The sequence below is a fragment of the Salinimonas profundi genome, assembly GCF_014750655.1.
In the GTDB taxonomy this organism is placed as follows: Bacteria; Pseudomonadota; Gammaproteobacteria; order Enterobacterales; family Alteromonadaceae; genus Alteromonas; species Alteromonas profundi_A.
Window position 1 is genome coordinate 690,145 of record NZ_JABBXD010000001.1, and the last position, 110,127, is coordinate 800,271.

Here is a 110,127-nt window from a genome sequence, read left to right on the forward strand (position 1 = left end):
GGGCTCAACACCGCGTGATACGTGCAGGTATATGCCGATGTACGGTGTTGCAAGTGCGGTGGCATTTTGTTCCGTCAGGGTGGAAACTATGTCCTGCCACTGCGACGCATCAAACGGGTTAGAAATCTCAATAGCCGCTAGTCCGTTCGCCATTCTTTTAAGATGCGCAGATAACCCGACAGGCTTGCCGTGATGGGTCGGAATCACTTCATAAATGCCATCACCGAAAAGAAACCCCCTGTCCATTGGAGAGATCCGGGCTTCTTGCAATGGCAGATAGGCATTATTTAAAAACGCGATGGACATCAGTCGTCGGCTCCGTGTTCAGTATCTTCACTTTCAAAAATTCGTTCTTCCAGGCGATGGCGTAGTAACCATTTTGCACGGGCATTGTCGCTGCTAATTGATTGAAAGGTGATCGTATCGCCAGGCACTGCCTGCGTCAGGCGATAGAGGTCATAATCCGCGACGCAACCCATTTTCGGATAGCCTCCCAGTGTCTGGCGATCAGCAAGCATGACAATAGGCTGCCCATCACCGGGAAACTGGATAGCACCGCAATTGATTCCTTCTGAGTATAAGTCAGTTTCAGGGTAAGCAATAGGCTGGCCTTTCAACCGATATCCCATTCGGCTGATATCATTCGTTACCTCATATTCGCTGGCGAAAAAAAGTTGCTGCTGCCAGTTGTCAAAATGCTCATACTGGTAACCCACAACCACATCGAGAGGTTTGTCCAGGGTGTAGTCAGGCTTTTCATGCTCTTTTAATAATCGCTGAGGATGATGTTCATGCAAATCAATACCAAGCACATCGCCCTTTTTTAAGCTGGCACCGTCATTGTTACGTCCGCCGACACCTTCCCGGGTGACAATCGACTTGCTGCCCTGCACGACGGGTAAATCAATAACGCCTCCGACGCCAACATAGGTTTTCGTTCCCATACGCTGTGGCTTAACACGCAACGTATCGCCTGCTTGCAGGAGGAGGCTGTGCCATACATCAACCGGTTTATCATTTTGCCAGACAGATACTGATGGCCCACCAACAGCAACAACCGTCGTAAAATTCACGCTAAGCGTGAATTCACCCATACCTTCAAGTGCCGGCACATCCAGCGCGTTATCGCAAAGCCAGTTAACCAGCTCAAAACTTAGCTGGTCAAGCGCACCTGATGCACAAAACCCGATCTCCTGAGCATGGGTATTCCTGCCAGCATCCACCACAAGTAACTGTAATCCAGGTTCAACTATTGAAATTTCACCCATGGGAATCGGATAGCTCCTTAAACGTCGCCTCGTCGATTTCTGTAAAGGTCACGGTATCGCCTGCGCGCAATGTCACAGGATGGCTTCCGTCGGCTTTGAACAAGGGTAGCGGGCAACGCCCCAGCAAATTCCAGCCCCCCGGTGAGGCATTAGGGTAGACGGCAGTTTGCCGATCCGCGATAGCGACTGCTCCCGCCGGCACTTTTTTGCGTGGTGAGGCAAGTCGGGGGCACCGTAGCGCCTCATCCAGCTCCCCCATATAGGCAAACCCGGGCGAAAATCCAACGGTGAAGACTTTAAAGGTCTGGTTTGCATGCAAGCTGATAATATCTGCTTTGCTCAGGCCGGTCTTGTCACTGATTACTGCCAAATCATCAGCGCCAGTGGCCCCGTATAATACCGGTAGTTCGTAGTGGCTGTGTTCATCCTGCGTAGCCTCACGCGGTGAGGTCTGGCGCAATGTACGATAGACAAGATGCGTATCCGCCCGTTGCAGGTCAAATAAAACCAACAAAGAATCATAACCCGCTATCAGTGATTTTATCCACGAAAGCCGGCGCCCTTTCAGGCCCCTGGCCATTGCCTGTACCGCCTCGTTTTTTTCTGTCAGCGTATCACCGTGAAAGTAAATAATTACGCCGTCAATTCCGGCAGGCTGAATATCCTTAATGCGGCCAAAAAACTGCATTATTGTTGTGTCCCGTTTTCGTCGATAAGGCGGCGTATTGCGCTGGCCATTTGCACCGCGCCTTGCGTATCACCATGGACACAAAGCGTATCTATTGGCATCGTTAATACCGTGCCATCGCACGCGACAATGCGCGAATCATGGATTATTTGCTCTGCCTGCCTGACGGCGCCTGCCTCATCCAGAACGGCCCCCGCCTTGTGCCTGGACATCAGATAGCCGTCAGCTTCGTAATGCCGGTCCGCGAAGGCCTCAAAGATGACCGCCAGGTCGTAGGTTTTCGCATGATCTGTGATGCTCTGGTAAGCCGGATGCGCCTGAACCATAATTTTCAGTGTCCCACCGCCTATACCTGACACAGCCTGAAAGACGGCATCACGAACATTTTCGCTCTGCATCATGTCGTTATAAAGCGCACCATGTGGTTTTACATAGCTAAGCGATTGCTGATACAACGATGCCAGTCCGGACAATGCGCTGATTTGATATTCCAGACACGCCACCAGCTCATCATGTGGCATCGCCATACTGCGTCGACCAAACCCCTGTAAATCAGGATAGGAGGGATGGGCGCCAATCATCACTCTGTGCCTGGCGGCCAGCGCAATAGCATGCTTTAAGGCGACCGGATCACCGGCATGAAATCCGCAGGCTATATTCGCCTGATCAATCAGCGCCATAATTGCGCTGTCTACGGGCATTTTCCAGGCACCGTAGCTTTCGCCCAAATCGCAATTCAATAACATAGTTGTTTCGCTCTTACTTCAATTATGCGGTATCATTTTACCTTTAAATTCATAAACAGTCAGGCACCATGATACAGGTTGGTACATCTAATACGCTTACCGTGGTGGGCGAGTTCCCATTTGGTTTTCAGCTTTCTACGCAAAACGATAATGAAGGTTTAGTGACGCTGCCTGCTCACCTCGCTCCGGAAGGCCTGAAAGAGGGTGATGCACTTGATGTGTTTGTGCTGCCGGACGAGACAGGCGCATTATTTGCCACCACGCAAAAACCCGCTATCGAAATAGGCCAGACCAAAGTACTCAAAGCAGTGAATGCCACCCATTTCGGTGCATTTTTTGACTGGGGACTGGAAAAAGACTTACTGGTCCCGGCACAGCATCAGGAGTCACCGGTCAACCCAGGCATGTACTATGTCGTTCATGCATTTTATGACTCAGCCACGAAACGTCTTCTGGGCGCCACTCGCTTGCATCCATTCCTTAGTGAAGATGGCACTGAATTTAGTGCCGGGCAGCCGGTCAGTTGCCTGGTCTATGCCAAAACCGAACTTGGCTTTAAAGTTGTTGTAGAAGGTACGCATACTGGCTTGCTGTTTCATTCTGATGCGTTTGTGTCCCCGCGCATCGGCGATGCCATTGATGCGGTAATTAAAAACGTACGTGATGACGGCAAGCTTGATATCGCTTTACAGCGTACAGATAAACAAGGGCGCGATACGTTAGCAGACGCCATCGTCGATGACCTGGAAGCGCATGGCGGACTGTCAACGCTTACCGATAAAAGCGCGCCTGACGAAATATATGCAAGATTTAAAGTCAGTAAGGCTGCCTATAAAAAAGCGCTTGGGCGCCTTTATAAGCAACGCAAAATAGTGATTGAAAAACAGGCAATACGCCTTGTAAAGCAAGAAGGATAAAAGAATGAAAGCGAACGTAGTGTGGGATCGCGATTTATCGTTCACCGGTGTGACTGACAGCGGTTATAAAACTGTTATGGACGGCAGTGGCAACGCGGTTTCACCGATGGAGTCGGTGCTGCTTTCTGTCGGTGCATGCTCAAGCGTTGATGTGGTAGAAATATTAAAAAAAGGCCGCCACAACCTCGTTCATTGCGAATGTGAACTGAGCGCCGAGCGTGCGCAAACTGCGCCCAGGGTCTTTACGAAGATTCACGCACATTACATCGTCAAAGGCGATGATTTGACGGATAAAGCGGTCGCCAGAGCGGTGTCGCTGTCAGCGGAAAAGTATTGCTCAGTCATAATGATGCTCAAAGAGAGCGTCGAGATATCAACAAGTTACACAATTCAAACTGACCAGTAGCCAAATTAACAACTTTTTAATCAAAAAAGCTATCCGATACGTCGGTTAGCTTTTTTTTTAACTTATGAAAAACCCTAAAACACTGATAAGTATAGAAATTCACAAGCGCTAACACTTTGGCACACTCAATGCTCACATTAAGGCATATAGTAAATAAAATAGTTATAACAGGACTTTATCATGGATGTTTTATCTGCTCGTGCTTGCCGATTATCGCTGGCTGCCATTGCCTGCGCCTCTGCCCTGACCCTTTCTGCCTGCGGCAATGTTGAAGCCACCGATACTGCAGCGACGAAAGAAACACAAGTTATAAAAATACCCGTCGAAACCGCCAGTGTTGTTATTGGTGATATTGACTCAACCTATAATACGACCGCAATTCTCGAGGCGACAGATGAAGCGTTCGTGGTTGCCAGAGCTTCAGGCATTATAGAGGAAATCCTGGTTGAAGAAGGCGATTACGTTGAAAAAGGTCAGGTATTGGCCCACCTGGACAGAAAGCGCTATGAGCTGGCATTGCGTAAAGCCCGCGCCGATCTGCGCGGCATTAAACAGGAGCTGGATAAAATCAACAAGGTGTACTCACAGAATTTAGTGAGTGACGATACCTATGAGAAGCTCAATGCGCAGTTTGAATCCGCTCAGGCCTCAGTACAACTGGCAGAGCTGGATTTAGCCGAAACCACCATTACCGCCCCCATCAGTGGCTATATCGCTGAGAAAAACGCAAAAGTAGGTAACCTTACCGAATCATTCCAACGCGAGCGCATGTTTCATATTGTTCAGCAGAAAATGCTTCAGGGCATTGTTTACCTGCCTGAAAGTGAACTGACGAACATTGAAATCGACCAACAGGCTACCCTGCACATACCGGCATTGTCAGATGTGACGGTTACCGCCTTCGTTGAGCGGATAAGCCCGGTTATTGATGCCCAGACAGGGACCTTCAAAGTCACCCTGAAAGTCCCTAACCGTGATGAAACCTTAAAAGCTGGCATGTTTTCAGAAGTGGCGCTGAATTATGCCACCCACGCCGAGGCCCACCTTCTTCCTCGCCAGGCACTTCTGACCATTGACAATAAAACCAGTGTCTTTGTGGTAAAGGATGGCATTGCCCGCCAGGTCGATGTGACCCTTGGTTTTGAGCAGGGAAATCAGATTGAAGTCATCGAAGGACTGAGTGGCAGCGAACAGGTCATTACGGTGGGTCACCAGAATCTTAAAGATGAAACCCCAGTCAATATCGTAAATAGCTAACCGCAACGTTCTTACAAGGAGAAGACCGATGAGCATTATCAACGTTGCGGTAAAACGCCCGGTGGCCATCGCTATGTTTACCGCTGCTGTTTTACTGTTTGGTATGGTGTCACTGGGCCGCTTATCAGTAAATTTACTACCAGAACTATCCTACCCCACCCTTACCATTCGTACTGACTACACCGGAGCCGCCCCCGCCGAAGTAGAACAACTTGTGTCCAAACCGATTGAAGAATCGATTGGTATTGTAAAGGGTGTCTCAAAGGTGACCTCGGTGTCGCGACCTGGTCAGTCAGACGTCGTGCTGCAGTTTGCCTGGGGAACAGATATGGACCTGGCCAGCCTTGAGGTACGTGAGAAACTGGACATTCTGATGTTACCGCTGGATGTCGAAAAGTCTCGTTTGCTGCGCTTCAACCCTACCACTGATCCGGTGTTACGCTACGGCTTAAGTTTTACAGACCAGACCAATGCATCGACAGATGGCATGAAACAGCTCCGCTTCTTTGCACAAGAGCAACTTAAACGAAAACTCGAAGCCATTGATGGTGTCGCTTCGGTGCGCGTTGGTGGAGGCCTGGAAAACGAGATACAGATCCTGGTAGACCAGCAAAAGGCCGATCGTCTGAACTTAAGTATCGATCAGATTATTACCCGGCTGGGGCAGGAAAATATCAATGCGGCAGGCGGCAAAGTCGATCAGGGTGGTCAGGCATTTCTGGTAAGAACACTCAATGAGTTTGAAAACCTCGATGCTATTAGAAACCTCTATATCGGTCGCAATGCGCAGCGCAATATCCAGCTTAAGGATGTGGCAATCGTTGAAAGTGCCTATAAGGATCGTGATGCAATCACACGCTTTAACACTACGGAAGGGGCAGAATTAGCGATATATAAAGAAGGCGATGCGAACGCTGTACAGGTCGCACAGAGAGTAAAACAGGCCGTGTCTCAACTCTCCGCTACAATTCCTTCCAATTATGCGCTGGACCTGTTCTATGACCAGAGCGAATTTATCAGCCAGGCCATCAGCGAAGTGAAATCTGCCGCCTGGTTAGGTGGATTGCTGGCCATGATTGTCCTTTACTTCTTTATAAGAAATATCTGGACCACATTAATCATTTCCGTTTCTATCCCGGTATCGGTAATCGCCACGTTTAACCTGATGTATGCCAATGATATCAGCCTGAATATCATGAGTCTTGGGGGGATCGCGCTGGCGGTGGGTTTACTGGTGGATAACAGTATTGTGGTGCTGGAGAATATTCACCGCAAACGCAACGCGAGTACGTCACATCAGCAGGCTGCCATACGCGGTACAAAAGAGGTTGCCGGGGCAATTATGGCCTCTACCCTGACCACTCTGGCTGTATTTGTGCCGCTGATATTCGTTGAGGGAATAGCAGGGCAGCTATTCAGTGACCAGGCCATGACTGTATCCTTTGCGCTGCTGGCGTCACTGATTGTATCGCTCACTCTCATCCCCAGCCTGGCTGCACGCAAGCCCGTTTCACCTAATCAGGCGGACTTTGCGCATGAAGAAAACGCAAATAGTCAGCCTATCCCGACGAAACGTCATCCGGTGCTGCGCATACTATTATTCCCGTTCTCACTGCTGTTTAATGTTTTTTTCCGGTGGATTCCTGCCGCCTTTGTTACCGTTATTTTACTGCTCTGGCATGCGCTTTCCCGGCTATTCTCGATAGCACTTAAACCGGTTCTCTGGCTATTTCAAAAGGCGTTTGAAGCCATCGAGCGCGGCTACAAAATTTTACTGACTTCAGCATTGAATGCGCGGGTTGTGGTGCTGGGGGTAGCAATTATCATCGCTGGTGCAGCGGTTCCCCTCACCAAGCAATTGGGTGTAGAGCTTATCCCTTCCATGGCACAGGGTGAGTTTATGGTTGAGGTTACGTTACCCGCCGGTGCAAAAGTGGAACAGACGGATGCATTACTGGGCGAATTGGCTGCTCAAGCCAGTCAGTTTGATAGCGTGGCCCGGACTTATTCGTTGGCAGGCACTGGCAGCCTGGTCAGTGCAACTGCCAGTCAAAGCGGCGATCACTGGGGTAAGCTGAATGTAGTTATGCAGCCTGGCTATACCGCGTCAGACATTATTGATGTTAAAACTGCCTTGCGTGCCTTTTTAAGCCAGCGGGCCGGTGTCCAGAGCCAGTTTTCAGAACCCAGTCTGTTTACCTTTGATGCGCCGATCCAAATTGAGGTACAAGGCTATGATCTTGAGCAGCTCTATCTGTACAGCCAGGCAATCATTTCACGCCTGCAGGATAATGACCGTTTTGCAGATGTGTCTACCACCCTTGCTCAGGGCAATCCGGAGCTTAAAATCCGCTTCGACCACAATAAGCTGGCGGCCATCGATTTATCAGCCCGCCAGGTATCAGACATAGTTGCTGCGCAGGTAGGTGGCAAAATAGCGACCCAATTCAGCGTTCAGGATACAAAAATTGATGTGCTGGTCAGAACGCTTAATCGTCAGCGTGATGATATTGATGCCGTACGCAACATAATCGTCAATCCGCAAAGTGATCAGCCAGTGCCGCTGGGCGCTGTTGCTGATGTTTATATGAGTCGGGGACCCAGTGAAATCACGCGCATTGGACAACAGCGCGTGGTGGTAGTATCAGCAAACCTTGCCTACGGCGACTTGGCCGAGGGTGTGAATGCCGCGCAAACGGCCATTGATGATGCCCGTCTGCCTCTGACGCTCAGCGCTGACATTGCCGGCCAGAGTGAAGAAATGGAACAAAGCTTCCAGTCGCTACAGTTTGCGCTGGCGCTAGCGGTTTTCATGGTTTATCTGGTTATGGCCTCCCAATTTGAAAGCTTATTACATCCCCTGCTCATCCTGTTTGCCGTCCCTCTGGCCGGCGCAGGCTCTGTATATGGCTTATGGCTGACTGGCACCAATATCAGTGTCGTGGTTTTCATCGGACTTATCATGCTGTGCGGTATCGCCGTCAACAATGCCATTGTACTGGTCGACCGAATTAATCAGCTACGTGCCCAGGGAATGGACAGGCACACTGCTATTATCGAGGCAGCGACAACCCGTCTGCGGCCGATCGTTATGACCACGCTTACTACCATCTTGGGGCTGTTACCCATGGCAATAGGCGTCGGTGAAGGTGCTGAAGTGCGCACACCAATGGCGGTGACTGTAATTTTCGGGTTACTGTTCTGCTCCGTCATCACTCTGATCCTTCTGCCGGTACTTTACGCGGTTTTTGACCGCAAACGTTTTGACAATGCCAGCGAAACCGTTGCAGGAGAGAAAACCTATGGATGATAAAACCCCTGTTGCTACTGGTATGGCAAGATTTGCGCTGACTCATCCGGTCACCGTTTGTATGGTTTTTCTTTCTCTGTTGCTGTTTGGCATTATCGCCAGCCGGCTGCTACCGCTTGAAAAATTTCCGGGTATCGATATCCCTGAAATGGTTGTCAACGTCCCTTACGACGACGCCACACCGTCAGAAATTGAGCGTATGATCACCCGCCCTATTGAGGAAGCAGTGGCGACGCTTTCGGGTATCAAACGCATACAGTCACGTTCTTTTGATAATCGCGCTGAGATTTATGTGGAATTCAACTGGGACGAGAACATTAAAGCCAAAAGCATCGAGGCCCGGGAAAAAATTGATGGTATCAGGCATCTGTTGCCTGACGATGTAGAACGTATTCTGGTTTTTAAGTTTAACACCAACGATATGCCTATCTTCCAGCTACGTGTTTCCAGTGAACGGGATTTATCCAATGCTTACGATTTACTGGATCGCAATCTCAAGCGCGCCATGGAGCGGGTTCCCGGTATCTCGAAGGTAGAGCTGTATGGCGTTATGAAAAAGCAAATTATCATCCGCCTGAAGCCTCAGCGAATGGCTGCGCTGGATATCAGCGCGGCGGATGTTACCCGGCAATTACAGCAAGCTAACTTTGCTATGTCTGCCGGCCAGATTGATAACGGAAATCAGCAGATTCGTGTGTCACCGCAGGGCGAATTCAGTGATATTCGTGACTTTGCTGCCATGCCGGTAAAAGGAAGCATCAGTCTTTCTGATATTGCCGATATTAATTATGAGCAGCCTGAGGCAACCGAGGGCCGGCATCTTGACCGTACCTACGCCGTGGGTTTTAACGTTTACCGGGAATCAGGGAGCAATCTGGTGGACGTTTCCTCCCGCGTATTGGAGGTCATTGAAGACGCTAAACAAGATCCCGCATTTAACGGCATCAATTTGTTTGTCATGGACGATGTGGCAAAAAGTGTTACCACCTCACTGTCTGACCTGTTGTGGGCCGGCGTGATTGGTGCGGTCTTTTCTGTCGCGATACTTTACCTATTTTTACGTCAGTTAAGCACAACCCTGATTGTGGTGCTTTCAGTGCCGGTATCATTGTGCATTACGCTGGGTGTGATGTATCTGGCTGGCTATTCACTAAATGTCCTGTCGTTAATGGGGCTTATGCTTGCGGTAGGCATGCTGGTTGATAATGCCGTGGTTATCACCGAGAGCATATTTAATGAAAGACAGTTCACAAACAACCGTCGGCAAGCCACACTAAATGGGATCAATAAGGTCAGTCTGGCGGTAATTGCAGGCACAACGACTACAGCCATCGTCTTTTTACCCAATATTATCGGTGTAAAGATAGATGTTACGGTCTTCTTAGAGCACGTGGCGATTGCAATTTGTATCTCTTTGTTTGCCTCTTTACTTATTGCCCAGACGCTCATCCCGTTACTTGCTGAGAAAATCAAAACGCCCTCCACGACAAAGCCAGTTAAAGAGGCAGCATACCAGCGTTATTATCAGAAAATTCTGGCCTGGGTCATCGCCCACCGAAAAAGCAGTGCCTGTATTGCGCTGGTTATTCTTGTCTCGACCCTCATTCCTATGCAAGTTGTCAGCTCTGACGGACAGGGCAATGATGATAATAAGCGAGTCTGGCTGACGTATCACTTCACTCAGGGCTACAGCCTGGAAGAGGTGGAAAAATCTGTCGATAAAATGGAAGCGTTTTTATACGCTAATCAGGATAAGTTTCATATCGAACAGGTTTACAGTTGGTTTACAGCGGGAGAAGCCGTATCGGGCATCACCCTCAAAGATGATTTGCCGGTACCCATTGCACAGTGGAAGACCATGGTTAAAGATGCCATGCCTGAATTTGCCAGGGCCAGGCCGTCATTTAACTGGCAAAGTGATAACGGCGGCGGTCTGCAAATCACATTAACCGGTGATTCCACCAGCAGATTGTTAACTCTGGGTCAGAGTATGGTCGCGCCACTGTCAGCCATAGAGGGACTGGAAGATGTAAAACTGGATGTAGGCAACCAGCAGCAGGAAGTGCAGATCCGCATCGATCGCGAACGGGCCCATCGTCTTGGCCTGGATGCTGAGTCCATTGCCGGGCTGATTTCTACTGCGCTACGCGGTGTCAATTTACGCACTTTCCGCCATGGTAGTGCCGGTGAGGTCGATGTACGTCTGATGTATTCTGAAGATACGCAAACATCTGTCTCACAGCTTCAGAATATCAGGATTGCCAGTTGGCAGGGAAAACCCGTTACTCTGGCAAATGTAGCATCGGTAACAACAAGCCCGCAGTTATCAGAAATTCAGCGTATAAATCGTCAGACAGCGTTGATGATAAAGGCGAATTTGGGCGAAGATCTTACTCTTGAAGAGGCCAGAGAGCGCATCGCTGCAGTGATGGCTTACCAGAGCTTGCCTGACGGATACAGCTGGTCGCTTGACGGGGCGTTTCAGCATATGGATGAAGCACAGCAAGTGATGCAGGTAAACATGTTACTTGCCATCTGTATGATTTATATCGTTATGGCGGCATTGTTTGAGTCATTGTTATTGCCCACGGCAGTGATTGGCTCGCTATTGTTTTCATTTACCGGTGTATTCTGGACATTTATGGTGACTGGTACGTCAATGTCAATTATGGCGATGATTGGGATGCTGATTCTCATGGGAATAGTGGTAAACAATGGAATTGTGCTAGTGGATCGGATTAACCAGCTCGTCAACGAAGGGATGGACATGACACAGGCAGTACTGCAGGGTTGTCAGTCTAGGGTGAGACCTGTACTGATGACGGTCGCCACCACGGTGCTGGGCCTGGTACCATTAGCAATTGGTACTACCCGGATTGGTGGGGATGGACCCGCCTACTCCCCGATGGCAATCGCAATAATCGGTGGGCTTTTATTCTCTACATTAACCAGTTTGTTTCTGGTTCCGCTGACCTATATCCAACTGGTCAGACTCAGACAGGCAACGGCGCGTATGATTTACCAGGCACAACATCGTGTTCGCCATTGGACCCGACAAACAACCTGAGCGTACATCCGCGAAATTAAAGGCGGGGGTAGTTTCTACTACCCCGCTTACCATATAAAACGGTATTAGCGCTCGGCGCTTACCCGATTAGATCTGGGCCATCAGAAAGCTTTTTACCTGCTTTGCGTTACGCTTTTCAGAAAACTCAATCAGGTTGCTACCGTTACATGTCAATCCATCTTTCGCGGTGATTCGGCGAATGACCTCGCGATCACTGGCTGCTACATTACCCACGCTACGCTGTATGCTTGAACGAAGAATTCTGACATCATCTTTTACCACTGCCTTGCAAAAACCAGAGAAGCTGGTATCGCCCTTATATCTGACCACAGTTTCGTTGCCCGCAGTGGCGGTGTGGCTTAATACTAAAAGTGCAGATGTCGCTAAAAGTTTTTTATTCAGTAATTTCATGTTCTGTCATCCTATGCTTGGTTGGTGTTCTACAGCTCGTTGTCATCAACGCCCTTATAGTTATGCATCAAATGAAATAAAATTACTGTTTTAATATTGTGGCGGTAACGTAACACTTAGGTAAAAAGCATAAGCAACATTTCATTAAAGAATTCAAAGTATTGATATTTATGAGAATTTATCGATTCTTTATTATAAAGGAAAAGGCTTATATATCTAATTGATATTAAAAACGACTGCATTACTGTAGTTAAATAACGCAAAATTGTAACTTTATTACGTGATTTAACATTTTTATTTCAGTATTTTGCGCAGTGCGGCGAAAAAGTAGGCATCGGGTTTTGACTGAAAACAGCCCTGCAGGCAGCAAATCTGATATTTACCGCCCGCCGGAAAAGGTGAGTTACACGTAGTTGCGGGGTTTTTTCGTTTCAATTGTGTCGATGTAGGCATGCCATGTAGCATAGCCCAGTAACGGCATTAACACGATAAAGCCCAGAAAAGCCGTCAGAAATCCAAGGACAACGCTGATAAAAATGATACCTGCCCAAAATAACATTGGGAGTTTGTTCAGCCATACTGCATTGACACTGGTTAATAAGGCCGTTGCCAGATCAACCTTCCTTTCCATAAGAATTGGCTGCGTGAACGCTGAAATGAACAGCAAAATCAGTGAAAATGCCACACCAACCGCCGTACCGAGGATAAGAAACGGCCATAGATCAGACAGTGTTTCATCCAGGTAGGGGGGATAGAGCGCGTGAATCAGCGAGGCCACCCGTAGCCAGAAAATCATCATGATCAGTAGCACCACACCAAACCCCCACCCATTCACGGCGTTACGTTTCATTGCCCGAAGTGAATGAGCGATGCTGGGTTTGTGCCCCTTTTCCAGCTCCCAGCTGACATCATACATCCCTGCAGCCAGAAATGGTCCGATTAGCATGAAACACACGATGGCCGGCATGATGATTAAATGCCAGCCGGTTGAAGCAACCAGGAAGGTAATAAGCCAGGGGATAAGCGCAAAAATGACACCATACATCATCGTATTAAGCGGTGCCCGCTTCATATCCTGAATTGCCAGCGCCAGCCATTTGACCGGATCGCCCAGGCTTAACTGGCGACAGGGTATAACTCTGGCAATCCCGCTGTCGGTAATCGCGTTGTGCGGCGTTTCTTTAAAAGAGTGTGACATACATAGCCTCATGTTATTTATAAACCGGGCCTTATCACTACTCCCCTACTTCGATGCAGCTACTGACCCTCTTTATTTAAGATAGATCACGACTGAAATTTCACAACTTATAAGACGTGACGCCGGGCATCCCATGCCGCCGGATGCCAATAGATCTTCGACTGATAGGACGCTGCCAGCAGACTGTTGAGCTCACCAAACCCTGTCAAAGATGCCTGCGAGTCAGTAATCAGGCTGGCGCACAACTGATGACAATTATTATCAATCAGATTGTATGGCATGTACGTGTAAACCTTATGTGCAGCGCGACAGGCAACAGCGTCTTCAGCCAGCGGCTCATTGTGGTCATTACAGGCAACAAATATATGATCGCCTGAACGATTATGAAGAAATCGCTCTGGACTAACGGCCCTCACCAGGCCATTTCCGGCCAGCTCAATAATGCGCCCGTCGACCCAAATGCCGGTATGCTCAAGCACACCGTATATGCCGCAGCAGACAACGGCACCATCGGCTGGGGTCACGGACTTGGTAAGAGTGCCGGGCGAGGCGCCCAGAGATTGATGGTCAGCATGCTCTTTTTCAGCATAACGCAGGGCGGAGTACCCCGCAGCCAGGCCTGCACCCAGCCACAATAATGGTATTGGCATAAATTTACTCTCTTATGTACCTATTAACATAATAGGAACTAAAACAAGATTGTTAGCACTACACGTGACATACACATTGTAAGTAAATATTGCGCGATATCCTGCAAAATGCCAATTTAAATTTCATTAAGTCCTGCTTTTGACCACCTGGCGCAATATTTCTGTTTAAATTTCCGGTAAATGCATGCAATAAGCCATCGCATGCGTGATGGGTTTGCGCTAATCTGGGGGCCTTACCAATCAGTTAGACAGGGACAAATGAAATCTGTATCGCGCTCTCATAAACTGGATAATGTTTGTTACGATATCCGTGGCCCCATCGCCGCCCGGGCCAGAAAAATGGAGGATGAAGGCCATCGTATTCTGAAGCTGAATATTGGCAACCCTGCCCCGTTTGGTTTTGACGCCCCTGACGACATTCTAAAAGACGTTATCTATAACCTGCCCACGTCGCAGGGCTATTCGGACTCCACCGGCATTTATGCCGCACGGGTCGCTGTGATGCAGTACTATCAGCAAATGGCGGTACGTGATCTTCAGGTGAATGACGTCTTTATTGGTAATGGTGTCAGCGAATTGATCATGATGGCTATGCAGGCGCTGCTCAACAGTGGCGATGAAGTACTGTTGCCGGCGCCCGACTATCCTCTCTGGACAGCGGCCGTCAGCCTTTCCTCCGGTACGCCGGTACATTATCAGTGCGATGAGCAGGCCGACTGGTTTCCTGATATAGACGATATTAAGAGCAAAATCACCGCGCGAACCCGCGCGATTGTGCTTATCAATCCGAATAATCCTACCGGTGCGGTCTACAGTGAAGCGCTGCTAAAAGAAGTGATTGCCCTTGCCAGAGAACATAATCTGGTGATTTATTCTGACGAGATTTATGACAAAATACTTTACGACGGTAATAAACACACCTGTATCGCCTCGCTGGCAGACGACGTCTTTTTTGTTACCTTAAGTGGTTTGTCGAAAAACTACCGGGTTGCCGGCTTTCGGGCGGGCTGGCTGGTGGTCAGTGGCAATAAGCGTGTGGCCGCTGATTATATTGAGGGGCTCAATATTCTTTCGTCGATGCGAATGTGTGCCAACGTCCCCTGCCAGACGGCCATACAAACAGCGCTGGGTGGTTACCAGAGCATTAACGAATTAGTCGCTGAGGGTGGTCGGCTGCGAACGCAGCGTGACACTGCCTGGCAGATGCTCAATGACATCGATGGAATTCATTGTGTCAAACCGAAAGGGGCGATGTATTGTTTTGCCCGGGTCGATGAGAAAAAGTTCAATATCACCAATGATGAGCAGATGATTTTCGATTTGCTTAGCAGCGAAAAAGTTCTGCTGGTGCATGGTCGTGCCTTCAACCTGCAACAGGGGGTCTACTTTCGTCTGGTATTTTTGCCCCACAGCGATGTGCTTAAACCCGCCCTCACCCGTATAGGCAACTTTTTCGATAATTATCGACAGGTTTAAAATATGTCGGATAACAGTCATTTTTTTGCGCATCTGGCGCGCATGAAGCTTATCAATCGCTGGCCACTCATGCACAACGTTCGTAATGAAAATGTGCAGGAGCACAGCCTGCAGGTAGCGATGGTTGCGCATGCCCTGGCACTGATCAAAAACCGCTTTTTTGATGGTCAGCTAAATCCGGATCGCATTGCCACTATCGCGATGTTTCATGATGTCTCTGAAGTTCTCACCGGGGATCTTCCCACGCCCGTGAAGTATTACAACAAAACGATTGCCTCAGAATATAAAAAGATCGAAAAAATCGCCGAAAGTAAGCTCATCGACATGGCCCCGGAAGCATTGCGAGACGACTACGCGGCATTAATTGACGGGCATCAGCACAGTGAAGAGGAAGCGTTTATTGTGAAAGCCGCCGATGTCTTATGTGCCTACCTGAAAACGCTGGAGGAGCTTAATGCCGGGAACCGGGAGTTCATGCTGGCCAAAAACCGCCTGGATAAGCTACTCAGTGCCTATCAGTCACCGGAAGTCGATTATTTTGTTTCGCGTTATGTTCCCAGCTTCTCACTCAGCCTTGATGAGATTACTCAGGATGAATTTGAAGCCGAACATGGTGCGTCACCCGATCAGCCAGACACCACGGAGGCCATTAAGTGATGGCCGATAACTGGGAAACGCCCTGGCAGGCACGCAGATTACCCCGGGTGCAGACGCGCGATGGTGACCACCGAAGTTGTTATCAGCGGGATAAAGCCCGCGTATTACACTCTGCGGCATTCAGGCGGCTTCAGGCAAAAACGCAGGTATTAGGCGTTGGTTTAAGTGATTTTTACCGAACCCGGTTGACGCACTCGCTGGAGGCGGCACAAATAGGCACAGGGATTACTGCCCAGTTACAGGCAAAGTACCCGCAAACCGCCAGCGAGCTGCGACTGGATGCCAGCCTCACCGAAACCTTGTGTCTGGCGCATGATATCGGCCATCCCCCGTTTGGTCACGGTGGAGAAATCGCCCTGCACTACATGATGCATGAGCATGGCGGGTTTGAAGGCAACGGCCAGACATTTCGCATTATCACGCAGCTTGAGCCTTATACTGCAGAACACGGCATGAACCTGGCCCGACGAAGTATTCTGGGCCTGATTAAGTATCCCAACTTTATCGATACACTCACCAATCCGGCCTGTCACGGACAAATTAACACGTCGTTGCGCCAGGTAAAGGCTGATGACTGGCATCCGCCTAAAGGCTTGTTCAGTTGTGATAAGCCGCTGTTTGACTGGTTACTTTCACCGTTTTGTGAAGATGACATTGCCCGGTTTATGGCATTTGATTCGTTTGATAATAAACATGGAAAAACCCGATATAAGTCATTTGACTGCACAATCATGGAATTGGCAGACGATATTGCCTATGGCATTCATGATTTGGAAGATGCTATTGTCATGAGCATGGTGACATCTGAGCGCTTTGTTGCTGATATTGTAGAGCCATTGCAAAAAATGGACGTTCCCTGGTTGTCAGCCAATATCGAGCAGCTGACAAAGCGATTGTTCAGCAAACAGCATCATGAAAGAAAAAATGCCATCGGTGCGCTGGTAAATTGTTTTATTACTGCCATCACCATTATGCAGCAGGAACAGTTTGCGCATCCTCTGCTGGCGAATCAGGCGCAACTACCAACGCAGTATGAAGCAGCCCTGAGTCTGTTTAAGTCTTTTGTTTATGACCAGGTTATCAGGCAGTCTGAAGTGCAAATACTTGAATATAAAGGCCAGCAAATGGTGATGGAACTGTTTGAGGCATTTGCCAGCGATCCGGAACGTTTGTTGCCCGAAAATACCAGGCAGCGCTGGCGACAAGCCGAGGAAGCCGGGTATGGTCATCGGATTATTGCCGACTATATTTCAGGCATGACCGATGAGTTTGCAGCCCGTTTGTACAGCACCCTGTTCGTACCTAAACATGGGTAAAGCATGAAGTTTTTGTCATAAAGAAAGAAAATCGCACTTTTGCAGGTCTTATCCGTAAGTACGTCAAACCAGGCTGTTCAGGGAAGACCTCAATTCGCCTGCTATTGTCACCCACTAAAAAACGGGTAGGTTCTCATGTCAAAACGTTTTATCCCCTCAGTTACTCTGACTGAAAATGATGTCACTGATGAATCCGTTTATCGTCAGCGGCGAACATTACTGAAGCGGATGGGATTCATTGGCGCTGGCGCATTACTATCGCCTCAGGCATCAGCACTGGGATGGTTTGATGATGACGAAGAAAAACAAGCCGCAAAGCGCGAAGCCCTAGAATTTACACCAGCCGGACAATACAGCACATCAGAGAAAAAGACCCCTTGCGATAAAGTCACCGGGTATAACAATTTTTATGAATTTGGCACGGGCAAAGATGACCCGGCTCAGTATGCGCATAACCTGAAGATTGACCCATGGAGTTTAAAAATCGACGGGATGGTGGAAAAGCCCTTCGTGCTTGATCATGCCAGCCTGACCCAACGCTTCAGTTTGCAGGAACGCATCTACCGGCTGCGCTGTGTAGAAGCATGGTCAATGGTTATTCCCTGGATAGGTTTTGAGCTTGCAGAAATACTTAAAGCAGCGCGACCGCTTTCCTCAGCGCGCTACGTCGCCTTTCAGACACTCTACGATCCTGAACAGATGCGCGGACAAAACAGCCGGTTTGTTGGTGGAGGGGTAGATTATCCCTACGTGGAGGGATTACGGCTTGATGAGGCCCTGCATCCGCTGACACTGATGGCAGTCGGGCTGTATGGTAAAACGTTGCCAGAACAAAATGGCGCGCCCATCCGTCTTGTTGTGCCCTGGAAATATGGCTTTAAAAGTATCAAATCCATTGTCCGGATTACGCTAACCGACAAAGAGCCGCCGACAACCTGGAACAAGCTGGCACCGGATGAATATGGCTTTTACGCAAATGTTAATCCTAAGGTTGATCATCCTCGCTGGAGTCAGGCAAGCGAGCGACGTATTGCCGGGGGCGGTTTGTTATCGCGCAACCGGATTGAAACGCAGATGTTCAATGGCTACAGTGAAGTGGCGCCTTTGTATAAGGGTATGAATCTGAGAAAGTATTATTAATATGGCGTTTTCGGTTTTTAAGCGCCCTGCCCGGCTTACCAAGTTGCAGATTTGGGTAGGTAAATGCCTGGCTCATTTACTCATAGCCGGCGCACTCGTCTGGCAGTTTGTTCAGGGCTTTTCAGATAATCTGGGCGCTGATCCGGTGCAAAGCTTACTGGACTTTACCGGACAACACGCCATTCACCTTCTACTGTTCACCTTGTGCCTTGCTCCTCTGGCCCGCTTTACGCCATGCGGTGATTTAATTCGCTATCGCAGGATGTTGGGGGTTTATACGTTTGTGTACGCGTTAGCGCATTTTTCAACCTACATTCTGTTCGAGCTTCAGTTGAACTGGCCGCTTATCGGCAGTGAATTGGTCAAACGTCCCTATATCAGTGTAGGTTTTGCCGCGCTGCTGATATTACTGGCACTGGCAGTAACATCCTTCAATACGCTGCGTAAAAAAATGGGTAAAAGCTGGCAATCTTTGCACAACTGGGTCTATGTGGCTGTCGTACTGGCACTGCTGCATTTTAGCTGGTCGCAGAAAACAATCTGGGCAGAGCCGATTTTTTACTGGCTAGCCGCGTTCATTATTTTACTGCCCCGTATGCAATATGCCCTTCGCGCGAGAAAACAAAGGCAGCGACGTCGAAAACCAGCTTGAGTCTACACTTTTACCTTTAGACTTAACATTCCTTTAACCCGTAAGATTATGAATTTACAAAGATAATACATAAAACTCAGTTACTCCGCTCAGGTGCAATGGTAAACTATGCGCTCATTGCCATCGTCCTTTTTTACACGACAGAGTGAAAGAGCATTCCCCACACTAATGGCATGTTTGAAACTTCCACACGCACCGAGGCTCCATGACACACTCACAGCATCCCGGCTCACCTGAGCATCAGCATCGCGAAGGTGAAGCTTCATTGAAAGTCGTCACATTCTGGCTTGCGTTTGGCACTTTTGTACTTGGTTGCAGCGAATTTGCAGCCATGGGATTACTGCCTTATTTTGCGCAAGACTTTGGTATCTCGGAAAAGGTTGCTGGCTATGCAATAAGCGCCTATGCACTGGGTGTGGTAGTGGGGGCACCACTGATCACCATGTTTTTTTCACACATTGCGCGGCGAACCATGTTAATTGCCATGATGATTTTTTATGCCGGTGGTAATTTGGCGACCGCGCTGGCATGGTCAGAATGGACCATGAACATCGCGCGTTTCATTGCCGGTCTGCCTCATGGTGCTTACTTTGGTATCGCGATGTTGTTCGCCGCGGATATTGCAGGCAAAAACCGACGTGCCAGAGCGGTGAGCAATGTTATTCTGGGCTTAACCGTGGCCACGATTATTGGCGTACCCGGCATCAGTGCAATCGGGCAGACCATGGGCTGGCGGATTGGCTTTTTCATGATCGCCGTCCTGTCACTGGTCACTGCAATCATGGTCTGGAAAATAGCCCCTTATCGCGGACCAAATCCAAATGCTAATCCGCGCTCAGAGTTGTCCGCACTTAAAAACAAAGATGTGCTGTTGGTGCTGCTGATGGGAGCGATCGGCTTTGGCGGCATGTTCTCTGTGTATTCCTATTTCAGTGCAACATTCCTCAACACAACCTCCTCACCGGAATGGGGCATTTCCATCGTGTTAATGATCTATGGTATCGGTACAACCCTGGGTAACTTATTAGCCGGTCGCATTGCTGAAGGCCGCTTGCTGCGCACAGCGCTGGGCTTTCAGGTATTGCTTGGCCTTTCCGCTGCCGCCTATGCCATGTCTGTCGGAAACCCGGTATTAATGGCTGTCGCACTGTTTTGCATGGGCATGGGGGGAGGCATGGTAGTACCGTTGCAAACCCGCCTGATGGACGTCGCGGGCAATGCTCAGACGCTGGCAGGTGCAATGAATCATGCCGCATTCAACTCGGCCAATGCGCTAGGTCCATGGCTGGCCGGCATGGCCCTGGCAGCCGGTTACGGTTACGCCAGCACCGGCTGGGTGGGCGTTGCCTTATCAGCCGGGGGTGTTTTGATATGGTGCTTGATCGTTATGGCGAACAGTAGTCGGCGGACCAGTGAGGCTGTCTCCTAGGTCAATATCTACTATGTACACGCTGCTTTATCGTTCAAGCTTGAAGTCTAATTGAACAAAGTATGGGGAAGATTTAACAGGTTTTCCCTCCTCAAATTTTGGTGCGTACCGCCACTGACTTAATGCATCAACCGCATACTCATTGAACAATCGGTCTCTGTCTGATGATTTTTTCACTTCAATGTCTTTAACAAAGCCTTCTTCATCTACAACAAAAGACATTGTTACTGAACCCTCGCGACCAATTCGGGCTGCTTTAGGTGGATATTTAGGATGCACCCGGTAAAGTGGCTCTGGTTCCTGATCGGGTTTCCAGGGCTTCATTCGTCCAATCGCCTGACAATGCTCAGTAGCCTTGTCTGATTCACCGCGCTGCTCATAAAGCCCCACCAGACGCGCGTGAGCACCTAATTCATAAGGATGGGTGAAATCCAGGTTATCTCTGAATACACTGGCGACAGTATTAAAATGCGCAATCGCTTCGTCTTTTTGTCTGCCCTCACTCAGTGCTACACCTAACATGTATTTTGCTTCCAGAGTGCGTAAATCCTGATTCCCCCACTCTTCTTCGGCGTAACGGACTGCATCTTCAAACAATCTACGCAATGAATGAGGGGAGACGCGAATCGCTGAAGGCGACTCCACAACAGCTTTGGCGGCTTCTACGTGAGCAAATGCGCGCTCTGTTGTGTTTTTGTAGTCAATCTCATCAATATTTAAAACAAGATAACGCGCCAATTCAGCAGACAGGTCGTTACGCCCCTCAGCCCGATGATCTAATTTTGCCAGTGAGTAAATGATATCCACATAGGCAACCACCGTGGTATAGCTGTCATCGCCAAACACCGTCCTGTATTCGTCTGCCACCATTTCAAAATGATCGACTGCCTGCGCGTCTTTGCCGGCAATAGCCAGTACATTGGCATAAGAAAAGTGCAGTTTAGCGGCGGCGTCGCTGTTTTCGCCATATTTCTTCGTACCCAACTGCCAGGCCTTTTTACCTAACGCCAGACTGATCGGAATGTTTTGATCGTTAAACGCTGTCTGAAAAGCGCGATAGGTATCTCTGAATTCGTCTGCGACTGAGTAAGCTGAAAATAACGACGCTGCCACTAGCAGAGGGATAGAAAGATGTTTTGCCGAACGCATTTAGCAATCTCCTTTTGCGAAATCTGGTTATTGAGAGTATCGCCACGGTGCGTTTTACACAACTGTCGCATGGAGTATTACGTCACATAAAAGCCGTTACTCATCGATTTCATTAAAAAGCATTGATCTCTAACAACTTCATTATATGCAACTACACTTATACAAGACGGCATGTCTGAGAACGTCCCTGTTGTTAAGCGAGAAACGGTATCGTCCGGTGCTTGGTTTGTCGGGATAAAACAACAACGTTATCCAGCGCAATTAAACCGTTGTGTTGGACAAGACTGGACTTCAACTTATGTTACAACAATTTGTTAAAAGCGCGGTTTGCGCAGGCCTTCTTCTAAGTGGCTCAGCAGCAGCGGTCACCTGGGGTCAACCAGACCAGAATGAACATGCTAATGTTGGCACCCTGCTCTTCGTGCAAAACGGTGTAGGTTTCTTCAGTTGTACCGGCACGATGATTTCATCACGGGTTATGCTCACTGCCGCTCACTGCGTTGCTGAGGCCGGCAATATCAACGATGTCACCTATGTCAGATTTGAAGATGATGCACTGGCCGGTCTGTCCGAGGCACCATCCTTATCAACCTGGTTTGACACAGACTGGATGGCCACAGAAACCGTTATTCCTCACCCGCAATGGACAGATTACGGAGAATTTCCAATGACGTACGATATCGGTGTCGTCATTCTTTCTGAGCCATATATGCCATCAAACGGTTTTGCTACCCTGCCGCCACTGGATTTTCTGGAGACGCTGAAAGGTCGGGACAGACAAGTCTTTGAGGTGGTGGGTTACGGACGTCAGGGTACTCTCCCACCGACCGAGATGAACGACTATGAAAAGTATAAAGGTAAAGTAAGACTGCTGGAGGTCTACAGCGAATTAAGCGGAAATGGCGAAGCCAGTGCTAAGTTTTCCAATAATCCCGGCGTGAATGGTGGTGGCGGCACGTGCTATGGCGACAGCGGCGGCCCGACGTTCTATAAAGACAGCAATTTGCTGGTTGCGGTTACGTCCTTTGGCTGGGCGAAAAACGGTAATTGTGTGGGCAACGATTTTAACTACCGCACGGATGTTCAGGATGCAATAACCTTTATCGACGACGTACTGGCACAATACGGCGACGAGTAAGTACCACGAGTTCATACCTGCCGGCAGGGAGGCCGCTTCGTGTGTAAACATCAAAGTAAAACAATCAATTGAAAAGCCCCGCAATCATGCAGGGCTTTTATTTTTTATGGCTGGTTTAACGCGCAGATCTATTTGCTACGCCATCTTAAAAACAGCAAGCCAGAACCTAGCAGAAACAGTACGCCAGGTTCAGGAATATCCATCGGCTCATCTAACACCGCCGTAGCAATAAATAGCTGCTCATAACCGTTATTGACATTTTTACCAAATCCGCTTTCAGCACCAGTACAAATTTCATCATCAGCCATGCCAAAAGCCGGATCGCAGCCCAGGCGAAGATCAACACTCATGGTATAGTCAGATAAATCACTGCCGCTTCCGAACAATCCTTCTAATAATGCATTCAGTTCAGGTGAAACAATCGCATACGCGGCTTCATCAGCCCCCAGGTTATGATTAACCGGGCCTTCATCAGCAGCCGGATTATCGCACGAAACCGGCACAGGAATGGCACCATCGGTATCAACACAAATAGGCCCGCCGGATAATACATAATCAGTTGAGTCATTATCACCCACCATTGGACCCGATCCATCTGACGTATAGCCAGACGGATCGCCCATGAAGGTACCGCCGCCACCTTCGCTGACTAAGGCGTACGCGCCGCCATCATTCGTAAAGTCAAAAATGTCTACAATACCGCCCGTATCATCATAAATAGTAACCTGGGCCCAGGCTGCGAGACTTTGCTCATTGGCGCCGTTCAGGTTGTTATTATTGAAGTAAAACACCATGGATTCGCCATCCAGATAGGTTTCTAAAGCAGCAAGTGTGGTGTCCCAGGTTGCATCAGCGTCGCCAGTAAAGTCAGCAACCTGGTCAGGATCTGCTTCTCCCCCGGTGCTAAAGTAATTCGAACCGCTGACCCCACTGGGGGTCGCATAGGCGTTGTCCATTCCCGCAAAGTTGGTATTCACGCCCTGACCCGAAGAGCCTGTAGCAATCACAACAAAATCCTGTATCTGACCGGGTGTCGAATTTACGTCCAGACCGGCAATAGGTAGGGAGTAAGAATTAAAATCGCCGTAGGTGACATAACCCTTACCGGTTAAATCCACCAGTGCCGCGTGTGTGGAAAGACTAAGCGCTAAGCCTGCTGCGCCAATCATTAATCGTTTCATGGTAGCCTCTGTAATTTAATTTTTTACAGCTTATTGGAAGGTTCCGATGATAAATTGCTACTCCTCCTTCTCATCACACATTGTCGCCATGAGATGATAATTAAAAGAAAGCATAAAATACGCCCACATCACAACTGAGTGTTTTTTAAACAATTAATTTTTATTTACCAGTGATCCAAATTTTATTTGTAAAGAAAACCGACACTTATTGGTATATGCAGCGATATCGATGCAAAGAATTACACCAAATGCCTTAAATTGACTGACATAGTGATGACATAAATATGATTAAGTAATGCTTAACAATAAGTTACTCAAAAAAGGATCAATGAAAAATTGTAAACATTTTTGACACTTTAAAATGTTCAGAGGGCGAGTGCCCTTCATCTTTGTGTGATAAGACGAAGGGCACTCGGGATTTTTATTTGCTGGATCAGATGACAAACGCATCCATAAATTCGTTGACTGGCATGGCATGCAGGCGTTTTTTATCATTACATAGCGTGAAAATTTCTTCACTGCGTGCCTGCGGAAAACGGGACAAAAGATTGTCGTTGAATTTATCTTCGAGCACCGGCATACCTTCTTTTCTGCGCTTGCGATGACCGATAGGATACTCTACCTCTACCTTTTGGGTTGCTGTCCCATCAGTAAAAAACACCTGCAATGCATTGGCGATTGAGCGCTTCTCCGGCGCGTGGTAATCATGACTGTAACGTTCGTCTTCCTGCACTTCCATTTTTTCCCGTAGCGCATCAATCTGGGGATTAGCCTTATGAAAGTCATTTTCGTAATGCGCTGCAGTCAGCTTTCCGAAGATCAGGGGAACAGCAGTCATGTATTGCAGGCAGTGGTCACGATCCGCCGGATTTGCCAGGGTACCGTGTTTGGAAATGATGCGTATGGCCGATTCGTGTGTGGTCAGCTCAATGCGCTCAATCTCGTCTAACCGGTCTTTGACGTCGTCATGTAATATCACCGCTGCTTCGCACATGGTCTGAGCGTGAAACTCAGCAGGAAAGCTTAACTTAAACAGAATGTTTTCCATGACATAACAGCCATACGACCGCTGGAATGAAAACTGCCGTTCATTTTCCGGTTTTACTGCCAGATCTTTATTGGTATGGCTGAATGACACATCATAAAACCCCCATTGCGGCGCAGTTAAAACACTGGGGATACCCATCTCGTCGCGCATTGCAATGTCCGCCAGCCGGACACCGCGGGACGTGGCATCGCCAGCCGCCCATGATTTTCTTGAGCCTGCGTTAGGCGCATGGCGGTATGTCCGCAGTGCAGAGCCATCCACCCAGGCATGTGATATTGCCGCCATAATCTGTTCGCGGGTTCCGCCCAGCATCTGTGTAACAACTGCCGCAGTAGCAATGCGTACCAGCAGCACATGGCACAGCCCTACGCGGTTAAAGCTGTTATCCAGCGCGATCACACCCTGAATTTCATGGGCTTTAATCATTGCAGTGAGCACATCGTACATGGTGAGCGGGGGTTGCCCCCGAGCCAGGCGGTATTGTGAAAGGTGGTCTGCGGTGGCAAGGATGCCCCCAAGGTTATCAGAAGGATGGCCCCACTCTGCGGCCAGCCAGGTATCGTTGAAATCAAGCCAGCGAATAATGCACCCGATATCCCACGCTGCCTTCACAGGGTCCAGCGCGAATTGCGTGCCGGGTACCCGCGCACCGTGGGGAACCTGTGTTCCCTGGACTAACGGTCCCAGGTGTTTGGTGCATTCGGGAAATTGCAGTGCAAGAAGCCCGCAGCCAAGCGTATCCATCAGGCAGTATCTGGCGGTATTGATGGCTTCTTCTGAATAATTATCGTAGTTCAGGACATAATCAGCAATATCCTGTATCACGGTATCGTAATCGGGGCGATCACTGCGCTCACCTTGTTTGCTCATGTTGTTTCTCCGTCACAGATAAAATTAAATCAGTGGCACGCATGGCCATCTGCTGTTAATTCTGTGTACGCAGTAACTTCAATTAAGATGTGTTGTATGGTGGACGATTAGGCACCGTAGCATTATCAGCCGAATACGATGGCCCGCGTACAGGCTCTGCCCGCCGCTTTTGCGTTGTAAAGTTGGGTGTCACAGGTAGCAACGATAGCATCTATATCTTTACAATTTATCACCTCGGTGATACCTGCAGAAAAAGAGACCGAAAATCTGGCATCTGTGGTGGTCCAGGTGCAACAATCATTTAGGGTTTCGCGGATATCATCCACCAGCTTTATCGCCTGCGTCTTATCAATATCGTGAAGATAAAGCAAAAACTCTTCACCGCCATACCGACAAAGTTTGTCTGATTTGCGAATACGACTTTGAATAATATTGCTGGTTATCGTGAGCACTTCATCACCAACCACGTGACCGTAATGATCATTGACCTGCTTAAAGTAATCCAGATCAATCAGCACCATGCAGGAGGTTATATTGTCATTCACCGGTTTGGACAATGCACTGTACAACGCCCGGCGGGTAAGTGCGCCAGTCAGAGAATCGGTGTCGGCCAGCCTTGCGCTTCGACGTTGTCGTTGCCAGAACCACATCGTGAGCACACCCAACAACGAAGCGATAAGTCCGGCGACGATGGCTCTAAGCCGCTCAGTTTCGAGCCGCAATGCCTGCTCGGCTTCTTTTGCCTTGGCGAGACGCAAGTGGGTAAACTCTATATCCTCACTGAGAGGATCACGGCGACGCTTGTCGTTAAGACTGTAACTCTCTGTGTTGTATGCAAGCATTTTCTGGTCATATAACTCAAACTGACGAAGCGCATTTTTATTATCGCCTCTGAGTTTGTAGATCCGACGAAGGTTGTAGTGATTAAGCAGCTCGATGGTTTTGGGATAGTAAGACGCGTCCAGTTGCTTATCGATAACAGCTTGATAAGCACTGACCGCATCGTCAAACGCCTGTTGGCTGCCTTCAATTGCGGTAGCAATTGCATGAAACAGCGAAGGCAACATTTGCCACGCAGGTGGAAGCGACTCAGCGGAAACGGCAGCGCCCTCTCTGGCCAGCATTACTATTTTCTGTCTTTCTGAATTATCCTGCCGATGGGTATAAACACTTAAGCGATATGCCAGGGCAATGACTTTTTGAACATGATCACCACTTTGCTGTGCAATACGCGTGGCCTCTTCGGCCAATGCGCCAGCCTCATCAAATCGACCCATCCGGTTAAGCGCAAGAATTGCGTCACCAAAATAATCGGCACGAAGTGCATTTCGTTGCCGGGCACCTTCTATATCTTTCTGCGCATGATAAACGACGCGACTTTGTACATTAAATTCTTTATAGAACTGCGCCAGCCAGGTATGGGCGTGGTCAGGGTCAAGCTGGGTTTCCATCGCTCGCTGTCTGTCAAAATCAACCAGGTGAGGTAATGCATACTCTATTTCAGCTTTGGCACTGAACGGGTCGTTCTCAGAAAATTCGTTAGCCAGCCACATGCTCACTGTCGCCACTGCCGATTTGTGGCCGGCCTCTAACATTTCGCTTTTCAGTTTTTGTAATGCAGGAATGCTTTGCGTCAAGCGATCTGTGCTTCCGTTGTACGCAATCATGGCTTCTAAAAAGATGAAATACGCTCTGTTCGCCGCGTAGCGATAAGGATCAAGCTTTTTCAGATAACGCCAGTGCGCTTCGGTGACCGGCTCGGATGGTAACGGCGGCAGGTTTGCCGGCGCGTCATCAAAACCCTGATGACTTAATGCCATGATATGCCGAAATACAATGCCCAAAGGTGATGAATCATTTTCTATATCTGAGGTTTTAAGGGCCTGCTCAATTTGCGGGTTACTCAACCCCTGTGACATCCCCCAATCATAAATAACAGCGTGGGTTAAATTGCTGTAGCCGGAAAATCGTGCATTTTCCTCGTCGGATGCTTGGGATGGCAGAGCAACAAATAGCAGAAGTGTCAGGACTATGCATCGAAATAAAGGCAGTACAGGTAAGCGTATCAGCATCTGTCTTTACTCCTGGTTAGTGATTAATTCAGCAAGTGGTCAGCAACATCACTTAATCAGGAGTATAAAACTAAAGTGCTACGCAAAACACCTTTTTTTATAAGGTGTTTAATTAAACTTGATCCATAACGCGCTCCCGCGCGTATCGCGCGGGCTGTATCACCTACTCAAGGTGGTCGCGACACACGTCGCTGACTTTGGTTGCGTCGAATATTTCTATCCAATAGCCATCCGGATCCTTAATGAAGGCCAATCCTTTCATTGAGCCCTCATCAGGACGTTTTTGAAAGGAAACCCCAAGATCTTCAAAGCGCGAACATGCTGCCTCCAAATCGGGTACATGAAATCCAATGTGACCGAACCCCTTAGGCTCACTATTACCATTGTGGTAATCAGCGTTCTCAGGCGTATCATCCCAGTTATGCGTAAGTTCCAGCATTGCAGGCCGCCCGAACGTCTGTGTCGTTCTGGTTGCTTCGTCTTTACTGATGGCAGACAAATCTTTTTCCGCGGTAAGAAAATAAAGACTGAATTTCATATCTTTAAAGTCGAGTTTGCGCAATAGGGTCATGCCCATTATGCGTGTGTAAAAATCAAGAGAGCGCTCGGGGTCTGCTATTCGCAGCATGGTCTGATTAAACACAAAGTCGTTGGTGGCAGTATCTTTGTCTTCACATAAGCCCGGTGCAGATTCAAAATGTCGTGACATGATAGGTCTCCTGAAAATTAAAATATAAGTGATTTTTTGTGAGTATTTTTTCACAATTAGTGTCAGTTTGAAGAGAAACTGTTTTGTGCCATTGATTTAAACACGTGGGACGCAGAACAGCTTATCAACAGAAAGCCGGTAGCGGACTCAACACCTGCCAGCATTCTCAAATTTGCTGTTGGCTCAATACTGCCCAGACCCAGCGTCGTAATGGTGGTCAGAGAAAAATAAAAAATGTCTGCAAATTCTGCAGGCGACTTAAATGTTCCTAATCCCGCGGTTTCACCCAGCCAATATGCACCGGCAAAAAGTAAAGCAATGACTGCCTGACTGATGACAGCGACCACAACAAATATAAAAGTCCGGCCAGATGGCCCGATGGAATGCCGGTCAAGATACCGTGCGACTGACGATAGATTAAACAGGTGAACAATCACTGCGATACTCAGCGCACACAGTGAAATAATGATAGCCAAAACCATCGAGCGCCTCATTCAGGAACATATATTGCGTTATATCAATATAAAGCACTGATCATACCTTTAGCAGTGTAAATATTTCGGCAATACATTAAAAGCTTGTAAGGATTACTATGAAGTACACCCGATTCTTAGCAATGATTGGTGTTTCAACCATTGCCATGTTCATCATGATGTACCTGAATACCTACGCGCTATCCCATATCTGGTTCAGCGAAACGCGGACTTATATGGCACTGTATATGGGTGCCGGGATGGCCGTGATCATGCTGGCATTTATGCTTGGCATGTACACTGACAGTCGTAAAAATATCGCTGTTTTTGCAGGCGCTGTGATTGTATTTGTGACAAGTCTGTACCTGTTACGCTCACAGCTTTTTGTATCTGACTCTGCTTACATGAAGGGCATGATTCCTCATCACTCTATTGCCGTCTTAACCAGTGAGCGTAGTCAGTTAGAAGATCAACGCGTCAGGGAATTGGCTAATGGCATTATCAGGGCGCAGCGTAAAGAAATTAAAGAGATGGAATGGTTATTAAAAGATATTGAACAAAATGGTAAAGCACTGACCCGCGACGAGGCGCAAGCGCGCCCTGTACCCAAATTCGAGGGCCAACTGAAATCAGGAGGAGACAATGAGTAAAACTGCAGTTTTATATCGCATGGCAACCGACGAGCATATTTGTCCGTTTGGTTTACGCTCAAAAGATCTGTTAAAACGCAAAGGCTTTGAGGTAGAAGATCATAAGCTGACCTCCCGTGAAGAAACCGATAGGTTTAAGGAAAAGCACGGCGTAAAAACCACACCGCAGGCATTTATTGATGAGGAACGTATTGGTGGCTACGACGAGCTCAGAGAATATTTCAATAAAGGCGAAGCAGGCCAGACCGGCACCACGTATACGCCTGTTATTGCCATTTTTTCTGTTGCCGCGCTGATGATGCTGGCGTATCAGTGGTCTGTAAGCGGCGATTTGTTCTCGATACGCTCGTTAATGCTGTTCATTTCATTTTCGATGATCATGCTGGCAGTACAAAAGCTGAAAGACCTGTATACCTTCACAAATTCATTCATTACCTACGACTTGCTGGCGATGAAATGGATCCGCTATGGCTACATTTATCCGTTTTTAGAGGCTTATGCGGGTATTGGTATGCTTGCGCAGCTACCTGCATTACTGGTAGCGCCTATTTCTCTGTTTATTGGTACGGTAGGGGCAATTTCAGTATTTAAAGCCGTTTATATTGATAAGCGTGAGCTTAAATGCGCCTGTGTTGGCGGCGACAGCAATGTACCCCTGGGGTTTGTTTCGCTGTCAGAAAATCTGTTTATGATTGGTGGTGCGCTTATCATGTGGTTTATCTGATAGTTTACGAACCGACATAATTTGCTTATTATGCAGGTTCTTAAAAAAGGTAAACCATGATTATTCAATTGTTCCGAATCAGTCTGTTTGTCATGCTTGCAGCACTTAGCGCGCAGGCCATGGCATTGTCTGGTTCCGGAAAAAGTGATTCTCATGATTCGAATCATTGTGCGATGCTCGCGTCAGGCGACATGCGCAATACTCAGCAGATCAGTCATCACAGTTCAGTCAATGCGCCTGTGATGGCCGACCACATGTTAAGTGGCAATGCTGAACATTCGGGCTGTTGTGAACAGGATTGTTCCTGCCCGGCTAACCTCTGTGGACATGCTTTTTTTGTTGACGCTCAGGCCCAACAAACCATTACACCCGATACCCGCAAACACATAGCGGGCCTGCACTTTATGCGTCCCTCGCTTATCACTGGCGCACTCTTTCGCCCACCCATCATTGCCTGACTCAGGATAGATCCGTCTTTTATTCAGGCTTCAGCCTGACTATTTAACTTTTATCTATCGGTACGTTGACGCCATTGCGCCTATGTACTGGCATGACCTTTTAAATGCTTACCTGTTAAGAGGCAACGATTATGATATTACGTATACTGGCAGTCATTGTAAGTCTGTTGAGCATCGGCGCTCACGCGTCCACCGAGCCAGAAACTGTCCAATTTGATGTTTTTAAATCAGCATCCTGCGGCTGTTGTAAAGGCTGGATAGCGCACCTTGAGAATTCTCAGCGCGGCAAATCTTCCAAAGATACGTGGCACATTGAGGGCAAAGACACAAACGCACTGAGTGAGGTAAAAGCCAACTATAATATTCCGGCCCAGTACCAATCCTGTCACACTGCAGTGACCCGGTCGGGATATGTCTTTGAGGGCCATATTCCCGCCAGGTATATTCAGTCATTTCTGAAAAATCCGCCTGAGGATGCATTCGGACTGGCCGTACCGGGAATGCCAGTGGGCTCACCTGGCATGGAAAGCGGTTTACGTTTCCAGCCATATACAATCCAGTTGCTGCTTAAAGACGGGACCAGTCGCCCATTTGCCACTGTTTCAAAATTTGAGGAACAGTACTGATGCGCCTTGCTACTTTATGCATAGCGGTTATTGCCACCTCTTTTGGTGTAGCAGGCACGGTGCTGGCACAATCCACACTGCACCTGAATGATGCTGTAACGCAAGCGCAATCGAATGATCCCTGGCTGCAGGGCAACCGACTGCAGCAAAAGGCGAAGGAGAGTCGCAGTGTCGCTGCAGGGGAGCTTCCTGACCCTTCAATGTCATTTTCTATGATGAATTTACCAGTGGACGGTTTCAGGTTTGATCAGGAAAACATGACACAAGCTCAGGTAGGCATTTCGCAGGCCTTTCCAAGAGGTGATTCACGCTCAATAAACCAGCAAAAACTCGCTATACAGTCCGCTATGGGGCCTTTTGAACGTGATAATCGCCGCGCCATGGTTAAACGGGACGTGACGTTATTATGGCTGGATGCCTGGCTGGCTATGCGTTCAAAAACGCTCATTGAAGATAATAAAATACTGTTTGAGCAAATACGTGATGTCGCACAAACCACCTACGCATCTGCAGCCGGCAAATCTCGTCAGCAGGATATGATCCGCGCCGAGCTTGAACTCATTCAGTTTGAGGATCGCGCCACCGTTCAGGCACAAAATCTGGAAGCAGCCTTATCTGCGCTTGGCGAATGGTTGTATCCGTATCAGTCTGACAGTCTGACATTAAGCCCTGACAGTGGGATAGCCGATGTCTCACTGCCAGCGGCATTGCCGGAAATTGACCTTCTCATGCCGATAGCAGCGCTGACAGCCATTGGATCAGACAGCAAACTGATCGACCGTCTTAGTCAGCATCCCACCATTCAGGCCATAGAACTTCAGTATCAGGCCAGCCAAAAAGATGTTGAGCTCGCCAGAGAGCAATACAAACCCGAGTGGAAACTTAATGCCAGCTATGGATGGCGTGACGATATGCCTTCCGGCCAGTCCAGAGCCGACTTGTTTTCTGTTGGTATCACCCTGGACCTGCCACTGTTCACAGACAATCGTCAGGATAAAACCGTCGAGGCATCCGTATATGAAGCACAGTCTGTTAAAACACAAAAGCTGGTGACGTTAAAATCGTTACGTGCACAAGTCCGTGAACAAACCCGACATCTTGCTCGTCTGAAGCAGCGCGAATCGCTATATAGAGACCAAATCCTGACTCAGGCAAACGCGCAGGCTGAAGCGACACTGACCGCCTACATGAATGACACCGGGGACTTTTCTGAAGTGGTTCGCGCCAGAATCACAGAACTTGAAGCCCGCCTTGCAGCGTTAGCGGTTCAGGTGGAAAAACTGAAACGTATTGCAATGCTCAACTATTACCTTACCCAATCTGACGCAACAACCGCTGCGGCAAAAGGAGCTTCTCATGAGTAATAAACCGCTTATTGCTGCAGCCATTGCCGGCGTCCTGGCTGGCGGGTTGGCTGTCATCGGCTATAACCACCTGACCGGAGATACGCCTTCGTCCGGCGAGCAGCAAAAACAGCCACTATATTGGGTAGCACCGATGGACGACAGCTATCGTCGTGACAAGCCGGGAAAATCGCCGATGGGCATGGACCTGGTTCCGGTGTATGAACAAAACGCAAGTAACACTGATGAGCAGGCGGGCACTGTCACCATCTCACCGGCAGTGGAAAATAATATGGGTGTAAGGACTGCCCCAGCTCGAAAAGGTCAAATTAATACGGATATCAGTACTGTTGGATATGTGAAGTACGATGAAGATGAAATTGTACACATTCACCCCCGTGTTGAAGGCTGGATTGAGCAACAGTTTGTGAAAGCTGCAGGCGACCCGGTCGAAAAAGGGCAGCCTTTATATGCGCTGTATTCTCCGGAGCTGGTGAATGCACAGGAAGAATACATTATTGCGCTACGCCGAAATAATGCGGCTTTGATTTCAGCAGCCAGAGAACGCCTTGCTGCCCTGGATATTCCTGAAAAGGTGGTTGCACAGATTTCCCGTCAAAAGGAGATTGTACGCACCGTGACCTTTGACGCGCCACAATCCGGTTTTGTGAACGAGCTCAACATCCGGGATGGTTTTTTTGTCCAGCCCGGCATGACACTGATGAGTATCGGACAATTAGATACCGTGTGGGTAGAAGCGGAAGTCTTCGAGCGTGATGCGGCTTCAGTGAGTGCCGGTATGCCGGTCACCATGACCGTTGATGCAATTAAGGGCAAAACCTGGCAGGGTACGGTGGATTACGTGGCCCCTGCCCTGCAGTCGGCGAATCGGACGCTACCGGTCAGGCTGAAATTTGCCAACCCTGAACATCGTCTAAAACCCAACATGTTAGCGGATATTCATATCGATGTTCCCATTGACTCTCAGGCTGTATTGGTGCCAAACGAGGCAGTCATTCGCACAGGCTCACAAAACCGTGTGGTGCTGGCAAACGGTGATGGAAAATTCCGCTCTGTTGCAGTTACGCTGGGCCGGGCTGGCAAAAACGACATAGAAATTCTTGATGGTGTTAATGAAGGTGAGCGCGTTGTCACGTCGGCGCAATTTTTAATCGACTCTGAATCCAGTAAGAGTTCTGACTTTACCCGCATGGGCAGCAGCTCAGATACCCCCTCTGCCTGGGCAAAGGGCAAAATCAAGGCGGTGCGCTTCGAACAACGCAGCGTGACCATCGATCATGAGCCAGTTGAGGCGCTTGACTGGCCGGCTATGACGATGGATTTTTCTGTGGCTGAGGACGTCGCCATCGAAAAGCTTGCGGAAGGACAGTCTCTGCATTTTGAAATAGGCCGGACCAATGGTAGCCCTGTGGTAACAGGCATTCACATCATGCAGCAAGATGGCGGTGCAGCAGGCAATACTGAAACAAATGATCACCCGCAAAGGGGAGAAACGCAAACGCAAAGCTCTCCTGACGCGGTTGCGGTTACCGGTACAATTACTGCGGTCTCAACGACAAACCGCACACTGACTATTGACCATGACGCCGTTGAAGCCTGGAACTGGCCTGCCATGACCATGGATTTTCCGGTCGACAAAAATGTCGATATGAAAAAGCTCGCTGTGGGACAGTCAGTGCATTTTGAAGTGACCCGCTCGACTGACAACGCCGCGACAGTGACACGGGTGCATGTTATGGCACCGGCCAGCAACCCATCCACACAGCAACCACCGCAATCTGATACCAAGCCAAAGGCGGTGGCAGTAATGGGCACACTGACAGCCATTTCGCCGGCAAATCGCACTGTAACCGTTAATCACAAGCCCGTTGAGGCCTGGGACTGGCCTGCCATGACCATGGATTTTGCGGTGGATGAGTCCATCAGTTTAGACAAATTGGCCACCGGACAATCCCTTCATTTCGAAGTTACCCGGGATGACAACGGCGCGCTTTCTATTACCGGTATTCATATCCTGGCAAAGGCCGAACCCGGCCATAATAATGCCGGGCACGATTCGCCCCCGCCGCTGTAAGGAGATGATGTCGTGATTGAATCTATTATCAGGTGGTCGGTAAAGAACCGTTTTCTCGTCTTATTGGTGACAGTAATGGTGATAACGGCAGGTGTTTATTCGGTGAGCAAAACACCGGTAGATGCCCTGCCTGACCTGTCAGACGTGCAGGTAATTGTAAAAACCAGCTATCCCGGCCAGTCGCCACAGGTGGTCCAGGATCAGGTCACCTATCCGCTGACCACTGCCATGCTGTCGGTCCCAAAGGCAAAAACCGTTCGCGGGTTTTCCTTTTTCGGCGACTCCTATGTGTACATCATTTTTGAAGATGATACTGACCTGTACTGGGCCAGAAGTCGTGTTCTGGAATATCTGAATCAGGCTGCCGCGAGCCTGCCCGACACTGCAACACCACAAATAGGTCCGGATGCCACCGGTGTGGGCTGGGTTTACATGTACGCGCTGACGGATCCAACGGGCAAACACGATATCAGCCAGTTGCGCAGCATTCAGGACTGGTTTTTACGCTATGAGTTACAGTCAGTAGACGGTGTATCAGAAGTCGCCTCAGTCGGCGGGATGGTCAAGCAATATCAGGTTCAGGTCGACCCGGATCGCCTGCGTGGCTACAACATCCCGCTGGATCTGATTCAGCGGGCATTGATTAAGGGCAATCAGGAAACCGGCGCCTCAGTTGTTGAAATGGCTGAAGCTGAATATATGGTAACCGCCACCGGCTACATTCGGTCAGTAGACGATATCAATGAGATACCTTTAGGCGTCAGCGAAAACGGCACCGCGCTGACAATTGGTGATATTGCAACGGTGACACTGGGGCCACAAATGCGACGTGGCGTGGCCGAACTGAACGGTCAGGGCGAAGTTGTCGGCGGCATTGTGGTGATGCGCTACGGCGAAAATGCCCAGCAAACCATCGACGGCGTCAAAGCGCGTCTTGACGCGTTAACGGACTCATTACCCGACGGTGTAGAAATAGTCACCGTTTATGACCGTTCTGCGCTCATCGATCGTGCCATTACCAATCTCCAGGATAAACTCACCGAAGAGTTGATAGTGGTGGCGCTTATCTGTGTGGCGTTTTTGTTTCACCTGCGTTCATCGCTTGTGGCTATCATCACCCTGCCCCTGGGGATTCTGGTTGCGTTTATTGTGATGTATTTTCAGGGTATCAATGCCAACATCATGTCACTGGGCGGTATTGCTATTGCAATTGGTGCCATGACAGACGGTGCGATTGTCATGATTGAAAATATGCATAAACATATGGAGCGGGAAGCCGTTACCGATGAGAATCGCTGGGAGATTGTGGCCCGGTCCGCCTGTGAGGTGGGCCCGGCGCTGTTCTTCTCATTGCTTATTATCACCGTGTCTTTTCTACCGGTCTTTATTCTTGAGGCCCAGGAAGGCCGGATGTTCGCACCACTTGCTTATACGAAAACGTACGCAATGGCGGCATCTGCAGGCATTGCCGTAACGGTGGTTCCGGTATTAATGGGGTATTTTATTCGCGGTAACATACGGCCAGAAGCCAAAAATCCGGTGAATCGCTTCCTTGTCGCATTATATCTGCCGGTACTCAGACAGGCGTTGCGTTTTCCCAAATCGACATTAGTTGCTGCACTGCTTATCACTGTAATCGGGTTCTATCCTCTGAATAAAATTGGCAGCGAATTTATCCCTCCACTCGATGAAGGCGATCTGATGTATATGCCCACAACCTATCCGGGCATCTCTATTGGTAAAGCCCGCGAGTTGCTCCAGCAAACCGACAAACTCATCCGCACCGTCCCGGAAGTTGAGTCCGTGTTTGGCAAGGTAGGCCGCGCTGATACAGCCACCGATCCGGCCCCGCTGACTATGATTGAAACCTTTATTCAGCTGAAACCTAAAAGCGAATGGCGAAGTGGTCTTACAACAGACGATCTGAAAGCCGAACTGGATGCGCTGGTCAATTTCCCTGGCCTGACAAATGCCTGGGTAATGCCGATTAAAACGCGCATAGACATGTTAGCGACGGGCATCAAAACCCCGGTAGGCATTAAAGTCGCCGGCGCCGAACTGGATGTTATACAGAAGATTGGTAAGGACCTTGAACGCATTCTGGATAAGGTTCCCGGCACCTCGTCAGTTTATTCTGAGCGTGTTGCAGGCGGACGCTATCTGAAGGTCGACATTCAGCGCGAAGAAGCCAGTCGCTACGGACTTAACATTTCAGACGTGCAGCAGGTTGTAGCGACCGCCGTAGGCGGCATGAATGTCACACGCACGGTGGAAGGTCTTGAGCGTTATCCGGTCAATCTGCGCTATCCGCAGGATTACCGTGATTCGCCGGAAAGCCTCGCCAGATTACCCATTGTCACAGATAAAGGACAACGCATCGCGCTGGGCGACGTTGCCAATATCTATATTGAGGATGGTCCGCCGGGCATTAAAAGTGAAAACGCCAGGATAAACGGCTGGACATTTATCGATATCGAAAACAGCGATATCGGATCTTATGTCGATGACGCCAAAGCCGCTTTAGCTAAAGAACTGGACCTGCCCCCCGGTTATTCGGTGACCTGGGCCGGTCAGTATGAATATATGGAGCGCGCCAAGGATAAGCTCACCTATGTGATACCGCTCACGCTCGCTATCATCATCATTTTACTTTATCTGAACTTCAGGGCCTTTAGTGAGGTGCTGATGATTATCCTCAGTTTGCCTATGGCCATGATTGGTGGCTTATGGCTGTTATATTTACAGGGTTTTAATTTATCAGTGGCGGTCGGGGTTGGCTTTATTGCCCTGGCGGGTGTGGCCGTGGAAATTGGTGTGATCATGCTTGTATACCTCAACCAGGCGCTAGAAAGACTTAAAGACGACGCTACACGCAATAAACAGACAATCGGTGACGACGCTTACCGGCAAGCGTTGCTGGAAGGGGCCGGTTTGCGGGTGAGGCCCGTGATGATGACCGTGGCTACCATCATTATCGGCCTTTTACCGATTATGTTTGGCAGCGGCACGGGCTCAGAAGTAATGAGCAGAATCGCTGCGCCCATGATAGGCGGGATGACCAGTGCACTGATATTGACGCTTATTGTTCTGCCCGTGGTGTATGCGATGGTTAAAAAGCATGCAGTGAAGCGCTTTAATAAGGAGCTGTCAGGTGATTGATATTGTGCGGCGCTACCATCGCTGGCTGATGTTATTTGTTGCGCTACAATTTTTGCTCTGGGCAGTGTCGGGACTGTATATGGTCAGTATGGACATTCACTATATTCATGGTGAAAATCTGGTGAACGCGCCTCAGGTCAACATTGATAATGAGCAGCGTAAAACCCGTTTCGAGACGATCGTGGATACCTATCCGAACGCAGAGTCTGTCACATTGCGCTCGCTGGCGGGAACGCCTGTCTATCAGGTCTTGCTTTCAGACCAACCGACACCACTGCTTATTGCAACGGATTCCGGTCAGCCATTGCCACAAATCAACGAACAACAAGCAGCACGCATTGCAGTTCGCGCGTTTGCCGGCCAGGGCAATATTGAAAGTATCAGGAGCGTGGATCAGCCTGCCGAGGCCCCTGATGAACTGTCACCGCATCACCTGCCTGTCTGGCAGGTGAATTTTGATGAAACCTTTTCTCCCACTCTCTATATCAGTCAGTATACCGGGTCTATCGTTACCGTCAGGCACCATCCCTGGCGCTGGTTTGACTGGATGTGGCGACTTCATATTCTCGACTGGGATGATGGTGCTACGCTGGGCAACCTTTTCTTTTTAATCTTTGCTTTTACCGGCCTGGCAGGCGCGCTGTCCGGTGCAATACTGTCCTACTTGCGAATCGTGAAACCAGCTGGTCGGGGTGACACTTTATGACGCGATTTGGCCTAATAAAACAGTGTCATAAATGGGCATCTGTCATCGTTGGCGTTCAGTTGATCATCTGGCTGGCTACCGGTCTTTACTTTGGATTAGCTGAGCATGAACGGCTTCAGTTGCGGCCTTCCTCATCACCACTGGGGCAGACCACTACCCAACATGGCGAAATCGTCCCTGCGTCGAATCTACCGGTAAACCAGGTCCAGTCTCTGACATTACGCACCCTGCTTGGCAAACCGGTGTATGTGGCTGTCATTGAAGCCGGCGCGCATATCAGCCAGACGAGTCAGATACAGCTGTTCGATGCAATTTCAGCTGCGCCCATCAGTATCGAACAGCCTCTTGCCGAGAAAATTGCCAAACATGCCTATCCGGGTCCCTCACAAATTGCCAGTGCTACGTTCCGCCAGGCACCATTATCAGAATTGCCCGGTCAGAAGAACGACGTATGGCACATTGTGTTTGCCGATGAGCAAAATACTTATATGTTCATTGACAGCCGAACCGGCAACATTATTGCGCACTCGACACTCGACAGACGCTTTTTTGATTTGATGCTCAAACTGCATTTTATGGATTATGGTAACAGTGGCGGCTTTAACCACTGGTTAATCATAACTTTTGCGCTGGCTACACTTTTGTTTGTGATTACCGGATTAATCTGGCTTGGTATATTAATTAAGGACGGTCAGATTACGCCGGGACGCGGTAAGAAGACGACCTTTCGGGCAACACTCAACACCGGCGAGGCGCAATTGCGTATATCAACGCGCAGTAGTGAGACAATCTTGCACGCATTACAACATGCGCATATCCATCTGCCTTCTGCCTGCGGTGGCGGTGGCAGCTGTGGAAAATGCCGGATTCAGACGCCCGGCGACATTAAGCCCACATCAGCAGAACGTGAATGGCTAACCTCCGAAGAGCTTCAAAACGGTATGCGTCTGGCGTGTCAGCATACGGCTGCAGACGTGGATGCTATCCATGCGCCGAAAGCCTATCGCGACAAACTGATTCTGGAGGTGGAGCACGCGCGGTTTGTGACGCCCTCCATTAAATATATTCAGTTTACAGTGAAAGCCGGAGACTTGCAGGCATATAAAGCGGGGGCGTGCATGCGCTTTATGATCCCTCCGGCAGAAAATGCCATCCGACCACACGATATTCCTGAGTATTTTACAGCTTACTGGCAAGATACGCCCAGCGGATACCATGCCCATGATGGCGGCGTGCGTCACTACTCTATCGCCGACTTTGATGCTGGCAAAGATACGTTGAGCATTGCGGTGAAATGGCAGCAATCAGACGATAAAACACAATCCGGTATAGGATCGGCGTACTTGTGCCAGCTCACTACCGGACAAACCATCCAGGCTGTAGGTCCGATTGAGTCATTTCATTTATCGGATGCAGCGGTAGCACAACGCTTTTTCATTGGCGCCGGTTCTGGTATCGCCCCATTGCGGGCGATGATTCACGAGCAGTTGTTAAAACATAAGCGTGTCATGCCGGTTACCTTTCTGTATGGTGCACGCACCCAAGCTGACCTGGCCTTTCAAAGTGAATTCGAAGCACTCTCCAGACAGTTTTCCCAGTTTCATTACTGCCCTGTGCTATCAAGGCCTGATGATAACTGGCCGGGTCAGTCAGGTTATGTTCAGGATGCACTGGTGACAATACTTCATCAGGCCAGTTTTAACCCGGGAATGGCAGAATTTTATCTCTGTGGTCCGCATCCCCTTATGCAGGACGTTGAGACATTGCTGTATCGATACGGTGTCTCACCTGCCAACATTTACAAAGATATATTCAATCCTACAGCGAGTACAAATCAATGAAATATAAAAATTTATTCTTATCTGCTTCTTTGGTGTTAGCGACGTCAATCGCACAGCCGGCGTTTGCCCACTCTCAGATGACGCTCAGTCAAAGCAGCCCCTCAGACAATGCGATGCTGATGAGCGCCCCTGAAAAATTGTCACTGACATTCTCTGAAAGTGTTCGCTTGACCAATGTAACATTGGCCAGTAAAAACGGTGAAAAGATTGATTTTGGCTTTGCACCCGCCTTTGACAAAAGCGCGCGCTTTGAATGGACATTACCCTCTTTATCGCCAGACACATACAAAGTCAGCTATGTGGTGATGAGCGATGATGGTCATAAGATGACTGACAGCTACACATTTATGGTGCATTAAGTCAGAGTCTGTAATGACGCTTTCCATCTTTGGCTTCCTGCAAATCACGGGAAAGTTACTGAGCTATCTGGGTTATGCTGCAATAGCGGGCGCGTTTTATGCGCCCTTGCTATGTGGCGGTAGCTTACAAGAAAATGTCAGGCGAGATACGTTGCCTACGTATCTGCGATGGTGTTGTATCGCGCTGATTATCGGTATCGCCGGCGCCTTGGTATGGTTTTTCGCTAAAAGCGGTGCTCTGGCCTCGCGCGGGATAAACGGTGCTTTCGATCCGGTTATACTCAAAATACTGTGGTCAACAGCCCCCGGCGATGCGTTATTGATAAAGCTTTCAGCGTTTTCAGCCGCACTTGTCATGATCTTTTTATACTCATTGGCACGGTATCAACACCGACAATGGTTTCTCATGGGAGTCGGTGTTGCAATGGTGGTTGCTGCCACCAGTAGTACGCTGACCGGTCACATTTCTCAGCAAGCCCTGCCCGAGCACATTGCACTGGTGTTGCATATTATTGCGATGTCGTGGTGGATAGGTGCCCTTCCCCTGCTGATAGTTATCAGCTACCAGCATCCGCCACAATGTGTAAAAGCAATAATGGTACGATTTGGGCACCATGCCTGGTTGCCGGTGATACTACTTTTGGTGACAGGCACAGGGATGCTTGCTTCTCTGGTTGACTTACCGGGTGCCTTATACCGCTCGCTATACGGCAACATTTTTATGGTGAAAGCCGTTTTCGTGCTGATGATACTGGGGCTGGCAGCATGGCACAAATGGCAGCTTGTCCCCAAATTAACACATCGGCAGCATACACTGGCGCGATCCATTCAGATTGAATGTCTCATTGCGATAAGTATTTTGCTCGTTACCGCGACGTTTACGACAATCACAGGGCCAGAGCACTGAAACACTGACGATCAGAACTTAATTTGGGTGCGTGGGCGCGGGGTACGAAAGCTTATGCTCTTCAACCTGCAGCAGAATGGGTGTGAGGTCATCAAGATTAATTGGCTTTACCAGGTGATGATGAAAACCAGACGCCTTGGAGCGTTGTATGTGAGACGGTTGGCCCCAACCGGTTTGCGCTACGAAAATAGCCTGCTTGAGTGCCGGATTTTGCTGTAGCGCAATACACAAATCGTAACCATTCATGCCCGGCATTCCAATATCAAGCAAGACCAAATCGGGAGTAAATGATGCGACGGCTTTGAGCGCTGCCTCACCACTATCAACCACCTCCACGGTGCAGCCTTTTGCTTCCAGCAACCAGCCCATGGTGATTGCCGCATCCTGATTATCGTCAGCGATCAAAACATTTAATGAAGACTGCTGCACACGTTTATTAAATGCGGGCGTTTTTTCTGGTTGCCGGGCAGGTTGCTTATCAGTAAGCGGTAGCGTCACGGTGAATGTCGTCCCCTTGCCGGCTCCCCCACTTTCTACATTGACAACGCCGTCGTGTAGCTCAGTAAGGCGTCTGACCAGCGTTAAACCGATACCAAGCCCCCCTTTCGAACGCTCAAGCATACCTTCTATCTGAGAAAACATGTCAAACACATTTTTCAGCTTTTCTTTCGGAATACCGGCGCCATTGTCACTGATAGCCACATGTAGATTGTCAGCGTCACTGGTTACGCTGATATTAATAATTCCTTTCTCTGGCGTATATTTAGCTGCATTATTGATAATATTTGAAAATATTTGTGACAGGCGGATCAGGTCGCCGTTGACCCACAAATCATCTTCAGGGTACGTCACGTTGAGGGTATGTGAACATTCATCAATAAGCGGTTGAATCGTTTCTGTTGCTGCATCCAAAACATGTCTGATTTTAAGCGGTGTGCGCGCTAACCGGATTTTGCCCCGGGTAATTCGTGAAACATCCATCAGATCATCCACCAGCTGAATCATCTGGGTGACCTGGCGCTCCACCAGGGCAAATGACGCCTCTTTCTGGCGTTCATCGAATTTATCAGATTGCAGGATCGCCAAAGAATTTCTGATTGGCGCCAGGGGATTGCGAAGTTCATGAGCCAGCGTGGCAAGAAACTCATCTTTGCGTTTATCTGCATCGTGCAAGGCATCAATGGCGTTGCGCTCCCGGGTAACATCCACACCCACGCCGGGGAATCTTGCAGCATTGCCCATTTCATCGTAGATCACACGCCCGCGGAACGATGCCCAACGAATGCTGCCGTTTTGCTGAACAATCCGATACTCCTCATCATAAGGTGTACCATGTTCTATACTTGCCTCAATAGCGGCTTTAATTCGTTCTTTGTCATCAGGATGAATGGATGCCAGCGGCTTTTCTATAGCCACACCATAACGCGCTTCCTCACCACTGATGTTGAAAAGTTCAGCTAACCGTTCATCTGCGGTAAAGATATTCTTCTGGATATCCCAGTCCCAGATACCGAAACTGTGCGATGCCTCCAGTGCAAGACGGCGCCTGGCCTCAGCCTTTTTGGCCAGCTCTTCAGCTTCCTTTCGCTCGGTAACATCACGGGTAGATCCGGCAATGGCTTCAACCCGTCCGTCATCTGAAATGACCGGGACAAAAATGTAATCATAAATTCGTCGCCCCTGTGTACCATCAAAAGGTACGTCGCTACGAATAGGCTGCTTTGTTTCAATAACCTTTTTAATCTCATCCATGTGCATTTGGGCATGCCAGGGTTCGTAGCCCAGCTCAAGACAAGTCTTACCAACAGAGTCATCCCAGGTACGACCCCACATCTTCAGCAGCGCATCATTGGCATAGGTGAAACGGCCCTGCAAATCGAAGATATAAATTAGGTCCGGGGTATTTGATAACGCGGTCTCGTAGAGCCTGCGCTGTTTATTCAGTGTTTCAGTATTGGCAGACAAAGCCGTTTCTGCGCGCAAACGCGCCTTATTCTCACGATCTCTTTCTACCACCATCGCGGCTGAGCGCGATAACGCATCAACTACATGCCGATCCGACTCAACGGGAAGACGGGGTTCAGTATAAAAAACAGAAAATATTCCAATGACCGATTTACTTTGCGTAGAAAGCAGCGGCGTGCACCAGAAAGCATGCAATCCAGATTCAAAAGCTGTCTGACAAAACGCAGGCCACTTTGTTTTGCCCTGCATGTCTCTTATCCTGATAAGTTCCCTGGTAAGATAACATTCAGTGAGAGGGTGATCGGCTACCGTTAAGGCTACATCGTTAAGTTCATCAACCATGCTCTGCGGTAAACCAGAAGATGTCGCACATCGAATCAGCGCGTTTTCCTCATCAATCAATGAGATAGCAGCCTTAGCGCCGTGTCCGGCCTGCCCTTCAACGGCATTTGTGAGGATGTTTAATACATCTGACTGACGGGCTCCGGCAAGCGCGGCACTCAGCGCCTCCCGCTGACTATTTGCCACAGCCTCAAGTCTGCGTTTAACCGCACTTTCGTGAAACGCGATGCAGACACAATTTTGTTCAATCAGGAAAACGCTGGCCCAAACCCACAGAAACGCGGGCCCGAAAGGGGCTTCAAAAGACTCGGAGACGCCTGTATTACGTACGCTGAGATAGCGTTGCTCAAAAACAGATCCTTCGAAATCGTCAATCGCTTGATAGATGGTATGTTGACGAATTGAGGGCGCCGCAAGACCGGTGACCAATTCAGCCTGATGATTGTGATGAATAATGTTATGAAATTTATCGACCAGAAACACGGCATCGGAAATATTGTCTATTAACGACAGTGTTGAAGGGGACATGTTTATTCTGGTTACAACATCAGATTTATTCACTACAGGTTTCTTAGATTGAAGAAAATTAACACTCCCATCATAGCTGAGTGCTACGTAACAAGCGAATCAAATACACTGATTAAAAGTAACAGAAAAACATACTGTTAGGATGCTTATTTATAAAATGTCAGTGCTGGCGCGGTTTCTCTTTCCAACTCCCCTTTTTTCTTAATGCTGACTCATGCCAAACAGAACGAAGCCAAGGCATGCTCAATCAACAGATATACTTTTCGGTTATTTAAGCAGAAACACCGTTTAATTTGTTTACATTGTTTTAACTTATTGACTACGCTTAGCTACGGTTTTTTGCATTACATGTAGCAGAGATAGAAAGATGTTAAGTAAGTTTTCTATTAAAACACGCCTTATATCACTGGCCACTTTGCCCCTCATTCTGATCACACTTATTTTGCTATTGGTGACTGCCAGTCAGATCAAGAAAATGCAAAGTGAAAGTGTCCGCAGCGCTGAAGAAATTCTCACTCAAAGTAAGCAGGAAGAGCTTAAACATATCATCGATATGGCCTACTCAGCGATTGCCCCCCTTTACGAGGGTGGAGGAAGCAGAAATGATGCCGTATCAATTCTGCAGAATATGTCATTTGGAGAAGACGGTTACATTTTTGGTTACACAGAGGATGCAGTGCGAGTCTTCAGTGGTAACAGCCAGGAAAATATTGGGAAAAGTTATTATGACTTTAAAGATACCAATGGCGTTTATTTAATTAGGGAGCTTATTGAAGCAGGTAAGAAAAATACTGCTGGGCAGTCGGCGGAATTCGTAACTTATCATTTTCCAAGACTGGGCGGAGATATCGCTTATCCCAAGCTCTCGTATGCCATTTTCCTTGATGAATGGAATTTGATGATCGGTACCGGTATCTATGTTGACCACATCGAGCAACAGGTAAGCACACTGGAAGCAATTATAAGTCAGTCCAGTGAGCATTTGCTGATGCTGGTATTTATCGTGGCTCTGATAGCACTGCTGATATTTGCCAGTACGGGTTTAATGATTTCAAGATCTATCCTCAAACCGCTTGATGAAGCCACGCAATCCATCTTCAGCTTATCTCAGGGTGAAGGTGACCTTACCCAGCGCCTCAACGTTTCAGATCAACATGAAATGGGCGCGCTGGCTACACACACAAACGCCCTTTTGTCGACGCTTCAGACACTCATTGAAAAAGTCAAACAGGTCGCCAATGCGGTTTCAGACCAGGGGCATACCCTTACCGAACAGGCCAACAGTATAAACCGGCTGAGCTCGACCCAGCACACCGAAATAGACCAAATTGCTTCGGCCACCACACAAATGTCTGAATCCGCCGCTCAGGCGGCGCGAAATGCATCCAATGCAGCGCGCGCGGCTCATAATGCAGAACAGGAAAGTCAGGCGGCGCTGGCCAGCGCAGATCGGACTCGCAGGGAAATGCACAACCTGATTGACGCACTTGCCAGAACCAGCGATGTCGTTAGTCATGTCGGCGCGGACGTTGAAAATATCAGTGTCGTCTTGCAGGTCATTGGAAATATCGCAGAACAGACAAACCTGCTGGCCCTCAATGCGGCTATTGAAGCTGCGCGTGCCGGCGATCAGGGACGAGGCTTTGCGGTAGTTGCCGATGAGGTGAGAACACTTGCCTCCAGAACGCAGGGCAGCACGGAAGAAATTCAACAAATGATAGAAAAACTGCAGAAAAGCGCCAGGGATGCCGCTAATGTGATGGCAGCCAGTATCAAAAACAGCGAAAACACATCCGCTGGTATTGATGCTACTGCAGCCAACCTTGATGCGATTAGCCAGGCTGTAAATACGCTTAATGACGAGAATACACAAATCGCCACCGCTGCTGAACAGCAGCGCGTAGTCAGTGGTGACATTTCAGGCAGAATTGTTGGCGTGGCAGAACAAACAACCGAGCTGGCAGGGATCTCCACTCAAAATGCCCGGGTCGCTAACGAGCTTGAAGCCAAAGTGCGCGAACTGGAAGATTTAATCGGGCAGTTCAAAGTATAAAATGTAATGGTTTAATGAAAATAAGATAGTTATTGCCTTCGGTATTGGCTCTGCTAAGGTGTTCATTATTTTTTTGATTAGTAAAGTTTTCGTCGATGTTTGAAGCCCACGGGTCTTTTAAAACGACAATACATAATAATGTATTGCTGGTAGATATTATTGGCCCCTGGAATCTGGAGACAGCCCTGAATTATGAGCGTCATATCAGTCAGATTACGGCGTCTCTGGTTGGTGCTCCCTGGGCGATGATCACTGATTTATATGACTGGGAACTTTACACGCCGGACTGTTATCCGATCATCCATCAGTTGGTGAACAAATGTATTGAAAACGGGTTACATCGCGAGGCTGTGATAAGTCCACAGAAAAGTATCAAACGACGGCCGTTTGAGGTTGATCGCGCCCATTATCCTCAATTCAGCCGCGCTTTTTTTATTGATTATCCCCCGGCCAGGCAATGGCTGGCGGAACAGGCATTCTTTGCACCAGATAGATAGCAGTTATTGATCGAAAAAGCGCTCTTGGTGGTCAACGTAACGTTGCATAATTTTGTCATACTGACCACTTGCCTTCACACTTTCCAGTGCTGTTTTTATCTCCTGCACATGAAACCGAACAGGCGAGCTTTTCGAAATTGCGATATAGCAAATTTCCCCCTTAATAACATAAGGCGATCGAATAAAACTCAATTGCAGTTGTTTCATCACAGATTTGGCTACCAACTCAGGAATGATGACAAGATCCACCCGACCGGCTTTTAGCATTCTTAGTGCCTGGTGATAATCATTCAGTTTTATTATCGTGATGTCAGCAATGCTACTCAAAAAAGTCAGGTAGTCACTGCCCCGTTGGACGCCAATGGTTTTGCCGGTAAAGTCTGCCGCATCACGAATGATATTGGTCGTACTGTTCACCAGTACTAATTTTTTTACTGGTGGAAAAGCCGGTACAGAAAAATCGACATAATCGTCACGTTTATCATTTTTAATCGGCCCTAACATCACGTCCACCTGCCCCGTTTTCAACAGGTGTAATGCCCGTTTAAAAGGCACTTCAAAATAGTCGGTTTGAATATTTATTTGTTTCATCACCTCTTCGTAGATATCTACATAGATACCACTAACAGAGTCTCCGGCGATAATTCGGTAAGGGGGCGCATTATCGATGGCAGCTTCCACATAAGCCGGCCAGGCAACAGACTCTTCCGGTTCTGTTGCCACAGATTGAAATGAAAAAGTCGTCAATAACAGGGCCGATAAAAGCCGACATAACAGGTAGTGATCAGGTAAAGCTAACGTGAAAAAAAACATCCTGCTGATTACCTCACTCAACAGCCGACATTTGAAAAGATATACAGAATACCTAATATTTAAGTGCGCGACACCAGTTCTTCTATAAATAGTCGATAATGAGTAGGTGAGAGTGTCCAGTAACTTTTACATACTAGGAAATGTATATGGGGCAGTTGTTTGTGCTCTGGACGCTTCAGGGTGTGAGTAGCAGATTAACTTCATTCGCAAACAATAGCTTATCAGAAGCCTACCACTTTGTTCTTGCCTCTGTTTTTAGCTTCGTAAAGGAGTTTATCGGCGCGGCGAAGTGTTGTTTCGTGAGAATCGTCATCGGCAGAAATAGCAGTAACGCCGATACTCACTGTCACCTCGATCTCTCCTGCTGTTAATGAATCGGCCTGAGCTGCAAACTGACTGTTCAACCGTTCGGCGAATGTAATCGCCTGCTTGAGATCGGTATTAGGTAAAACAATGACAAATTCATCACCGCCAAAACGATAGGCGGCGTCAGCTTCACGCATTTGCTCGCGCAAAATATCCGCAAGCGCCACGATGATTTCGTCGCCTTTATGGTGCCCTTCTATGTCGTTGACCGATTTGAGGTTATCAAGATCAAGCATAAGCACCGAGGTAGATACATCGTAACGATTAAAGCTGGCTAAGTGTGCGGCAAGATCCTGTTCAAGACGGCGGCGATTATAAAGCTCAGTCAGTTGATCGGTATCCCCCCAGTAACGAAGCTTTTTTTCTAACTGGTAACGCTCTGATATATTACTGGCAACCCAAAGGACAACTGACTCATCGTTCACTTTGAAGTCAAGCGCCTGGATCCTCCCCTCAAACCAAATAGGCTCCTCCGGCCCTTCATCAGGCAAGCCCAGAACATCTTTATCACTGAGCTGATACTCTTCTACCATCATCTCACCGGATGTGAGCGCTTCATTGATTTTGCGGATAAAATAATCGGCTTTCTCTGGCTTGAGAACATCATATAGATTCTGACCAACCAGAGACGTACCATCATGGTAATATCGAACATCCTGACCACCGAAAAGCGCCACATACTTTCCGGACGTGGAAAGAATAAATACGGGATCGGGCAATGATTCCAACACTGACCGCATCTGTTCGATATTCATAAGAGCTCAATCATTAACAAACGCATATAAACCAAAGATACACTGTTTTCAAGCCAGCGCAAAAGTTTAATACCAAGAAAGTATGACACCTTACTTACCCTTTCGCTTTCTATCTGTCGTAGCGCGTAATTACACCCGATGAAAGATCAGCTCGCTGTATTAATGTGTATAAGCAACAGGCAGTTGGATGGACATGTTTCCTCTTGGCCTTCATTTTTGTATTGGTAGATAAGATAACGCGTCACTTGTATAGTCCCCTTATATCGGAGAAGTTATGAGAAAAATATTAGCCGCACTGTCAGCACTTTTATTGTTAGGTGCGTGTACAGACGACAATTCAGTCAGAACTGGCATTTTCAGTGCCTCAACGGTGGACTGGGAAGTTGCGAAAGATCCGGATTTACCGGGGGTGACCTGTCATGTACAGCATATTTCCGCCAATCTTTCTATCAGCGATCCGTCAAACATGTCTATTGCATGCCGACAATCAGGTGAAATTACGCTATTTGATTTAGAAAAGGCTGAAATCGAAGAGCCGAAAATGATATTTAAAGAATCAAAATCGATATTTTTTAAATCCATTAAAGTAAGACGCACTTACGATAAAGATAATCAGGTAATTGTTTATACCGCGTTTTCTACCAAAGAAACCAGCGGTAGCTTTAAGCATGCTATATCGACAGTGCCGCTGTACGGCACCAGCGCTTTCCAGACTAATTAAGCCTTTGTACCACCGCTAAAGTGGGTATGCCATTGCGATACCCACTGCTTTTCACTTTTTCCTCCGATCTATAAATTTAATAATATTCATTTTTCTCTATAAACTCCCGCTATCTCAGCATCTTAAGTTCTTCAAATCTTTTGTAGCTTCTCGAGGCTCATCTTAAAAGAGCACTCTCCCCCTTGAATAAACTTTTTCATTTACTATTATGTAACAAATTATTAACACCTCAGACCTCCGAGTAGTTGGGAGCCACTTCACGACACAGGATAAATTATGAAAAAAGTTTTGATGCTGATTACGCTCATCACCTCGTTGATGTTGCCCGCCATGAATGCTCAGGCCTCAACCTATGCCAAGACACAGTATCCCATTGTGCTGGTGCACGGTCTTTTTGGCTTTGATGACGTATTGTGGGTAGATTACTTCTATAAAATACCCTACAAACTTTCCAGTCAGGGTGCTGTCGTCTACACCTCTACCGTTTCCCCCGCGAACTCGACAGAAGTACGCGGCGAACAGTTACTTGCATATATCGATCAGGTGCTGGCACACTCTGGGGCAGATAAAGTAAACCTGATTGGTCATAGCCATGGTGGACCAACCGCGCGTTATGCCGCCAGTGTTGCGCCACACAAGGTCGCATCGGTTACATCAGTGGGCGGCGTAAACCAGGGCAGCAAAGTAGCAGACATTCTGCGTGCAGGCTTAGCTGAAGGTTCAACCCTGGAAGGCGTTGCTGCAACAACATTCAATGCGTTTTCCAATCTGCTGGAGCTGATTTCCGGCTCTGGAATTTCAAGCTTACCTACCGACAGTATTGCCGCGCTAAATTCTTTATCGACGCAAGGTAGCAAGACGTTTAATGCCCGCTACCCGGAAGGATTACCAAGCAGCTATTGTGCAAATGACGGTAAAATGCGTGAATCTAACGGTGTTATGTATTTCTCATGGAGTGGTGGCAGTCGCTATACTAACGTACTGGACGCCGCCGACCCCTTTCTGGCGCTGACAGGTTTGTCTTTCGGAGAGAAGAATGATGGTCTGGTGTCCTCCTGCAGCTCGCGTCTGGGCTACGTCATCCGTGATGATTATCGTATGAACCACCTTGATGAAGTCAATCAGACACTGGGTATACACCACTTGTTTGAAACTGATCCCGTACAAGTCTACCTCACCCATGCTAACCGCCTGAAATCACTGGGCTTATAATATGCAGCGCCGCGGACAAATACTGTGCACAGGTTTGGCCGTCAGCCTGCTGATCGCAGGCTGGGCGTTACGGTTTGGTTTTGGTGTATCGCAGACTCAGCCTGCCACATCAAAGCCCCCTGTCGCGGTATCCGTCCCGTCGTCGGCACTCCGGTTTCACTCCGGTACTGAAGCTAACAATGACAAACATTACACGCGTACCGCGGTAAGTGGCAGGCATTTTTCCTTAAGTGAAAATACCAGACTCGAATTCGATCGGTTTATTTTTAACAATGAGGGAAGCGCGCCACAGGTATTGAAAAAACGCTATGCAGAAGAAGTGGTCGCACCGCAGTTTGAGCCCATTTCTGCCAGTTACTTAATTGATTTGTTTACTCGCTATATTGATTATAAAGCTCAGTTGAAAGCACTGGATGAGCCGGTCATGAGTACAGATATAAAGGCCATGGCTAATCGGCTACAACTTAAGCAGGATCTACAGCAAACACTGTTTAGTGAAAAAGAGTATGATTATTTGTTTGCTCAGGATGCCGCTTATGACACTGCAGCGCTTGAACGACTGCAGATAGCCGCAGATGATGGATTATCGGCACAGCAAAAAGCCCGGTATATCGAAAGTCAGCTTGATACTTTACCCGACGCACAAAAGCAAAGTTTTCAACCAAGTATTCATGTAAACAGGCTTAATTCACTGCAGCGCAACTTTGACAATCCGGAAACGCGCTATCAGGCGGTGTCTGCTGAATTCGGGCATGAAGTCGCACAGCGTCTGAATAAGGCTGCAGATAACCAGTCTCGCTGGCAGCAAAAAGTGAAGTCATTTAAACGATGGCGCGAAAATCTGAACAATTCGGTCGAACTCTCCGCTGAACAGATAAATGCCCAGGTCAGACAAAAAAGAGAGTCTATGTTTTCCGCTACAGAGCAGCGCAGATTGCAGGTTTATCTTGAAAACCCCACGTTGCTAAAAGAAGGCAAATGAAGGGGTCGCCCTCTTTTAGTGCGCTGCCATCACCACACTCATCTTATCTGAGTGATGGACGCTGTTTGAACGCTGAACTTAGCATTGACACGCTTACTCAAACATTTCGCCAAGGAAAGCTTTAAACAGGTCCCATGCGCGTTCGGAGGCCTGTTTGTTGTATTTCAGTCCTAACTCATCGTTGCTTGCATCAGGATTAGTAAACGCATGGGAGACACCACCGAAAATGTGTAATTGCCAATCGGCATTTCGCTTCGTCATCTCATTGCCAAAGCTGACCAGCGCATCCGGATCAGCCATGGGATCATCGAACCCCTGGAAACACATTACTTTGGGCAGAATATCATCACTTCCTGGTTTACCCGGCTTACCAATGACCGCGTGAAAGGCAGACACACCCAGCACCGGGGCATTCGTGCGCGCCATGTCCAGCGCACAAAGGCCGCCAAAGCAAAATCCGGTTACCGACACATTATTCTCGTCTGTTTCAGGCTGTTCGCACATTGCAGCCAGTGCGCCTCGTAGTCGTTGCTGTAGTTCATCGCGATCTTCAACCAAAGGCGTCATCAACGCCTGATTTTCCTCGATTGTCTCACCGCGCACATCCTTACCATAAACATCGGCAGCAAAGGCGGTGTAGCCTAGTTCAGCGATACGTTTAGCGGTTTCCTCCTCGTGCTCTTTACGACCTCCCCACGCATGACAGACCATAACAGTCGGACGTGATTGTTGTCCGTCAGTGGCCAGTAAACCTTCAAAAACCTTTCCGTTAACCGTGTATTCAATGGTGCGTGTGGTAATTGCCATAAAAACCTCAATTGGTGAAAAATCGATGAATGCCAGGGTGATAACTGACTACACAGTCAGTATCAGTGAAGTAGTTTAGTTACGGCATCAGCAATGATTAGTTCATACCGGGCGTACAGAGAGTAAACAACCGCCCACGGAAATAAAAAATGCCCGCGCAGGAAGAATCTGTCTCAGGTAATTTTATGATAACATCGCTATTCGCGGTAACACTTCTGCCGCACTACCAGACACTGACATTTAACTTGTAGATTGATGCTATGCAAACGACAAACTCAACACGCTTAAATAAATTTATCAGCGAAACCGGCTTTTGTTCGCGCCGTGATGCCGATAAATATATTGAACAGGGTGCAGTACAAATCAATGGCGTGCGAGCTGAAGTTGGAACAAAGGTCGTGCCTGGCGATACGGTCAAAGTAAACGGAAAGCTGATTAAACCTGCTGACAAAAGTAAATTTGTCGTTCTGGCTTTAAATAAACCTGTTGGGGTGGTAAGCACGACTGACAGCGCTGAAAGAGCAAACATTGTTAATCACGTACGATACAAAGAGCGCATATTCCCTATCGGTCGGCTTGATAAAGACTCACAGGGGCTTATTTTCCTTACCAATAACGGTGATTTGGTCAATAAGGTTTTACGGGCAGGAAATCAACACGAAAAAGAATATGTCGTTACGGTAAATAAGCCTGTCACTGATGAATTTTTAAAAGGCATGCGCAGTGGTGTACCTATTCTGGGGACGACAACCAAGCGTTGTAAAGTCACAAAAGAAGGTCATTTCTCGTTTAAAATAATCCTGATAGAAGGCCTTAATCGCCAGATTCGTCGGATGTGTAGTTACTTTGACTTTGAGGTAACCAGATTGGAACGCATCCGAATCATGAATGTAAACCTGAAGGGATTGAAAACCGGTCAGTGGCGTGAATTATCCAAAGATGAACTTTCAACGCTGTTAAAATCGGTTGAACATTCATCTTCTGAAGCCCCTGTCGGCCATAGAAGTTCGCGCCCCAAACCGACCGGAAGCCGTAATGCAAATACGCCGAAGCCGGGTAAAAGCCGCTCAAAAAACCGCACGGGCAATACACTTAGCTTGAGCGCAAATCGCAAAGGTAAGGGAGCGCGCTGACATTGTCATTTCTCTTCAGGATAGTGTTGAGTGGACGAAAAACCTTTGATTGACTGAAAAATCAGTTCCTTACAGCTTCAGGCGGTACGTTTTTACATCGAAAGTTGCTGTACAAAAAGTAACCCTATGATTTTATTGGCACTTTTTGGAAATAGTGCTTGACCTATCGGCTTCTGATCATTAAGATGCACTCCTCAAATGGCGCAGGGCCAGTTAGCAAACTAGCACTGTTTATCCTGTTGCTGTTTACGTAATGTGGAGTGGTACCCAAGCGGTCAACGGGAGCAGACTGTAAATCTGCCGGCTCAGCCTTCGCAGGTTCGAATCCTGCCCGCTCCACCATATTTTTTCGCTATGTGCGATATCTATCGGTGCGCCCGCACTAAACCAATCAATTTACCTGGTCGTTGCTGTCATCAATGACGCTGTATTCGTTATAGTTAGCAAGCCCACTGCTTAATCCGACATTGAGCGTGCACAGTATTTCGGGCGATCGCCGCGCCCCGTTGAAATTAGCGCTTTTTCATGCGCTCGCTCTGCGCCTGTCGCTTTTCGTTTCGTTTTTCTTTGCGATCCCGTTTTTGCGGTGTCAGCGACCCTTCTTTGAATCGCTGTTTACGTTTATCTTTATCCGCCTTTTTCCTGGCCGCGGCTTCTTCCACTTCCCGATTTTCGCTGATGACCATTTCAGGTGTCTCCAGGGTAATCTTGCCCAGTTTCCCTGATTGCAATTCTTTGAGCAGAATCTCGCAAATCTTGTGCAGATTGACCCTGCCCCCGGTCATAATGGCGCCACGTTTTTTCGCAGCCGCTTCTAAAAACGCCAGTTCGGTATCCGGCAGTTCATCCAGCTGATACCGTTCCTGCATTAGCTGGGGGTACGCTTTTATCAGATAATCCGCAGCAAAAAAGCCCACATCATCATATTCCATCGCGGTATTTTTAACCGCGCCAGAGGCCGCCAAACGATAAATTGACTGGGGATTTTCCACCTTGGGCCATAGTACTCCGGGCGTGTCATACAATACGATGCCACTCCCTAAATTTATTCGTTGCTGCCCCTTGGTCACCGCAGGCTCATTACCGGTCTTGGCTATGGTGCGTTGCGCCAGAATGTTTATCAGCGTGGATTTGCCTACGTTCGGGATCCCGGTAATCATTGCGTTAATTGATTTAATATGGGCATCTTTTTGCGCACAGACACTTCGAATAAGATTAATAATCTGCTTGCTGCCAGCCGGGTTGTCACTTGAGGTAGTGATGGTTTTTACCCCTCGCTCTGATTCAAGATGCGTTTGCCAGCGTGCGGTAAGCGCAGGATCGGCTAAATCAAATTTATTCAGAATCTTTATGCAGGGTTTGTCCCCTCTGATACGGGCTATCTCAGGGTTTTCGCTGGAAAAAGGAATACGCGCATCAAGCACCTCGATCAACACATCGACTTGCTTCAAAGATTCCTTTATTTCTTTCAGGGCTTTATGCATGTGCCCGGGAAACCAATGTAACGCCACGTTATCTTTCCTTTGCAATGATTAATGTGAAAACCGTCTTTCTCAGCCTGGTTACGACACAGATGAAATTAGCACAGACAGCAACGGTTTATAGAGACAACTGATACACAGACAATGTCACTGCACTGGCCAGATTTAATGAGTCAATGTGTCCACTGCCGCTAATGGTGAACGCTTGGGCGTCACATTTTTGCAGCGCGTCAAAAGGCACGCCCCGGGCTTCGTTACCAAACAGGTAGCAGTCAAAATCTTTAAACGTAATATCGCTGATACTGGTGCCCTGCATATCCAGATAAGCAAACGTACCAAAACGCGTGGACAGACTCGCCAGAGTTACATCCATCTCAATAGGAACATGAAATATCGCGCCCATGCTTGCACGCACAACCTTCGCGTTATACGGATCGACACTACCCGGGCTAAGCAGCAGGCGGCATTGGCCAAACCATGCGAGGCTTCGCAAAATAGTACCCAGATTGCCTGGATCCTGAACTTCGTGAAGATAGATACAGCGTTCCGTTTGTGTCAGTGATTCTAAGTGAGCTTCAGGCAGGGGAACAGTAGCAATTATCCCCTGCGGTGTTTTGGTTCCGCTCAATTGCGCCATTTGCCGCTGATTAATGGTTTTGACCACATACTGATGCTGCAACTGATGGATGCATTTTTCACTGTCAGCAGTAACGTATACTGTTACCCTGGCGCGTAAGGCATCATCAATACCGGCTTTATCAAGCTCCAGTAAAAGATGTTCGCCTTCAATCAGGTAGTAGCCAAACTGAGAGCGGTACTTTTTTTGATGAAGTTTTTTAACATCGTCCAGTTTCATAACAACCTGCTAAGTATCAATCCCGAAAAGTGCATGCTGTGCGTTGTCGGCACGAGCGTTACCCGAAATAGCGTAGCCAGAGACCTGTATGAGTGCCACGCGATAAATCAAATCTATCTGGCGCTGATATCGCTATCACATTATCCGGGGTCTGAAACGGTAGATAAAAAATACAATCAGAATTAAGCATGCTGCTGACTGAATTTACCGCCGACAAGTCTAAAGTAGCGTGGATAAAACTCAAGCTTTCTTGCCTGTTTCCCTTATTAACCGCCCATTAATCCGCCTTTATCAAGCGCCAGCTTCTGCTTAGTCGACATCCGCGGTTCTGGCCCGCCACCAACAGGGCTTGCATCTTGCACTTATTGCTGCTCCTATAATGGCTCATTTTGTCACTGAGAGTAATCAATGCGCGTTTGGTTGTTGTTTGCAGCTGTAATAATGATAAGTGGGTGTCAGCTTCTCAGGTCCGCCGATAAAACTGGCCGCGAGAATGACAATGAAATAACAAAAACAGACTGGGGGACTTACCCATCTGCTCAGGCGGTGAGCTTCTCAGAGGTACTTGCTCTGGATTATGACGAGGCAACCGCAACCCTTTCATACGGTGACGACCCTTTACAATTTGGTAAACTCTGGTTACCTGACGACAAAACAGCGCCTCCCCCGCTGCTCATTTTTGTTCATGGCGGTTGCTGGTTATCGGCGTATGACATTACGCACAGCTATGCTATGGCCACAGCGCTGAAAAATGCAGGATTCGCTGTCTGGTCAGTTGAATATCGTCGCACCGGCGATCCGGGAGGCGGCTGGCCGGGAAGCCTTGATGATGTAGTCAAGTCTATTGATTTTATTCATCAACAGAAGCAATACACATTTGACCGTCAACAGATAACCCTGGCAGGACATTCCGCCGGAGGGCATCTGGCGATGCTGGCTGTACAGCAACTCTCCGGGCCAATCGGTCACGTTATAGGTCTGGCACCTATCATCGATATTGAAAAATATGCCAGAGGAAGCAACAGCTGCCAGCGTGCTACTACTGAATTTATGCGCGGAACACCTCAGCGGCGGCCGTCGCAATACCAGCAAGCCAGCCTGGTAAATGCACAATTTGAAAAAAGCGTGACAATTTTCACCGGCGATAAAGACAGTATTGTACCGCTACCTGATAATCCGCTACCTGCAGTATCATTTACCTCTGTTAAAAATGCCGGACACTTTGACTGGCTTCATCCTGGTACACCAGCCTTTGCGGCTTTCATGGAAAAACTGAAAAAATAAGTGAGTCTATGACGCATAATATTGAACAACTTGACCGCCTTGATCCTCTTGCCGCCTGTCGCGAACAGTTTGCGCTGCCGGAAAATACCATTTATCTGGATGGCAACTCTTTAGGGGCCTTGCCCAAAGCAAGTGCCGCGCGTGTGCATGAAGTCGTCAGCCATCAATGGGGCAACGACTTAATCAGTGCCTGGAATAAGCATAGCTGGATTGAGCTTCCATTGACGGTGGGAGATAAGATTGCACCACTGCTTGGTGCCGCTGCCGGCCAGGTGGTGGTAACGGATTCCATTTCAATCAACCTTTATAAATTGTTAGTTACCGCTTTGAATATGCAGCCAGGTCGCAACACCGTGGTCTCAGAACAAGGCAACTTTCCTACCGATCTGTATATGGTTCAGGGAATAGAAGCGCTGCTTGGTAGCCAACGCTGCGAACTCAACAGTGTGCCCACTGAAGAACTCGATGATGCATTAGATGAAAACGTTGCTGTTTTGATGCTCACGCATGTTAACTTTCGTTCTGGTCGCATTCACGATATGCAGCGTTTGACCAGGCTGGCACAGGATAAAGGCATACTGGTCATCTGGGATCTTGCTCACAGCACCGGTGCTGTGCCCCTCAATCTGGATGCCTGTAATGTCGACTTTGCGGTTGGGTGCGGTTATAAATATCTTAACGGCGGCCCAGGAGCGCCTGCGTTTATTTATGCAGCCGCCAGACATCATGCACAGATTAAACAGCCGCTCAGCGGTTGGATGGGTCACGCAAATCCCTTCGCATTTTCTGACAACTATGAACCCGCAGCGGGGGTCCGGCAGTTTCTGACGGGTACGCCATCTATTATTGCAATGGCGGCGTTAGATGCGGCGCTTGATGTCTTTGCTGATGTGGATATGCAGGCGGTGCGCAATAAATCGATTGAACTGACAGAACTGTTTTTATCGCTCAAAAAAGACCACGCCTGCCTGTTCGATTTAACACTTCAGTCACCTGCTGATCCAGCCGTACGAGGCAGCCAGTTATCGTTTTCTCACCCTGATGCTTATGCCATTTGTCAGGCGCTCATCGGGCATGGAGTGATACCGGATTTCCGCGCACCTGACATCGTCCGGTTTGGGTTTACGCCTTTATATCTGCGCTACAGTGATATTGCTCAGGCTATAGATATTTTAGCGACGATTATGGACCACGCGCTTTACCGGGATTCAAAATACAACCAGCGGGCAACCGTCACTTAAGCGGCGATGCAAAAAGAAAAGTAATGCAATTATCTGACGCAGCGAATAGTTAGCGTATTTCATTTTTCTGCTGCCTGATGATGGTAATATGGATAGTCATCAGGTAGCTTCGCTGGCGGGATAAAAGCAGGTTGGACAGGAATATGCCATTGATTCTTCTGCTGGTCTGTACGGGCGCCCTGAATTTGTTTCACAACACGATCAACGATATTTATGCCGCGTGCCGCCATGGATGAAAACTGATCAATACCATCGTTGTCGAACCCGCCGCGGGTTCGGTGGATATTGAATGTTTCTGAAAAGGTTCGGTCAAACTGTGCCTCTAATGCTTTTTTACCCATGACAAAACCCAGCATCCCGCCCCATGTGGCGGCCGGGTTGTCAGCATCCCAGCCACAAAGTACGGCTATTTTAACCGTCTTTTGGTAGTCACCCTCCCCGTAAAACAGACTAATCAGACTGGCTGCGAAATTGATGCCGGAGGCAAAACAGCCGTTACAATAAAGGTTTCTGGATGTCACAGTATAGCCATCTTGTTGTTCCACCTGATAACGCTGATAAACAGCGTCTCTGGTTACTTCCCACGGCACACCCTGGCGAAACCTGGCAAGCACAAAATCAAACATGCGAGCCGTGTAGGACGCATCAGGAAGTCGTTGTCGCGCTTTTTGCGCAAGCGCCAATATCTGTTCGCTATCAGGCGTATTTTTAATTGTTGCTGCCAGCGAATACATTATGACGTAAAACTCCGCAGCCCAGCGGGCATCTTCTCTGGCGGTGGTTAATATTGGCAGGCGAGCCATTTCCAGCGCAATATCAGGCCGTCCGGGTGCAAACAATCCGAATATTTCTGTGGTCAGTTGCGCATCAATCATATCGAAGTGCGGATTCTTCGACGGCTTGCTGGTATCGGGAGGTAACACACCCTGTCGCATCAGATCATGCGCCGTTTGATTCGACACCCAGAGAAAGTTTTCCTTTTCGCCTTTATCATTGGTAAAAGGGGTGTTTTCGTCAGAATAGATATGTGTCAGCCAGCCTTCACGAATTTGCTGTGCCGTTAAATGTGTGGTCTCATATTTTGTCAGCAGGTGCTGGTACAGGTACTCAATATCAGTATCGTCATCCGAGCCCCACATGCCGTCTTTCTCAAATACCCAGTCAATTGTTGCCGATAAATCACTGGGAACGCCCTGCCCCCATATGCTTGGCTGATCTTTTGTGCCCCAGTCCTGACGAGTATAAAAGTCTCCATGGGGTCCCTCGCCGCCGATTTTATCCATTTCGGTGACCAGACCTGTCCAGTTTGCAATACTTTGCCCCAGCCAGAACCCTTCCAATTTGTCCTGATAGTCAGCGCGAGACAGTGTCAGCGTTTCCTGGGCCGAAACTGACATTGCCGGAAGTGAAAGGATACTGACGAGCAACAAGAGAGAAGAAAAGGCGTTCATTTTAAATCCGGGACGTAATCGTACCGTTGAGCATGATTGAACTCGTAGCATGAGTCAATAAGTTGGTACTGTGCCTGACTTCACAACAGGAAACAGAGAATCAGATATAAAAAGTTGTATCAATGAATTAAGAGAAAATCGCATTGTAAAGGTAAACGACTACGCCAAGCATAATCATACTATCTCCTGCTACGCTGGCGCAGACAGAAAAACAATCTTCGAAAACTTCTTTGTGTAAGAGATCCTCTTTACAAGTTATTTCCTTCAATAAAAATTGACGGGATAAAAATTGCACAGAGATTGATGCACCTGAAAACATCAGGCCCAGGCCAATCTGATTTTTCGACAGCAGAAATACCGCTAGCGAAAAGAAAAACAATGACAACAGGTTTTTAAGCGTGAAGGCCATGGCGTTAGCCCTTTTTTGTTTGAAGTGTGGTGCCAGCAGGCACCACATTTACTTAATGTGTCAAACCCCAGGCGGCATCAGCTATCCACTCATCAATACCGGTATTTTCAGCCAGATATGTTCCCGCGGAATAGCCCATTCCGAAGGCCATACCCACCAAACCCATTCCCCTGAACGTAGTTAATGCCAGCCTAGCATTCATGCCTGGAAATATATTTGTGGGAGGACGAAAACCACCGTCAACGGCGTTGACAGAATTTATGTCTAAAACTTCCATTTTTTTATATCCTTATAAAGTATGTGAGTCACAAGATTTATCTTGCAAAACAACTGTAAAAGAAAAATGTGAATAAACCATCTGTCTCTCAGATCTAATTTTTATGCGTTGTTTACCTTTTAGACGGTGTTTGATTGACCTTAAGGGAAAATTGCTCAGCCATAGACCCTATAATTCTGGACATGCCTGAAATACTGCCAGCCTTATTGCGATCCCACAGGCAGTTGAGTGTCTGATGGCCTTTTCGTAGTTTGCACGACCATTTCTTGCTATCAGCGTCAAACGGCCTGAACGCGTCGGTTTTCTCCCACCCCTGCGAACAATACTGTTCAATGATCTGCTCAAAGGTTCCTGCGCTGATTTTTTCTATGATATTTAAGTCATTCCGCTTATAGCGGTAGGCAACCCATTGATGTCTGAACATTGCGAACACGCTATTCTACTCCTGCTTTACAAACGTGCGATCACGAAGGATTATCCATGAAAATGACCGCATGGTCAGTATTTTAAGTTTATCTCTTCTGGCTTTTAGTCAGAACCTTTGATTGTTTCACACTGCTTTTCTAACTAGTGACATGATGAAATGGAATTGCTCTTCTCTACGCAGTCTGTCAATTGAAACGCGCTGGTTAATCATTGCGCTATCTCGTACACTGACAGTTAATCTCTCCCTATTATCAGTCCATTATGAACAGCCGACTCTATCTTTTCATCTTTGTATTACTTAGCGGTATGGCGAACGCGCAGTCTTCCACAGATACCCCCAAAATGGATGATATCAGCGACCTGACGCCTCGCGAGACATTGGAAAATACGGTTGTTTCGATCGTTCATAATTTTATAGAGCACCTGCCCTACCTGTTCGCCGGTCTGATTATTCTGTTGTTAACCTGGCTGGTTGCTTACCTGGTTGGCAAAGTTGTTCTTAAGCTAACCCGTCATATGCGACAGTCGCTCAGCGAACTGTTCGAGCGGCTGTCGCATATTGGTATCTGGGCGTTAGGTTTATTGCTGGCCGCCATGGTCGTTTTCCCAGGCCTCACCCCCGCTAAAGCACTGGGCGGTTTGGGCTTGGCTTCCATCGCCATCGGCTTTGCATTCAAAGAGATATTTGAAAACTTTTTTGCCGGCGTGCTGTTGTTATGGAAGTATCCGTTCGAGAAAGGCGACTTTATCGAGTGTCAGTCCATTCTGGGAAAAGTAGAGAATATTTCAGTGCGCATGACGACTATTCGTAAAACCAACGGCGAACTGGTAGTGGTTCCGAATTCTTTCTTGTTCAAAAATGCCGTCAACGTATTAACTGATCAAGATAAACGTCGCATCACAGTGATGACCGGCGTGGCATATTCAGAAGATGCCGATCACGCTGTGGAGTTGCTGCAGCAAGCATTATCTCACTGTGACACAGTGGATCAGCAGCTACCCATTCAGATTTTTCTAAACGGCTTTGGCGACAGCAGTATTGATATTGAAATCACCTGGTGGACCGGGCCAACCCCGTTAGATCACAGACGCTCTCGCAGCGAAGTGGTCAGCATTGTGAAGCGTACGCTGGATGATGCGGGTATCGAGATCCCCTTCCCATACCGAACCATGACATTTAAAGAACCGCTGGTAATAAATCAGGAGCAGCGAGACTAACCAATGAGAAGCTTTTTGAGTGCGATACTCCTGGCATGACAATAATGTTCAGTCGGGCAAAGGACGTTGATAAACGTCAGAAAGAAAAGCATGATTAGGTAAGTGAAGCAGACTGCACTCCCAACGACTGAGAGAATGCAGTCTTCAGTAAACTATCGTCCGGATGCCTTTCGGGCATCTTTAAATTCTGAATCGCCGGTCCACTTTGGCCAGTCGCCATTATTTGCCAGCTCAGCCATGATCTGACCGATAAGATCCAAATCTTGCTTTACGCCACCCAGTGTCCAGCTTTCAAAATAGTCATCACCACTTTTATGATAGCGGTTAGCGATAAATTGTGGGTCGGTATCCCCCAGACTCATGAACAGGTAAGAAGGAATACCTTCACGTGCGGCCGCAAAGTGATCAGAGCGGAAAAATAACCCGTTTTGCGGTCTTGGATCAGGCTTTACGGTTCGTCCCTGAGATTTAGACACTTTCTCTACGTAGTCTTCCAGCTCTGAAACATTATCGCCATACTGCAGCGTGTAATCGGTAGCATCGTTTACATTCATGCCATCAATATTTAAAAACGCAACGATATCTTTTGCCGGAATGGGTGGGTTTTGTGCGAAATGCTTTGCACCAATCAGCCCGGTTTCCTCAGCAGTAAACGCGCCGAACATCATCGTTCGCTTGTAAGGATTCTCTTTAGCCTGCGATTTGAATACACGCGCGAGCTCTAAAACACCGGCAGTACCAGAAGCATTATCTACCGCTCCGTTCAGAACAACTTCTTTACCGTTCTCCATTCCTTTACCCAGCGCGTCCCAGTGCGCGTGAAGTGCCACCCACTCATCGGGTGACTCGCTGCCCGGTAAAATAGCCGCCACATTGCGTGACTCTTTGTGCTCGATGGTATTATTCAGCGTCAACTGTGCTGTCTGCTTCAGATCAACCGCCTCAAAGTCTCGCTGACCTGCGGCTTTCTTCATTTCACGATAGTTCAGACCGGCAGCTTCAAACACTTTTTGCGCAGCACGCAGGTGCATCCATCCCATTACGCCGACCTGGGATTGGTTTTTGTTATCATCAACCAGCGTGAATTTGGCGGTGGTGCCGCCTGCCTGAACAACGCCCCAGCCATAGCCAGCCGGCATGGTTTCATGGACGATGAACACCGCCTTTGCACCCTGCCGTGCCGCCTCTTCATATTTATAGGTCCAGCGCCCGTAATAGGTCATGGCATTGCCGGTAAAAAAATCGGGTTTGCCGGATGAGAACCCCGGATCGTTGACAAGCACGATCACCGTTTTGTCCTTTACGTCAACGCCTTCATAATCGTTCCAGTCATATTCAGGGGCATTAATGCCATAACCAACAAAAACCACATCATTATTAATTTTCACGGTCTCGCTGATGCGTTGGGTGCGGGCCACAAACTCACTGCCATTCTCAAATGTCAGATCGCCCATTTTCAACGAGAAATCCTGATCAGCCAGGATGCGAGCCAGCGGCACGTTTTGAATATAACTATCGCCAAATGCAGGTTTTAGTCCTATTTCCTTAAACTGTTTAACCAGGTAATCAATGGTTTTATCCTCGCCAGCCGACAGCGGTGCTCGCCCTTCAAACTCGTCGCTGGCAAGGGTTTTAACATCTTCACGAAAATTATCTAGATTCAGCGACTGCCCAATCTCTGACAATGTATTTTCCGCGGCATTTACCGCCATACTGCTGGAAAGCAGTACAGCGCCGGCAATGAGTTTTTTGACCATGAGGTTACTCTTTATTGATGATTTGTCTGAAGAGTAACGAATAGGGAAACCTAACACAAACGTTCACAGACCAAAGTCTGATTCCTCTGGTTAAGAAACAGATTTAAACGAGTATGGGACTAAGAAGAAATCGCGACTTGTACTAAAAGTTAGTGCACGATGAGGACGCATTTACATGAAGCATCTAATGCTCACAGAATTATGCAAAGAACGAGTCCGGAAAACGAAAACGCCGGACAATTGTCCGGCGTTTAATCACGATAACGTGGTTATCTGTTATAGCTTAATGTAATCACCGGTTTTTAAGTCAACAACGGTAATGATAAGGTCGAAGCTGTCTTTACTTATAGAAGCCATGTAAAGCAGACCTCGTGCTTCATCTAACTCCAGTCCGGTCGCCTCATCTTCAGGCATAGTAGATGTTGCATCGCGAGCGACACCCTCTACGATAACTTCAGCGGTTTCAGAAGCGGTATCAAATCGAACCAGATCACTATCCTTTACATAATAAAGTGATGCACCATCAGTAGTGATAGCTAAATCACCTACCGTATCAGCAAGTGTTCCTGTGACCTCTGAAATCGCTTTCGATGTCAAATCTACTGCACTAAATGGCACATCGGTCCAAGAGTTAAATGCAACCACAAGGCGATTAGCACTTTCGTCAAAGATTGCAGAAATCGGCGCTTCATTGAGTGTTGATTCCGCCTGGTCAACGACCAATGTACGTTTACCAGTATCAGGATTCAGTGTCAGGATTTGATTGTTCGTATTATCAACAATATAAATATTGTTGTCAGGTGCAGCTACCAGGTCGATAGCCAGACCAACAACCGGACCATTGGCCGCGTCGTTAGACGACACAACTGTTTGTTCAAGCGTGTCCAAATCAGTGGTCATGATCTCAGATCCCGTACTGGAGAAGAAACGATTGCCCACAGGGTCCAGATAGAAGCTCCATACAGTCCTGTCCTCAAACCCTTCCGCTTTTTGAACCTCAAGTAGTTCAAGCTCACCGGTATTCAGGTCCAGTACCCGGGTCGCCACGTCACTTACCATGAAGCCACTTGACTGGATATAGAGCTTATTTGTTTTGGTATTCAAACCAATATCCACAAGCTCGCTGTCGATGGTCGTCGCATTGGCAGCATCTGCAGTTACAGGATGAGAAAGCTGTTTTTTCAGGCCTTTTGAATCTGTCGCAATAATTGTCAGTTCACTGATATCAGCAACGCTGACATTTTCTGCGCGCCATTTACCAGTATCCGCCTCCACAACAGCGTTATATTCTGTGCTACCGGATGATACGGTAACTGTCGCCAGCGTTGCTTCATTTTTAGTCTCAACACTACCAAACACATCAACTTCAGTCGCTGTAACTACCCCATAGGCAGACGGGAATGTAACACTCACCTCGGGGATATATTGAGAATCGACAGTAACTTCCACAGTATCGCTTGCTGTTGCCCCTTCACTGTCTGTCACAGTGACGGTAAATGTAAGTGTCTCGCTCTGTTCTACCTGAGGGGCAGTAAAGCTGGCACTGGAACTGTCACTATTGGTTATTGCGTCTACCGCAACACCTGAGCCTGTTTGTTCCCACAAGTAAGAAACAACTGAGTCGTTGGTATTGCTATCCTGCGCCGTAGCCGTCAGCGTGACAGTATCGCCGGAAGTCACGTTCTGAGCCTCCCCCGCATCGACGGTGGGTGCGACGTTATCTTCAGTCACGGTTATTTTGAAGCTGTCCTCTACAGATGCTTCTGCGGTCTTACATGTAACCGTAACAGAAACCTCTCCAGAGGCATTAGGCTGGCCTTCAATTCTTTCAAAGTTAATGATAGACAGGCCCAGTCCGTTCTTAACCTGGGTGATCTGGGCGTCGATATCAGCATCGTCTCCAGCGGTACACAGGTTTTCGGGGATCGCAAATTTAAATTCTTCACCGACTTTAGCGCTCATATCTGCAATCGGATTAGCCACTTCCAGAGATGCGCTGGCCGTAGGTGTTGTGGTAACCGGCGCGGCTGTTTGCTCTGGCGTAGACGACGAGGAGTCGCTACCACCACCGCCACATGCGGTCAGGCCTACAGCAGACATCAGAACTAAAATTTTGGTAAATTGGAATTGGGGAGACATTTTTCATCCTTAAAAATTAATACTTCAAAGTACACGTGTACTTACATAATTAATTCGGATAAAAACAAAGATGACGCTGCAAAAGCTCAAGATGACCAGCTTCCAAACTGGCTTCTTACTTAGGTAACCCCACTATCTGCAATCCGATGCAGACTGGTGGCTTTGCGTCCAGACCTCACGATCTGTTTGCCTTTATCTGTGTGTCATCAACAGGGCGTTGATGCGAGCGAATACTAGGCTAACGATTCAGGTTACGCAACCAGTAAAAATTAAAAAACCACATCTAAATAGTAATTCTATTAATTTTCATACCCTTATATAAAATTAAATTTTACTGTGGTCTGATCTCTTCCGCGTCTTTGTCTTCGGTAACTAATAATTGTTCTTGCGCAATATCCTCTTCAATACGGGGATCGAGTGTCGCTGCCAGCGGTGATTGTGTAACATCTGAGGCACTGACGACATAATCAGAATGCGCCATCCGTTCAGCGTTCTGACGACTGTTAATCAGTGTAAGTGCGGCAAACATCATGGCACAGAGAACGGCAATAGCACCGTAGAGTGCCTGATGCCCGAAAAGTGTCATTACCTGTGCCAATACCACTGAGCCGATTCCGGCGCCAGCACCAAAAACAACCAGTAATGCTGCTGATACACCGACGCGCTCGTCATCACTAACACGGGAGTTTGCCAGTGCAGAGGCCAGTGGATAGAGCGTGAATGCAAACGTCCCGAAAAGATAGGTCAGTGCCAGCATGTGTGCCTGACTCAAATTTTCCATCATGAATGCCGCGCCTACGAACAACAACGCTAAGGCGTTGAATCGCAGTAGTAAGCTTCGGCGCACCTTGTCTGAAAGTGCCCCCATCGGCCACTGTGCTACCAACCCGGCAATAATTGACACTGACATGAATATTGCAATGCCTTGTGCATCAAAGCCGGCCTGACTGGCGAAAACCGGCGCCAGGCCATAAAAACTTCCATTGATAATACCGGCAAATGCCATCGCGGTAAGCGATTGGGGCACTATTTTAAAATAGCTGAACATACCAACCTGTAATGGCTTGAGCGGTTTGGGGTGGATGCGTCGGGTCAATGCTATTGGCACGATGCCCACGGATACTACAAAACAGACCAAAAACAATGGCGCATAACCCAGCTCAGGAAACCGTGATAACACCAATTGACCAACGACTGTCCCAAGATAAGAAGTAATCATGTAAACGGAAAAGACCCGGCCGCGCTGCTCATGATTGGCCTGCTCGTTTAGCCAGCTTTCCAGGATCATAAAATTGCACATCATTCCAATGCCCACTACCAGCCTGAGTGCCAGCCAGATATACAGATTATCAACCACACCATGGAGTGATACACAGGCAGTCACTGCCGCTGTACAAGCGGCGAATGAGCGAATATGACCTACTGACTTTATCAGGTAGTAACCGATTTTTGCGCCAAACAGAAGCCCCAGGTAGTACAAGCCTGTCAGTGCACCAATCCATATCGTAGACACGCTTTTCTGACCCAGGTACAGCGCCAGATAAGTAGTGAGCAACCCCATTCCGCCAACCAGAAAAAAGTTGGCAATGTATAAAGAAATAAACGCGCGCAATCAGAATAACCCTTTAAACATACATTATGCGGAAAGATAGACTGGTTTCACCTTGTACCGCAAAGTTTTTTAATACCTTTTGTCCCGTTGTTTAATCCCCTGCGCACAGTTAATCCTGACCATATAAAGACTATCGCGGCGTTTTCAGCAGGACTTAAGGTTGCATACGCAATGCGTTAAACCCGGTTAAAAACTCATCGGCCCAGCGATTCACAACACGTTTTGCATCTGCGGTATTGCTTGCCCGGGTAGACCACTCCAGATACATATCCTCTCTGTCTTCAAGATCTTCTATCCATCTGGCCAGAATTTCACCGCTCGTGGCATCATAGATTTCCAGATACATGGTCAGGCTACCTGACGAGCGCACATAAGTACGGTTTATTCCGGTGGTATTGATGTCCGGCGCACTGACATCCAGGTTGATGACATTGGGCTTTATCAGAAGCGTGTTATTGTCTGGCTGCGAAGTAATGGTCATGCCCGGCACATCAGCAAGTCGCTCAGTTACAGCCTGATCGACAATATTCCCCATCCGCTCACGGATAGCTTCCATATCTGCAGGCCGGATCCTGCCGGCGCGATGGTCACTGTTATAGTCCCGCTCCCAGTTTTTCCTGAACGCCACATGACTGGGCTCAACAATGATCTTGTCATAACGCTGCCAATTCAGGTCCTGCTTGATCTGAAGCTGTGAATTTCTGTCAGATTTTTGTGTCATCAACCCATCGTGCGTTAATTCACCGCGAACAGGCTGGTCGGCGGGAATCCCGGAGCAGGCTGAAAGGCTCATCAGCCCCCAGACCAATAAAAAATACCAGGGTATCGGCGTTTGTCTAAGCGTAAATGTATACATAAGTCACTCCAAAGCAATTGTAAGAACAACAATGGCAGATATCAGTAAAAGTATAGTGAATATACTGAGCAGATAATGCTGGTGATAAGCGCGTACGACAGGTAGCTTATGCGACCGGGCAAAAAATCCCTTTTCAGTACGTCATACATAAGTTGTCAGATGGCGCTATCCTCAGCTGACAACTATCTCAAGGCTATTATTCAAATTACCAAATCGAGATGTAGGAAAAAATGCATTGCCCGTGACACTTCCCAGGCTCAGAACAATCACAGATCCCTTGGTTATTACCAAACATACAGGCGGATTACTCTATACTGATAATAGCGTAAGACATCGAAAAGCGGTCAGCTTCTTTTTTAACTAACGGACCTGCCAGCCTTACCGTGGCTTTACCTTTCCTTTATGGCGGTCATACATATATGGCGGTCATACATAAATAAGTCAGCATCTTCCTGCGATCACGTTCGCCCTTTTGTATTTCACGAGGCCGACAAACCCGTATAGGTCTTTCACGCTAATAATTGCACAAGATCAAATAAGGGATTATCAAAGCCACAATAGGCATGCGAACGCATTAAGCGCTATAGCGCTTAAAAACCAAACAAAAAAATGCTTGCATGTTTATTTATACAGTACTACTGTATACACATACTGTATAAACAAACAGGTGTCGATATGAACACACAAGGTCGCAATGAGTTCCAATTACCTCTGCCTTTGGATAGTGGCGTCGTTCCGCAACCCAGACCTCGCAGCTGGCGCTACCTTTTAGCTGAAACTATTGGTTTTTCTAAAGACATTGAAGATGGCATCCGTATTCAAAAGCCGGCAAGAGCAAAACTGGCTGCATGGCTTATCAGACTGATTCAGTGTGGCCAGTGTGAAACGATTTACGTGGAAAATCTTTCTCTTACAAAAAGCGAGAAAAAACGTATTGATGCGCTGTGCGAGTCGCGGTCGGTCTCCGTCATTAATATCTCGGTAAATAGAGACGGCGCAAAGAATATTGTGGTGGGTCCGTGGTAACGCCTCTGCATCGATACGGATGATACAACACGTTATACTGTACGCCTTAATGCAATAAAACGTAAACCTTATGAATTGTTATTGTTGTTCAGGTGTCGCTTTTACAAAATGCTGCGCTCCCCTGGTAGAAAGAAAAAAGTCAGCCGAATCAGCTGAAGCGCTCATGCGATCGAGATTTACAGCATACTGTCTGGGTGACTATCAGTATATCTTCGATACCTATACGACTGCACAAAAAAAGGACCTGAGCGTTGAATCATTGGCTAAAAGCGCCAGTGGCACAAAATGGTTTGCCCTGAACGCGCGTCCAGTGGCAGGTACTGATAGCTACGTGGAGTTTTCAGCCTATTATTTTGAAAACAAAAAAACCGGCGTATTACACGAAACCTCTCAATTTGTTTTTGAAAATAATGCATGGCGTTACGACACCGGCACTATTCACCCCGATACTGGCACGATTAAAATTGGTCGCAATGATCACTGTCCCTGTGGAAGCGGTAAAAAATTTAAACAGTGCTGCATGAAACTCACTGCCTGATAGGCGTTTTTATCTTTTAAGCAGAACAGACCGTCGCGAAATTACCGGCCGTTTATTATGGCTATAGCCATGAGTGCGATATAAGCTGAAACATATAGTAATGGAAAGTTACAACCTTATCGCGACGTCAGCGTCTATCAATTTTCTATTTTCAGGATAATGTAAAAACAACAGTGTTTTTCATATAGGCAGTTTCACATAGCCACCTCCGCTATGTTTTTTACCCTAGCGCGACTAATCTTTATGCGATGCATCTTGATTACCATGACAGACGTTTGTGACGCTTATTCTTTGCAGTAACCCGCCCCAAACGTTACGCCCCTCTAAATGGTTTTACTTTTTTCCTCTTTAGGTCGCATTCTGGCGGAAGTTGTTCAATCAGATCAATGATGAGAGGCTTGTGCCAGCCAGGTCGCTTTGGCAGTCAGCGGGAAATCCCATCGGGCGTCATATACCCGGCTGACATGTCATATAGCGCAATAGCCTGATCCTCTGACCTGCTAATGAAGAATTAGAGTTACACCCCTTTGATAAAATCGTTGAACAATTCAGCAGGAGATCTTTATGAGTCATATTCTAGTGATTGGTGCCAGTGGACAAATTGGTAAGCAAGCGACAGAAAAACTACTGGATGCCGGACACACAGTCACTGCGCTAGTTCGCAACAAAGACAAACTTTCCGATGTAACTGCAGATAACCTGAACATTTATGAAGGCGATCTGGAGCAGGACTTTTCAGGTGCATTCAAGGGCTGTGACACAGTAGTCTTTTGCGCCGGCTCTGGCGCTAATACCGGCCCTGATAAAACCCTTCTTATCGACCTTTGGGCGGCCAGAAACGCGGTCGAATACGCCAGGCAATACAACATAAAACAGTTTGTTATGGTCAGCTCAGTAGGCTCTGATGATCCGGATGCCATAGACTCCCCCATCAAACCTTACCTGGTAGCCAAGCACATGGCAGATGAGCATTTACGAAACAGCGATGTGCCTTATACCATTCTTCGTCCAGGTTCTTTAACTGACGAAGCGGGCACAGAGTATGTTCAGGAGCTACTGCCAGGGGATGAAGATAAGCGCGAGATACCCCGGGAAGATGTGGCCACCGCCATTGTCTACAGTATCGATAATGAAAAGGCGCTAAACCGAATTTATGGTCTGTTCAAAGGTGATCAACCACTGAAGTCGGTTATTCAATAACTTAATCAACCTTAGCCACTTTCAGTGATAAGTGGCTAAGGTATCACAGGTTGCGTGATCCAGTTACCGTCTTTATCCTGCCAGTGCTTTTCACGGTATTGTGGATTCCCCTGCAAAGAAAGGTAGTCGACAGCCTGAATTTTAAACTTCATTACACAAAAGTGTTCGGGCGGTTGCGACATATCCTGATTTACCCGCAGAGGTGCATCGTTTTGTCTGACGGATGCAGGCCTCCCCCAGAAGTATTGCTTGCGACCAGCATCAGATAACTTACTCCAATGCTTATTGATAAGCGCCGGATCATTATCCCGCGTCAGACATGTGCCGCATACGGTAAATCGGTATTGTTCGCGCGTTTTGGAAAAGTACCAACATATCGAAGCCAGGGGCTGATGGGACAACGACGTCCACTTGCCCGAGCGTGTATCTGAGACAATAATCAAAGAATAATCTGCATCATCCAGATGACGAAAAACGACGGTCCGGTTTTCCGGAACGCCATCCCTGTCGATTGTAGCCAACTGAAAATAACGACTTTCAGGTTGATTTCTGGTCTGATGTAAACTCTTGGTCAGACGCTGGTTCCATGCTGGCATATCATTCCTTAATTACGCGTGCGTAATCTGATCGAAAAGACGATAAAAGTTTTGGGTTGTCGCCTGCGCGAGCGCCTCAACACTGACGCCTTTCAACTCGGCGATGAATTCAGCAACTTCAACCACATACCCGGGTTGATTGCTTTTACCGCGATGCGGCACCGGTGCCAGCCAAGGAGAGTCTGTCTCAATCAACAAGCGGTCCAGAGGCACTGCTTTTACAACCTCTCTGAGTGACTCAGCAGAGTTAAACGTAACAATGCCGGAAATTGAAATATAAAAGCCCAGATCGATGGCCGCTTCAGCCATCTCTAAAGACTCGGTAAAACAATGCAATACTCCCTTCGTACCGGGATCTTTATATTCGCGCAGTAATGCAATCGTATCTTCCCGGGCATCACGGGTATGGATTATCAGTGGTTTGTTTAACACATTGGCGACCTTAATGTGGTCGATAAAAGATTGTCGTTGTACTTCCTGCGTATCAGCGCTGTAAAAATAATCCAGACCGGTCTCACCAATTGCAACCACTTCTGGTTTTGATGCTTTTTGTAAAAGCTGTTCATAGCTACATGCATCTTCCTGATGTAGCGGGTGCACACCGCAAGATACCGACACATCGTCAAATGCCCGGACTTTTTCAAACATGGCATCAAAGTCTTTGACTGAAACACTGACACATAGAAAATGCTCAACGCCTCTGTTGCGCGCAAACTCCAGTGTTTCATTTAATGGCGTGTCGCCCTGTTCAAGACGATCAAGATGACAATGTGAATCTACAAACAAAATAACCTCGCATAGTGTTTCTGATAGGGTTGGGCAGTAACTTGAGTAATTGGTTCCGTATCTTATACCGAACTGGCGGGCCGTTTTATTTCGGCCAGAACACCACTCAGGATCATAATTTTATTAACGCCGGGGTTCTGCAATGCCTGGTGGGCATGAATACAGGTTTTGTACAGTTTGAAAAACGCCGGGCTATTATATTGGATAAACGTTTGATGGGCGTATTGCTGTAGCCAATCAACAATTGTGGCTGCTGACGCCTGCCACTCAGTGGCCAGTGTCACCGCATCAGCAGTCCCGCTGAGCAACTGTTCAAGCCCTTCCTGATAGCTTGGATAGCTGATACCGGCGGCGTTATCTTCCAGTGCTGCCTGTACCCGAAGCGGAGCGCCGGCGTAGGCTTCCAGTAATGCAGCATTTACGTCGGTCAAACCTTGCTCAGATAACCATGCCAGTGCCACTTCCTGATGCGGTCTGGACAGTACGTGCTTTTCACAGCGACTGATAATGGTGGGTAGTAAACGGTGCATTCTGTCAGTGACTAAAATGAGAAACGTGTTAGCCGTGGGCTCTTCCAGTGTTTTTAGCAGCGCATTAGCGGCTGACTCAGTCATCATGTCGGCACGCGGAATAATAAGCACTTTATTACCACTTAGTTGTGATGTGGCACTCAATCGTCCTATCCCTTCCCGAATTTTATCTACACCAAGCTGTTTATCACTAACCAGCTCGCTGTAATCAGGATGGGTTTGTGCATCAAACAGCTGACAGGACTGACAGGCACCACAAAACCCGGCCTTGTTCGCGGATTTGCACAACAAGGTTTTCGCCAGCGTTTGAGCCAGTAACATCTTTCCAATGCCAGACTGACCGGTTAACAACAGGCCATGATGAAGTCGATTGGCTGCGTGACGCGTTACCAAACGCTGAAAAGTATGCTCGAACCAGGGTGGCATCAGCATTCCAGAAATGCCTTTATTCTGGCGATTACATCACGATGGACTAATTCCATCGACCGCATCGTATCAATGGTAATTATGGTGTCGTCCGATGCTGCCAGCTCAAGATAGCGCTCACGGGTGCGCTTAAAAAACGCCATACCTTCCTGTTCAATACGATCTAACTCACCGCGGCCGCGGGCCCGTTGCAGTCCTGTTTCGGGAGTAACATCCAAATACAATGTCAGATCCGGCTTGAAGCCTTTAAGGGTAATCTGGCTCAGGGTCGCCATAATCTCAGCATCAATCTGACGACCGCCGCCCTGATAGGCCTGTGAGGAAAGCTCATGTCTGTCACCCACTACCCACACGTTGTCATTCAGGGCCGGAAAGATTTTATTAATTAACAGCTGACGGCGCGCAGCATACATGAGCATCAGCTCGGTCTCCTGGGCAACCGTTTCGTCCCAGGGCTGTTTAACACACTCCCTTATCGCTTCGGCCATCGCGGTGCCACCCGGTTCACGCGTAGTCACGCAGCGATGGCCCGCCGCTTCAATGCAGTCGACCAGTAGTTGGATTACGGAACTTTTACCAGCGCCTTCCAGCCCTTCTACGACGATAAATTTACCACGCATAATACTGCCTATCATTGATTAAGCTGATACTTTCGTACCGCTTCATTATGTTGTTCCAATGTCTGTGAAAACTGATGCGACCCATCACCTCTGGCTACAAAATAAAGTGCCTCGGTGGGAACAGGCTGCAATGCTGCCTTTATCGCAGGGCGCCCCGCCATTGCTATAGGCGTAGGAGGTAATCCTTTAATTACGTAAGTATTATAAGCCGTTTTTTGTCTCAGGTGAGCGCGGGTGATATTGCCATCGTACTGTTCACCGATACCGTATATGACGGTAGGATCGGTCTGCAGCCGCATGTTCTGCCGAAGCCGGTTTACAAACACACCGGCAATCTGAGCGCGCTCTGCCGGCACGGCGGTTTCTTTTTCAATAATTGATGCCAATATTAATGCTTCATAGGGCGTTTCGATAGGCAGCCCTGTTTGGCGAGCCTGCCATTGTTCATTAAGCTGCGATTTCATTGCGTCCATCGCCCGGGCTAACAACCCCGATGCTGTTGTGCCAGCAGTGAAGTGGTAGGTGTCGGCCAAAAACAGTCCTTCCAGCGACTGTAACCCTGAGGCAGGCGGCCAGGGCCAGCGCGTTTTCAATGATTCAAGTTTATCCGGGCTGAGATCAAAGTCGATGTGGGCATGATTATTAAGTATCGTCTGCCATTGTGAGAACGTCAGTCCGTCGATCAGGCTGACAGAAAACTGATGCTCCCTGCCACTGGCAAATTTTTCAAAAACCAGCGGTAATGTCATTTCAGGCGTAAGCTCGTACGTACCGGCGCGGATATGCTGATCCCTGAAAACGAGTTTAAGCCAGATTCGGGCGCTGAAATCATCAACAACGGTAATATTGGCGTTCTGTAACTGTGCTAAAGCACTATGACCTGTTGCCCCTTCGTTGATCGTTATCAACGTCGGCGATGCGATAGCCAGAGGTTTATCCACTTGTTGTTGCCAGTAGCTGATAGCTAAAGCAGCAACCAGTAAGCAAAGAATGGTTAAAAGAAGAATACGTTTAAATCGCATTAAATTCGTCCTGATAAGCTGACTTAACTTCGTCCTGCAATGTATGTACTGGTTCCACCGGATAATGATGCACCTCATCCAGCTTTAAGGTATGCACAGGTATTACCTGCATCAGCGCATTGGTAAGAAAAATCGCTGATGCGTCCTCTAACGCAGCCGGTTGCACCAGAACTTCACTTACTGTCTCACCTTGTTGCGCTAGCCAGTCTATCAGGAATTCGCGCATGACTCCTGCCACGCCACATTGCTCTAAAGAGGGTGTATACCAGTGGCCTTGTTTTAGCCAGAAAACGTTGGCAGCGCTGGCTTCGATAATTTGATTGTTATAATCACATACCAAAACATCATCGACACTGGCTGGCATGCGGCTTTTAACAAGAACCTGTTCAAGCCGGTTACAGTGTTTGGCACCCGCCAGCAGAGGTTGCGCCGCCATACATACATTACTAATCCCCACGCTAATGCCGTCAATACGCCAGCTACGGTAATGGTCAGGTAACGCATGTTGAGAAAAATACAAACAGATAGTATTTTCCTCTGACCTGCGATATCCCCGCCCCCCCTGACCAGCGCTTATCAGCAATTTCAGTGTACCGGCTGTCATCGATTGCGCCTGAATACAGATTTCAGCGCGCAGTCGCGCGGCTTCCACGACCAGGCCAAGTAATTGTGCATCCCGGCAAAGTCGGTTTATATGACGCTCAAGCAAAGCAACACGGCCACGTTGAACCATCATGGTAGTAAAAACACCATCGCCGTAATTGGCGGCACGATCGTTTAGAGGGAGTGTCTGCAATCTGTCTCGTTCCAACGGTACTCTATTTAGAAAACGAGTATATCAATCACAGCACAGAGAAGGTAGTGCACGCAGGATAAGAAAAAGGCGACCGTCGGGTCGCCTGATAATTTTATAAACGCTTGAAAATGAGTGTACCGTTGGTACCACCAAAGCCAAACGAATTACACAATGCATAAGGCGACTCAAACGCCTTTGCTTTGTGTGCTACAAAGTCAAGATCACAGCCTTCACCCGGTACATCGAGATTGATGGTAGGTGGTGCCATTTTGTCGCGTAACGCCAAAATGGTAAAAATGGCTTCTACCGAACCAGCGGCACCTAACAGATGACCGGTCATTGACTTGGTAGAACTCACCATCAGCTTATAAGCATGCTCGCCAAAAACACGTTTGACAGCTGCCACTTCAGCTTTGTCACCAGCAGGCGTTGATGTCCCATGTGCATTGATATAACCAATTTGCGCCACATCTAAGCCCGCATCATTTAATGCGTATTCCATGGATGCAGCGGCACCCTCACCGTCTTCCGGTGGCGAGGTCATATGGTGAGCATCTCCACTCATACCAAAACCTACCAATTCGCCATAGATTGTGGCACCACGCGCTTTGGCTGCTTCGTATTCTTCAAGCATCACTACACCGGCACCTTCACCCATAACAAAGCCGTCGCGGTCTTTATCCCACGGACGGCTGGCCGCCTTGGGATCATCGTTGCGGGACGATAATGCTCGCGCAGCGGCGAATCCGGCTATACCCAGTGGCGTAATGGAAGCCTCAGCGCCGCCAGCCAGCATTGCATCTGCATCACCATAAGCGATAGTCCTTGCTGCAATTCCCAGATTATGAACACCTGTTGTACAAGCAGTCACGACATTAAGGTTCGGCCCCTTTAATCCTTCCATAATAGAAAGAAAGCCCGAAATCATATTCGTTATGGTTGATGGAACAAAGAATGGTGAAACACGTTTAGGTCCACTTTCCACAAGTTTGGTGTGGTTTTGTTCGATTTGCTGAAGTCCGCCAATCCCCGAACCAATCGCAACGCCAACGCGATGAGCGTTGTCACTGGTTATAGTTAAACCGGAATCAGCTAAGGCCTGTTTACCCGCGGCAATGCCGAGCTGGATAAACCGATCCATTTTCTTCGCTTCTTTTTTTTCTATATATTCTTGCGGGTCAAAATCATTTACCTGACCGGCAAAACGAGTCGAATAGTTACTGCAATCGAAGTGGCTGATTTCACCAATACCACTTTCACCGGCAAGCACCCCACGCCAGGTTTGCTCTACCGAGGAAGCCAGTGGTGACAACATGCCAAGACCAGTAACCACTACGCGACGTTTTGTCACACAAAAGCCCTCGCATTGGAACTAGGTAGGAAATAGAAAACGGCTCATGGTGAGCCGTTTTGCTAAGAGTTAATTACGCGTCTTTATTAGCGTTGATATAGTCGATAGCTGACTGAACAGTAGTAATTTTTTCTGCTTCTTCGTCAGGAATCTCAGTGTCAAACTCTTCTTCCAACGCCATCACCAGCTCTACGGTATCAAGTGAATCTGCGCCCAGATCGTCTACAAACGAAGCTTCAGGCTTTACTTCTTCTTCTTTAACGCCCAGTTGCTCAACGATAATCTTTTTAACGCGCTCTTCGATGTTACTCATAATTCTAGGTTTCCCTTAACGTAACTAGATATAAAAAGTGCCGCTAGTTTATTTTGCAAGCCCAACGCTTGCAAGCACCAGACTAAACTAATTTTCTGGTCTAACCAGCAACGAACCAAAGTTTAATAAACAATTCTTTTACATGCAGAGATGAAAAATCTCATCACTGTCAATCAGTTAACGTGGCCTGGCCACATTAACTCATATACATACCACCATTCACATGAATAGTTTCGCCGGTGATATATGCTGCACTGTCACTGACTAAAAATGCAACAGTTGCAGCAATTTCTTCCGGACGGCCTAAACGATTTGCGGGAATATCTTTGAAGATAGCTTCCTTCTGTTCATCGGTTAACGCCTTGGTCATATCAGTGTCGATAAAACCCGGAGCGACTACGTTGATAGTAATTCCGCGTGATGCCACTTCTCTGGCCATTGACTTGCTAAAACCGATGACGCCTGCTTTTGCAGCCGCATAATTAGCCTGACCAGGATTACCGGAACTACCCACCACAGAGCCCACATTGACGATGCGTCCGTGCTTTTTCTTCATCATGCCGCGTAAAACGGCTTTCGACAAGCTGAAAATTGCGGTCAGATTGGTATCGATAATATCCTGCCACTCATCATCTTTCATGCGCATTAGCAGATTATCACGGGTAATACCGGCATTATTAACCAGAATATCCACCCCACCAAACTCTTCTTTAATGCTATTTAACACATCATCAATGGAGGCTTTATCAGTCACATTCAGACAAAACCCCTTGCCAGAATAGTCTGCCAGATATTCAGTGATATTGTTGGCACCATTTTCACTGGTTGCCGTGCCAATAACGGTTGCGCCCTGCTCGGCCAGCTGTTGAGCAATCGCTTTACCGATTCCACGGCTGGCACCCGTAACCAGCGCAACTTTAGACGCTAATTGTGACATGATTTATCCTTTTTCTGCACACGCTTGTATATCCGCCGGCGTATTAACCGCCGCCGCCTCAAGCGATTTATCAATTCGTTTAACCAGGCCGGTAAGTACTTTACCCGGGCCAACTTCATACACGCGCTCAACACCCTGTGCAGCAAGATAGCGAATCGTATCTGTCCACCTGACCGGACAATACAGCTGTCTTATCAGTGCGTCTTTAATTGCTGTTGGTTCAGATTCATTGTTTACATCAACGTTATTGATGACTGACACAGTGGGGGTGGACAACGAAACAGCAGTAAATGCCTCTTCGAGTTGATCCGCTGCCGGGCGCATAAGTTCACAGTGTGATGGCACGCTAACCGGTAACGGTAAAGCACGCTTCGCACCCGCTTCTTTACAGGCTGTCGCTGCCTGCTCCGTTGCCGATTTTTCACCGGCAATCACAACCTGACCCGGCGAGTTGAAATTGACCGGCGCTACCACCTCGCCAGTAGCAATCGCGGTTTGCTGGCAAATATCGGCAATTTTGTCATCATCCAGATTAATGATGGCATACATTGCACCAGCGCCGGCCGGAACGGCTTGTTGCATAAATTTACCGCGGGCTTCGACCAACTTTACTGCTTCGGCAAATTTCAACACGCCGGCACACACCAGCGCTGAATATTCACCCAAACTGTGGCCGGCCATGTAGTCTGCCTGGATACCTTGCTTATCCAGCAAACGAAAAATAGCGACACTGGCCGTCAGTAGTGCCGGCTGTGTGATATGCGTCTCATTTAACTTGCCGTCAGTGTCAGACTGAACAAGTGCCCACAGATCATAGCCCAGTGCGTCTGAGGCTTCCTGAAATGTGTCCAGCACTTCTGGATGCGCGTCGGCCAGTTCGGCCAACATACCGGGGGATTGCGATCCCTGACCGGGAAAGACAAAGGCTGTACGAGTCATAGTCGATCCTTATTGTTATAATGTCTTCAAAGCCACTTCAGTAGCGTACCAGAGCAGATGCCCAGGCAAAACCGCCACCAAAGGCCTCTAGCAGAAGATTCTGACCACGCTGAATACGTCCGTCACGGATTGCAGTATCAAGCGCAGTAGGTACCGTTGCAGCAGAGGTATTACCATAATTTTCCAGCGTCATTACCACCTGGTCCAGTGACATATTCAGCTTTTTAGCGGTCGCTTTGATAATCCTGAAGTTCGCCTGATGCGGTACCAACCAGTCAAGCTCAGATTTATCCATATTATTTGCCTGTAAAGTTTGCTCTACCAGCTCAGACAGCTTGGTGACCGCAACCTTAAATACCTCGTTACCGCGCATAACACCCCAGTTATCATGTACTGAAGATTCATCGCCGCGAGTGGGATTTCCCACATAAAGTAAGTCTTTATAAGAACCGGCGGCGTGGATATGTGTAGATAAAATACCAGGTTCGTCACTGGCTTCGATAACCGCAGCCCCGGCGGCATCGCCGAATAAGATAACCATGCTGCGATCAGCAGGATCCACCAAACGGCTTAGGCAATCGGTACCCACAACGAGTACCCGTTTAGCCATGCCGGATTTAACATATTGATCAGCAACACTTAGCGCATAACACCAGCCGGCGCACGCAGCGGCAACGTCAAACGCGGGAATGCCGTCTATTTTAAGATGGTACTGAATTTCGCATGCGGTACTGGGAAGTGAATAGCGGCCACTGGTGGTGGCACAGACAATCATATCGATATCGCTGGCCTGTAATCCGGCCGCATCAAGTGCCTTTTTGCATGCCTCAACACCCATGGTTGCTGCTGTTTCGTCAGCGCCTATGATACGCCGCTCTTTTATACCTGTTCTGTCAGTGATCCATTCATCGGTGGTATCCACCATCGTTTCAAGATCTGCGTTGGTACGCACTTCGCTAGGATAATAGCTGCCGGTCCCGATAATTCGTGAATATTTACTCAAAGTTGCTCCAACAAAACCGTTTCTATTTTACTTTTTATTTTTTCCGGAACACGTAAACGCGCTTCCTGCATTGCCTGATTAATTGCATAATAAAATGCATCGGCTGATGCGTTTCCGTGACTCTTTATTACAATGCCGCGCAATCCTATCAGACTGGCGCCATTATACTGGTCGGGGTTCACACGATTATAAATAGTTTTTAGAAGCGGAAGAGCAACCCGGGCCATCGTCCGGGTCCACAGATTGGCTTCAGAAAAGCGTTTCGCCTCGTTGACGACAAGCTTTGCCAAACCTTCGCTGGATTTAAGTGCCACATTGCCGGTAAAGCCATCCGTCACGACGACATCCGCATAATCGGTGAAAATATCATCACCTTCCACGTAACCTATATAATTTAAGGCTGGCGTTTGTTTAAGCTGCTGATTCGCCATTTTTACCAATGCATTGCCTTTAATGTCTTCTTCACCGACATTTAACAGTGCAACACGGGGCGCCGGCTTTCCGGTCATCTCTTCTGCCAATACCGACCCCATTACCGCATATTGAAAAAGGGTATCGGCCGTGCAGTTTACATTGGCCCCAAGATCAAGCAGCAACACTTTATGATTACCCGCGGTGGGCATGAAGGACACTAACGCGGGACGATCAACGCCTTGCAACGTTTTCAGGCGATAATAGGCGAGCGCAAGCAGCGCACCGGTATTACCCGCACTGACACACGCATCAGCGCTGCCCTGCTCTACCAGTTCAACAATTTTTTTCATCGATGAATCTTGCTTGGTGCGAAGCGCCGAGGCGGGTTTATCGTCCATCTCGACCACATCTTCACAATGCTCGATCTGCACGCGTTGCCGTTCTTCTGCATTTAAATTAGAAAGCGCGGGTTCGATGATGGCGCGTTGGCCACAAAATATGAAATGGGTATCGGGGTGTTGGCGAACTGCTCTCAGTGAGGCTGAGAGAATAACAGGGGGACCATGATCGCCCCCCATGATATCTAACGCTATGGTTAGCTTAGACAAAATGTTAATTACCAAACGCGGTTAGCGTTCAATAACTTTTTTGCCTTTATAGTAACCATCAGCGGTTACGTGGTGACGACGGTGCGTCTCACCTGATGTTGAGTCGACAGACAAAGTTTCGCATGTCAACGCATCGTGTGAACGACGCATACCGCGCTTAGCACGCGTTTTACGATTTTGTTGTACGGCCATAACTTACTCCTGGTCTCGCTTAAGTTCTTTCAAAACCGCGAAAGGGTTTGGTCGCTCATTTTCCGGTTCGATTTTACCAAACGTCATATCATCCTTACTCAGTGCGCAATCCTTCTCTGCATGAAGGGCTACAATAGGTAAAGCAATAATCAACTCGTCTTCTAAAAGCTGAAGCAAATCGACATTTCCGTGGTCGTCGACCTCTACCGGATCATAAGCTTCGGGTAACAAATCGATTTCGTCTGACCGCTGCACCGGGCTATAACAAAATTCGACATTAAGCGGGTAATCAAACTCGCCGTTACACCGTTGACAGATAAGTGTGACCTGTGTAGCCAGATGGCCGTGAAAAACAGTAAGACCCTGCGCGTCTTTTATAAACTGTACTTCTGCGTCCACCCACTCATCACAGTTAACAACTGCACCGAGTAAACGTTCCATATCTTTACTGGCAATCACGCCCTGATAATCAGAGCGCTTGACAGCACTTTTAACCGGATCGACCTGGTGAGGTAATTTCACTTTCTGCATAGGGCGCGAATAATATAGCGTCAGCCCATATCTGTCAAAGGATTAATCGGGTAAAAAGTGATTAATCGGGTATTCTCTTTCTAACAGGGCTTTTACCTGTGTCCAGGCCTGTTTAGACTTAAGCCATGCGAACCTAACCGGCTTCCTTTATGAGCACACTTTTACTGGCGTCTTCTTCCAAATACCGCAAAGCGCAGCTTAATGCACTGGGGCTAACTGTGAAAACACAATCGCCTGATATTGACGAAACCCCTCACCCCGGTGAAGCGCCCGATGCACTTGCATGTCGCTTAGCGTCACAAAAAGCGCGTAAGGTTGGCAATTTGCATCCTGACGCATTGACCCTGGGGTCTGATCAGGTCGCGGTGGTAAAACAGCAAGACGATACCATTATGCTTGGAAAGCCTGGCTCCTTCGACAACGCTGTGCGCCAACTCTCTCTATGTCAGGGCAATATTGTTACATTTTATACTGCCCTGGCTGTCTATCAGGGAGCTTCAGAAACACTGCATGTGGATGTCGAGATAACACGCGTGCACTTTCGTCCCCTCAGCGAACAGGAAATTACTGGCTATGTTGAAGCTGAGCAGCCACTGGATTGCGCAGGTAGCTTTAAATGTGAAGGATTGGGCGCACTGTTATTTGAGCGTATCGATAGCCGGGACCCTAATAGTTTGATAGGCCTTCCCGTCATGCTACTTCGTGAATTACTGGCAAAGTTTGATATTGATCTGCTTACCCTTGCCAGCCAGGCCCACATTAAAAAAGCCGCGCTAGCGCGGCAATAATATTGAATGCATGTCAGTTACAGTATCAACGATAGCAACGGGGTGATGCGCCGCCAACCGCTCGCTATTATGTACGCCGTATGAAACCGCAAGCCTGTCCATGCCAATCTGCTCAGCCATTTGCATGTCGAACACGGTGTCGCCGACCATAATGGCATCACTGGCATTTACCCCGGTCTCCGTCAAAATTTGTTCAAGCATATCGGATGAGGGTTTTGATGCCGCCTCACACGCTGTGCGTGAGGTGGTAAAAAAATGCCCGGTTTGCGTATTCTTCCAGGCCCTGTCCAAGCCGCGGCGGGCCTTGCCTGTAGCTACTGCCAGGGTTTTATTTTGCTGCTTGAGTGACGTCAGTAATTCACGGGTGCCATCAAATAACGGACATGGGGTCACATCTTTTTCAAGATAAGCGGATTTATACCCTTCCAGCAGCGCGTCGGTAAGCGTCTCATTCTGTGTATTAAACAAAATCTGAATTGCCGGTCGCAAGCTGATGCCGATGATATTCCCTACCGCTTGCGCATCCGGAACAGGCACATCGCACTGCTGGGCGGCCAGCTGCATGCAACTAACAATTTTGGCGGCGGAATCCATTAATGTGCCGTCCCAGTCAAAAATAATAAGCTGGTAATCTTTCATCTTAAGGCTTCCAGTATTGCTGTGAGTTGCGCATCCAGCGGCGCAATGAAGGTAACGGGCTCTTCTGTTTGCGGGTGAAGTAAGCGAATACTGGCCGCGTGCAGGAATAATCTGTTGAGTCCGCTTTGCTGCATTTTCTGATCAAACTCAGTATTGCCGTATTTGCTGTCACAGGCGATAGGATGGCCCGCATGTAAACAATGCACGCGGATTTGGTGGGTCCGGCCGGTTATTGGTGATGCTTCCACCAGCGTCGCATCGGTGAATCGTTCCAACACGCGATAGCGTGTCTCAGAAGGTTTGCCCGCATCTGACACATTCACCAGTCGCTCACCGGATTGCAGCACATTTTTACGCAGCGGTGCCTTCACTTTGAAGCGATTTTCCGGCCATTGTCCACACACTAACGCCTGATAGCGCTTATCCATCTGACCGTTTCGCAGCTGTTCATGCATATGGCGCAGTGCCGAGCGCTTCTTTGCGATTAAAATACACCCGGAGGTGTCACGATCAAGTCGATGGACCAGTTCCATAAATTTGGCATCCGGGCGCAACGCGCGCAGCCCTTCAATCAGTCCAAAACTTAATCCGCTGCCACCGTGAACGGCGATGCCCGAAGGTTTGTTTATTACCATAATCCGGTCATCTTCATAAAGAATCTGATCGGTCAGCGCAGCAACCTTATCCAACTTTGGATTTGGCTTATCATCAGCCACCGGCACTCTGACCGGCGGCACCCGCACGACATCGTCTGCCTGCAGTTTGTATTCAGGTTTCACTCTGCCTTTATTTACCCGCACTTCGCCTTTACGCAAAATGCGATAGATCATACTTTTGGGCACACCTTTTAACTGTGTGCGAAGAAAATTGTCGATGCGCTGGCCTGCCAAATCGGCTTCAACCGTGACAAATTTTACTTGAGGGGGGCTCTGTTCTTTCATGGCGGAGAGTATAAAGGATTTTTATTGTCTGTTCCTATCAGAGTTTGCTGTGTGACATTAAAAAACAGCCGTTTTGTCTCATAATCACCGGGCTGATTAAAATAAGTCGCGCACGCACCTTTCTTTCCTTGCTTAGTTTCATACAATGGTGCGATAATCAAAGGGTTTAACGCGCATTGAACTGCCGTAAAACCGGTTTGAACAACCGAAATGTAACAGCCGCAATGATTCGGCAGCACAAATTCATTGCCTGAAGTGAGCCGCGTAGGTAGTACTAAAACCTTCCCTCACCAGAATATTGCGGCATTAAAACACCATGTTCGCCGTTTAGAAAACAGAATTGAAATGACAATCCTGATAGCAACGACATACCGCTATGAGGATGATTAAAACGAAGTAAGAAACAGGGTCAGTCGTTCCCGACATCCACTAAATCACAGCCCGGGTGCGCGTTTGAAAGTGAAGTTAACGCGCAATGAAACAAGCAGGCTACGTGGATATTACGACGCAACAACAAAGTCCGCACCTTGCCGGGAGGCATCGTGATGAGGGTTTGCACACGTCAGTTTAATTTTGTGTCTAAGCGGCTGTAGCAAAGCAGAGTTAGATACAATGAAAAGAATGTTAATAAATGCAACTCAGCAAGAAGAGTTGCGTGTTGCCCTTGTTGATGGGCAGCGCTTGTACGATTTGGACATCGAAAGCCCCGGTCACGAGCAAAAAAAGGCCAACATTTACAAAGGTAAAATCACCCGCGTAGAGCCTAGCCTTGAAGCTGCTTTTGTCGACTACGGCGCTGAGCGTCACGGATTCCTCCCTCTAAAAGAAATTGCCCGCACCTACTTTCCTAAAGGCTACAAATTTGAAGGCCGGCCTAATATCAAAGATGTCATCAAAGAAGGCCAGGAAGTTATTGTACAAATTGATAAAGAAGAACGTGGTCAAAAAGGTGCTGCATTAACCACCTTTTTGTCTCTGGCTGGCAGCTATCTGGTTCTGATGCCGAACAATCCTCGGGCCGGTGGAATTTCCCGTCGTATTGAAGGTGACGAGCGTACTGAACTTAAGCAGGCGCTAAGTAAATTAGAGCTTCCGGACGGAATGGGTCTTATCGTACGTACCGCCGGAGTGGGTAAATCTTACGAAGAACTTGAATGGGATTTACGCGTACTTCTTAAGCACTGGCAGGCTGTTTGCGAAGAAGCAGACAAACGCCCTGCTCCCTTCCTGATTCATCAGGAGAGCAACGTTATTGTTCGTGCAATCCGGGATTATCTGCGCCGTGATATCGGTGAGATTCTGGTAGATAAAACTGCCGTTTATGAGCAGGCCGTTCAGCACATTGAGCTGGTGCGTCCCGACTTTGCTAATCGTGTAAAAAAATACGATGGCGGCGTTCCACTTTTCAGTCACTACCAAATCGAAAGTCAGATAGAATCCGCATTTCAGCGTGAAGTCCGTCTTCCCTCAGGCGGTTCAATTGTTATCGATCCGACTGAAGCCCTGACGTCGATAGACATTAACTCCGCTCGCGCCACGAAGGGTGGAGACATTGAAGAGACTGCACTGAACACGAACCTGGAAGCGGCAGATGAAATTGCTCGCCAGCTTCGTCTGCGAGACCTGGGTGGTCTGGTGGTCATCGATTTTATTGATATGACACCGGTACGCCATCAACGTGAAGTCGAGAATCGCCTGAAAGACGCGGTGCGCTCCGACCGGGCGCGGGTGCAGCTGGGACGTATTTCACGTTTTGGCCTGTTAGAAATGTCCCGACAGCGCTTACGCCCTTCTCTGGGTGAGTCAAGCCATCATGTATGTCCACGCTGCTCTGGTCATGGGACTATCCGCGGTACCGAGTCGCTGGCGCTGTCTATTTTGCGCATTATCGAAGAAGAAAGTATCAAAGATAACACCGGTCAGATTGAAGCCCAGCTGCCTGTACCGGTAGCCACTTATCTGCTGAATGAAAAGCGTAAATCCATCAATGTGATTGAAAAGCGTCATGGGGTTCAGCTGCTGATTATCCCTAATCCAAACCTGGAAACGCCACATTATGAAGTCAGCCGTCGTCGCCCCGATGAGCTGATTGATGATGTCAGTTATGGCGTGACGCTGATTGACACGCCACAAACCAATGCAGATAAGCCTGCTGCAGCACCGGTCAAACGTGAAGAGCCAGCCATTAAAGGCATGGTTGCGCCTGATGCCGCGCCTAAAGCACCGGTGAAGCCGGAAGCGAAGCCGGAAGCACCTGCGCCATCGCTGCTTTCCCGCATATCTGGCTGGTTAGGCGGTCTGCTTGGTGGTGGTTCTGCCAAAGAAGAGCAGGAAGCGGAAGAAGCACGTCAGGAACGCGAGAAACAGTCACGTAATAATCAGCGACGTGGCGGTGATAACCGAAACCGCAAACCGCGCAACAATAAACAGCGCCGTGGAAAGCCCGCAGACAGTCAGGAGCGCGATGACAGTAACAAAGGCCAGCAAAAGCCTCAGCAGGATAAGCGTTCAGGTAAACCGAGCCCGCAAAATCGTAAGCCGCGTAAACAACAGCGCGACGAGAAACCTGACAACCGCGAAATCAAAGATCAGCCTGATGATAAGAGCAGCAAAGACGCTGGGAAGGATACCCAGCCAACGCCTAAGAAGAAGCAGGTAGCCGAGCGGCGTAAACGTCGTGATATGCGTCGTTCAGTTCGGGTCCAGAAAGAAGAAACTCAGGTAAACGAGCAGGTTGATACGCAGGCTCAGGATAAGCCAGAGAATCAGGCAGCGACCACAACGCAAACCCGACAGCCAGATGCTGTGAATACGCCGGCTTCACCAGCGAAGGCACAGGAACCGGTTGTCGCCGAAGATAAAAAAGCCCCATCCTCTGACGAGCAACAGGAAGGTACGTCAGATGATAAGCGCGATAACACCGCAAACCGCGGTCGTAGCCGTCGCTCTCCACGTCATGTTCGTGCAGCGGGCCAACGACGCAAAAAAGGTGCACAGGAAGACAGTCAGTCACACAGCGGTGAGACCAGTGGTAAGACCGCATCTGAGCAAGAGTCAGCGCCTGCGACCAAAGATACAATTGCCGATCCGGTCAACAAAGCGTCTGAAATGCAGGCTAAGACAACGGGTAGCTCTGAGGACGCCGGGACTGAGCAAACGGCGCACAACGCACCGAAAAAGATGAAAGCGCAGACCGCCCAGCCCGTTGCTTATGATGAAAAGTCTGAAGCAGCAGCATATGCGACGCATTCCGACGAGTCGCAGGACGATGTCAAACAAACGCTGACTCAACAGGAAGATCAGTCAGTAAATACTGAACAAGCGCAAACGACGGCCAAGCCGGTTGAAATGCCGGACCAGGTTGATGCAGAAGCTGTCCAGAGCAATGATGATCATAAGCAGGATGAGCTGGCTCTTGATGTACCGGAAGCGACCACAAAGCCAGAGGAAAAGCCGCGTGAAAAGTACCGTGCCGATGGTCAGCGCCTGAATAGTCAGGATAGCACGCCTCAACAGGTCGAAATTAACCTTGATACCGAAGAGCGCGCGCCTGTAGTTGAAACGTCACAGCCAGAGCAAAAGGCCGTTGAAACTAACGCCGATAAAGCCAGTCAGTCTGTGCCAAAAGCTGATACACGAGGCGATGTTGCACCGACCAGCCTTGCGGCAAGTGGTCGAGGTAAAATCCGCGTATCACATCCAACAGCAGTACCGGAGACTGTCAACACTGAGTTTCAGGACGTCAGTCTGACGGCGCGTAAAGATGATGATCGCCCTTCTCTTGCTGTTTCAGGAAAGCGAGCTGTGCAGTCTGAAGCGAAATCCCGCGCTTCAGCACCTGCTACCAACCCGGGCAATAATGCGGCCTGATGGCCATCTATCCAGGCTGCTGCGTCTTGCAGCAGCCTGATTTATTATGAATGAGACAGTCGACCAGGTATTTAAAGCATGGGTGAGTGAGCAGCTTGATGATCCTGATGTTCATGCTTTTTCTCTGCTTCAGAGGTTATGGAGCGGCTATGGACAATGTTTTCGCTTCTTCTCTCCAAAATATAATTGCAGTCTGGTTGCTAAAGCTGTAAAGCCGCCCGACATACTCAGCCACCCTAAAGGCTGGAATAATAACGACAGCCATCAACGAAAACTCACGTCCTATCAGATTGAACGCACTTTTTATTCACAGTTTCGCGCCCGTCTGATGCTCCCTGCCCCTGAATTAATTACAGAAGATAAACGCGGTGACGCAATGCTTCTGATTATGACAGATTTAGACAGTCAGGGATTTGACCAACGCTATGAAACACTTAACATTGACCAGGCCAGCCTCGTGCTTCGCTATCTGGCTGGTTTTCATGCCACATTTCTCTTTTCCCGTGAGGATATCGTCACGCAGGCGCAGGGATTATGGCCCAGGGGAACATACTGGCACTTAGATACGCGTCAGCATGAGTTTAGCGCTATGGCTGATGGTTTCCTAAAACACTCTGCGCACAGGATTGACAGAGCGCTTGCCAACTGCCCCTATCAGACTGTTGTTCACGGTGATGCTAAAGTGGCAAACTTTTGTTTTACAGCCGACGCTAAACAAACCTGCAATATAGCAGCAGTGGACTTCCAGTACCCGGGTGCAGGTATCGGCGTTCAGGATGTTGCTTATTTCATTGGTAGTGCGCTAAGTGAAGACGACCAGGCTGAGGCGACTGGCACCTGTCTGGATGTATATTTTGAGGCGCTACGAAATGCTATGCCGCTATCTTCATCGGCTAGCAGGTTTCACCCTGAAGAGGTGGAACAAAGCTGGCGGGCCCTCTATCCCATAGCATGTGCCGATTTTCAGCGCTTTCTGGAAGGCTGGAGCCCCGGGCACTGGAAGCTCAACACAACACTGAATCACTATACGCAAAAAGCATTATCGTCTTTTTAGGAGTGATTCAGCATCCATTTGCCTGACCTCAAAGCGCCGGATGTTGAAGCGTCTCCTCCATCCATTTTCTTACCGTTTTAAGTAGTGGATCATTGTCCGTGGAATTATGCCAGTACATATGTATAGGCAAAGCGGGAATATCCACGGGCATCGGATGTTGTGCCAACGGTATCTCACGACAAATTTGACGGGCATAGTTATCGGGCACCGTGAGCAATAAGTCCGAATGCATTGCTACATCCGCGGCGGCAATATAATGCTCACATATCATTGCGATATGCCGGTGATGCCCACTTGCGGCTAATGCCATATCCACATGATTGACTAGCGAACGTCTGGCCGATATCAGCACATGTTGTGCCGTTACGTATGCGGTTTTCGTCAGGCGCTTGCCGAGTGGGTGGTCCGGACGGCACAACAGAACAAACGGCTCTGTACAAATCCCTCGCTGTTGGATATCGGCCCTGGCGGGCACCATTGCATCTATTGCTATATCAATCTCGCCACGGCTAAGACTTTCGGTCATTTCTTCCAGTGGTATATGCATGCTTTGAATGCTCACCCTGGGCGCATTTTCATCCAGCTTTCTCTTCAGCGTTTTAAGCAGTGATAGTTCAAAAACATCTCTGAGCCCCAGTTTTACAGTACGACTGAAAGACGACAATGTACCGGACCATGGCGTAGTAATACTCAGATGTAAGGCGTCCAGAGATTGTTGAACATCAGGGATGATCTGCTGACACCGACCCGTGGGTACCATTCGCCGCCCGTGTCGCTCAAATAGAGGATCATCAAGCATGTCCCTTAGCCGGGACAAAGCATGACTCACCGCTGGCTGGGTCAGGTTAAGGTCCTGTGCGGCTGCGGTAATGGAGCCCTCACGATAAATCGCGGCGAGTACCACAAATAAATTCAAATCAAATTTGCTATGCATGGCATTTATCATATCGCATTAACATCAATCACTTTTCTTTATTATTCACAGCCCTACTTTGTATATAACCAATACAGCAGAATAGCTTTGTCATCAACACCCGTTCCCGAAAGATTGACCCGAGGCGCTGATCGTTTTGCGATGATGTCCCCCCACTTTCGATAACGCTGCTGACCGCCAGTATTGTAAGAAGTGCCGGCTTTCACCGGTATTTCATTTGTTCGCCAACTAAGGGGGGTGGTGAAGGACCCGCCTGTCACATTTCGCTTTAAAACTGTATATCTTCTGACCCATTGTGGATTAACCCAGTGGGTCAACAGTTTTCAATGATGCGGACATCAGACTTGGTCAGCGTCTCTCACGAGTTAGAAATTGTCGATGGCCGCTTTCCTGTCAATAATTCAGCGTTTGCTTCACTGGCTAGAAACTGGATCTCATCTCGCAGGACGTCTGTATTTTTGAAAACGGCGACCGTTAATGCCTCTGAATGAGTAACATGTGGGAATTTTCAGCCGGGTACCATAAGTTACTTCACGAAGATGACAGCTTGTTAAATTAATCCGACAACGCTCGTATTGGCAAAAACCTTTACAACCGGCAGCATTCGTCATCATGTTTGATATCGAACTGTCTTTTCAGACGAACGCGTTAACATCTTTACGCCGAACACACCGACAGGTTTATGCAGGCATTTTCGTTGATGCCTTTTACTACTCTGCCCGTCTTATTACGTCCCCCTGTGACACCAAACATCACCTCAAGGGCTTATACTCGCTGTCAGCCTGAACAGTATGGCAGTGGAGTGCGAAATACTCTTACAGACGCATGTTGCACTTGTTAGATTTATCGCGCGCCAGGCAGTGCAACAGGTTACCTGATTAGAAACGATGTACGCTTTTCGCCAATATTTGCAAAACATTATTTATTGAAGCCGGAATTCAGCATGTCGTCATGGCACGAGTTATTGCGATTGCTCTTCTGGATACGCCCTGTCATTCCATGGTAGTTGCTCTTCACAGTCTTTTAATCTTTACCGGGCCTCTCACCGATACTTTCCTGGCGCCAAAACTTTTTTCAAAATTGTTACATAGAGATAGGTCATCCAACGCCAATTATTCATAAAAATGTTCTGCGATTTTGACGCTTTTCGCGTAAGCTTAAGCAAAAATAACTATAGGGAAACTGGGATTGACGATTTGGGTAGATGCGGATGCCTGCCCGGCACCGATAAAAGAAATACTGTTTCGTGCAGCATCGCGTACCAAGGTTCAGGTCACGTTAGTAGCCAACCATTATATGAAGACACCAGCGACCAAGTTCGTTAACTTGCTTCAGGTAAGCAGCGGGTTTGACGTTGCTGATGATGAGATTGTACAGCGATGTCAGTCTGGCGAACTTGTCATTACCTCTGATATTCCCCTGGCAGATATGGTGATAGATAAAGGCTGTACCGTGTTAAGTGCACGTGGAGAGCGCCTGACCAAAGAAAATATTAAGTCCCGTCTCAACATTCGAGACTTTATGGACACGCTGAGAAGCAGCGGTGTTCAGACAGGCGGACCGGCAGCATTGTCGCAATCCGAAAAACAAGAATTTGCTAACCAATTGGATCGGTGGCTCAACCAGCATAGTGCTGGTAATTAGCCGCGCGGTAATACAGTAAGAAATATGGATATTCGTATTATTTCCCCAACAGAGGCATTTGAATCCTGCTACCGTCAATATATTGAAGAACTCGGCGAAGAAGAACGCTATCCAATGCCGATGGATTTAGCCTACCGGGATTTTCCGGCCTTAATTCAAACCCTTGAAGACTACGAATACGGCTTAAATTTGCCAGAAGGGCTGGTACCCAATTCCACATACTGGCTAATCTGTAACAATAAATTGGCCGGAGTGGCCAACCTTCGACATGATCTCAATGCGCAATTGATTCACGCTGGCGGTCATATTGGTATTGGTATCAGACCCCGGTTCAGGGGAGTCGGTCTTGGTGCATTGCTACTGGCTTACACCATTGAGAAAGCGCACGACCGGGCAATCAAGCCAGTCATGGTTCACTGTTATCAGGACAACGCTGCATCGGTGGGAATGATTACCGCTTGTGGTGGCCGACTGGAAAGCCAGATTGAGTTAAACGATAAAATAGTATCGCGCTACACCATATTCAGATAATGCATTAACACATCAGGACAACACGTCTGGTGCTTACAGACATAGAAAAGCCCGTCTCAAAGCGGGCTTTTCTATGTCTGTAGAAGACTGCGTCTATCGGCGGTCGTAATTGACCGGCTTCTCAGGATGCTGATAAAACCCTTCTTTAAGCAAGCGTTTGAAACGCTGCATTTTTCCTTCTAGCGTGATTTCTTCAAGCCCTCTGTTAAATAACTCCAAAACAAGACGACTGTTTTTACGTCCTTTAGGAATAAGAAGGTGAGTCGTTACCGTTGAAAGATAGGTTTCCAGGCGAACCACGTCGTTACGATCATCCTGATTAAACTCGCGCTCGAGCAAATACCAGCCCGTCAGTTCATCAATAGGAAAAATATCAATTTCGCCATCAATCAGCGCCTGAAAATTTTCTTCGTCTGTATCAAAGGTGGCAACATTCTTATTATTTTCGATATAGCCGGTCAGCTCATCGGTATACAAGTAACCTTTTGTAATCCCCATTTTGTACTGGTCTAAATCGCTCAATGTATTCCATTGTTGCACCGGACCATTACGACGCACATAGAAAACCAGACTTTCCGCTGTTATAGGTTTGCTGTGCAGAAACTCATCTTCACGGCTGCGCACAAAATTTCCGTAAGATACCGCATCATAGTCACCATTTTTAGCGGCTTGCAGCGCATCTTCCCACTTCAGGGACGTGAATTCGACCACAACGCCGGTCTCAAGAAATGCTTCAGTGATAATGTGATTGATGTACCCCTCATGTTCCATGTCAGTTGAGGTGTAAGGTGGGTATTCCGTTGTCGCGATCTCAAGCTTTAACCATGCATGGGCCCAGCTTTGGGCGGGCAATAGCAAAACCGCCGTAAGTAATAAAGTAGTAATTCGCATCATGTATCCCCTTAAAAATATATACCCAGGCTAATGTTCAGACGGTGCGTTGTATCTTGCAAACCTCCCAGGTCGAGGGCGATTCCGGGACCTCCTGAAAACCACATATTCCGACCCTGGATGCTATCTACATACACAAACAACTTATCCCAGCCAAAACTACAACCGTTTACCCACTGGGACGATGCCTTGTTGCTTTCAACGTCGCCTTCTACCCGGCTGTACTCTGTATAGCAGCTTAAATCTGAGAGCGTTTTAAATTTGATTGGCACGCTGTATACCAGGTTTGCCATATAGCTTTGACCTTCGGCAGCCTGGAGAAACGGAAAATTGAATGACGATAAGGCGACCCGATCCCGCAATTGACCTTCTGGCGCTTCAAGATTGTAGTCAAAATCGATATATTGCAATTCAACCTTAACTGGCCCCTGAGTGTGTCGCATATGCAATGCATACGCTGTCATGTCACCATTTTCCAGTGTATCAAGGTTCAGGATATCACCGTATTGAAAAGACACGCCTAAATCGGTGGTTGCGCCTCGGAAAAAGTTAGCAGTGTAATTAGCCCGAAGGTTAATCTGGCCGTCTTCTTTATTACGATATTCACCATCATCCGCGACATCAAACGTATAGCGACCAAACTCAGCCGGATCGTTATATTCATCATTCAGAAAATAGCCAAAATGGAAATCCCAGTCTCCCCGGGTGTAATTGGTCGTTATACCGGCGTCATAGTCATCTTCAAAACCGAGGTAATAATTTACAGAAAACCAAAAACTGTTTGATGCAAAAGGCAGAAGACCAAAAGGCACTTTTGTTATCCCGCCGGTGACACTAAGTTCCTCATCGAAGGTGTAAGTAAGATCGGCATAGCGAACCGTGTCAAAATCGACATTCTCGTACCAGCGATATTCTGCTTTATAGGAAAAATTGTCCAATTCACCGGATAAGTTAAGTCGCAAGGACTCAAACTCAAAGCCGTCTCTGATTTCCGACTCTTGCCAGTCAAGATGACCATAATTAACCCGAATATGGCCGCCCAAATCTACCGGTAGTTCATCGGCAAAAGAAGACGACGCAGCCAATGCACCCGTAATGAGTACTGATAATCTGGTCAGTGTCTTTTTCATTTATCAACCTTTTTATGAGAAGCCTGGATAGCTGCGAAGACGACCTGAGGAGCGTCTGTCCAGTTTTGGAAACCTGATCAGTGCATGTGCCTGACGGGTGCAGATTTAACAGGTAACCGATACCGTTACAGATTTAAGCCTTGTCCACTATCCTTGTTCATGTAAGAAATAGATTAAATACTCCCTAGCAAGTATTCGCAGCAGGCTAAAAAAGATCACTTCTTTCTCTTTATAACCAGCGCCTTATAACATTTTCTGTTGCGCGAAACTAAAATTAGGTGAGCGTGCTGCTATCGCTATAAATTGCTGGGATTTACGTTATCGCATTGGTATTCTATTGCAGATACAAAAGTCAGCATTTATAGGGAAATAACATGAATCATGTATTGCACGTAACATATAAAAATCAGGTCTTGTCACTTAAACTTGCATTCGTGCTTTTCCCCATCGTTATGCTGATGGCTGGACTAGCATTGGGCATGCTGTTCAGCAGTAATCTCACCTTCTCATCCCCTCTGTCTCTGGTATCAGTGATTGCACCCGGTGTCAGTGCGGTAATCGCACTTGGATACGGTTTCACTTATTATTTTAAAAAAATCGATCGCCTGACCCAAAAGCGCTGAATGTCAACGCCCGACCCAAAAGGATCTGACTGGTCCTGAAAACTGTCCTTTTGACAGTATTTTTTGGCATCGTTTTTAATCATTTTTGTGGTATAACGTTGGTCGATAGTTTCATCAAGGACGGTGATGTATGCCAGCTTTTATTCTTAGTGACACCAATCTGTGGTTTAGCGCTGCAATCGCGATTGTATTGGTCGTGTTTTTGATTGAACTACTCGGCATGTTTTTGGGTGCCAGCATTTTGGGCGTCTTTGACGATGTTGAGGTAGTCAGCTCCCCGGACGCGGCTACCGGAAGTTCGTTGTCCGTACTATCCAACTGGCTTTGTCTGGATAAACTGCCCTTTATGATTTGGATGATCATATTTCTGACGTTTTTCGGCCTGTGTGGTCTGATGTTTAACGTCGTATCGCAAGCCATAATCTCATCGTCTCTGCCTGTCGCACTCTCTATTCCCCTTGCTTTTGCAATTGCGCTTCCTCTGACGGCACGATTCGGTCTTCGCCTGGCACGCCTGTTACCCAAAAATGAATCATCAGCATTATCTGCTGATGCGTTTGTGGGGGTAACAGCCTGTATTACGTCAGGTAAAGCTCAGCGCGACAACCCTGCAGAAGCTAAATTCATAGATCAGCACCAACAGCCTCATTATGTGTTAGTTGAACCGATAGACGCGCAAGATATTTTTGTTCGTGGTGATAACGTGATCCTGGTAGAAAAAGCCGAGGGTCGCTGGCTCGCCATGCGCTACCAATAGATCGGCTCTAGCCGCCAATTACCAAGGAAGTTTATAATGGAAGCATCAGCAAACATGGGGAACCTCACCTCTATTCTGATTATCTGCGGCATCGTACTGGTCGCCTTAATGGCGATCGGGATTATCTTTGCCCGGCTCTATAAAAGAGCAACAAAAGAGATAGCCTTTGTCAGAACCGGGCTGGGCGGTGAAAAAGTGATTAAGGATGGGGGCGCCATCGTCCTGCCTGTTGTGCACGAAACCATTCCCGTCAATATGAATACGCTTCGTATCGAGGTAGAAAAAACACAAAAAGATGCCCTGATCACCAAAGACAGAATGCGGGTTGATGTTAAAGCCGACTTTTATCTTCGGGTCGCCCCTAATGCCAGCGGCATTTCGATGGCTGCACAAACACTTGGAACGCGCACCACGCGGGCCGAGGAAGTGAAAAAACTGATGGAGTCCAAGTTTGTTGATGTACTGCGCGCTGTCGCAGCAGAGATGTCAATGACAGAGATGCACGAACAACGCGCCGATTTCGTCCAGAAGGTTCAACAAAGTGTTGCAAACGATCTGGAGAAAAATGGATTGGAGCTGGAATCGGTGAGTCTCACAGGTTTTGACCAGACCGACCTTGAATTTTTCAATGAAAATAATGCGTTCGACGCAGAAGGTCGCGCTCGTCTTGCCAAGATTATTGAGCAAAAGCGTAAAGAGACGAATGATATTCAGCAGGAAAACAGGATCCAGATTGAAACCCGAAACCTGGAAGCTGAAAAGCAATCACTTACCATTAAGCAGGATGAGGAAGAAGCCAGATTAATGCAGGAGCAGGCCCTGGCGTTTAAACGTCAGGAGCAAAAAGCTGAAATAGCCAAACAGCGCGAGCAAAAAGAGCGGGAGGAGCGTGAAGCCGCCATTGCCAAAGAACGCGCCATTGAAGCAGCAGAAATCGAAAAATCCCGTGAGCTTGAGACACAGGAAATTGCTAAACGAAAAGCGTTAGAGCAAGCGCGTATCCTGCAGCAACAGGAAGTAGAAGTAGCACAACAGGTTAAGCAGATTGCAGTAGCCAATAAGTCTGAAGAAGAGTCGGCGGCGCGGGCTAAGGCAGCAGAAGCAGAAAAAGCCAAGGTGGAAAAAGAAGAGGCAGTAATATCGGCAAAGCAAATCGCCGAGGCAAACCGACGCAAAGAAATTGAAGTTATCGATGCCCGTAAAGAAGCAGAGCGAGAAGCAGTAAGTATAACCGTTGAAGCTGCGGCGAAAAAAGAGGCCGCTACGAATACTGCTGAAGCTATTCTAACCGAATCCAAAGCTAACGCTGATGCGAAAATCATGCAGGCGGAAGCAGATGAAAAAGTACTGGCTGTTGAAGCGGCAGGTAAGCAGGCGTTGTATGAAGCCGAAAACACACTTAAAAATGAACAAATTGAATTACAAAAATCAATGGCTATTCTGAAGGTATTACCAGAAATCATCGCCAGTGCAGTTAAACCTCTGGAAAACATAGAGGGCATTAAGATATTACAGGGGTACAACGGCGCAGGCGCAGTACAAAATACTGCAACAGGAAACACTGATGGTGGCTCAATGGCAGATCAGGTGACCCAGGCAGCCTTAAATTACCGGGCTAATGCGCCGGTTGTAGATGCCCTGTTAAAAGAAGTGGGGCTGGTAGACAGCGAATCAGGCACATTGAGTGATCTGATAAGAGGTAACAGTCAAATTCTGGCAACGCATACGGCAGCGGCGACCAGGAATGTAGCGTCTGCACCTGTTAATCAGTCCACAAATGGTGTCGGCGAATCGCCCTCCTCTCCCACCTCTGATTAATGGTATAAAGACCTGGCAGCTGTTGCTTATAGCAGCTGCCAAATTTCTCTTTGATTTTTCCTGGCCAACAAAAGAACTATCCCCGCTTTATAGCCACCGGGCAAAGTCATCTTTATTATCAATTAGCAGATAATAGTAAGTATCCGGGGCTGCGTTGCCGTGTCACTTTTAAACACACGCATAGCGGGTAATTCACAAATGCAACTGATATGATGTCGAATAAGACGCTTATCGTTAACAGGTGTTCGACATGCAGACAGTCAGTATTTTTGTCGACGTACAAAATGTGTATTACACCACGCGTTCTGCCTTTAAGCAGAACTTTGATTACAATGCATTCTGGGCGCAGGCTACACGGGACAGAACACTCATAAACGCGTTTGCTTATGCCATAGAGCGTAATGATGAAAAGCAGAAACAATTCCAGAACATCCTCCGGGCTATCGGTTTTGATGTAAAACTAAAGCCTTTTATTCAACGTTCAGATGGCTCAGCAAAGGGCGACTGGGACGTTGGGATCACGATTGATGTGATGGAAGCCGCTCCTAAAAGTGATGTCATTGTATTGGTATCAGGGGATGGGGATTTTGGGATATTGGCAGAAAAGGTACGCAAAAAATACCACTGCCATGTAGAAGTATATGGTGTAGAGGCACTGAGTGCATCTAATCTAATGCTATCTGCTAGTGCTTTTTACCCTATTGAAAATTCACTCTTGTTATAGAGTCTCATATCTTGCTGATCATTTTTAAAGTCTAGTTTACTACGATGTGTCCTTTTGCATTGATGCTTAAGCTTTCTTTCCTTTCCCTACCCTGCAGCACGTTTTATCTGTCACGCTCGCATCCAGGTTGCAACTCCCATTGTTGATATTTTGTAAACAAAATGTTTATATAACCAACCCATAAATAATACAATATTATTAAAGGTCACCCGTTTATGAAAATAAAATCCAGATATTCTCTTTTTTTACTCTGTTTGGGAATGAACACTGTTTCGGCTTACGCAATCGACAATGGCGTCTATACGATAAACTCGCGTGCCACAGGCAAGCCTATTGAAGTTGGAGCTGCAGAGCTCACTGACGGCGCAAACATAATTCAATGGGCAAATACTAACCACGATACACAGCGGTGGCTTATAACAGAGCAAAATAATGGGTATTATAGTGTAATAAACCTAAACTCAGGCAAAGCATTGGAAGTGTTTGAGTGGTCTGAGGCGAATGGTGGCAATGTTGTCCAATACGAGTATATCGGCGGAGAATCTCAGCTTTGGGCAATTGAGAATACAAGCGATGGCTATGTCAGGTTCATAAACCAAAATAGCAACAAAGCGCTAGATCTGGTTAATGGCGATTCTTCTAACGGCACAAATGTCATTCAGTGGGACTATACGGGTAGCCGAAACCAGCAATGGCAGCTGACTAAACTGGCCAATGTCGAAACTACACCCTGGGATCCCTCCACTACCAATGGAGCAGCCAATCATTGGCCACTTTCAGGTAGCCTGGTTACGCACGATCCGACTATAGCGAACGAGAATGGAACATGGTGGATATTTCAAACAGGACCCGGAATAGCCGGTAAATCATCATCTGACGGTATTAACTGGAACGACGCGCCAGCGATTTTTCCAAACGGACTGAGTTGGTGGCAAAACTATGTACCTGACCACGATGGAAGTGATGTATGGGCGCCTGATATAAAGCCTTACAATGGCCGCACCTGGATGTACTACAGTATTTCAACATTTGGCTCAAGAACGTCCGTTATTGGACTGACCTCAGCAAGCAGTATCGCGGCAGGAGACTGGCGTGATGATGGTGTGGTAATCAATACCGTCAATTCAAATAATTATAATGCCATTGATCCGGATCTGATTAAAGCGGAGGATGGCAGTCCCTGGCTTGTGCTTGGCTCTTGGAATTCTGGTATCAAACTGACCCGCATCAATCCAATGTCAATGAAGCCTATGGGTGAATTGTATTCTATCGCAAGTCAGTCTGGCGGAAGCATCGAAGCTCCGACTATAATTTATCGCCAAGGCTATTATTATCTATTTGTATCTCTTGGTAAATGTTGTGAAGGCGTTGATAGCACCTACCGGATTGCCTACGGCCGGGCTACCGATATTCGCGGCCCATATTTAGACAAAAATGGTAATGACATGATGAATGGGGGCGGCACCATTCTTGATGCGGGCAACAGTCGCTGGATCGGACCAGGTGGTCAGGATATTTTAAATACAGATGTAATGGTCCGTCATGCTTATGATGCGAGTGATGATGGTACGCCTAAATTACTTATCAGCACGTTGAACTGGGATAGTAATGGCTGGCCCCGTTTTTAACCGTTCACTATTTCTATTGTAAACCTAAAAATAGCTTGCGCCTGAACTTCTTTACTAATAGTCAGGTTCAAGGCGCCAAGCTAAGATTTAATGCCGCAATGATCTTCATGCGCTTACCCACCCATCGTAGCTCACACAATCACGCTCAACTTCGAGCTTATTTTATGCATTTGAGAATAAAACCATGCTGAGTTCTTCTACCGGCTTTTCTGCTCCCTATCAACTTCACTTTTAGAACATCCAGTTCGGTTTAATTATTAAGGCACAAGTGCTACGCCTCTTTGTTGTACTGCTATTCAATGTGGATGAGCTAAAACGTCTAAACACAACAGTATTTTACACACAGCCAGCAGAACCGGGTTGATATGACTATCTGCATTACCAGGTCAGGTCATCAGGTATCTGGTAGTCTGCATACCAGTCATCCTGCTCGTCGCCTGCCTCTGATTGTGACTGATCCAGAGCATCAGCCCGGTGTATCACAGACGCTTCATCGCGTTCCGCAATTTTATCAGCCACCGGCATAGGTACCAGATGGTATTCTTCATCCAACCTGACTACCGCCAATCGACCTTTCGTCACCTGAACACGCACATCCTCAGATACATGCATGCGTTTCACGACGTTGTCATCAGTGAAATTAAGCACAACCTCATCCTTGCCTTTAGATTGTGAATTAATCGTGATGAGCTGACGAACCTGCGCCGCAATTGAACGCTCCTCGCGTGCCTTTTGCTGTTGCTCGTTGAGCGCACGATCTCGAGCCTTTTTCTCTTCGATTGCCTGCTGCGCAGCCTGTTTACTTTCATCCTCTGTCTGCTGCTTGCTTTTGTTCTTTATCTTTTGCTTTTTGCGCTTTTCCTGACGCGCCTGGCGAGCGGCGGACTTATCCGCCAGCCCCGCTTTGAGTAATTGGTCCTGAAGTGATGCCACAGGAATACTCCTTACTTTGATTTTTTACGGGTATCTTTTGCGGCCCATTTGCCGTTTTCATACCACGCTGACCAACCCGATGCCTTACCATTCTCATTTTCTGACATGACATACTGTTGCTTTGTCTTTCGACTGAACCGGACGACTGTTGGGTTACCATCCGGGTCCTGTTGTGGTGCGTCCGCCAGATAATAAAACTTCGGCGAAATTCGGTCCCGGAAACGGGCCAGTTCTTCTACTTTCGGAGCCCGGGTTTCCCTGGATTTGGGAAAGTTATGGGCGGCTAAGAAGATACCGGAGGCACCATCCCTGAGCACAAAGTGCGCATCACTTTTTTCACAGGGAAGTTCAGGCAAATCAACAGGATCTTCCTTCGGTGGCGCCGGCTCGCCATTACGTAACAACTTACGGGTGTTTTTACACTCGTCGTTTGTACAGCCAAAGTATTTACCAAAACGGCCATTCTTCAGCTCCATATCGCTGCCACACTTATCGCACTCGATAATAGGACCGTCATAGCCTTTTATTTTGAATGTACCTGACTCAATGTACGTGCCGTGGCACGTCGGCGCATTACCACATACATGGAGTTTACGGGTTTCATCCACCAGGTAACTGTCCATTGCGGTTCCGCACACCTGACACCGCCGCTTCGCGCGCAGCGCTTCAGTTTCCATTTCCTCATCATCGTCCACTTTCACTACTTCATCACCCGGCGTCAGGTTGATGGTGTTGGTGCAGCGTTCTTTCGGTGGGAGGTTATAACCTGAGCAGCCAAGAAACACGCCGGTGCTGGCAGTACGAACATTCATTTCGCGGCCACATTTATCGCAACTGATGCCGGCTGGAATCGCCTGATTCAGGCGCATCCCGCCTTCTTCGGTATCTTTTTCCGCCGTGAGTAATTTGTTGTAAAAGTCAGCGTAGAAATCGTTTAACACCTGCTTCCAGTTTTTATTACCAGTAGCAATATCATCCAGGTGCTGTTCCATATTCGCCGTAAAATCAAAACTCATGAGATCATCAAAGTTTTCCATCAGGCGATCATTAACGATCTCGCCCATTTTTTCGGCATAAAAACGCTTATTTTCAAGACGCACGTAACCGCGATCCTGAATGGTCGAAATGATGCTGGCATAAGTGGATGGACGACCAATTCCACGTTTCTCCAGCTCTTTTACCAATGACGCTTCATTGAAACGGGCCACCGGTTTAGTGAAATGCTGTTTGGGATCCAATGCTTTGAGACTCAGCGAGTCGCCCTTTTTAACATCTGGCAACAGCTTATCTTCTTCGCCTTTTTTGCGAATTTGCGGCTGTACTTTAGTCCAGCCGTCAAAGCGCAAAACTCGGCCCTTTGCTACCAGCTCATACTCATCGGCAACCACTTTGATCGTCGTCGCATCGTATTTAGCAGGCACCATCTGACAAGCCACAAACTGACGCCATATCAGCTCATACAGTCGCTGAGCGTCACGCTCCATGTCTTTAAGGCTATCTGCCGTTACGTTTACATTCGACGGCCTGATAGCTTCGTGCGCTTCCTGAGCGCCTTCTTTGCTGCCATAACGGTTAGGATTATCCGGCAGATATTTTCCACCGAATTTATCGCTTATATAATCGCGACAACTATCCAGCGCTTCCTGACTCAGATTGGTTGAGTCTGTACGCATGTAAGTGATGTGACCCGCCTCATACAGGCGCTGAGCCATCATCATGGTTTTCTTAACACCGAATCCCAGACGCGTACTTGCTGCCTGCTGCAGGGTTGAGGTGATAAACGGCGCAGAGGGCTTACTCTGTGTCGGTTTGGATTCCCGGCTTTCGACCGTATACGAGGCATTTTTCAGCGCCTCAACCGCTTGTTCGGCCTGCGCCTTATTGACTGGTTTGAAAGCGTTGCCCTGATAACGATTAACCAGCATTCTCAATGCTGCTTTATCTGAGGCGTTCAGATCCGCATGGATATCCCAGAATTCCTCCGGTACAAACGCTTTTATCTCACGCTCACGCTCTACCACCAACCGTACTGCGACAGATTGCACCCGACCAGCTGATAGACCGCGCGCTACCTTTTTCCAAAGCAGTGGCGAGACCATAAAGCCAACAACCCGGTCTAAGAAACGACGGGCCTGCTGTGCGTTAACTCTGTCTACGTTGACATCGCCAGGATGCGAGAAGGCGTCCTGAATCGCATTTTTGGTAATTTCGTTAAACACTACCCGTTGATACGACTGATTTTTATTGCCCAGCAACTCTCTTAAGTGCCATGCAATCGCCTCTCCCTCTCTATCCAAATCCGTTGCCAGATAGACAGTATCAGCATCTTTAGCCAGCTTTTTCAGCTCATTGACAACTTTCTCTTTGCCTTGCAAGACCTGATAATGTGCCTGCCAGTCGTTTTGGGGATCCACCCCCATTCTGTCCACCAGCTTACGATATTCGTACTGCCTTAAATAGTCAGTACGCGCTTCCTCAGAAAGCGTCTTGAGTTCCTTAGCGGGCTTTTTGGGTTCAACATTCCCCAGCGCCTTGGTAGGAAGATCACGAACATGGCCAACCGAAGATTTTACGATAAAATTTTTGCCGAGATATTTATTTATCGTTTTGGCTTTGGCCGGTGACTCGACGATGACCAGTGATTTTGCCATAAAATTAGAATAAACCTGTTTTATTTCATTGACTTAAATCGTCAATTGCTTGAATTTTGCGTCGAAATGAATGCCTGAAGGACGCCTGCGCTTTTTTAACATATATCGACAAAGTGAATGGAAAACAAGTTCTTCTTAATAGTTATTCGTTCAACTGCCTTGAAACCGCCCAAAACCTGTTCACATTTTCACCACCGCAATTGGCAATGCGTTGAAAAGCCGTATAATGCGGGCAATCCGAGTGAGGCTTTTTATGAATTTGTCGATAGTATTCACTGCTATGGCTTACGATTACGGTACATGTTCAAAAAAAGACCGCCTAACAGAATAGCACTGGTTGCTATACATACTGACCGAGGAACGCATGAAGCATTTTGAAGTGAATTTTGATGGCCTGGTAGGACCGACCCATAACTATGCGGGGCTGTCGTTCGGGAACGTGGCATCGCTGAATAACGCCAATGCGATTAGTAGCCCGCGACAAGCTGCAAAGCAGGGGCTTGCCAAAGCAAAAGCACTGGCAGATATGGGCATGGTTCAGGGAGTCCTTGCCCCTCAGGAGCGCCCTGATATCAATACGTTGCGCAGACTAGGGTTTACCGGCTCTGATGCGCGGGTGCTGGAAAGCGCGGCTAAACAGTCAAGACAGGTATTTCTGGCATGCTGTTCAGCCTCAAGCATGTGGACTGCCAATGCGGCAACAGTCTCACCCAGCGCAGACACCAGCGATGGCAGGGTTCATTTCACACCAGCAAATCTGACCAATAAGTTTCATCGTTCATTGGAACCACAAGTGACCGGGCGAATTCTTCAGGGTACGTTTGCTAATGAAAAATACTTCGCTCACCATACTCACCTGCCAGATAACGAACATTTTGGTGATGAAGGCGCTGCGAATCACACCCGCCTGTGTAAAGAATATGGTCAGGCCGGTGTCGAGTTATTTGTGTATGGCCGTCATGCGTTTGATAGTAGTAAGCCAGCCCCAACCCGTTATCCGGCACGACAAACCCTTGAGGCATCCCAGGCGATTGCCCGGTTACACGGCCTGGAAGATGAGTCGGTAGTTTACATTCAGCAAAACCCCGATGTTATCGATCAGGGTGTATTTCATAATGATGTTATCGCGGTGGGTAATCAGAACGTTCTGTTCTATCACGAACAAGCTTTTTATAAGAAAGACGAGGCTCTGGCTGAGATCAGGCAGAAGTACGGTGACAGCCCGTTACACTTCGTAGAAGTGCCGACTGACCAAGTGTCAGTAATGGACGCCATCAAAACGTATTTATTTAATACACAAATTATCACATTACCTGATAACGAAATGGCGATTATCGCCCCCACGGAATGTCAGGAGAATGAGGCGGTCAATCGCTACCTGCAAGAACTGGTCACTAAAGATACGCCTATTAAGCAGGTAAAATACTTTGATGTAAAACAAAGTATGCGCAATGGTGGCGGGCCGGCCTGTCTGAGATTACGTGTCGCCCTCAACGATACTGAACTAGATGCAGTGAATCCCAATACGCTTATCAATGATAAGCAATTTGCCCGCCTGAACACCTGGGTAGACAAACATTACCGGGATGAACTGACCGAGGACGATTTACGCGACCCGCAGTTATTAACAGAGTCGCGTGCCGCGCTGGATGAACTGACACAAATTCTGAACATCGGCTCTGTGTATCCTTTCCAGCAGGACTGATTCCGTCCGACCGTGTAAAAAGCCCTGCGATCGCAGGGCTTTTTCGTGAATGCCTTATATCCGGGCTCTGCGTTTCACCCCTTATTTCGTCTGCATTCGCCGCCTTGCAATGCAGACAACATTTTCACTGCGCAGAGATCGCTAGACGATAAACTGCTTAGAACAGCCACATGCCGCATAAAAAGTGGGCTGTGCATCGTCAGCCAGAATCTTTAAATTATGGGATTGTGACGTTTTCTTGTTTAAATCTTTTTCTAATCTGGCAAACTAGCCCGCGTTACGAAGAATAAAAACAGAAGTTTCAGGGAACATTCATGTCTCAAAACGCACACAAGTACAGTCTTACTACCAGAATTTTCATCGGACTGGTAGCCGGAACACTGGTTGGCCTTTTACTCCAGCTGGTTTTTGGAGATAGCGGTGATCTGCGCTTCACGCTATTCGGATACACCTTTTCAACCTATAACATTCTTGTAGAAGGTCTATTTTCAACACTAGGGCAAATCTTTATTGCCAGCTTAAAAATGCTGGTGGTGCCGCTGGTGTTTGTTTCGCTGATCTGCGGCACCTCCTCATTGACTGAGCCCAGTAAACTCGGACGTTTGGGCGCCAAATCCATAGGTTTGTATTTTCTCACAACGGCGATTGCGGTAACACTGGCTTTAAGCCTGGCTTTGGTTGTTCAGCCTGGTTCGGGTGTGGAAATGCCTGCAGATGTTGAGTATGCAGCTAAAGAAGCCCCCTCCCTGTCGGCAGTTATCATCGATATGTTCCCGACCAACCCGATCAACTCCATGGCTGAAGGCAAGATGTTACAAATCATCATCTTCGCTGTGCTGTTAGGTATTGCGATGGCGATGAGCGGTAAGCCGGGCAAGCGCATTGCTGACTTTTTTGAAGATATCAATACGGTCATCATGAAGCTGGTAACCATCATCATGAATCTGGCGCCCTATGGTGTTTTTGTTCTGATGGCAAAACTGTTCAGCTCTATCGGTGCAGACATGCTGGGGAGTCTGGCCACCTATTTCTTCCTGGTGCTGGCCGTGCTGTTTATTCACGGATTGGTCACCTATTCTGCACTGCTTAAAGGCTTTACCGGACTGAATCCAATTATTCTGTTTCGTAAAATGCGCGACGCCGCACAGTTCGCATTTACCACATCCAGCTCCAGTGCCACGCTGCCCGTCACTATGGAAACGGCGCAGAACAAACTGGGCGTGGGTAAATCAGTATCGTCTTTTACGCTGCCGCTGGGCTCTACGATAAACATGGACGGCACGGCGATTATGCAGGGTGTGGCAACTGTATTTATTGCACAAGTTTATGGCGTCGAGCTGGCAGTGCAGGATTACCTGATGGTAGTACTCACCGCCACCCTGGCATCTATTGGTACCGCTGGCGTTCCGGGTGTCGGCCTGATAATGCTGGCCATGGTTTTACAGCAGGTTAACTTGCCGGTTGAGGGTATAGCGCTGATTATCGGTATTGATCGCTTACTGGATATGACCCGCACGGCGGTCAATATTACCGGCGACTGCACCGTCGCCTGCATTATTGCAAAAAGCGAAAACGAGCTCGATGAGACCCGGTTCAATGATTTAGATGCTGGCCTAAAAGAAGAAGATGTTGATTTAGAACATTTTGACAGAAACAGCTAGCCGGTTACCGGCTAGCCATTTAATGCGCTGGCCGGTGCAACCTTTGCCGCTGTTGAGGCAGGATAAAGTGTTGCCAGAATTACCAGAACCACAGCAACCAAAACAGTGACAAGCACATCCATTATCTGCAACTGCGAAGGCAGAAAATTAATAAAGTAAATATCGCCTGACAATATTTCTGTTCCCAGCAATGTCTCAATCCCTTTGACCAGTGCAGCCAGATTCGGCGCCGTAAGTACACCCAGCATGGTACCGATTACAATGCCTGTCAGCCCGTTGATTAATCCCTGAACCATAAACGTCCTTCGGATTAGGCTATCTGTCGCGCCCATGGTTTTGAGAATAGCAATGGCTGCGCGCTTTTCTCTTACGGACATCACCAGTGTCGACACAATATTGAAGCATGCAACGGCAATAACCAGTGTCAGGACAATATAGACCACCACCCTAACCAGCTGGATATCGTTGTATAGATGCCCCTGCGTACGTGTCCAGTCAGACATATAGACAGGCTGCGGAAAGCTGTAACCTATATCGCGCATAGTGTCGCGGGCAGTAAAGGGGTCATTGAGTGTGAATCGCAATCCCTGTGCCCCCGATACAATACTGGCATGGGTCGAAGCGGTTGATAAGTGCATGATACCTAGATGATTGTCCATTTCCCCGCCAATGGAGAGTGCACCGGCAACAGTGAGTTTAACCAGCTTGGGGGCTTTGAACGTTAAATCCTGTGTTGATACCGGTACCAGCACACCCACTTTATCGCCTGGCTGCAAAGAGAGCTTTTGCAACAGCCCCTGCCCCAGCAAAACGGTATTCTGCGATGCTTTGAAACGCTGCCACGCAGCCGGTTTCACTTGCTGCAACCAGGCCGCATCTTTTGCATAATTAGTATCGATTCCTGTCAGCTCAACGGGTTTTAACTCACTGCCCTGCTGCAGCATACCGGTAATTTTGGTATACGGAGATACCGCGCGGACTCTGGGATCCTTCTCAAATCTGGTGGCAACGGTCTGCCAGTCATGAATGCCTTCATTGGATACGGAATACAACTCACCATGCGGCAGCACAGCCAGAATACGATGCGTCAGCTCGCGCTCGAAGCCGTTCATTACGCTCAGCAGTACAATCAGGACAAAGCAACCCAGGCCAATTCCAAAGGTTGAAGAAAAGGAGATAAACGATATATAACGATTTTTCTGCTTCGCCTGACGAAAGCGCTTTGCCAGTAACCAGACAAGACTCATTCGTGACTACCCCGTGTTTCACGAAGCAGCCCATCCTGAATGGTCAGTGTCCGGTCCATCTGCGCCGCCAGTTCAGTATCATGCGTTACCACAACAAAACTGGTGCCTAGCTCCTGGCTGAGCGACCGAAGTAAGTGATATATCTGTACACCGGTCTGGTGATCAAGATTACCCGTAGGCTCATCCGCCAGGACCAATGAAGGATTGGTCACAAGTGCTCTGGCGATAGCCACACGCTGACGCTCACCACCGGATAGCGCTGCGGGTTTGTGATCTAAGCGATGTGATAGCCCAACCTTTTCAAGCATAGCTGCGGCCCGGCTTTTCGCCGATTTAGTGGAGGCTTTGCCAATTAACAGCGGCATTGCAACATTTTCAAGGGCTGTAAATTCGGGAAGTAAGTGATGAAACTGATAGATGAAGCCCATTTCTGCATTACGCAGGGCTGCCAGCTGAGAAGAAGACAAACTTAAAAGTGACTGGCCTTTGAATTCGACCTCACCACCTGAAGCAGTATCCAGACCACCGAGAATATGTAGCAACGTGCTTTTTCCCGAGCCGGAACTGCCCAGAATCGCGATATGCTCTGCACTATCAACATAAAAGGAAACGTTATTTAGGACCTGCGTTTCACTGGCGCCATCATGATAGGTTTTGCTGATATTTTTGCAGACAAGAATGTGTTCCATCGTACCTTATAATACATGTCAGGTTTTACCTGCACGAATGGTACCGTGATACGGATAGATTACAAGATTAATCAAGAAGATAATAAGATGGCGGAGCGGACGGGACTCGAACCCGCGACCCCCGGCGTGACAGGCCGGTATTCTAACCAACTGAACTACCGCTC

The 110,127-nt window shown here is 48.0% G+C and carries 97 protein-coding genes, 1 tRNA gene and 1 riboswitch (1 of these 99 only partly in view); of the genes, 48 read left to right on the plus strand and 50 right to left on the minus strand.

All coding sequences use genetic code 11. The features are described 5' to 3' along the window. The 4 genes in view from HHX48_RS03025 to HHX48_RS03040 are tightly spaced (each overlapping or abutting the next) and all read right to left on the minus strand, a layout consistent with a single transcriptional unit that may run on beyond the window. A protein-coding gene (locus tag HHX48_RS03025) for an aminotransferase class IV (RefSeq protein ID WP_191022146.1) crosses the window boundary here: on the minus strand, positions 1 to 306 show its beginning. The gene continues 561 nt to the left of window position 1, outside the view; the window shows 306 of its 867 coding nt (coding positions 1-306); its start codon is at positions 304 to 306; the stop codon falls past the left edge of the window. Then, entirely contained in the window at positions 306 to 1,268 is a 963-nt protein-coding gene (locus tag HHX48_RS03030; protein ID WP_191022147.1) for a 5-oxoprolinase subunit C family protein, read from the minus strand. The genes HHX48_RS03025 and HHX48_RS03030 overlap by 1 nt, the downstream gene beginning before the upstream one ends. Continuing rightward, on the minus strand, positions 1,261 to 1,956 hold the full coding sequence (pxpB, locus tag HHX48_RS03035) for a 5-oxoprolinase subunit PxpB (protein WP_191022148.1): 696 nt from the start codon (positions 1,954 to 1,956) through the stop codon (positions 1,261 to 1,263). Before pxpB ends, HHX48_RS03030 begins: the two co-directional genes overlap by 8 nt. After that, positions 1,956 to 2,702 carry a 5-oxoprolinase subunit PxpA gene (locus tag HHX48_RS03040; protein ID WP_191022149.1) on the minus strand — a complete coding sequence of 249 codons (747 nt, stop codon included), beginning with the start codon at positions 2,700 to 2,702 and terminating at the stop codon, positions 1,956 to 1,958. Before HHX48_RS03040 ends, pxpB begins: the two co-directional genes overlap by 1 nt. Before the next feature lie 68 nt (positions 2,703 to 2,770). On the opposite strand from HHX48_RS03040, the gene HHX48_RS03045 reads away from it, so the two are divergent. The 5 genes from HHX48_RS03045 to HHX48_RS03065 all read left to right on the plus strand — a co-directional run bounded on the left by HHX48_RS03045 (position 2,771) and on the right by HHX48_RS03065 (position 11,659). After that, positions 2,771 to 3,619, plus strand: coding sequence for a CvfB family protein (locus HHX48_RS03045; protein ID WP_191022150.1), 849 nt, complete (start codon positions 2,771 to 2,773; stop codon positions 3,617 to 3,619). Between the two features lie 4 nt (positions 3,620 to 3,623). Continuing rightward, positions 3,624 to 4,025 (plus strand): OsmC family protein, encoded by a 402-nt coding sequence (locus HHX48_RS03050; RefSeq protein ID WP_191022151.1) that lies wholly within the window; start codon positions 3,624 to 3,626, stop codon positions 4,023 to 4,025. Between the two features lie 180 nt (positions 4,026 to 4,205). Then, positions 4,206 to 5,282 carry an efflux RND transporter periplasmic adaptor subunit gene (locus HHX48_RS03055; RefSeq protein ID WP_191022152.1) on the plus strand — a complete coding sequence of 359 codons (1,077 nt, stop codon included), beginning with the start codon at positions 4,206 to 4,208 and terminating at the stop codon, positions 5,280 to 5,282. 28 nt (positions 5,283 to 5,310) lie between these two features. Then, on the plus strand, positions 5,311 to 8,592 hold the full coding sequence (locus HHX48_RS03060; protein WP_191022153.1) for an efflux RND transporter permease subunit: 3,282 nt from the start codon (positions 5,311 to 5,313) through the stop codon (positions 8,590 to 8,592). Continuing rightward, positions 8,585 to 11,659, plus strand: a complete 3,075-nt coding sequence (locus HHX48_RS03065) for an efflux RND transporter permease subunit (protein WP_191022154.1) — start codon at positions 8,585 to 8,587, stop codon at positions 11,657 to 11,659. Before HHX48_RS03060 ends, HHX48_RS03065 begins: the two co-directional genes overlap by 8 nt. An 87-nt stretch (positions 11,660 to 11,746) precedes the next feature. On the opposite strand, the gene HHX48_RS03070 is transcribed toward HHX48_RS03065, so the two are convergent. The 3 genes from HHX48_RS03070 to HHX48_RS03080 form a co-directional block, all read right to left on the minus strand. Then, on the minus strand, positions 11,747 to 12,070 hold the full coding sequence (locus HHX48_RS03070; RefSeq protein WP_191022155.1) for a DUF3718 domain-containing protein: 324 nt from the start codon (positions 12,068 to 12,070) through the stop codon (positions 11,747 to 11,749). 403 nt (positions 12,071 to 12,473) lie between these two features. Continuing rightward, positions 12,474 to 13,268, minus strand: a complete 795-nt coding sequence (locus tag HHX48_RS03075) for a DUF2189 domain-containing protein (RefSeq protein WP_191022156.1) — start codon at positions 13,266 to 13,268, stop codon at positions 12,474 to 12,476. A gap of 107 nt (positions 13,269 to 13,375) precedes the next feature. Beyond that, a complete protein-coding gene (locus HHX48_RS03080; RefSeq protein WP_191022157.1) occupies positions 13,376 to 13,918 on the minus strand; it encodes a hypothetical protein in 543 nt (180 codons plus the stop codon). A gap of 258 nt (positions 13,919 to 14,176) precedes the next feature. Here HHX48_RS03080 and HHX48_RS03085 point away from each other — a divergent pair, with 258 nt between their 5' ends. From HHX48_RS03085 to HHX48_RS03110, 6 genes are all read left to right on the plus strand, one after another. After that, positions 14,177 to 15,394, plus strand: a complete 1,218-nt coding sequence (locus HHX48_RS03085; RefSeq protein ID WP_191022158.1) for a pyridoxal phosphate-dependent aminotransferase — start codon at positions 14,177 to 14,179, stop codon at positions 15,392 to 15,394. 3 nt (positions 15,395 to 15,397) lie between these two features. Beyond that, a complete protein-coding gene (gene yfbR / locus HHX48_RS03090) occupies positions 15,398 to 16,051 on the plus strand; it encodes a 5'-deoxynucleotidase (RefSeq protein WP_191022159.1) in 654 nt (217 codons plus the stop codon). Beyond that, positions 16,051 to 17,367, plus strand: a complete 1,317-nt coding sequence (locus HHX48_RS03095; protein ID WP_191022160.1) for an anti-phage deoxyguanosine triphosphatase — start codon at positions 16,051 to 16,053, stop codon at positions 17,365 to 17,367. Before yfbR ends, HHX48_RS03095 begins: the two co-directional genes overlap by 1 nt. A 135-nt stretch (positions 17,368 to 17,502) precedes the next feature. Then, positions 17,503 to 18,507: a protein-methionine-sulfoxide reductase catalytic subunit MsrP gene (gene msrP, locus HHX48_RS03100; protein WP_191022161.1), complete on the plus strand. Its 1,005-nt coding sequence runs from the start codon at positions 17,503 to 17,505 to the stop codon at positions 18,505 to 18,507. 1 nt (position 18,508) lies between these two features. Next, positions 18,509 to 19,159, plus strand: a complete 651-nt coding sequence (locus tag HHX48_RS03105; RefSeq protein ID WP_191022162.1) for a protein-methionine-sulfoxide reductase heme-binding subunit MsrQ — start codon at positions 18,509 to 18,511, stop codon at positions 19,157 to 19,159. Positions 19,160 to 19,364: 205 nt separating this feature from the next. Continuing rightward, on the plus strand, positions 19,365 to 20,588 hold the full coding sequence (locus HHX48_RS03110; protein ID WP_191022163.1) for an MFS transporter: 1,224 nt from the start codon (positions 19,365 to 19,367) through the stop codon (positions 20,586 to 20,588). Between the two features lie 27 nt (positions 20,589 to 20,615). Here the strand turns inward: HHX48_RS03110 and HHX48_RS03115 are convergent, their stop codons facing one another. Then, positions 20,616 to 21,737 carry an energy transducer TonB gene (locus tag HHX48_RS03115; protein ID WP_191022164.1) on the minus strand — a complete coding sequence of 374 codons (1,122 nt, stop codon included), beginning with the start codon at positions 21,735 to 21,737 and terminating at the stop codon, positions 20,616 to 20,618. Positions 21,738 to 22,035: 298 nt separating this feature from the next. Between HHX48_RS03115 and HHX48_RS03120 the strand changes: the two genes are divergently transcribed. Beyond that, the gene (locus HHX48_RS03120) at positions 22,036 to 22,875 is read left to right on the plus strand and encodes a trypsin-like serine protease (protein WP_191022165.1); all 840 of its coding nucleotides are present in this window, start codon (positions 22,036 to 22,038) and stop codon (positions 22,873 to 22,875) included. A gap of 128 nt (positions 22,876 to 23,003) precedes the next feature. On the opposite strand, the gene HHX48_RS03125 is transcribed toward HHX48_RS03120, so the two are convergent. From HHX48_RS03125 to HHX48_RS03145, 5 genes are all read right to left on the minus strand, one after another. Beyond that, complete coding sequence (locus tag HHX48_RS03125) at positions 23,004 to 24,056, minus strand: PEP-CTERM sorting domain-containing protein (RefSeq protein WP_191022166.1); 1,053 nt, start codon at positions 24,054 to 24,056, stop codon at positions 23,004 to 23,006. A gap of 433 nt (positions 24,057 to 24,489) precedes the next feature. Beyond that, on the minus strand, positions 24,490 to 25,974 hold the full coding sequence (locus tag HHX48_RS03130; RefSeq protein WP_191022167.1) for a bifunctional 2-methylcitrate dehydratase/aconitate hydratase: 1,485 nt from the start codon (positions 25,972 to 25,974) through the stop codon (positions 24,490 to 24,492). 125 nt (positions 25,975 to 26,099) lie between these two features. Continuing rightward, complete coding sequence (locus HHX48_RS03135) at positions 26,100 to 28,046, minus strand: GGDEF domain-containing protein (RefSeq protein ID WP_191022168.1); 1,947 nt, start codon at positions 28,044 to 28,046, stop codon at positions 26,100 to 26,102. A 163-nt stretch (positions 28,047 to 28,209) separates the two neighbouring features. After that, positions 28,210 to 28,755, minus strand: coding sequence for a lactoylglutathione lyase (gene gloA / locus HHX48_RS03140; RefSeq protein ID WP_191022169.1), 546 nt, complete (start codon positions 28,753 to 28,755; stop codon positions 28,210 to 28,212). A 62-nt stretch (positions 28,756 to 28,817) separates the two neighbouring features. Next, the gene (locus HHX48_RS03145) at positions 28,818 to 29,237 is read right to left on the minus strand and encodes an ion channel (protein WP_191022170.1); all 420 of its coding nucleotides are present in this window, start codon (positions 29,235 to 29,237) and stop codon (positions 28,818 to 28,820) included. Positions 29,238 to 29,347: 110 nt separating this feature from the next. Between HHX48_RS03145 and HHX48_RS03150 the strand changes: the two genes are divergently transcribed. The 11 genes from HHX48_RS03150 to HHX48_RS03200 all read left to right on the plus strand — a co-directional run bounded on the left by HHX48_RS03150 (position 29,348) and on the right by HHX48_RS03200 (position 42,096). Further along, positions 29,348 to 29,878 (plus strand): DUF305 domain-containing protein, encoded by a 531-nt coding sequence (locus tag HHX48_RS03150; RefSeq protein WP_191022171.1) that lies wholly within the window; start codon positions 29,348 to 29,350, stop codon positions 29,876 to 29,878. Continuing rightward, on the plus strand, positions 29,871 to 30,602 hold the full coding sequence (locus HHX48_RS03155; RefSeq protein WP_191022172.1) for a MauE/DoxX family redox-associated membrane protein: 732 nt from the start codon (positions 29,871 to 29,873) through the stop codon (positions 30,600 to 30,602). Before HHX48_RS03150 ends, HHX48_RS03155 begins: the two co-directional genes overlap by 8 nt. A gap of 56 nt (positions 30,603 to 30,658) precedes the next feature. Further along, complete coding sequence (locus HHX48_RS03160; RefSeq protein ID WP_191022173.1) at positions 30,659 to 31,060, plus strand: hypothetical protein; 402 nt, start codon at positions 30,659 to 30,661, stop codon at positions 31,058 to 31,060. Between the two features lie 131 nt (positions 31,061 to 31,191). Continuing rightward, complete coding sequence (locus HHX48_RS03165) at positions 31,192 to 31,686, plus strand: DUF411 domain-containing protein (protein ID WP_191022174.1); 495 nt, start codon at positions 31,192 to 31,194, stop codon at positions 31,684 to 31,686. Continuing rightward, positions 31,686 to 33,050, plus strand: a complete 1,365-nt coding sequence (locus HHX48_RS03170; RefSeq protein WP_191022175.1) for a TolC family protein — start codon at positions 31,686 to 31,688, stop codon at positions 33,048 to 33,050. Before HHX48_RS03165 ends, HHX48_RS03170 begins: the two co-directional genes overlap by 1 nt. Then, a complete protein-coding gene (locus HHX48_RS03175) occupies positions 33,043 to 35,124 on the plus strand; it encodes an efflux RND transporter periplasmic adaptor subunit (RefSeq protein ID WP_191022176.1) in 2,082 nt (693 codons plus the stop codon). The genes HHX48_RS03170 and HHX48_RS03175 overlap by 8 nt, the downstream gene beginning before the upstream one ends. Positions 35,125 to 35,136: 12 nt before the next feature. Continuing rightward, positions 35,137 to 38,283 (plus strand): efflux RND transporter permease subunit, encoded by a 3,147-nt coding sequence (locus HHX48_RS03180; RefSeq protein WP_191022177.1) that lies wholly within the window; start codon positions 35,137 to 35,139, stop codon positions 38,281 to 38,283. After that, positions 38,276 to 38,989, plus strand: coding sequence for a PepSY domain-containing protein (locus tag HHX48_RS03185; RefSeq protein WP_191022178.1), 714 nt, complete (start codon positions 38,276 to 38,278; stop codon positions 38,987 to 38,989). Before HHX48_RS03180 ends, HHX48_RS03185 begins: the two co-directional genes overlap by 8 nt. Beyond that, positions 38,986 to 40,830 (plus strand): 2Fe-2S iron-sulfur cluster-binding protein, encoded by a 1,845-nt coding sequence (locus tag HHX48_RS03190; RefSeq protein WP_191022179.1) that lies wholly within the window; start codon positions 38,986 to 38,988, stop codon positions 40,828 to 40,830. The genes HHX48_RS03185 and HHX48_RS03190 overlap by 4 nt, the downstream gene beginning before the upstream one ends. Next, complete coding sequence (locus HHX48_RS03195; protein WP_191022180.1) at positions 40,827 to 41,189, plus strand: copper resistance CopC family protein; 363 nt, start codon at positions 40,827 to 40,829, stop codon at positions 41,187 to 41,189. Before HHX48_RS03190 ends, HHX48_RS03195 begins: the two co-directional genes overlap by 4 nt. A 13-nt stretch (positions 41,190 to 41,202) precedes the next feature. Continuing rightward, positions 41,203 to 42,096, plus strand: coding sequence for a copper resistance D family protein (locus HHX48_RS03200; protein WP_191022181.1), 894 nt, complete (start codon positions 41,203 to 41,205; stop codon positions 42,094 to 42,096). An 18-nt stretch (positions 42,097 to 42,114) separates the two neighbouring features. Here the strand turns inward: HHX48_RS03200 and HHX48_RS03205 are convergent, their stop codons facing one another. Continuing rightward, complete coding sequence (locus tag HHX48_RS03205; RefSeq protein ID WP_317983469.1) at positions 42,115 to 44,964, minus strand: ATP-binding protein; 2,850 nt, start codon at positions 44,962 to 44,964, stop codon at positions 42,115 to 42,117. Positions 44,965 to 45,298: 334 nt separating this feature from the next. On the opposite strand from HHX48_RS03205, the gene HHX48_RS03210 reads away from it, so the two are divergent. Together HHX48_RS03210 and HHX48_RS03215 are read left to right on the plus strand one after the other, a co-directional pair. Then, positions 45,299 to 46,984 carry a methyl-accepting chemotaxis protein gene (locus HHX48_RS03210; RefSeq protein ID WP_191022182.1) on the plus strand — a complete coding sequence of 562 codons (1,686 nt, stop codon included), beginning with the start codon at positions 45,299 to 45,301 and terminating at the stop codon, positions 46,982 to 46,984. 95 nt (positions 46,985 to 47,079) lie between these two features. After that, positions 47,080 to 47,481: a hypothetical protein gene (locus tag HHX48_RS03215; protein ID WP_191022183.1), complete on the plus strand. Its 402-nt coding sequence runs from the start codon at positions 47,080 to 47,082 to the stop codon at positions 47,479 to 47,481. Positions 47,482 to 47,484: 3 nt separating this feature from the next. On the opposite strand, the gene HHX48_RS03220 is transcribed toward HHX48_RS03215, so the two are convergent. Next, positions 47,485 to 48,204 carry a substrate-binding periplasmic protein gene (locus tag HHX48_RS03220; protein ID WP_191022184.1) on the minus strand — a complete coding sequence of 240 codons (720 nt, stop codon included), beginning with the start codon at positions 48,202 to 48,204 and terminating at the stop codon, positions 47,485 to 47,487. A 311-nt stretch (positions 48,205 to 48,515) separates the two neighbouring features. Beyond that, a complete protein-coding gene (locus HHX48_RS03225; protein WP_191022185.1) occupies positions 48,516 to 49,415 on the minus strand; it encodes a sensor domain-containing diguanylate cyclase in 900 nt (299 codons plus the stop codon). A 274-nt stretch (positions 49,416 to 49,689) separates the two neighbouring features. On the opposite strand from HHX48_RS03225, the gene HHX48_RS03230 reads away from it, so the two are divergent. The 3 genes from HHX48_RS03230 (at position 49,690) to HHX48_RS03240 (ending at position 52,330) form a co-directional block, all read left to right on the plus strand. After that, complete coding sequence (locus HHX48_RS03230) at positions 49,690 to 50,136, plus strand: CreA family protein (protein ID WP_191022186.1); 447 nt, start codon at positions 49,690 to 49,692, stop codon at positions 50,134 to 50,136. Between the two features lie 276 nt (positions 50,137 to 50,412). Then, positions 50,413 to 51,348, plus strand: coding sequence for an esterase/lipase family protein (locus tag HHX48_RS03235; RefSeq protein WP_191022187.1), 936 nt, complete (start codon positions 50,413 to 50,415; stop codon positions 51,346 to 51,348). Position 51,349: 1 nt separating this feature from the next. Then, positions 51,350 to 52,330 (plus strand): lipase secretion chaperone, encoded by a 981-nt coding sequence (locus tag HHX48_RS03240; protein WP_191022188.1) that lies wholly within the window; start codon positions 51,350 to 51,352, stop codon positions 52,328 to 52,330. 93 nt (positions 52,331 to 52,423) lie between these two features. On the opposite strand, the gene HHX48_RS03245 is transcribed toward HHX48_RS03240, so the two are convergent. Further along, complete coding sequence (locus HHX48_RS03245) at positions 52,424 to 53,137, minus strand: dienelactone hydrolase family protein (protein WP_191022189.1); 714 nt, start codon at positions 53,135 to 53,137, stop codon at positions 52,424 to 52,426. A 260-nt stretch (positions 53,138 to 53,397) separates the two neighbouring features. On the opposite strand from HHX48_RS03245, the gene rluF reads away from it, so the two are divergent. Together rluF and HHX48_RS03255 are read left to right on the plus strand one after the other, a co-directional pair. Continuing rightward, positions 53,398 to 54,270, plus strand: a complete 873-nt coding sequence (rluF, locus tag HHX48_RS03250; RefSeq protein WP_191022190.1) for a 23S rRNA pseudouridine(2604) synthase RluF — start codon at positions 53,398 to 53,400, stop codon at positions 54,268 to 54,270. A gap of 257 nt (positions 54,271 to 54,527) precedes the next feature. Then, positions 54,528 to 54,612 (plus strand) — tRNA-Tyr (locus HHX48_RS03255). 170 nt (positions 54,613 to 54,782) lie between these two features. Here HHX48_RS03255 and ylqF read toward each other — a convergent pair. Both ylqF and HHX48_RS03265 read right to left on the minus strand, forming a co-directional pair. Then, positions 54,783 to 55,781 (minus strand): ribosome biogenesis GTPase YlqF, encoded by a 999-nt coding sequence (ylqF, locus tag HHX48_RS03260; protein WP_191022191.1) that lies wholly within the window; start codon positions 55,779 to 55,781, stop codon positions 54,783 to 54,785. Positions 55,782 to 55,869: 88 nt separating this feature from the next. After that, positions 55,870 to 56,607 (minus strand): TrmH family RNA methyltransferase, encoded by a 738-nt coding sequence (locus HHX48_RS03265; protein ID WP_191022192.1) that lies wholly within the window; start codon positions 56,605 to 56,607, stop codon positions 55,870 to 55,872. A 441-nt stretch (positions 56,608 to 57,048) separates the two neighbouring features. On the opposite strand from HHX48_RS03265, the gene HHX48_RS03270 reads away from it, so the two are divergent. Together HHX48_RS03270 and kynU are read left to right on the plus strand one after the other, a co-directional pair. Further along, positions 57,049 to 57,891 carry an alpha/beta hydrolase gene (locus tag HHX48_RS03270; RefSeq protein ID WP_191022193.1) on the plus strand — a complete coding sequence of 281 codons (843 nt, stop codon included), beginning with the start codon at positions 57,049 to 57,051 and terminating at the stop codon, positions 57,889 to 57,891. A gap of 8 nt (positions 57,892 to 57,899) precedes the next feature. After that, the gene (gene kynU, locus HHX48_RS03275; RefSeq protein ID WP_191022194.1) at positions 57,900 to 59,132 is read left to right on the plus strand and encodes a kynureninase; all 1,233 of its coding nucleotides are present in this window, start codon (positions 57,900 to 57,902) and stop codon (positions 59,130 to 59,132) included. Positions 59,133 to 59,191: 59 nt separating this feature from the next. Here kynU and HHX48_RS03280 read toward each other — a convergent pair whose 3' ends face one another. The 4 genes from HHX48_RS03280 to HHX48_RS03295 all read right to left on the minus strand — a co-directional run bounded on the left by HHX48_RS03280 (position 59,192) and on the right by HHX48_RS03295 (position 61,702). After that, on the minus strand, positions 59,192 to 60,583 hold the full coding sequence (locus HHX48_RS03280; RefSeq protein ID WP_191022195.1) for an ADP-ribosylglycohydrolase family protein: 1,392 nt from the start codon (positions 60,581 to 60,583) through the stop codon (positions 59,192 to 59,194). 127 nt (positions 60,584 to 60,710) lie between these two features. After that, the gene (locus HHX48_RS03285; protein ID WP_191022196.1) at positions 60,711 to 60,992 is read right to left on the minus strand and encodes a hypothetical protein; all 282 of its coding nucleotides are present in this window, start codon (positions 60,990 to 60,992) and stop codon (positions 60,711 to 60,713) included. A 52-nt stretch (positions 60,993 to 61,044) separates the two neighbouring features. After that, entirely contained in the window at positions 61,045 to 61,269 is a 225-nt protein-coding gene (locus tag HHX48_RS03290; RefSeq protein ID WP_191022197.1) for a hypothetical protein, read from the minus strand. 112 nt (positions 61,270 to 61,381) lie between these two features. Continuing rightward, complete coding sequence (locus HHX48_RS03295) at positions 61,382 to 61,702, minus strand: hypothetical protein (RefSeq protein WP_191022198.1); 321 nt, start codon at positions 61,700 to 61,702, stop codon at positions 61,382 to 61,384. Positions 61,703 to 61,956: 254 nt separating this feature from the next. Between HHX48_RS03295 and HHX48_RS03300 the strand changes: the two genes are divergently transcribed. Further along, positions 61,957 to 62,913: a mechanosensitive ion channel family protein gene (locus HHX48_RS03300; protein ID WP_223857977.1), complete on the plus strand. Its 957-nt coding sequence runs from the start codon at positions 61,957 to 61,959 to the stop codon at positions 62,911 to 62,913. A gap of 152 nt (positions 62,914 to 63,065) precedes the next feature. Here the strand turns inward: HHX48_RS03300 and HHX48_RS03305 are convergent, their stop codons facing one another. From HHX48_RS03305 to HHX48_RS03320, 4 genes are all read right to left on the minus strand, one after another. Next, complete coding sequence (locus HHX48_RS03305) at positions 63,066 to 64,670, minus strand: M28 family metallopeptidase (RefSeq protein WP_191022199.1); 1,605 nt, start codon at positions 64,668 to 64,670, stop codon at positions 63,066 to 63,068. A gap of 276 nt (positions 64,671 to 64,946) precedes the next feature. Continuing rightward, positions 64,947 to 66,809, minus strand: a complete 1,863-nt coding sequence (locus HHX48_RS03310) for a PKD domain-containing protein (RefSeq protein ID WP_191022200.1) — start codon at positions 66,807 to 66,809, stop codon at positions 64,947 to 64,949. Positions 66,810 to 66,928: 119 nt separating this feature from the next. After that, positions 66,929 to 67,010: riboswitch (cyclic di-GMP riboswitch) on the minus strand. A gap of 130 nt (positions 67,011 to 67,140) precedes the next feature. Further along, the gene (locus tag HHX48_RS03315; protein WP_191022201.1) at positions 67,141 to 68,421 is read right to left on the minus strand and encodes an MFS transporter; all 1,281 of its coding nucleotides are present in this window, start codon (positions 68,419 to 68,421) and stop codon (positions 67,141 to 67,143) included. A 154-nt stretch (positions 68,422 to 68,575) separates the two neighbouring features. Beyond that, entirely contained in the window at positions 68,576 to 69,277 is a 702-nt protein-coding gene (locus HHX48_RS03320) for a DUF3313 family protein (protein ID WP_191022202.1), read from the minus strand. Positions 69,278 to 69,952: 675 nt separating this feature from the next. On the opposite strand from HHX48_RS03320, the gene HHX48_RS03325 reads away from it, so the two are divergent. The 3 genes from HHX48_RS03325 (at position 69,953) to HHX48_RS03335 (ending at position 72,041) form a co-directional block, all read left to right on the plus strand. After that, positions 69,953 to 70,303, plus strand: a complete 351-nt coding sequence (locus tag HHX48_RS03325) for a deoxyguanosinetriphosphate triphosphohydrolase (protein WP_191022203.1) — start codon at positions 69,953 to 69,955, stop codon at positions 70,301 to 70,303. 70 nt (positions 70,304 to 70,373) lie between these two features. After that, entirely contained in the window at positions 70,374 to 70,841 is a 468-nt protein-coding gene (locus tag HHX48_RS03330; RefSeq protein ID WP_191022204.1) for a YchJ family protein, read from the plus strand. 564 nt (positions 70,842 to 71,405) lie between these two features. Next, positions 71,406 to 72,041 (plus strand): SDR family oxidoreductase, encoded by a 636-nt coding sequence (locus HHX48_RS03335; RefSeq protein ID WP_191022205.1) that lies wholly within the window; start codon positions 71,406 to 71,408, stop codon positions 72,039 to 72,041. A 35-nt stretch (positions 72,042 to 72,076) separates the two neighbouring features. Here HHX48_RS03335 and HHX48_RS03340 read toward each other — a convergent pair whose 3' ends face one another. The 14 genes from HHX48_RS03340 to yceD form a co-directional block, all read right to left on the minus strand. Beyond that, positions 72,077 to 72,637, minus strand: coding sequence for a pyridoxamine 5'-phosphate oxidase family protein (locus HHX48_RS03340; RefSeq protein WP_191022206.1), 561 nt, complete (start codon positions 72,635 to 72,637; stop codon positions 72,077 to 72,079). Positions 72,638 to 72,649: 12 nt separating this feature from the next. Next, complete coding sequence (locus tag HHX48_RS03345) at positions 72,650 to 73,423, minus strand: TatD family hydrolase (RefSeq protein ID WP_191022207.1); 774 nt, start codon at positions 73,421 to 73,423, stop codon at positions 72,650 to 72,652. 62 nt (positions 73,424 to 73,485) lie between these two features. Further along, positions 73,486 to 74,385 (minus strand): DNA polymerase III subunit delta', encoded by a 900-nt coding sequence (gene holB, locus HHX48_RS03350; RefSeq protein WP_191022208.1) that lies wholly within the window; start codon positions 74,383 to 74,385, stop codon positions 73,486 to 73,488. Further along, a complete protein-coding gene (gene tmk / locus HHX48_RS03355) occupies positions 74,379 to 74,999 on the minus strand; it encodes a dTMP kinase (protein WP_191022209.1) in 621 nt (206 codons plus the stop codon). Before tmk ends, holB begins: the two co-directional genes overlap by 7 nt. A gap of 11 nt (positions 75,000 to 75,010) precedes the next feature. Beyond that, positions 75,011 to 76,021: an endolytic transglycosylase MltG gene (mltG, locus tag HHX48_RS03360; protein ID WP_191022210.1), complete on the minus strand. Its 1,011-nt coding sequence runs from the start codon at positions 76,019 to 76,021 to the stop codon at positions 75,011 to 75,013. Further along, on the minus strand, positions 76,011 to 76,832 hold the full coding sequence (gene pabC, locus HHX48_RS03365; protein WP_191022211.1) for an aminodeoxychorismate lyase: 822 nt from the start codon (positions 76,830 to 76,832) through the stop codon (positions 76,011 to 76,013). The genes mltG and pabC overlap by 11 nt, the downstream gene beginning before the upstream one ends. A 97-nt stretch (positions 76,833 to 76,929) precedes the next feature. After that, positions 76,930 to 78,168: a beta-ketoacyl-ACP synthase II gene (fabF, locus tag HHX48_RS03370; RefSeq protein ID WP_191022212.1), complete on the minus strand. Its 1,239-nt coding sequence runs from the start codon at positions 78,166 to 78,168 to the stop codon at positions 76,930 to 76,932. A gap of 73 nt (positions 78,169 to 78,241) precedes the next feature. Beyond that, positions 78,242 to 78,481: an acyl carrier protein gene (gene acpP / locus HHX48_RS03375; RefSeq protein ID WP_044056889.1), complete on the minus strand. Its 240-nt coding sequence runs from the start codon at positions 78,479 to 78,481 to the stop codon at positions 78,242 to 78,244. A 196-nt stretch (positions 78,482 to 78,677) separates the two neighbouring features. After that, a complete protein-coding gene (gene fabG, locus HHX48_RS03380) occupies positions 78,678 to 79,418 on the minus strand; it encodes a 3-oxoacyl-ACP reductase FabG (protein ID WP_191022213.1) in 741 nt (246 codons plus the stop codon). A 3-nt stretch (positions 79,419 to 79,421) separates the two neighbouring features. Then, complete coding sequence (gene fabD, locus HHX48_RS03385; RefSeq protein ID WP_191022214.1) at positions 79,422 to 80,357, minus strand: ACP S-malonyltransferase; 936 nt, start codon at positions 80,355 to 80,357, stop codon at positions 79,422 to 79,424. Positions 80,358 to 80,394: 37 nt separating this feature from the next. After that, the gene (locus tag HHX48_RS03390; RefSeq protein ID WP_191022215.1) at positions 80,395 to 81,360 is read right to left on the minus strand and encodes a beta-ketoacyl-ACP synthase III; all 966 of its coding nucleotides are present in this window, start codon (positions 81,358 to 81,360) and stop codon (positions 80,395 to 80,397) included. After that, positions 81,357 to 82,382, minus strand: a complete 1,026-nt coding sequence (gene plsX, locus HHX48_RS03395; RefSeq protein WP_191022216.1) for a phosphate acyltransferase PlsX — start codon at positions 82,380 to 82,382, stop codon at positions 81,357 to 81,359. The genes HHX48_RS03390 and plsX overlap by 4 nt, the downstream gene beginning before the upstream one ends. Before the next feature lie 21 nt (positions 82,383 to 82,403). Then, the gene (rpmF, locus tag HHX48_RS03400) at positions 82,404 to 82,574 is read right to left on the minus strand and encodes a 50S ribosomal protein L32 (RefSeq protein ID WP_139756505.1); all 171 of its coding nucleotides are present in this window, start codon (positions 82,572 to 82,574) and stop codon (positions 82,404 to 82,406) included. A 3-nt stretch (positions 82,575 to 82,577) separates the two neighbouring features. Further along, positions 82,578 to 83,105 carry a 23S rRNA accumulation protein YceD gene (gene yceD, locus HHX48_RS03405; RefSeq protein WP_191022217.1) on the minus strand — a complete coding sequence of 176 codons (528 nt, stop codon included), beginning with the start codon at positions 83,103 to 83,105 and terminating at the stop codon, positions 82,578 to 82,580. Between the two features lie 149 nt (positions 83,106 to 83,254). Here yceD and HHX48_RS03410 point away from each other — a divergent pair, with 149 nt between their 5' ends. After that, positions 83,255 to 83,893, plus strand: coding sequence for a Maf family protein (locus HHX48_RS03410; RefSeq protein WP_191022218.1), 639 nt, complete (start codon positions 83,255 to 83,257; stop codon positions 83,891 to 83,893). Here HHX48_RS03410 and HHX48_RS03415 read toward each other — a convergent pair. Then, a complete protein-coding gene (locus HHX48_RS03415) occupies positions 83,879 to 84,532 on the minus strand; it encodes an HAD-IA family hydrolase (RefSeq protein WP_191022219.1) in 654 nt (217 codons plus the stop codon). The two genes, HHX48_RS03410 and HHX48_RS03415, sit on opposite strands and share 15 nt — an antisense overlap. Beyond that, positions 84,529 to 85,473 carry a 23S rRNA pseudouridine(955/2504/2580) synthase RluC gene (gene rluC, locus HHX48_RS03420; RefSeq protein WP_191022220.1) on the minus strand — a complete coding sequence of 315 codons (945 nt, stop codon included), beginning with the start codon at positions 85,471 to 85,473 and terminating at the stop codon, positions 84,529 to 84,531. The genes HHX48_RS03415 and rluC overlap by 4 nt, the downstream gene beginning before the upstream one ends. A 612-nt stretch (positions 85,474 to 86,085) precedes the next feature. On the opposite strand from rluC, the gene rne reads away from it, so the two are divergent. Then, entirely contained in the window at positions 86,086 to 89,343 is a 3,258-nt protein-coding gene (rne, locus tag HHX48_RS03425) for a ribonuclease E (protein WP_191022221.1), read from the plus strand. A gap of 46 nt (positions 89,344 to 89,389) precedes the next feature. Further along, the gene (locus HHX48_RS03430) at positions 89,390 to 90,397 is read left to right on the plus strand and encodes an oxidoreductase family protein (protein WP_191022222.1); all 1,008 of its coding nucleotides are present in this window, start codon (positions 89,390 to 89,392) and stop codon (positions 90,395 to 90,397) included. Positions 90,398 to 90,425: 28 nt separating this feature from the next. Here HHX48_RS03430 and HHX48_RS03435 read toward each other — a convergent pair whose 3' ends face one another. After that, complete coding sequence (locus HHX48_RS03435) at positions 90,426 to 91,331, minus strand: LysR family transcriptional regulator (protein WP_191022223.1); 906 nt, start codon at positions 91,329 to 91,331, stop codon at positions 90,426 to 90,428. 1,188 nt (positions 91,332 to 92,519) lie between these two features. On the opposite strand from HHX48_RS03435, the gene HHX48_RS03440 reads away from it, so the two are divergent. Both HHX48_RS03440 and HHX48_RS03445 read left to right on the plus strand, forming a co-directional pair. Beyond that, positions 92,520 to 92,975 carry a YaiI/YqxD family protein gene (locus HHX48_RS03440; RefSeq protein WP_191022224.1) on the plus strand — a complete coding sequence of 152 codons (456 nt, stop codon included), beginning with the start codon at positions 92,520 to 92,522 and terminating at the stop codon, positions 92,973 to 92,975. A 24-nt stretch (positions 92,976 to 92,999) separates the two neighbouring features. Continuing rightward, positions 93,000 to 93,506, plus strand: coding sequence for a GNAT family N-acetyltransferase (locus HHX48_RS03445; RefSeq protein WP_191022225.1), 507 nt, complete (start codon positions 93,000 to 93,002; stop codon positions 93,504 to 93,506). 93 nt (positions 93,507 to 93,599) lie between these two features. On the opposite strand, the gene HHX48_RS03450 is transcribed toward HHX48_RS03445, so the two are convergent. Beyond that, a complete protein-coding gene (locus tag HHX48_RS03450) occupies positions 93,600 to 94,400 on the minus strand; it encodes a substrate-binding periplasmic protein (protein WP_223857980.1) in 801 nt (266 codons plus the stop codon). An 8-nt stretch (positions 94,401 to 94,408) separates the two neighbouring features. Further along, positions 94,409 to 95,527, minus strand: coding sequence for a porin (locus HHX48_RS03455; RefSeq protein ID WP_191022226.1), 1,119 nt, complete (start codon positions 95,525 to 95,527; stop codon positions 94,409 to 94,411). Positions 95,528 to 95,901: 374 nt separating this feature from the next. On the opposite strand from HHX48_RS03455, the gene HHX48_RS03460 reads away from it, so the two are divergent. The 5 genes from HHX48_RS03460 to HHX48_RS03480 all read left to right on the plus strand — a co-directional run bounded on the left by HHX48_RS03460 (position 95,902) and on the right by HHX48_RS03480 (position 101,077). Next, on the plus strand, positions 95,902 to 96,150 hold the full coding sequence (locus tag HHX48_RS03460) for a hypothetical protein (protein ID WP_191022227.1): 249 nt from the start codon (positions 95,902 to 95,904) through the stop codon (positions 96,148 to 96,150). A gap of 130 nt (positions 96,151 to 96,280) precedes the next feature. Then, positions 96,281 to 96,907, plus strand: a complete 627-nt coding sequence (locus HHX48_RS03465) for a YqiJ family protein (protein WP_191022228.1) — start codon at positions 96,281 to 96,283, stop codon at positions 96,905 to 96,907. Between the two features lie 36 nt (positions 96,908 to 96,943). Continuing rightward, the gene (locus tag HHX48_RS03470; RefSeq protein ID WP_191022229.1) at positions 96,944 to 98,725 is read left to right on the plus strand and encodes a flotillin family protein; all 1,782 of its coding nucleotides are present in this window, start codon (positions 96,944 to 96,946) and stop codon (positions 98,723 to 98,725) included. A 250-nt stretch (positions 98,726 to 98,975) separates the two neighbouring features. Continuing rightward, positions 98,976 to 99,449, plus strand: coding sequence for a LabA-like NYN domain-containing protein (locus HHX48_RS03475; RefSeq protein WP_191022230.1), 474 nt, complete (start codon positions 98,976 to 98,978; stop codon positions 99,447 to 99,449). Between the two features lie 260 nt (positions 99,450 to 99,709). Then, complete coding sequence (locus HHX48_RS03480; RefSeq protein ID WP_191022231.1) at positions 99,710 to 101,077, plus strand: family 43 glycosylhydrolase; 1,368 nt, start codon at positions 99,710 to 99,712, stop codon at positions 101,075 to 101,077. 378 nt (positions 101,078 to 101,455) lie between these two features. Here the strand turns inward: HHX48_RS03480 and HHX48_RS03485 are convergent, their stop codons facing one another. Then, positions 101,456 to 102,010: a DUF2058 domain-containing protein gene (locus HHX48_RS03485; RefSeq protein ID WP_191022232.1), complete on the minus strand. Its 555-nt coding sequence runs from the start codon at positions 102,008 to 102,010 to the stop codon at positions 101,456 to 101,458. An 11-nt stretch (positions 102,011 to 102,021) separates the two neighbouring features. Beyond that, positions 102,022 to 104,661: a type I DNA topoisomerase gene (gene topA / locus HHX48_RS03490; RefSeq protein WP_191022233.1), complete on the minus strand. Its 2,640-nt coding sequence runs from the start codon at positions 104,659 to 104,661 to the stop codon at positions 102,022 to 102,024. Positions 104,662 to 105,025: 364 nt separating this feature from the next. Between topA and astB the strand changes: the two genes are divergently transcribed. Continuing rightward, the gene (gene astB, locus HHX48_RS03495; protein ID WP_191022234.1) at positions 105,026 to 106,366 is read left to right on the plus strand and encodes an N-succinylarginine dihydrolase; all 1,341 of its coding nucleotides are present in this window, start codon (positions 105,026 to 105,028) and stop codon (positions 106,364 to 106,366) included. 314 nt (positions 106,367 to 106,680) lie between these two features. Then, the gene (locus HHX48_RS03500) at positions 106,681 to 108,027 is read left to right on the plus strand and encodes a dicarboxylate/amino acid:cation symporter (RefSeq protein ID WP_191022235.1); all 1,347 of its coding nucleotides are present in this window, start codon (positions 106,681 to 106,683) and stop codon (positions 108,025 to 108,027) included. A gap of 11 nt (positions 108,028 to 108,038) precedes the next feature. Here HHX48_RS03500 and lolE read toward each other — a convergent pair whose 3' ends face one another. Together lolE and lolD are read right to left on the minus strand one after the other, a co-directional pair. After that, positions 108,039 to 109,274: a lipoprotein-releasing ABC transporter permease subunit LolE gene (gene lolE / locus HHX48_RS03505; RefSeq protein WP_191022236.1), complete on the minus strand. Its 1,236-nt coding sequence runs from the start codon at positions 109,272 to 109,274 to the stop codon at positions 108,039 to 108,041. Next, on the minus strand, positions 109,271 to 109,963 hold the full coding sequence (gene lolD / locus HHX48_RS03510) for a lipoprotein-releasing ABC transporter ATP-binding protein LolD (protein ID WP_191022237.1): 693 nt from the start codon (positions 109,961 to 109,963) through the stop codon (positions 109,271 to 109,273). The genes lolE and lolD overlap by 4 nt, the downstream gene beginning before the upstream one ends. Positions 109,964 to 110,127: the final 164 nt, after the last annotated feature.

What these genes read in the sequence shown, in the direction of transcription:
- HHX48_RS03030 (WP_191022147.1), bottom strand. Translation starts at nt 1,268, where the DNA reads ATGGGTGAAATTTCAATAGTTGAACCTGGATTACAGTTACTTGTGGTG.
- pxpB (WP_191022148.1), bottom strand. Translation starts at nt 1,956, where the DNA reads ATGCAGTTTTTTGGCCGCATTAAGGATATTCAGCCTGCCGGAATTGAC.
- HHX48_RS03040 (WP_191022149.1), bottom strand. Translation starts at nt 2,702, where the DNA reads ATGTTATTGAATTGCGATTTGGGCGAAAGCTACGGTGCCTGGAAAATG.
- HHX48_RS03045 (WP_191022150.1), top strand. Translation starts at nt 2,771, where the DNA reads ATGATACAGGTTGGTACATCTAATACGCTTACCGTGGTGGGCGAGTTC.
- HHX48_RS03050 (WP_191022151.1), top strand. Translation starts at nt 3,624, where the DNA reads ATGAAAGCGAACGTAGTGTGGGATCGCGATTTATCGTTCACCGGTGTG.
- HHX48_RS03055 (WP_191022152.1), top strand. Translation starts at nt 4,206, where the DNA reads ATGGATGTTTTATCTGCTCGTGCTTGCCGATTATCGCTGGCTGCCATT.
- HHX48_RS03060 (WP_191022153.1), top strand. Translation starts at nt 5,311, where the DNA reads ATGAGCATTATCAACGTTGCGGTAAAACGCCCGGTGGCCATCGCTATG.
- HHX48_RS03065 (WP_191022154.1), top strand. Translation starts at nt 8,585, where the DNA reads ATGGATGATAAAACCCCTGTTGCTACTGGTATGGCAAGATTTGCGCTG.
- HHX48_RS03070 (WP_191022155.1), bottom strand. Translation starts at nt 12,070, where the DNA reads ATGAAATTACTGAATAAAAAACTTTTAGCGACATCTGCACTTTTAGTA.
- HHX48_RS03075 (WP_191022156.1), bottom strand. Translation starts at nt 13,268, where the DNA reads ATGTCACACTCTTTTAAAGAAACGCCGCACAACGCGATTACCGACAGC.
- HHX48_RS03080 (WP_191022157.1), bottom strand. Translation starts at nt 13,918, where the DNA reads ATGCCAATACCATTATTGTGGCTGGGTGCAGGCCTGGCTGCGGGGTAC.
- HHX48_RS03085 (WP_191022158.1), top strand. Translation starts at nt 14,177, where the DNA reads ATGAAATCTGTATCGCGCTCTCATAAACTGGATAATGTTTGTTACGAT.
- yfbR (WP_191022159.1), top strand. Translation starts at nt 15,398, where the DNA reads ATGTCGGATAACAGTCATTTTTTTGCGCATCTGGCGCGCATGAAGCTT.
- HHX48_RS03095 (WP_191022160.1), top strand. Translation starts at nt 16,051, where the DNA reads ATGGCCGATAACTGGGAAACGCCCTGGCAGGCACGCAGATTACCCCGG.
- msrP (WP_191022161.1), top strand. Translation starts at nt 17,503, where the DNA reads ATGTCAAAACGTTTTATCCCCTCAGTTACTCTGACTGAAAATGATGTC.
- HHX48_RS03105 (WP_191022162.1), top strand. Translation starts at nt 18,509, where the DNA reads ATGGCGTTTTCGGTTTTTAAGCGCCCTGCCCGGCTTACCAAGTTGCAG.
- HHX48_RS03110 (WP_191022163.1), top strand. Translation starts at nt 19,365, where the DNA reads ATGACACACTCACAGCATCCCGGCTCACCTGAGCATCAGCATCGCGAA.
- HHX48_RS03115 (WP_191022164.1), bottom strand. Translation starts at nt 21,737, where the DNA reads ATGCGTTCGGCAAAACATCTTTCTATCCCTCTGCTAGTGGCAGCGTCG.
- HHX48_RS03120 (WP_191022165.1), top strand. Translation starts at nt 22,036, where the DNA reads ATGTTACAACAATTTGTTAAAAGCGCGGTTTGCGCAGGCCTTCTTCTA.
- HHX48_RS03125 (WP_191022166.1), bottom strand. Translation starts at nt 24,056, where the DNA reads ATGAAACGATTAATGATTGGCGCAGCAGGCTTAGCGCTTAGTCTTTCC.
- HHX48_RS03130 (WP_191022167.1), bottom strand. Translation starts at nt 25,974, where the DNA reads ATGAGCAAACAAGGTGAGCGCAGTGATCGCCCCGATTACGATACCGTG.
- HHX48_RS03135 (WP_191022168.1), bottom strand. Translation starts at nt 28,046, where the DNA reads ATGCTGATACGCTTACCTGTACTGCCTTTATTTCGATGCATAGTCCTG.
- gloA (WP_191022169.1), bottom strand. Translation starts at nt 28,755, where the DNA reads ATGTCACGACATTTTGAATCTGCACCGGGCTTATGTGAAGACAAAGAT.
- HHX48_RS03145 (WP_191022170.1), bottom strand. Translation starts at nt 29,237, where the DNA reads ATGGTTTTGGCTATCATTATTTCACTGTGTGCGCTGAGTATCGCAGTG.
- HHX48_RS03150 (WP_191022171.1), top strand. Translation starts at nt 29,348, where the DNA reads ATGAAGTACACCCGATTCTTAGCAATGATTGGTGTTTCAACCATTGCC.
- HHX48_RS03155 (WP_191022172.1), top strand. Translation starts at nt 29,871, where the DNA reads ATGAGTAAAACTGCAGTTTTATATCGCATGGCAACCGACGAGCATATT.
- HHX48_RS03160 (WP_191022173.1), top strand. Translation starts at nt 30,659, where the DNA reads ATGATTATTCAATTGTTCCGAATCAGTCTGTTTGTCATGCTTGCAGCA.
- HHX48_RS03165 (WP_191022174.1), top strand. Translation starts at nt 31,192, where the DNA reads ATGATATTACGTATACTGGCAGTCATTGTAAGTCTGTTGAGCATCGGC.
- HHX48_RS03170 (WP_191022175.1), top strand. Translation starts at nt 31,686, where the DNA reads ATGCGCCTTGCTACTTTATGCATAGCGGTTATTGCCACCTCTTTTGGT.
- HHX48_RS03175 (WP_191022176.1), top strand. Translation starts at nt 33,043, where the DNA reads ATGAGTAATAAACCGCTTATTGCTGCAGCCATTGCCGGCGTCCTGGCT.
- HHX48_RS03190 (WP_191022179.1), top strand. Translation starts at nt 38,986, where the DNA reads ATGACGCGATTTGGCCTAATAAAACAGTGTCATAAATGGGCATCTGTC.
- HHX48_RS03195 (WP_191022180.1), top strand. Translation starts at nt 40,827, where the DNA reads ATGAAATATAAAAATTTATTCTTATCTGCTTCTTTGGTGTTAGCGACG.
- HHX48_RS03200 (WP_191022181.1), top strand. Translation starts at nt 41,203, where the DNA reads ATGACGCTTTCCATCTTTGGCTTCCTGCAAATCACGGGAAAGTTACTG.
- HHX48_RS03210 (WP_191022182.1), top strand. Translation starts at nt 45,299, where the DNA reads ATGTTAAGTAAGTTTTCTATTAAAACACGCCTTATATCACTGGCCACT.
- HHX48_RS03215 (WP_191022183.1), top strand. Translation starts at nt 47,080, where the DNA reads ATGTTTGAAGCCCACGGGTCTTTTAAAACGACAATACATAATAATGTA.
- HHX48_RS03225 (WP_191022185.1), bottom strand. Translation starts at nt 49,415, where the DNA reads ATGAATATCGAACAGATGCGGTCAGTGTTGGAATCATTGCCCGATCCC.
- HHX48_RS03230 (WP_191022186.1), top strand. Translation starts at nt 49,690, where the DNA reads ATGAGAAAAATATTAGCCGCACTGTCAGCACTTTTATTGTTAGGTGCG.
- HHX48_RS03235 (WP_191022187.1), top strand. Translation starts at nt 50,413, where the DNA reads ATGAAAAAAGTTTTGATGCTGATTACGCTCATCACCTCGTTGATGTTG.
- HHX48_RS03240 (WP_191022188.1), top strand. Translation starts at nt 51,350, where the DNA reads ATGCAGCGCCGCGGACAAATACTGTGCACAGGTTTGGCCGTCAGCCTG.
- HHX48_RS03245 (WP_191022189.1), bottom strand. Translation starts at nt 53,137, where the DNA reads ATGGCAATTACCACACGCACCATTGAATACACGGTTAACGGAAAGGTT.
- rluF (WP_191022190.1), top strand. Translation starts at nt 53,398, where the DNA reads ATGCAAACGACAAACTCAACACGCTTAAATAAATTTATCAGCGAAACC.
- HHX48_RS03265 (WP_191022192.1), bottom strand. Translation starts at nt 56,607, where the DNA reads ATGAAACTGGACGATGTTAAAAAACTTCATCAAAAAAAGTACCGCTCT.
- HHX48_RS03270 (WP_191022193.1), top strand. Translation starts at nt 57,049, where the DNA reads ATGATAAGTGGGTGTCAGCTTCTCAGGTCCGCCGATAAAACTGGCCGC.
- kynU (WP_191022194.1), top strand. Translation starts at nt 57,900, where the DNA reads ATGACGCATAATATTGAACAACTTGACCGCCTTGATCCTCTTGCCGCC.
- HHX48_RS03280 (WP_191022195.1), bottom strand. Translation starts at nt 60,583, where the DNA reads ATGAACGCCTTTTCTTCTCTCTTGTTGCTCGTCAGTATCCTTTCACTT.
- HHX48_RS03285 (WP_191022196.1), bottom strand. Translation starts at nt 60,992, where the DNA reads ATGGCCTTCACGCTTAAAAACCTGTTGTCATTGTTTTTCTTTTCGCTA.
- HHX48_RS03290 (WP_191022197.1), bottom strand. Translation starts at nt 61,269, where the DNA reads ATGGAAGTTTTAGACATAAATTCTGTCAACGCCGTTGACGGTGGTTTT.
- HHX48_RS03300 (WP_223857977.1), top strand. Translation starts at nt 61,957, where the DNA reads ATGAACAGCCGACTCTATCTTTTCATCTTTGTATTACTTAGCGGTATG.
- HHX48_RS03305 (WP_191022199.1), bottom strand. Translation starts at nt 64,670, where the DNA reads ATGGTCAAAAAACTCATTGCCGGCGCTGTACTGCTTTCCAGCAGTATG.
- HHX48_RS03310 (WP_191022200.1), bottom strand. Translation starts at nt 66,809, where the DNA reads ATGTCTCCCCAATTCCAATTTACCAAAATTTTAGTTCTGATGTCTGCT.
- HHX48_RS03320 (WP_191022202.1), bottom strand. Translation starts at nt 69,277, where the DNA reads ATGTATACATTTACGCTTAGACAAACGCCGATACCCTGGTATTTTTTA.
- HHX48_RS03325 (WP_191022203.1), top strand. Translation starts at nt 69,953, where the DNA reads ATGAACACACAAGGTCGCAATGAGTTCCAATTACCTCTGCCTTTGGAT.
- HHX48_RS03330 (WP_191022204.1), top strand. Translation starts at nt 70,374, where the DNA reads ATGAATTGTTATTGTTGTTCAGGTGTCGCTTTTACAAAATGCTGCGCT.
- HHX48_RS03335 (WP_191022205.1), top strand. Translation starts at nt 71,406, where the DNA reads ATGAGTCATATTCTAGTGATTGGTGCCAGTGGACAAATTGGTAAGCAA.
- HHX48_RS03340 (WP_191022206.1), bottom strand. Translation starts at nt 72,637, where the DNA reads ATGCCAGCATGGAACCAGCGTCTGACCAAGAGTTTACATCAGACCAGA.
- holB (WP_191022208.1), bottom strand. Translation starts at nt 74,385, where the DNA reads ATGCTGATGCCACCCTGGTTCGAGCATACTTTTCAGCGTTTGGTAACG.
- tmk (WP_191022209.1), bottom strand. Translation starts at nt 74,999, where the DNA reads ATGCGTGGTAAATTTATCGTCGTAGAAGGGCTGGAAGGCGCTGGTAAA.
- mltG (WP_191022210.1), bottom strand. Translation starts at nt 76,021, where the DNA reads ATGCGATTTAAACGTATTCTTCTTTTAACCATTCTTTGCTTACTGGTT.
- acpP (WP_044056889.1), bottom strand. Translation starts at nt 78,481, where the DNA reads ATGAGTAACATCGAAGAGCGCGTTAAAAAGATTATCGTTGAGCAACTG.
- fabG (WP_191022213.1), bottom strand. Translation starts at nt 79,418, where the DNA reads ATGTCACAATTAGCGTCTAAAGTTGCGCTGGTTACGGGTGCCAGCCGT.
- fabD (WP_191022214.1), bottom strand. Translation starts at nt 80,357, where the DNA reads ATGACTCGTACAGCCTTTGTCTTTCCCGGTCAGGGATCGCAATCCCCC.
- rpmF (WP_139756505.1), bottom strand. Translation starts at nt 82,574, where the DNA reads ATGGCCGTACAACAAAATCGTAAAACGCGTGCTAAGCGCGGTATGCGT.
- yceD (WP_191022217.1), bottom strand. Translation starts at nt 83,105, where the DNA reads ATGCAGAAAGTGAAATTACCTCACCAGGTCGATCCGGTTAAAAGTGCT.
- HHX48_RS03410 (WP_191022218.1), top strand. Translation starts at nt 83,255, where the DNA reads ATGAGCACACTTTTACTGGCGTCTTCTTCCAAATACCGCAAAGCGCAG.
- HHX48_RS03415 (WP_191022219.1), bottom strand. Translation starts at nt 84,532, where the DNA reads ATGAAAGATTACCAGCTTATTATTTTTGACTGGGACGGCACATTAATG.
- rluC (WP_191022220.1), bottom strand. Translation starts at nt 85,473, where the DNA reads ATGAAAGAACAGAGCCCCCCTCAAGTAAAATTTGTCACGGTTGAAGCC.
- rne (WP_191022221.1), top strand. Translation starts at nt 86,086, where the DNA reads ATGAAAAGAATGTTAATAAATGCAACTCAGCAAGAAGAGTTGCGTGTT.
- HHX48_RS03430 (WP_191022222.1), top strand. Translation starts at nt 89,390, where the DNA reads ATGAATGAGACAGTCGACCAGGTATTTAAAGCATGGGTGAGTGAGCAG.
- HHX48_RS03435 (WP_191022223.1), bottom strand. Translation starts at nt 91,331, where the DNA reads ATGCATAGCAAATTTGATTTGAATTTATTTGTGGTACTCGCCGCGATT.
- HHX48_RS03445 (WP_191022225.1), top strand. Translation starts at nt 93,000, where the DNA reads ATGGATATTCGTATTATTTCCCCAACAGAGGCATTTGAATCCTGCTAC.
- HHX48_RS03450 (WP_223857980.1), bottom strand. Translation starts at nt 94,400, where the DNA reads ATGATGCGAATTACTACTTTATTACTTACGGCGGTTTTGCTATTGCCC.
- HHX48_RS03455 (WP_191022226.1), bottom strand. Translation starts at nt 95,527, where the DNA reads ATGAAAAAGACACTGACCAGATTATCAGTACTCATTACGGGTGCATTG.
- HHX48_RS03460 (WP_191022227.1), top strand. Translation starts at nt 95,902, where the DNA reads ATGAATCATGTATTGCACGTAACATATAAAAATCAGGTCTTGTCACTT.
- HHX48_RS03465 (WP_191022228.1), top strand. Translation starts at nt 96,281, where the DNA reads ATGCCAGCTTTTATTCTTAGTGACACCAATCTGTGGTTTAGCGCTGCA.
- HHX48_RS03470 (WP_191022229.1), top strand. Translation starts at nt 96,944, where the DNA reads ATGGAAGCATCAGCAAACATGGGGAACCTCACCTCTATTCTGATTATC.
- HHX48_RS03475 (WP_191022230.1), top strand. Translation starts at nt 98,976, where the DNA reads ATGCAGACAGTCAGTATTTTTGTCGACGTACAAAATGTGTATTACACC.
- HHX48_RS03480 (WP_191022231.1), top strand. Translation starts at nt 99,710, where the DNA reads ATGAACACTGTTTCGGCTTACGCAATCGACAATGGCGTCTATACGATA.
- topA (WP_191022233.1), bottom strand. Translation starts at nt 104,661, where the DNA reads ATGGCAAAATCACTGGTCATCGTCGAGTCACCGGCCAAAGCCAAAACG.
- astB (WP_191022234.1), top strand. Translation starts at nt 105,026, where the DNA reads ATGAAGCATTTTGAAGTGAATTTTGATGGCCTGGTAGGACCGACCCAT.
- HHX48_RS03500 (WP_191022235.1), top strand. Translation starts at nt 106,681, where the DNA reads ATGTCTCAAAACGCACACAAGTACAGTCTTACTACCAGAATTTTCATC.
- lolE (WP_191022236.1), bottom strand. Translation starts at nt 109,274, where the DNA reads ATGAGTCTTGTCTGGTTACTGGCAAAGCGCTTTCGTCAGGCGAAGCAG.
- lolD (WP_191022237.1), bottom strand. Translation starts at nt 109,963, where the DNA reads ATGGAACACATTCTTGTCTGCAAAAATATCAGCAAAACCTATCATGAT.